Origin of the sequence: Streptomyces sp. NPDC005408 (assembly GCF_040606445.1) — a bacterium.
Taxonomy (GTDB): domain Bacteria; phylum Actinomycetota; class Actinomycetes; order Streptomycetales; family Streptomycetaceae; genus Streptomyces.
The window spans coordinates 1-115070 of record NZ_JBEXEX010000019.1; the positions used below are offsets into that span (position 1 = coordinate 1).

Sequence of the window (115070 nt, forward strand, 5' to 3'; positions counted from 1 at the left end):
CCCACCTCGACTACGACCTGCAGCGCTTCGGACCCGACGACCCCCGCTCGCACCAGGCCGCCACCGACCTGGATGCCGCCCTCGCCCCCCTCCTCCACGACGCCAAACAGGAGGGCCGCACCGTAGTGGCCCTGTCCGAGTACGGCATCACCCCCGTCAGCCGCCCCGTCGACATCAACCGCGCCCTGCGCCGCGCCGGCCTCCTCGAGGTCCACACCCAGGACGGCATGGAATACCTCGACCCGATGACCTCCCGTGCCTTCGCCGTCGCCGACCACCAGCTCGCCCACATCTACATCCGCCGCCCCGAAGACCTCGACGCCACCCGTCAAGCCCTCACCGATCTGCCCGGCATCGACCAACTCCTCAACGACGAAGGCAAAAAGGCCAACGGTCTGGATCATCCCCGCTCCGGCGAACTCGTCGCCGTCGCCGAACCCGATGCATGGTTCACGTACTACTACTGGCTCGACGACACCCACGCCCCCGACTTCGCGCAGCTCGTCGAGATCCACCGCAAACCCGGCTACGACCCCGCCGAGCTGTTCATGGACCCCCAAGACCCCTACGTGCGCCTCAAAGCAGCCAAGGCGATCGCACGCAAGAAGCTCGGCATGCGCTACCGCCTCGCAGTCGTGCCGCTCGATCCCTCACCCATTCGCGGCAGCCACGGCCGCCTGCCCGCGAGCGACGACGAAGGACCGCTCATCCTCTGCTCCACCCCCCACGCCGTCACCAGCCCCGTGAAAGCCACCGACGTCAAAGCCCTGCTGCTGCAACTCGCCGGACTGCCGGGCAACGACTAGTCGTTGAGGAACGCCAGGTCGAGCTGACGCAGCCGCTCCGGCTCCGCCACCAGGTCGATGGCGGTGATCCTTCCGTCGGTGATGGTGAATCCGAAGACAACCAGTGGCCGGCCGCGGGGCGCCCACACCGCGCCCACGGCGCCGTTGACGAGCGCTGTCTGGGCAAGCTGGGCGCGGCCGGAGAAGGTACCGGCCACTGCGGACGCGCCGCGCACCAGGCCCGTGGCACCGGCGCGTACGGCTGCGGTGTCGGCGCGCAGGACGACGTCCGGGTCCAGGACAGTGAGCAGCGCCTCGAACTCGCCGCCGCGTGCGGCCGCGAGGAAGGCGTCGACGACCTGCCGCTGGCGGGACACGTCGGGCTCCGCCAGCGGAGCCGCGCCGCGTACCCGGCGCCGGGCTCGGCTGGCGAGCTGGCGGGCGGCCGCGGGGGTGCGGTCGACGATGGGGGCGATCTCGTCGAAGGGCAGGGCGAACATGTCGTGCAGGACGAACGCCAGCCGTTCCGAGGGGTCCAGGGTGTCCAGGACCACCAGCAGCGCCAGGCCGACCGAGTCCGCGAGCAGGACCTCCTGCTCCGGATCGACCACGTGGCGCTGATCGGTGACCGAGGCGGGTGGCGGTTCGTCGAGCAGGTCCTCGCGCCGTGAGGTGCGTGAGCGCAGCATGTCCAGACACACCCGTCCGACGACGGTGGTGAGCCAGCCGCTCAGGTTCTCGACCGTGTCGGGGTCGGTGCGGTGGAGCCGCAGCCAGGCCTCCTGGACAGCGTCGTCGGCCTCATTGCGTGAACCGAGCATCCGGTAGGCCACCGCCTGCAGCCGCGGCCGGTTCTGCTCGAACCGCGCGGCCAGCCATTCGCCCTCATTCATCGGTCACATTCCTCCGTCGCGGTCCGTCATAGAAGTGACGAACGCGTCCACGGTCACAACTCCCGGCCGCGGTCCGTCATAGAAGTGACGAACGAAACCCAGCCGATGTGACGAGAACTGGCCCCTTCCGATCGGTTCGCACCGATCCGGACGTGACCGAGCGGAGCAGCCGGGAGCGAGCAACTGATCGCCGGCAGTGCTCGCGGCCGCGTAAGACGACTGGCGCGCTTCGTCCCTTCCCCCCGCGAGTTCGTAACGAGCCCTGGGCACAGGACTCCTGACCCTTAGCGAGCATTCATGACGACGCACCTTCCAGCACCTGAGCCGGCCATCGCGCAGCCGCCCCCCACAAACACGTTCTCCAGCCGATACGCCTCGCTCGTTGCCGGCCGACGTACGAAGTGGGTCGTCCTCGTGCTCTGGCTGCTGCTCATGGGCGTGGGCGGATCACTGGCGGCCAAGCTCGGCGACGTCCAGGACAACGACCCCGAGACCTGGCTGCCCGCGAACGCCCAGTCGACGCAGGCGGTCAAACTGGCTGAAGACCACTTCGCCGACAAGGACAGCAGTACCGCGGTCATCGTCTACGCACGCGGCAGCGGGCTCACCGAGGCCGACCTCGCCAAGATCAACGGTGACCGGGGCCGCCTCGCGCAGAAGGGCGCTGCGGGCACGGTCTCCGAGACCCTGGTGTCCAAGGACAACAAGGCCGCGTTCCTCAGCGTGCCGCTGGCGACCTCACCGAGCGACAACAGCGTGCTGGGTGACGGCGTGGACGGGGTGAAGAAACTCACCAAGGACGGCGCGCCGGACGGCCTTGAGGTCAGGATCGCCGGTGAGGCCGGCAACATCGCCGACTTCATCGACGTCTACTCCGGCATGGACGGCGCCCTGCTGGGCGCAGCGCTCGGCGTCGTCGCGCTGCTCCTGCTGCTCACCTACCGCAGCCCCGTCCTGTGGCTGATCCCCTTGCTGGCCGTCGGACTTGCCAGCCAGGTGGCCAGCGGCGTGGTGTATCTGCTGGCCAAGCACGCGGGGCTCGTGGTCAACGGAATGAGCGCCTATATCCTCGCGGTCCTCGCGATCGGGGTCGGCACCGACTATGCCCTGCTGCTGATCGCCCGCTACCGCGAGGAGCTCCACCGTCACGAGGACCGGCACGAGGCGATGGTGGTGGCCGTGCAGCGCTCGCTGCCGGCGATCGCTGCCTCCGCCGTGACCGTGGGCATCGCCACGCTGTGCCTGGTGTTCGGCAGCATGAACTCCACGCGCGGTCTCGGCCCGGTCGTGGCAATCGGTGTCGCCGTGGTGTTCCTCGCCATGACGTCCCTGCTGCCCGCGCTCCTGGTCATCCTGGGCCGCTGGGTGTTCTGGCCGTTCGTCCCGCGCCACACGCCCGGCTATGACACGAGCGCCGAGCAGGGACGCACCGTGTGGGCGCGTGTTGCGGGCGCCGTGGGGCGCAGGCCCCGCCCGATCTGGATCGGCACCGCTGTCGTTCTGGTGGCTCTCGCGTTCGGCGCCACCTCGGTGCAGACCGGGCAGACCCAGGCCGAGCAGTTCACCAGCACGGTCGACTCGGTGGCGGGCCAGCAACTGCTCGCCGAGCACTTCCCGGCAGGGTCGTCCTCTCCCGCGGACGTCTATGTCCCGGCCGGCGGTGCTGACGCGGCGCGCAAGGCCGTCGAGGGCGTGTCCGGCGTGGAGTCGGCGGCCACCGTGGCGTCCAAGGACGGCTGGACACACATCACGACGGTGTTGAGCGCATCGCCCGACACCCAGGCCGCCCGGGACACCGTCAAGCGGATGCGTACAGCCCTGGACAAGAGCCCGGGCCAGGCGCGGGACGCGGTGGTCGGAGGCCAGACCGCTGTCGCCCTGGACATCTCCACCGCGCAAGGTGACGAGGAGATGCTGCTGATCCCACTGATCCTCGGCGTCGTACTGATCATGCTGATCGTGCTGCTGCGCGCACTGGTCGCGCCGCTGGTCCTGCTCGTGTCCGTGGTGCTCTCCTACGCCTCGGCCGTCGGAGCCGCCTCGCTGCTGTTCCACGCGCTGGACTACCCGCGCATCGACCGAGGACTGCTGCTGTTCGGCTTCCTGTTCCTGGTCGCGCTCGGGGTCGACTACACGATCTTCCTGATGACCCGCGCCCGCGAAGAGGTTCAGCTGCGCGGGCACCGCGAGGGCATCCTCACCGGTCTGCGGGTGACCGGAGGCGTCATCACCTCCGCCGGTGTCGTGCTCGCCGCGACGTTCTGTGTGCTGGCGGCGATCCCGACCGTTCAGGCCCTGCAGCAGGGGCTGCTCGTCGCGGTCGGGGTGCTCCTGGACACGTTCCTGATCCGCAGCCTGCTGATCCCATCGCTCTCCCTGGAGATCGGCCCGCGCATCTGGCGCCCGGGCCGTCCCGAGGCCGAGCCGCACCTCCCGGTCACCGAGCACGCAGAACCGGCACCTGTCGGCAGCTGACCGGATTCCACCCAAGGCGGGCGCGGGACTTCGTACGTGAAGTCCCGCGCCCCGGGCCGTAAAAGAGGAGATGCCATGACGTCGCCCCTGCTGGTCACCGGCGGTACCGGAACACTCGGACGGCTCGTCGTCGGGCGGCTGCGGGCCGCGGGCTGTGAGGTACGGGTGCTCAGCCGGCGCAGCCGTGCGCCGGGGGCGGGTGTCGAGTACGTCACCGGCGACCTGGCCAAGGACGAGGGAATCACCTCCGCCGTCCAGGGGGCGGCGGTCGTCGTGCACCTGGCGAGCGATAAAAAGGGCGACGCGGAGGCGACCCGCAATCTTGTGCGGGCGGCCTCGGCGCAGGACCGGCCGCCGCATCTGGTGTACATCTCGATCGTCGGCGTCGACTCTCTCTCGTTCGGCTACTTCCGCTCGAAGCTCGCCTCGGAACAGATCGTGGCCGGCTCGAAGCTGCCGTGGACGACGCTGCGTGCCACCCAGTTCTACGACCTGATCCTGACCGGCGCCCAGAAGGCGGCGAAGCTGCCTGTGGTGCCGGTTCCGTCCGGCTTCCTGGTGCAGCCCGTCGACGCCGACGAGGTGGCGGCCAGACTCGTGGACCTGGCCCTCGGCCGGCCGTCCGGCCGCGTGCCCGACATGGGCGGCCCGAAGGTGTCCAGTGCGGCCGAGCTGATCCAGGGCTATCTGCGGGCGACACACCGGCGCCGGAAGGTCCTGCCGGTCCGGATGCCGGGCACAGGACCGATCAGGGCCGGTGGACTGCTGGTCCCCGACAAGCCGGCCGGGCCTGCCGCGGGCCGCAGGACCTGGGAGGAGTTCCTGGCCGCCCGGCTGCGCTGACCCCGCGAGCCGTTCCGGCCGCTGCCGCCACCTCAGGTTGGCCGATTCCCATGGGGCCTGTCCCGTCACATTCCTGTGCCGCGATCCGTCATAGCAGTGACCCACGTGCACGACCTGAAAGACCTCTGGAGGAGAGAATTATGGAAGCACGGATGAAGAACCCGGCGATGGTCCTCGACGCCACGCAGCCCATCCAGGCGCTGTACAAGTCCGTCTACGCAGGCGGGGTGGAGCAGAAGACGCTGGAGCTGGTGCATCTGCGCGCGAGCCAGATCAACGGCTGCAGTGCGTGTGTCGACTCGGGAGCCAAGAGCGCCAAGAAGGCCGGCGAGAGCGACGAGCGGCTCTTCGCGGTGGCGGCCTGGCGCGAGTCGCCCCTCTTCACCGACGCCGAGCGGGCCGCCCTTGCGCTCGCCGAGGCCGCGACCCGGCTGGCCGACCGCACCGACCCGGTGCCGGACGACATCTGGGACGAGGCCGCCGACCACTATGACGAGAAGGGGCTCGCGGCTCTGATCCTCATGGTCGCGGTGACCAACTTCTTCAACCGCCTCAACGCCACCACCAAGCAGGTGGCCGGCGCCTGGGGCTGAGCAGTACCGAAGCGGCCCGGACAACCCCGCGAGGGGGTAGTGTCCGGGCCGCTTTGCTGTGCCCGTCCGCTCGGTGCTAGGGCCTGTCGCGGGTGTGTGCCGCGTGCCGGGCGGCCTCGGCCAGTGCCAGGAAGGGGCCGTCGTCGTCGCTCTCCTCGGCGTGCCACTGCACGGCGACGGCGAAGGGGTGGTCGGCAATCTCCACGGCCTCGACCGTTTCGTCGTTCTCGGACCAGGCGGTGATGGTGAGGCCCTCGCCGAGCCGGTCGATCACCTGGTGGTGGTGGCAGGGCACGGTGGCCCGCTCGCCGTCCAGGATCTTGGCGATACGGCTGCCCGGCTCCAGGCGCACCGGCTGCTGCCCGTAGTCCCTGAGCCCGGGGGAGTGGCTGTTGTGTCCGACGATGTCGGGCAGATGCTGGTGCAAAGTGCCGCCGCGCAGCACATTGAGCAGCTGCAGGCCGCGGCAGATACCGAGGAACGGCACTCCCGAGCCGAGCGCCGCATCGAGCAGCGCCAGCTCGGCGGCGTCCCGCCGCGGGTCGATGGGGAAGGTCTTCTCGTGCCGCGGCGCCGAGTACGACGCGGGGTCCACGTCGGGGCCCGCCAGCAGCAGCAGACCGTCGAGGCCGGGGACGGCCGCCTCCACTCCGGGCAGCGGCGGCAGCAGTACGGGTACACAGCCCGCGGCGGCGACGCGGTCGATGAACTGCTGCGGGGTGAAGGTCGCCTCCATGTCGAAGATGGCGACCTTGATCGTTGTCGTGGCGGCACTGATGCCGATCACGGGCCGGCGGGCGCCGTCCGGGGCGCCCGCGCTGTCGTACGGAAAGGAATCCACAGTCAACGCCTCACAGTGCTCGGGGAATTGAGTTCGGTGCCCGGCGGGGAATCGAGGTTCAACGCCCGCCCGGCGGGCGGAAGTCCGCCTCGTGGTAGGCGAGCCATTCGGCGTAGGTGTAGGGCGCGCGCCCGGTGACCTGCTCGACCGTGGGCAGCACCTCGGCGGTGGTGCCCACCAGCGAGGCCCGGTGGTCGAGCAGCTCGTCCACTACGGCGGCGGGCATATGGGCGGTCATCTGCTGCCGTACGTGTTCGCGGGGCAGCTCCTCGAACCGCGCGGTAAGGCCGAGGGCCTGGCCGGCGATCCGTACGCGATCGACCTGGGTCAGCGACTGCGGCCCGGTGACCGTGTGCACCGTGCCGGACCGCGGGGTGAGCAGGGCGCTCACGACGACCGCGGCGATGTCGCGTTCGTCGATGGGGGCCATGGCGGCCCTGCCGTACGCGCCGCGCACCACCCCGTCACGGGCGAACTGCCCAGCCCAGTGAAGGTCGTTGACCATGAGGGCGCCGGTGCGGACAAAGGTCCAGGACAGCCCGGAGCCTGCCACGGCCTCCTCGCACTCCCGGTGCGGTTCCCCGGCGGAGTACTCGACGGCCTGCGAGGACAGCATGACCACGTGCCTGACCCCGGCCTGCCGCGCTGCTTCGACCGCGCCGCCGACCGCGCCGAACACGGGGAAGAGGTACATGCTCTCGACGCCGCCGAGCGCGGACACCAGCGTCCCGGGCTCCTTCAGGTCGCCGGGCAGGACCTCCACCTCGGGCGGCCAGGGGTGTGTGCCGGGGGTGCGGCTCAGGGCCCGCACCTTTTCGCCCGCTGCCAGCAGCCCGCTCACGATGTGCCTGCCCACGTGGCCGGTTGCTCCCGTTACAAGGATCATGCGGTCTCTCCCGGGTCGGTGGATATCCGGTGCTACGGACGGCCGGCTGTCTCGGGCGCGGACAGGTTGAGCCGCCAGGAGATCCCGAACCGGTCCTCCACCAGGGAGAATTTGGCGCTGAAGCCGTAGGAGCCCACCGGCATGACGACTTCGCCCTTCTCGGACAGGGCGGTGAAGAGCCGGTCGAACTCGCTGTCGCTGTCGCACTGGACGTAGGTCGCCGTCGCGGGGGAGAAGCGGTAGGTGTCCCACGGAGCGTGATCGTGACCACGGGCGCCGGCCGGCGGTATGTTGATGCACATGAACTGCTGGCCGCCGAGCGAGAAGATGGCGTGCTGCAGGGTCCCCTCGATCCAGCCGGGCTCATCGGCGCGGGCACGAATGGTGTGGAGCACCTCGGAGTCCTCGAACACCGACGTGTAGAACGTCACTGCCTCCTCGGCGTCGTTCTCGAACGCCCAGAACGTGGTGAGCTTCTGCGGGGGAACGGCAGGCATCGTGGCTGCTCCTTTTTCAGGCTGATGTACTGGTCGGCTGTGTGAGAAGTATTCCGGCAGGGTGCCGCCTTCGGGAACGCGTACAGGCAATGCAATTCCCGCACATGACCGTAACCGGGGCCTCGCTGTGTTCAACTGCGGAAAAGGCTCAGTTGAACACCGCTGATTATTCGGCTGGTTGCTCCACGGCATGATCGCCGTCACTCTTGGAGTTATCTATCTCAGCCGGGAGGACAAAGAAATGGGAACTGGTGTCATCATTGCCGGTGCCGGGCCAGTCGGACTGATGCTTGCCGGTGAACTCCGGCTCTGGGGAGTGGATGTCGTCGTCTGCGAACAGCGAGCCGCTCCCAGCGGGGAATCGCGTGGTGTCGGCTTCACGCGGCGCGCGTACGAAGTGTTCGACCAGCGCGGTCTGCTGGAGCGCTTGGGCGAGATCGAAATCGGCAACCAAGGACATTTCGGTGGTGTGCGCGTCGACTTCGACAAGCTCGACGACATCCACTTCGGCATACGCGGGGTCCCCCAGTACCGCATCGAGGCGATGCTGGAAGCCTGGGTCACGGACCTCGGCGCATCGGTGGAGCGCGGGTACGAGGTCGTCGACTACCGCGAGAATGCCGACGGCATCGTCGTCGTGACCGAGGGGCCCGAGGGCCGCAGCGAGCGTACGGCTCAGTTCCTCGTCGGCTGCGACGGCGGGCGCAGCAGGGTGCGCAAGCTGGCCGGCATCGACTTCCCGGGCATTCCCGCCACCCGGGGCATGTACGTCGCGGACATCGCCGGCTGCGACATCCGCCCGCGGCCCGTCGGTGAACGGGTGCCGGGCGGCATGGTGATGGCGATCCGGCTCGAGGAGGGCGTGGACCGGATCATCATCCACCCCGACGGACAGCCCCCGCGGGAGAACGGCGAGGTGACGTTCACCGAGGTCGCCGACTCCTGGCAGCGCCTGACCGGTCAGTCCGTCCACCACGCGGACGTCCGCTGGGTCAGCGCCTTCACCAACACCACCCGCCAGGCCGCCGAGTACCGGCGCGGCCGGGTGCTGCTGTCCGGGGACTCCACCCACATCCACGTCCCGGCCGGTGCGCAGGGACTGAGCGTGGGCGTCCAGGACGCGGTGAACCTCGGCTGGAAGCTGGCCGCCACCGTGAACGGCTGGGCCCCCGAGGGCCTGCTCGACACGTACCACACCGAGCGGCACCCGGTTGGGCAGCGACTTCTGCGCAGCACACTCGCCCAGTCGCAGCTCTACCTGACCGGGGAGGAGATGGAGCCGGTGCGCAGCGTCATGCGCGAGCTCGCGCAGATCCCGGAGGCGGCACACGCCCTGGCCGGGATGGTCAGCGGGCTCGAAGTCCGTTACGACGTGCGCGCATCGGGGAATCCGCTGCTCGGGCTGCGCCTGCGGCCCGACCGTGTACTGGAACTCGCCGACGGCACCCGCACCAAGGCCGTGGAACTGCTCCACCAGGGCCGTGGCGTACTCATCGACGCCGGTTCCTCGGGTGAGGCGCGCCGGATCGCCGCCCCGTGGTCCGACCGCGTCGACGTCGTCGCGGCCACCTGGGTCCCCGCCGAAGGAGCCACCGGGCAGCCCGCGTTGGACTCGATGCTGGTCCGGCCTGACGGCCACGTCATCTGGGCCGCTCCCGACGGCGGCGACCTGGAGCAGGCCCTGCGGCGCTGGTTCGGTGCGGCGAGCGAGGGCGCGCAGTCCCGGGATACGGAGGCTGTGACGGCCGCATCCTGAGCCGGGGACGGGGTTCCTCCCCGGAACGATAAGAACCGAGGCCGCGAACGGGGTTCGCGGCCTCGGTGTTTGTCCTGCGCCCGCAGGGCTGTGACGTCCTCCTACCGCAGCCGGGAAGGAGCACTGTCGGGGTCCAGGACGGAGAGCAGAGCGTCGAACTCGCCACCGCGCGCGGCAGCGAGGAAAGCGCCGGCAGCCCGGTGCTGGCGCGGCAGGTCGCGAACGGGGGCCGTACCTCCCACCCGGCGCCGGGCCCGGCTGGCGAGCTGGCGGGCGGCTGCGGGGGTGCGGTCGACCATGGGGGCGATCTCGTCGAAGGGCAGGGCGAACATGTCGTGCAGGACGAAGGCCAGGCGCTCGGCGGGGTCGAGGGTGTCCAGGACCACCAGCAGCGCCAGGCCGATCGAGTCGCCGAGCAGCGCTTCGCGCTCGGGATCGGCGCGCTCGGCCAGGCTGACGAGCGGCTCGCAGGCCACCTCGTCGAGCGAGTCCTCGCGCCGGGCCGCGAGCGAACGCAGCATGTCCAGGCACACCCGGCCGACGACCGTGGTGAGCCAGCCGCTCAGGTTCTCGACCATGGCCACGTCCGAGCGGTGGAGCCGCAGCCAGGCTTCCTGGACCGCGTCGTCGGCCTCACTGAGTGAACCGAGCATCCGGTAGGCCATGGCACGCAGCCGCGGCCGGTTCTCCTCGAACCGCGCGGCCAGCCATTCGCCCTCGTACACGGTCGAAATCACGATAGATACCTCGGCGTTCAGTGTTCCGGTCGGCGCTTGGCCGGTTGTTTCTCCTCGGAGGTGGCCGGAATTCGTGCAAGGACCGGCGGGCATTTTTCTGCGTGGCCGGAAACCCGGTGCTGTCCCATCCATGGACCAGCGGCTGCACGGCACCCGAAATTCCGGGGTGCCTTCGTAGAATGCCCGGCACGCCACCGGAATGCTGTCCGGCGGCGTGCCTCTGGACCGAATCTCGAGCGGGCTTCGATCAGCTGTCGAGTTCGGTCAGGATTCCGTCCCACAGCGCCACCCGGGCCTTCAGCGCGGCCACGACGGTCTCGGCGCACTCGTCCCACTTGGCCTGGTCGTCGCCGCACAGGTCGGCGACCATCGCCATGGCCATCGGGGTGTGCTGCTCGCCGTCCACCTCGATGTGGCGCGCGAGGTACTCGCGGAACGTGGCCAGCCTGCCGCCCTGGTCGTCGATCTTGATGACCTGGTCGAACATCTCGGGGATGAGGTCCTCGCGGCCGAACGCGAACGCCGCCGCCTGGCAGTGCAGTGCAGAGTTCTCGATGAAGTCCCAGGTGGCGGCCACGAAGTTGGCGGCCGCCTGCGGTACCGATGCGCTCACCAGCGCCTCCCGTACACCTTCACCGCGCCGGATCCGGTCCAGGAAGTCATGGATCGGCTTCACATCGGCCCCGGCCTCCTCCATGCCGTTGACGTAGAGCTCGAAGTGGCTGATGAACCCGTCACCGAGCTCGTCGCTCTCCTCGACCAGGACGATGTCGTTGATCAGGCGCCGGCTCTCCGAAGAGCCCTGCGGCACCCACGGCACCTGGACGCAGGTCAGGTTCCGCTGCAGGTTCTTGAGCAGGGACATGAAGTCCCACACCGCGAATACATGGGTCTCGTTGAAGGTGTTGACGTCCTGGAGCGTCTTCAGCCGGGTGTAAATCGGGTGCTTGATGACCTCCAGGCGGGCGTCGTCAATCACCTTACGCAGCTTGCCGATCTCCGGATTCTCTTTGCCCCAGTCGTAACGTGACACTGAAAGCCTCCTCCGTTTAAGGAATGTTTCTCCTTCAGCGGAGACTATGGATGCCGTTCACTGATCGCCGCAACAGTAAAGAGACGCGGTGTTCGACTGCGTTCTTTCCGCAGTTGAACAGTCCGGAACAGTGCGGAACAGTCCTGGTCCGTCGGCGGTTTCCGGCACTCCACCGGGCCGCGAGAGCCGCTCCTGGAGCCATCGAGAAGATTCGGCCACCATCGATGCATCTGGTTCCAGAAGGGTGAATTCCCGTGAGTGAGAACGCTTCGCCGCCTGCGCGGCCCGGGCGGGACGAGCGGATTGCCGCCCGCTCCCGCGGCGAATCCTGGAAGAAACCGCCACGCCGTATCGAGACGTCGGAATGCATCACGTGCGACACCTGCCTTCGCAGCTGCCCCGCCGAGTTCGGCGCCATATTCGACCGCGGTCTCGATGTCGTCATCATTCCCGAACTGTGCTCGGGCTGCCCCGTGTGCGTCCTGGAATGCCCCGTCGACTGCATATACGTCGACGAGGACTGGACCCCCACCGACGACGACATGTGGAACCACATCGAGTTGACCGCCGGCGGTGCGGCATGACTGCCCCCGCCGGGCACAACGCCGCGCCCGCAGAAGGCGGTCCGTCCCGCCGCGCGGTGCTTGCCAAGAAGCGCCAGAGCCGCAGGCCAAGCCGTCTCGGCGTGCCGGCGGGAGCCACCCCCAAGCCGGACCACGTGTCCGAGGAGGACGCGGGCTTCGCCGGACTGCTCAAGCGCGCCTGGCAGCAGGCGGTCCAGGCCCCGGATCTGCGCACCGCGGTGGACACGCTCCTGACCCTCGGCGGCCATGTACCGGCGGACATCCAGCTGCGCGCGCTGCGCAGCACGGACGAGGCCGCGCTCAAGGTGCTGTGCGGCATGTCCTGGCGCACCGACGAGCAGCACGTTCTCCCGGCCACCGACCGCGGTGAGGAGCGGGTCTTCCTCGGCGAGCTCGCGCTGACCACCAGCGGCCGGATCGTGGTCCGCGTTCCCTCCCAGGGGCCGCTGGCGAGCAGGGAGCAACTCGTCGGCGGCTCCCTGCGGGTGCCGTGGTCGGGCAAGGACCTGCTGGACTACCAGAGTGAGCTGGAGGGTTCGGCCGCCCGGCTCGCGCAGTCGGTGGCCGACTGCCGCGCCTGGCTGTCCTCGGCCGGCCCCGACGGCCGCGACGAACTCCTTGAGCAGCTCAAGGAGGCTGCTCTGCGCACCGCCCCGTTCGTCCTCTACCAGGAGGACAAGCAGTACACGAACTTCCGCGACCGCAACACCGTCACGGGCAAGACCCTGTGGCCCGGGCACCCGGACTGCTCGCTGAGCAGCCTTCAGGGCCTGCCGCTCCAGCTGTGGTCGGACAACGACGCGGTGATGGTCGTCTGCCTCACCCTGCTGGTGCGCTCGGCGGGGTTCGGGCGCATCGAGGAGGCCAACGGCACTCAGCTGAGCCTCGATCACATCGCGCTGCTGCTGGAGCGGACACGGTGCAACTACAACAGCGCCCCGGGCGGGCACACGGTTGCGCCAGCGGCCTCCGGGCGGGTCGAGGACCTCGACGCCCTCGCCCGGGCCCTGCGTGAGCGGCGTCAGCATGTCGCCAAGAGCGTCCAGCTCTACCGCGAGATTCACGGTGCCCTGATGCACAAGATCGAGCGGGTCGCAGCGCCGTACGGGGAAGGAGCGCGGCTGCGCGAGGAAGTCCTCTGCGCCCACCTGCGCGAGCATCTCCCGCTCACGGGCGCCACGTTGGACGAACTCGGCACGGAACTTCACACCTCGCCGGGCTGGCTGATCCGCCCGCACGGAGGCTTCGACACCGGACTCGAATCCCTGGTGTACGAGGCCGTGTCCGCGTCGGCGCGGGCCTTCGACGCCGACTTCGCGATGAGCCGGGGAATCCGCTCACTGCCCCGGCTGATCCAGGCACTGGGCGAGCAGAACTGGGCCGAGATCACCCAGTGGGGCATCACCGACTTCTTCTGCTGCGTCGTGCCGCTTCCCGAGGCGCGCCGCTACTTCGCCGGTTCCACCGCCCAACTCGCCGACACGGCCTGGGCGATGTCGTCCCGGATGCAGTACAACTCCTGGCACTTCATCGCCGGGAATCTCCCCAAGGTCCCCGAGGTGGCGGCTCGCGACCACTTCGTACCCCCCACGATCCCGGACATCGCCTTCTACTCCGACCAGCACCATCACGGTCACGTCGCCAACCGGGTGCGCTTCAGCATCCGCAGCCCGCAGGCCGTCGACGTGCTGGACCGGGCCTTCAACGGATTCATGGATCTGCGGCTGCTGCGCTGCGAGGGCCCGCCCTTCGACGAGCAGGACGTGCTCGCCGCACACCGCACGTCGGCCTTCGTCGCCCGGGCGACGAGCAGTGCGGCCCGCATGGTCGCCGACGGCGAGGACATCGAGGTCACCTCGTTCGACTCCGCCTGGCACTGGGCGACCATCGCGGGTGCCGAGGCCGGCGCACCGTGAGGAGAGCGAGATGACCGCACTCGGCATCAGCCGGACACGACAAATGCTCCAGCAGGGAGAGAGCTCCGCCGTCGACCACGTCCAGTCGGTCCTGGCTGCCATCCATGACAGGGACCGGGAGGTCGGGGCCTACATCGCGGTTGCGGGAGACGAGGCCCTCCTGGCGGCGGAGAAGGCCGATGCCCGTATCCGTGAACTCGGCCCGGCCGCCTGGCAGGAGATGCCCCTGCTGGGGGTCACCGTCTCGGTGAAGGACCTGATCCAGACGGAGCACCTGCCCACCACCAGAGGGTCCCTGCTGGACAATCCGCGTCCGGACATCGATGCGCCCGCGGTGGCCCGGCTGCGGGCGGCCGGCGCCGTCGTGGTGGGAAAGACGACCACGTCGGAGTACGGCTGGAGCGCGAGCACCGTGTGCCGAGTGGCTCCCCCCACCCGCAATCCCTGGAACCTTCGGCGTACCGCCGGAGGATCCAGCGGAGGGGCCGCCGCCGCGCTGGCGGCGGGACTGTGCTCGGCCTCGCTGGGCACCGACGGAGCGGGCTCGATCCGGATTCCAGCCGCATTCTGTGGCGTCGTGGGATACAAGCCTTCGTTCGGCCGCGTTCCCTATGTCCCCTCCGGCGCCGAGCGGCTCGCCCACCTGGGGCCGCTCGCGATGAACGTCCCGGACGTCATGGAGCTCGCGGCGGTGCTTGCGGGTCCGGACCGCAGCGACCCGGACTCGGGGCTCGGTTCGCTGGACGCGCCGCGGGAGGCGAGGAGGCTGAGGGTTGGCTGGATCGAGTACGCGGGAACCTCCGAAGAGGTCCGCAGGGTCAGCGAGAGGGCGTGGAGCGTTCTCGCCGAACAGGGACACCAGCTGGAGCGGGTCGAGGTGCGCTGCCGCGACATCTACCCGGCCCTGGTCGACATCGTCGCCGCGACGGAGGCGGCCACGACCGCACCCGAGGACGAGGAGCGGATCGACTTCGGCCGCCTGGCGGTCGTCCGGCACGGCCGCACCGTCAGCGGCGCGACGGTGATGCGGGCCGAGGAGGTGCGGCACTCGCTGCGCACCACGCTGCGTTCCGTGATGGACCGCTTCGACCTGCTGGCGATGGCCACGGTTCCCGTCGAGCCGTTCGACGCCGAGGCGATCGGCCCCACCTGGGCCGCCGATCCCGGTGACCTGCTGTGGCTGGCCTGGGCGCCCGCCTCGTATCCGTTCAACATGACCGGCCAGCCCGCCCTGTCGATGCCGGCGGGGCTCACCCGGTCCGGGCTGCCGGTGGGACTGCAACTGGTGGGGCCCGTAGGGGCGGACGACCTGGTCCTGTCCACCGCTCAACGCATCGAGGCGGAGCTCGGCGCACTTGCCCCGCCGCCGGTCCGCGTCACCGAAAGGATGCTGTAGCCGATGTACTCCCGCTCGTTCTCCCCTCTGTACGCAGAAGGCAGCGTGGGGCGTCCCTCGTTCGCCACGGAATTCGGCCTCTGGAACGACCAGCAGATCGCGGCGGCCGAGCAGATCGAAGCCGGCCTCGACGAGGTCGATCTCGTCCGTCTGGTCTTCGGCGACCCGCACGGCATTGCCCGCTCCAAGACGCTCAGCGCCCAGACCTTCCGTACCGTCCTGCGCAACGGCATGAACTTCAGCCCGGGCCCGTTCGTCTTCGACACCGGCCACGCCGTCGCCGTGGACTTCCTCGGCGACCCCGGCATCGGCGTCGACGAGATCGCCGGCGCGGGCAACTTCATCCTCGTGCCCGACCCGACGACGTTCCAGGTGCTGCCGGGAAGCGAACCGCGCACCGCATGGGTCCTGGGCGACGAGTACCTGCGCGACGGCACGCCGCACCCGCTCTCCGCCAGGAACGTGCTGCGCCGCGTCCTCGCCCAGTATGCAGAGCGGGACCTCACCCCGGTGCTGGGCCTGGAGGTCGAGTGGTACCTCACCCGCCGCCTCTCCGGGCCCCCGGGACACACCGGCAACGGCTTCGGCACGCAGGGACCGGCGCCGCAGGTGGAGCCGCTGAACTCCGGCTACCAGTTCAACGGCGAGGGCATGTACGACTCCGTCGCCCATGTCACCGACCCGCTGGCCCTGCACCTGGGCACGCTCGGTCTTCCGCTGCGGTCCATGGAGCACGAATCAGGGCCGGGACAGGTCGAGACGACTTTCAGCCCGATGACCGCTCTGGACACGGCCGATGCGATGCTGCTGTTCCGGACCGTCACCAAGCAGTGGACCGCGCGGCGCGGATACCACGCCTCGTTCATGTCGCTGCCCCGCATCGACAGCTTCGACCCGAGCGGCTGGCATCTCAACCAGTCCGTGCGCGACGAGCGGACCGGCCGCAACCTGTTCTGCGCCGAAGGCTTTTCCAGCGGTATGTCGCCCGGCGGAAAGGGCTACGCCGAAGGCCTGCTCGCCCGCGCCCGCGACTTCTGCCTCCTGTCCGTGCCCACGGTCAACGGCTACCGGCGCCTGAGCGCCGACTTCTCCCTGTCCCCGACCCGTATCGGCTGGAGCTTCGAGGACCGCAGCGCCATGCTCCGGGTGGTGGGGACCGGTTCATCCGCACACATCGAGAACCGTGTCGGCGAGCCGTGCGCGAACCCGTATCTCACCATCGCCGGACAGCTGTTCGCGGGCCTGACCGGAATCATCGGCGCGCCGGAGCCGGAGCAGGCCGCCACGCCCGGCACCCAGGACGCGAGCCCGGACCAGACCGTGCCCCAGTCCCTGCGCGAGGCCCTCGACGCCTTCCGCGGCGGACCGGCGGCCGAGCTGCTCGGCAAGCCGCTCGCACAGTGCCTGGTCAAGCTGAAGGAGAGCGAGGTCTCCCGGTTCGAGGCGTGGTGCGTGCAGGAGCAGCACGCGGGCGGCGAGGTCACCGAATGGGAGCAGCGCGAGTACTTCGAGACGTACTGAGCGTCGGGCGAGCTCCGGCAACGAGACCAGTTCACGACGCCACCTTCAACACGCCAGCAGGCACGCCAGCTCAGCACGCCGGTTCAGCAGGCCGGTTCACCACGACTTCAGGGGATGCAGGCCGTCATGATTCCTCGCTACACACTGCCCGAGATGGCGGACCTCTTCTCGGACCAGTCCCGCTACGAGACATGGGTCCGGGTGGAGATCCTCGCCTCCGAGGCCCAAGTGCAGCTCGGACGAGTGCCGGACGAAGCGGTCCAGGACATGCGGCGCGCGCGGGTGCCGCTTGCGGCACGGGTCGCCGAGATCGAGAAGGAGCGGGACCACGAGGTCCTCTCGTTCCTCGCGGCGTACTGCGAGGACATGCCGGACGAGTCCGCCCGCTGGGTCCACCTCGGGATGACGAGCTACGACCTGGTGGACACATCCCTCGGCCACACCCTGGCCCGCGCGACCGATCTGCTGACCGGCGCCGGGCAGCGGCTGCGCAAGGTCCTGGTGGGCAGGGCGCTCGAGCACTGGGACACGGTGATCGTGGGCCGCACGCACGGGATCCACGCGGAGCCGACCACGTTCGGACACAAGCTCGCCGGCTTCGCTTTCGCCGTCGACCGCTCGCTCGTGCGGCTGGCGGCGGCGCGTGAGGCCGTCGCGGTGGGCACCGTCTCCGGCTCGGTGGGCACCTATGCCCTGATCGACCCGTTCGTCGAGCAGCACGTCTGCCAGGAACTGGGATTGGGCATCGAGCCCGCTCCCAGCCAGGTCGTCGCCCGCGACCGCCATGCCCAACTGGTACAGGCTGTCGCGACGCTGGGTGCCTGCGTCGAGCAGATCGCCCTGGAACTACGGCTGTTGCAACGCACCGAAGTACGTGAGGTGGAGGAACAGCGCACGGCCGCCTACCAGGGCTCCAGCGCCATGCCCCACAAGCGCAATCCGACCACGAGCGAGCGCCTGTGCGGGCTGGCACGGCTACTGCGCGGATACGCGACGACGGCACTGGAGAACGTGGCGCTGTGGCACGAGCGCGACCTGGCCCACCAGTCGGTCGAGCGGGTCATCCTGCCCGACAGCCTGTCCGTCGGCCACTACCAGGCGACCATGGCGGCCGAGCTGCTCCAGTCGCTCACCGTCTTCCCGGACCGGATGCGGGCGCACATCGAGCAGACGGACGGTCTCGTCTACAGCTCGGCCGTCCTCGCCGACCTGCTCCAGGACGGTGTGGAGCGGGAGAAGGCCTACCGGGCGGTGCAGGCCGCCGCGAACCGTACCGCCGCCTCCGGCGAACACCTCGGTGACACACTTGCCCGGGAAGGCATCGACGCCGGAATCGGGCTCGGGCCGGAGCGCTTCCTTGTGAACCACGATGTGATCCGCACCCGTCTGGAGGCCCTTTCATGACCTGGAAGATCGAACGCGTCGACGGCGCCGACCTGGACCTCGACGAGGTCCTGGAGGTCTACCGCACCTCGGGTCTCGGCGAACGCCGCCCGATCGAGGACCGCGACCGCTTCACGGCGATGGTGCGCCGCGCCAACCTGGTGCTGGTCGCGCGCGTGGACGGTGAACTCATCGGCATCGCCCGCGCCGTGTCCGACTTCAGCTATGTCACGTATCTCTCGGACATCGCGGTCGCCGGCGAGTACCAGCGCTCCGGGATCGGCCGCGCGCTGATCGAGGCGCTGCGCCGGGAGGCACCGGACGCGAAGATCGTGCTCCTTTCGGCACCGGCCGCCACCGATTACTACCCGCACATTGGTTTCGCCCCGCACCACTCCGCGTGGGTCCTCAACCCGTAGGGAGGCGTGAGGGGGATGTCGTCGAACACGGTTCTGGAGCCGCATATACCTGATCAGCTGCCTGACCGCGGCGGGCGGCGGATCCTGGTGGTGGACAACGACGCCGACACAGCGGATCTGCTGGTGAACCGGCTGCGACGGCACGGGCACCACCCCGCCAGCGTGAAGGGAGGCAGCGCGGCTCTGAAGGCTTACGAGGACGCCGATCTGGTGCTGCTCGACCTCGAACTGCCGGATCTGGACGGCCTGGAGGTCTGCCGGGCGATCCGTTCGATGAGCCGTGTCCCGGTGATCATCGTCACCGCCCGGGAGTCCGAGCTCGACTGTGTGCTCAGCCTTCAGGCGGGCGCCGACGACTATGTGGTCAAGCCCTACGGATTCCGTGAACTCATGGCCCGTATCGAGGCCGTCGTACGCCGCGCCCAGTGGCAGCCGGCGGCCGCCGCGGAGATCGAGCACGGCCGCCTGTCCATCGATGCGGGCGCACGCGAGGTCAGCGTGGACGGCTGTGAAGTCGCCCTGACTCGCAAGGAGTTCGACCTGCTGCATCTGCTGGCCTCCCACCCGGACACCGTCATGCCGCGCAGGCTGCTGCTGCAGCAGGTGTGGGGGGACTCGTGGTCCCGGCGCACCCTGGACACGCATGTCAGCAGTCTGCGCGGCAAGCTCGGCGACAGCGGCTGGATCACCACGGTCCGGGGAGTGGGGTTCAAGATCGGGAACGGGTGACGCCGACGGGCGTTCCACGGCAACGCACAGCCCGCCGCCGGGAGTTCTGCTCCCGGCGGCGGGCTTGTCTGTGCGGTGGCTCCCAGGAATGTCAGCGGGAGCCGGTGGCGGTCACCAGGAGCGCCCCTGGAGTTCCTCGCATCCCTGCAGCTCGTCGGCGAACATGCGCCAGAGTTCGGCGTATCCGTTCATCAGCTCCGACATCTGCCCTTTGCAGTGCGGAGGCAGGTTCGCAATGATCGTCTGCCGGTCCTTGGCGACCAGCGAGCAGGCGTCCAGCATGCGCAGCACGTTGCGTCCCACCTCGTTGAGGCGGAGCGAGGGATCCCGCCGCAGCGAGTCGAAGATCATGAACAGTTCGCCGGGCGACTTGGCCTCCGGCTCCCGGGGCTGCGCCGGTCGCGGCGCCTGCCCCTGAGGCCCGCGCTCGACTGCCGTGATGCCTCGCTGTCTGGGGGGAACCGGGTCCTCGCCACGCAGCAGCCGGTCCCGCACATCCGCCACCGTGGCCGGGGAGATCCCCGCCTTTTTGGCGATGGTCCGCAGCGAGGCGTCGGGGTCGTCCCGGATGAGGCGGCCGGCGAGCTCGCGCCCGTGCGCGGAGTTGAGTGGCCGGGCCCTGCCGTCGAGGCCGACCCGGCGGTCGCACTGGAGCATGCCCGCGGCCGTCAGCCGTATCTCCGACACCTTTTTCGCGGACAGACCGGCCACGGTCGCGACGGCCCTGTCCGACCAGTGCGGTCGTGAGGCGAAGATGAGCCCGGCGGCCGCCGTACGGTCCGCCATGGACAGCGGACGCCCCTGGGCGACGTTCATGGCCACCGACAGAAGCGCCGCGTCGTCCTCGGCCCCGTCGAAGAAGCGGACCCGTATCCGCGAACGCCCCTTGAGCGCGGCGGCCCGCAGGCGGTGCAGCCCATCGATGACCGTCATGGTCGCGCGGTGCACGAGGATCGGCGGCAGCTCCGCCTCCAACTCGGCCAGTGCCAGGACGTATTCGCCGTCGACGCCCGCCACTCGGGGGGTGTAGGAGACCAGCAGGTCTCCGAGCGGCACCAGTTCAACGGGAGCGTCGTGCAAGGCCTTGTCCCGCAACGCGAGCAAGGAGTCCGAACTGCTGCCTTCGTGCACTCGCACAAGCTGATGGGCAATCACCGCGACTCCTCAATGGCGCGATCGGCTGTGAGTGAGTTCCACTGCGACAGAGACGATCCTTCCTGTACGGGCTGACGCCGCACTGACGAGCACCTGATACGTCCCCGTTCCAGAGTCCGCGACTTGGACCGAAGTGGCACAACAGCTGGGGACGTTCATCTGTACGCTGATGGGAAGCGAGGTCCGTACGCCGACAGGGGGAATTGTGGATGCGGAAGTGAGCGCCGAGGGCACGGACGCCGCCGACCAACTCCGTTCGCTGCACGAGTGGTTGGGCGACGTCGAGGAGTTGCGAGGCCGGATCAGCCTTGCGGAGCGGCCGCCGGAGCCGGGGACTTTGGGGCCGGTGCTGGACGGGCTCGCGGTGGCCGTCGGTCCTGCCGGGGCGGCGACCGCGTTCGCCACAGCTGTGATCGCCTGGCTTCGCACCCGACGCGGCGAGGTGCGAATCAAGGTGACGCTCGCGGACCGCCGGTCGGTGGAACTGACCGCCAGCAACGTATCCGGCCTCGACTCCGCCGCCCTTGAACAGCAAGTGGTTCACATTGCCGCGATGCTCGAGCAGGGGAAGGCAAGCGTCGACGACCGATGACCGACCTGTCCGGTGACGACACCAGGGTTCTGCTGATCGCCACCGCCACACATCACGGCCCCACCCTCCCATCGGTGCCTTCTGTCGCGCGCACCCTCGAGGACCTGCGTGCAGTCCTTCTTGAACGGTGCGGGGTGCCGCCCGACCGGCTGCGCGTGGTGCTCGACCCGCCTGACGCACAAACCATGGCGCTGGCCGTCACCGAAGAGGCGCAGCGGTCGGACACAGTGCTGCTGGTCTATTTCGTCGGGCATGGTCTGCTCGGTCCGGGCGGGGAGCTGTACCTGGCCGCCAGCGGCACCGATCGGCTCGTTCCCGGTTTGGCCGAGCATCAGGCGCTGTCGTTCTCGTCGCTGCGGCAGGCGCTCGCTGTCAGTCGTGCGGCCTGGGTCGTGGTCGTGCTCGACTGCTGTTTCTCGGGACGGGCGTCGTTGCAAGGCGGGGTGTCCGTTCCCGCGTTCACGACGGGGCCCGCACACGGCAGAAACCGGCTGCCACCGCCGGGTTGACGCTCGATGACGGGCTCGCCGACGTGATCCTGCACGAACTCGGCGCGACCGCGGACGGGCAACCGGCGACCGGAGTGCTCCCGTTGTTGTCTCACGTACTGTGGGCGACTTGGCGGCAGCGCACTGGATCACGGCTCACCGTCGCCGGTTACCACGTCGCAGGCGGGATCTCGCAAGCGATCGCGACCACCGCCGAGCAGGTGTACACCACGCTGGACGCGGCCGGACAGGAAGCCACGCGGCGCATGCTGCCCAGGCTGGTGCGCGTGGGTGAGGACGGCATCGACACCGCCCGCCCCGTCGAACGCTCCGCGCTGCTCCACGGCCTGCCGGACCCGCACGCCGCGCAACAGGCGATCAACAGGTTCACAGGGGCCCGGCTGCTCACCCTCGACCGCGACACAGCCCGCATCAGCCACGAGGCGCTTCTGCGCGCCTGGCCCCGGCTGCGAGAATGGGTCGAAGCCGACCGCGACTGGCTGCACGTCCACCAGCAACTCGCCGACGACGCCCAGGCATGGGAGCGGGCCGGACGCGACACGTCTCTGCTGTACCGGGGCAACCGGCTGACCGCCATGCGCGAACGTTCTGCCCAAGCGCCGACCAGAGCCGTAGAGCTGGAGCCCGCGCTCGCCGAGTTCATGGAGGTCTCCTGGCACCACGAACGCCGTGGTCGTCGCCGCCGCAGATTCGCCGTGGCCCTCCTCGCGGGACTCACCGTGCTCGTGGTCATCGCCGCTGGGCTGACCGCACGCGCGCGTGACGCCGCCGAACAAGCCGGCATCGCACGCTCCCAAACCGAGGCCGTGCGGCTGTCGCGTGACCTGGCCGCCAGCAGCACGGCCCTGCGTGGCACCAACGGCACGCTGGCACAACTGCTGTCGGCGGCGGCATGGCAGAGGAGCAACACCGACGAGGCGTTCCCTGCCATGGCCATGTCCTCTCAGGATCCTTCAGTTGGCCTGCTGACCGATGACCGCTTCACCGAAGTGGACGGGTTGGCCTTCCATCCGGACGGATCGCGGCTGGTGTCCAAAGCCGACAACGGAACGATGACACTGTGGCGGACCGACACGTGGAAGCCGACCCACGTGACCCAGGCCGCGTATGGGGGCGGCTTCTCCGCTGTGACGTTCAGCCCGAACGGGGCACTGTTCGCTGCCAACTCTCGCCAAGGCATCAAGATATGGGACGCCGGCGCCGCCACGGTCAAGGTCGTCCTTGACCAGGTGTCCGAAAGCACCGACATCGAGTTCAGTCCCAACGGGTCGATGATCGCCACCGCCGAGTGCCAAAAGACCCGAGTGTGGGACGCCACCACCGGCAAAGAACTCGCCAGGTTCAACAGCCCAGCCGGCGAACTTGCCTTCGCCGCAGACGGCACCCTTCTCACCGGCGGAGACGACGGTGTCGTTCACCGCTGGGACGTCGCTACCGGCAAGCTGATGTCCTCCGTCACCTTCTCAGGCAAGGTCGAGCGCATTTGGTCCAGCCCTGACAGCGCCGACAAGACGATCGTCTGCGCAGGCGTCACGTGCCACATCGGACCGTTGGACACCAAGCGGATGTCCCGTCTGATGGTCGGCGGCCTTGCCACGGTCAACTCCGACGGCAGCCTCATCGCTGCCAGCAGCTACGACGGGTTTCTCAACGTCTGGAACACCAGGACAGCGAAGCAGGTCGCAAGGTTTCATGTGGGCGACACCGAGGTGATCAAACTGGCGTTCAAGCCGCACGGTTCGACCTTGGCGGCGGGAACCTCACGGGGCGTGCAGCTGTGGGACCTCAGCCACGCACAACCTGAAGACCAGCTGCCGCTGCCGCAAGATGACACCCCACGTGAGGTGAAGTTCACGCGTGGCGCGTCCGGCCTGATCAGCATTGGCCGCAAGGGGACGCTCCAGTGGAAGAACCCCCAGGGTTCCGGAAAGCCTGCCGAAATCGTCAGGGCGTATCCCGATCACCCCGGCGAACTCATCGCGCTCAGTCCCGACGGCACCACCGTGGCGACCGCCGCCCCGGAACCGCGACTCACACAGATCGACCTGTGGGACCGCTCATCCGGCAAGCTCATCCGAACCCTGAGGGGGCACACCCAGGTCATCCGCTCCCTCGCGTTCAGCCCGGACGGGACCATGCTGATCAGCGGCGCGGGACAAACCTCCGCCACCAGGAGCGGTCCCGGCAGCAACGCCCTGCTGTGGGATACAGCCACCGGTGCGATACGTGCCAAACTCACTGGCCACACCGACGACGTCTGGCAAGTGACCTTCAGCCCCGACGGTTCCACGGTGGCCACCGCGGACGGATCAGGAGCCGTACGCCTCTGGGACACCCGGACGGGAAAACTCAGGCGCGTGCTCTATGGCAGCGGCGGACTGCGCGGCTCCCTGGTGTTCGACCACAGCGGCACCACGCTGATGGCCGGCTCGGACGGCCTGTCCGTCTGGGATACGCGCAACGGTCGGCACAAAATGCTCGCGACCGCCGGTCTGGAAAAGAGCGAGAGCTACGAGGACGTCAGTCTCTCGTCCGACGGACGGTTCGCCCTGCTGACGAAGGGGACGTTCGACGCCCTGATCTGGGACCTCAACCGAGACCGACTCGTCACAGAGATCAACGTACCGGGCAACGTCAGCGACGTCGAATTCGCCTCCGACGCCTGGATTGTCGCGGTCGCCAACGCCGACGGGGTGAAACTGGTGAACGTCGGCTTCCTCCAAGACCCGTACGCCGCCGTATGCCGGCAGGCAGGACGTGAGCTGACCCGCGAGGAATGGGCAGCCTACCTGCCCTCCGTCCCGTACGAATCCTTCCGCGTCTGTTGACTTGGCTCTGGTCGATCGGCCCGGCGAGCGTAAGGGCGCCGTGCGTGCTCCATGGCCCTTGTCGGTGCTCCGAACCGCCATGTCTGGACAGTTCGGAGCACCGAGCACCGAGCACCGAGTGATGCAGAGACAGTCAGGCGCCCCTCGCTCACCGGGTACTGGTCGCGGAGGACCAGCGCGCAGTCAGACGTGGCGACCCGGAGACGCGACTCGGGGGTCAGGAACGCGCGGCCGATGCCGTGGGGCCCCATGGCCCGCTCGGCGGCCATGATGTTGTCGCCCCATTCGGCCCGGCCATCGAGGTGGATCAGGACGTAGACGGGCGGCGCCTGGGTGGTCATCGGTGAGTTCCTTTCCGGGCTGCATCGCTTGGTGCGGTGCACTCCGCATGTACAACGGGTTCAACGCGGCCGGGGAGACGGGGAGCTCATCCGGCGGTGGGCAGCAGCTCGGCGGCGCGGGCCCTCAGAGCGTGCAGGCCGTGCTGGACTGCGACCAGGCGGCGCACCGCCTGCTTGGCCGGCAGCTGGTGGGCGGCGAGCTGCCGTACGGTCTCTTCGCGCAGCTCCTCCAGGTGCCGCACCTCGGGGCGGGACAGTTCCGGTGTCAGCAGCGCGCCCTCGCCCATCGCCCCGCTCTCTCCTGCTCATCCGGTTGGTGGGGGCACCGTATGGCTGGGCACTGACATTCCGGCCGCGCTACGGGGTGCCGTCGTAGCCGGCGTCGGTGCTGTTGAGGTTGCCGACCTTGCGGCGGTAGCGGCCCTGGGCGGCTTGTTCGGACTCGACGCCGAGGGCGGCGGCGATCTTCTTGAACGTCAGCAGCGGCTTGCCGGTGCGACTGCTGGTGGAACGGGCGGCCAGCAGCAGCGTGCCTTCCAGCCCGTCCAGGTCCGCGCGGGCCACCTGCAGCAGGGCGAGGGCGTCGGCTACGTCCTCGGCCCGGTCCTCCGGCTCCTCCTGCAGTCCGGTCATGTCCTTCAGCAGCCGCCGGGCCTGGTGGGCGTGGACGGCGTGCAGCGCCACCGCAACGGAGGTCTCCGGCTTGCGTTCGCGGATGCCCTCCAGCGCGTCGGCGTAGCGGTCGGTGAGCCGGGCTAGCAGTCCGGCCTGCTTGGCGTCCATCACGTACGGGTCCGGCCGCGCCGACCGGGTCCGGGTTTCGTCGGTGTCCGTCATGACCGTACCGTCCTGCCACAGCGCGGCACTGTCAATACCGTGCTGTCAGCATGACGTTGTGCGCGGGGTTCGGTGGGTGTGTGTCCGTTGGGGGATCGTTTCCGTACGGAGTATCTGTTTGGCGTGGTGGTCAACTGGCCCTCGGTGTGGCCTGACCGATGATTTTTCCGCGCCGTGCTGGTCTGTACGCCGAATACCGACTCACGGGAGGCTGACGCCATGCGCAAACTGACTTTCGGCATGAACCAGAGCCTGGACGGCTACATCGCCGCGCCCAGCGACGACCTCGGCTGGAGCGTGCCGAGCGACGAGCTGTTCCAGTGGTGGTCCGACCGGGTGGGGGCGACGGGCCTGGCGCTGTACGGGCGCAGACTGTGGGAGACGATGAGCTCCCACTGGCCGACCGCCGACCAGCAGCCTGGCGCCACACCGGCGCAGATCGAGTTCGCCCGCCGCTGGCGGGACATGCCGAAGGTGGTGTTCTCCTCGACGACCAGCACGGTCGACTGGAACACCCGCCTGGTCACCGACGACGCGGTCACCGAGATCACCCGGCTCAAGACCCAAGACGGTGGCCCCATGGACGTCGGCGGCGCCACACTCGCCGCAGCGGCCATGCGGGCCGGGCTGATCGACGAGTACGCGATCGTCACCCATCCGGTCCTGGTGGGCGGCGGCACGCCGTTCTTCACGGCCCTGGACAAGTGGGTGAACCTGAGCCTGGTGGAGACCCGGACGTTTCCTGACGGCGTGGTGCTGACCAGGTACGAGACCAGGCGCTGAGTGCCCGACGTCGGATCAGCGCGGGCTTCGGGCCACCCAAGGATCTCGTGGCGCTGTGTTCCAAGGCGATCGTGACATCCCTGCCGGATCCTGTTCTTCACCGCAGACGATCCGTCCGGATAGGGATCCCCCTACGTACACCCGACGCCAGGACGTCCGGACCGCCTGACCTTGACCAGCGGTGTTGCAGATACCCCGTACGGTGAAAATCCCGATTGTCGGGGGCTAAACGTACACTCCCGGCCATGCCCGAGACTCTGATCGGCTACGCCCGCTGCTCAACCGACGAACAAGACCTCACCGCCCATCAACAACGGCTCACCGAACTCGGCGTCGCACCGGAGCGGATCTACCTCGACCACGGCCTCACCGGCACCAACCGCGCACGGCCCGGCCTCGACCAGGCACTGGCCGCCGTCCGAACCGGCGACACCCTCGTCGTCCCGAAACTCGACCGGCTGGCCCGCTCCGTACCCGACGCCCGCGCGATCGGCGACGCTCCTCCCCGGCCGTTCACTCACTGGCGCCTGCGCAAGCTGGCCGACTACCTCTCCCACCCACCCGCCGGGGCCAGCCGGGTGGTCATCGGCCGCACCAGGCTGGGCGAGCCCCTGCGCCGGCACCAGGTCTCCTTCCAGCGCACCCGCACCTGGAAGGAGACCTCCGACCCGGACGCCGACGCCAAACTCGACCGTTTCGAGGAGGTCACCCGCCGCTGTCCCGACCGGTGCTTTCGCCTTCGACCAGTTCGGGCCGCTGTCCATCCGCCCCTGCCACGGCACCTGCTGGGCCAGACGCAAGAACCCTGACCGGCTGCGCGCGACCTACCACCGCCACCACGGCATCGGCTACTTCCACGGCTGCTACAGCCTGGGCGACGACACCCTGTGGGGCACCACCCGCCACCGCAAGGGCGCCGACCACACCCTGACCGCGCTGAAGAGCATCCGAGCCGCCCGGCCGGACGGCGCCCCGATCTACGTGATCGCCGACAACTGGTCCGGGAACAAGACCCCCACCATCCGGGCCTGGGCCACAGCCCACAAGGTGCACCTGCCTCACCCCGACCAACGCCTCCTGGGCCAACCCCATCGAGCCGCACTTCGGACCACTGCGCAGCTTCGTGATCGGCAACAACGACCCGCCCAACCACCCAGCACTCGCCCGGCAGATGCAGGACTACCTGCGCTGGCGCAACGACCACCGCCGCCACCCGACCGTCCTGCAAGCTCAGCCCTCAAGCTCGCCCCCACCCCCACCCGGGCCGCGCGGCTCACCCGCGCCCAGATCAGCGCGGCCCTCAACCGGGCCGGCCGCAAACGCGGCATCGACGCCGAGGCCGAGCGACTGCGCGAGGTCTTCCGCGCCGACTGGACCCACCAGCCGCCCCTGGTCGAGGACGCACTCGGCAAGCAGATGGACGACGTGGACGAGGCGGAGGTCCTGCTCGTGGATCGTCACCCCCAGTTCCTCATACGCCTCGCGCACGGCACAGGCCGTTGCCGATTCCTTCTCGAGGTGGTCGGCCGGCAGGTGCCACATATCGGCCGCGTAGGCCGAGGTCGACGCGCGCAGGCCGAGGAGGACCTTGCTGGCCCGCTCGAACAGCAGGTGAACGCCAATGACGTTGGCATGGGGATGCATGGATCTCCTCGGTTGACGGCGACTGGGACAGCGATCTGAACAACGCTGCTGATCAACGGCGCGTAACGGTCGAGTCATCGATCGAAAGTTCGACGAATCCGCGCGGTGCTTGCGAGGGCTGGGGGCTTCCCTCGTGATCCGCAGTTCGAATCACCCGAGTGGGATTCGCTACCCGTTCTGGGGATTGCCTCGCGGCAGCCGGAGCCGCCATGGGCGTCAGCTGCCGACGGCCCGGTCAGGTGGCGCCGGCCCCCCGGTCCGCACCAGTGGCGCACAAGTGATTCCTGCTGCACTTCGCCCGCGCGCCACTTACCAAGCTTCTGGAGGAACCATGGTCACCCGACGCAACGTGCTCGGCGCCGGCCTCGCCACCATCGGCGCGGGGCTCACCGGTGCCGCACTCACCCCACTGATCGCCGCGCACAGCGCCCGGGCGGGCACCTCGGTCCCCCAGGGACAGGCCGGTGCTACGGGCCTGGCGGTGGAGCCGTTCCGGGTCGCCCTGCCCGTGGCGCCGGTGCTCGCGCCCATTTCCACTGCGGGCGGCGTCGACGTGTACGCCGTCACCATGCGGCCCGCCGTGAAGGAGATAGTGCCCGGACTGCCGGTCGAAGTCCTTACCTACAACGGCAGTTTCCCCGGCCCCACCATCAAGGCGCGCTCCGGCCGCCCCGTGGTCGTGCGCCAGCGCAACCAGCTGGACATGCCCACCTCTGTCCATCTGCACGGCGCGTCGGTGCCGCACCGCATGGACGGCGCACCGATGGACACCATCGCCCCCGGAGCCGGACGCACCTACCTCTATCCCAACCGGCAGTCGCACGCCTCGCTCTGGTACCACGACCACGCCCACCACATGGAGTCCGAGCACGTCTACCGAGGCCTGTCCGGCTCCTACCTGCTCACCGACCACACCGAGAGGCGGCTGCCGCTGCCCTCGGGGGCGTACGACATACCGATAGCTATACGCGACGCGAACCTCGACGAGACCGGTCAGCTCGTGTACGTCATGGGCGACAGGAACCGCACGACGCTCCTCGCCAACGGCGTGCCCTACCCGTACGTCGCCGTCGCCGCCCGCAAGTACCGCTTCCGGCTGCTGAACTCGGCCAATACGCGCTCCTTCCGGCTACGGCTCGCAGACGGCGGCCCGATCGTCCAGATCGGCTCCGACGGCGGCCTGTTGCCCCGCCCGTACACGACCGACTCCATCTACCTCTCGGCCGGTGAACGCGCCGATGTCGTCGTCGACTTCTCGCGCTACCCCGTCGGCACGCAGCTGGTGCTTCAGAACACCACCGGCTCGGGACCGGTCGAACAGATCGGCCAGGTGCTGCGGTTCGACGTCACCCGCACCGCCGACGACCCCAGCATCGTGCCGCCGGTGCTGCGCACCCTGCGCCCGCTTCCCGAGGCCACCGCCGAGCGCAGTGTCGAACTGCGCATGGACGAGGGCGGCACCACGCCGCCCAAGGCGTACATCGACGGCAAGACCTACGACCCCGACCGCGTCGACTCCCTGGTGCGCCACGGCGCCAGCGAGATCTGGACCGTCACCAACCCCAACAAGGTGATACCGCACAACTTCCATATGCACCTGGTGCAGTTCAGGGTGCTGGAGCGGAACGGGAAGGAGCCGGACTTCGGCGAGACGGGACTGAAGGACACCGTGATGCTCATGCCGGGCGAAACCGTCAAGCTCCAGGCGACGTTCGACACCTACCGCGGGGAATACGTCTATCACTGCCACATGCTGGACCATTCGGCGATGGGCATGATGGCGACCATGAAGATCGCTTAGGGGAGTGGCCAGGATGGAGGCAACAGCCGGAAAACCGGTCGCCGTCGACGAGGCGGCGCGCCTGCGCAGTGTCCGTGTCGTGCTGCTCCCACTCATGATCGCGATGCTGCTGTCGATGCTGGACACCATGATCGTGGGCACCGCGATGCCGACGATCGTCGGTGAACTCGGCGGGCTGGAGCATCTGTCCTGGGTGGTTACCGCCTATACGCTCGCCACCGCGGCCTCGACCCCGATCTGGGGGAAGCTCGGCGACATGTACGGCCGCAAGGGCACGTTCGTCACCGCGATCGTGATCTTCCTGATCGGCTCGGCGCTGAGCGGTATGGCCCAGGACATGGGCCAGTTGATCGGCTTCCGCGCCGTCCAGGGCCTGGGTGCAGGCGGGTTGATGGTCGGCGTCATGGCCATCATGGGCGAGCTGATTCCGCCACGGGAACGCGGCAAGTACCAGGGCATGATCACCAGCGTGATGGCGCTGGCCATGATCGGCGGACCGCTGGTCGGCGGCACCATCACCGACCACTTCGGCTGGCGCTGGTCGTTCTACATCAATCTGCCGCTCGGCGCGATCGCCCTCGCCGTGATCAGTGCGGTCCTGCAGCTGCCGCCCAAGAAGCGCTCATGCGCCACCATCGACTACCCCGGCGCCGCGCTGCTGACCGTGGGCATCACCTCGATCGTGCTCGTGACCAGCTGGGGCGGTACGGAGTACGCCTGGGACTCGGCCACCATCACCGGGCTCATCGCGATCGGTGCCGCTGCGCTCGCCGCGTTCCTGTACGTCGAGACGAAGGCAGCCGAACCGGTCGTGCCGATGCACATCTTCCGCGTCCGCAACTTCACGCTGATGTCGGTGACCGGCTTCCTGACCGGCTTTGTGATGTTCGGCGCGGTGCTCTTCCTGCCGCTGTTCCAGCAGTCGGTCCAGGGCGCTTCGGCGACCAACTCCGGTCTGCTGCTCTTGCCGATGCTGGTGTCGATGATGGTCGTGTCCCTGTTCGCGGGCCGGGCGACCAGCAGCAGTGGAAGGTACAAGATCTTCCCCATCGCGGGCGGCGCGCTGATGGTCGTCGGGCTCTTTCTGCTGGCGCAGATGGACACCGGGACCTCGCGCCTGACCGCCGGCCTCTCCATGGCGGTGCTCGGCGCGGGCATGGGCTTCCTGATGCAGATCGTCATGCTGATCGCGCAGAACAGTGTCGGGATGGCGGACATGGGCGTCGCGTCCTCCTCGATCACGCTGTTCCGTACGCTCGGCAGCTCCTTCGGCGTCGCGATCATGGGCGCGATCTTCAATCACCGGGTCCAGGACGTGATGGGCGAGCGGGTCGGGGACACAGCCGCGCTGCACGGCGCCCAGTTGGACGCGGCAAGTCTGGCGAAGCTGGACGCCTCCACGCGCGAGGCGTACCAGTACGCGGTCTCCTCCGGCACCCACTCGGCCTTCCTGCTCGGCTCCGCGGTCGCCGTCATCGCTTTCCTCGCGGCGCTGTGCATCAAGGAGGTCCCGCTCAGGGGTGCGGGCGGAGGCGCGACGCCCGGGCGCACGCGTACGACCGCGTCAACGGTCTGATCCGGCCGACTGTCTGATCCGGGTTCCGAGTGCCGGGTGCCGTCAGCGTGAAGGCGGCACCCGGCAGGCTGCGGGGTCAGCGCTTGAGGGAACCCGGGCGGCGCAGGCACAGCGCGGCCAGCAGGGCGGCCGCGGCGAAGGCGGAGCCGGTCAGGAAGGCCGACGACATCCCCTCGCTGTGCGTCGAGACGGTGACCAGCATCGCCAGACCCAGCGAACCGCCCACACTCTGCAGGGAGTTGAGGACACCGGCTGCTGCGCCCGCCTCGCCGGGGCGCAGCCCGGAGGTCGCCAGCACCGTGGGCGGCAGGACACAGAACGCCATCCCCGCGCCGAGCATCACCAGCGCAGGCAGGACGGCATCCAAGTAGCGGCTCGTCGAGGACAGCTGGGTCAGCCACAGGTTTCCGCTGAGCAGCAGCGCGGCCCCGATCGCCATCACCTGCTTCGCGCCGATGCGCTCGGTCAGCCGCGCCGCGAAAACGGCCATCACCGCCATGGTGACCGGCAGGGTGACCAGCGCGGCGGCCGCGGTGAGAGGACCCCAGCCACTCTCCTTCTGGAAGAACTGGTTGAGGAAGAAGTACGTGCCGATCAGCGCGCCCGGAACGGCGAGCGTGCCCAGATAGGCACAGACGCGGTCGCGGTCCGCGAACAGCCTTAATACGACGATGGGTTGCTCGGCGTGCCGCTCGACGCCCACGAAGACGACGAGCAGCGCCACGCCCGCCACGATGCAGCCCACAACCACCGGGTCGCTCCACGACCGCTCGGCGGCCTGGGCGAGTCCGTAGACGAGCGAGGCGGCCCCCAAAGCAGACACCAGCGCTCCCGCGACGTCGAAGCGGCCCCGGCTGCGGGCCGTCTCCTCGATGACGAACGGTGCGAGCAGCAAAATCGCCAGTCCCAGCGGCACATTGAGGAACAGGACCCAGCGCCAGCTGCTCAGCGAGGTCAGTGCCCCCGCCAGAAGCAGGCCCCCGGCCGTGCTGACCGCTCCCACCGCCGTGCATACGGCGATGGCGCGCCGCCGCGGCGCTCCTTCCGCGAACATGCTGAGCACCAGGGCCAGTCCGCTGGGCGCGGCCAGCGCGGCACCGACCCCCTGTACGGCGCGGATGCCGACGAGGAATTCCGCGGAAGGGGCGAGGCCGCGCAGCATCGCTGCGGCGGTGAACAGCCCGACCCCGGCGAGGAACACCTTGCGACGCCCGAGAAGGTCACCGGCCCGGCCGCCGAGCAGCAGAAGGCCACCGAAGGCCAGCAGATAGGTGTTGAGGATCCAGGCCGCGCCGACGGCCGAGAGGCCCAGCCCGTCGCGCATGCCGGGCAGCGCGATGTTCACGATCGGGTCGTCGAGCTGGATCATCGCGTTGCAGCCGGCGATGACCGCCAGCGCGACACCAGGGCGCGCGGTGCGCGCCGGGCGTACGGCCGCGGCTGCCCGCGGCAATGGTTGAGCCGACACTTGCGCTGACATGCGCAGCCTCCAGACGAGAACGGGGCGGTGGACGATGCCTCGACACCTTGACCTGAGGTGCTTGAGGGTCCGTCGAACCCTGATCGGCCGCCGGGAGAATCAAGCGGATCTCGAGGGAAACTCACCCGCCGCGTCAGAGCCTGCTGGTGCGTGACCAACACATTGCGCACGTCCGTCCCACACACACGATGGAGACCAACATGCTCATCACCCGCACCCGCACTGCCACGATGACGGCCTTCGGGGCCGCGGTGGCCGCGAGCTTACTGATCGCCGGGCCCGCATCCGCCGACCCGGCGCTGTCCGTCACGCCCAGCACCGGCCTGTCCGACGGACAGAGCGTGACCGTCACCGGCTCCGGCTTCACCGCCGGTACGGACGTCAGCATCACCGAGTGCAGCTCACCGACTCTCTGCTCGGCCACCACCGTGACCGCCACGGTCGGCGCCGACGGCACATTCTCGGCGCCGTACGCCGTGAGCAAGACCTTCGAGGGCCACGACTGGTCCAGCGGTACCACCGTCACGGTGGACTGCGCCGCGACCCAGTGTCTGGTCTCGGCCTGGGAGCAGGGCGCGGGGACGCGCACCCAGACCATCTCGTTCAGCTGACCGCAGGTGCAACACTGTAGTGCCCGGCGGGCTGTGTCCGTCCTCCTGCGCAGCGGGGACGGACACAGCCCGGAGCCGTATCTATGCGCCCTCGCGGATGGCCGTGATGGCCTTCGCGATACGCCGCTGCCGCGTCTCAGGGGTCTTCGCACCCTCGATGGCCAGCACATGGCGGCGCCGGTGGGTGTACGCGAGCCGGTCGTACGCGGCACGGAGCTGCGGATCCGCGTCCAGCGCCTCGGCGAAGTCCGGTGGCTCGACCACCACTCGCGGCTCGGTGTCCAGCTGGAGGTCGACCTCCACCTCGTCACCCTCGGCGATCTTGCTCGCGGCCCGGTTCGCCGCGCTGATCCCGACGATGAACCGCCCGCCCATGGCAGCGACGCGACTGCGCCACGTATGCCCATTGATCGTGATGACGACGGCAGGACGCTTACCCGCGCCCAGCGCGTCGACGACATCCGCCGGGACTTCGACCCCGGTGGCGTTGCCGGCCGGTTCGACCGTGGCTCTGAACCCCATGTCCGCACTCCCCTCAGGCAGTGCGGATGCTGTCATGCCCGGGGACGTGTCTCAACCAGCCCGGTCCGCGGCGCCGTTTGTGTCGCGACGGCTCAAGCCTGCAGCCGACTGGCGGATGCAATGAATGCATATTCATGACGCCAGACACTTGATGTCGATAGTATTCGCGTATGCCGATGTCGTTGAGGGAGACGCTGCAGTTGACGGTGGCGGCGCTGATGCACGCCACGGGCGACTCGCAGAGCGAGCTGGCGGAAGCGCTCGGCCTGACGCAGACGCAGGTGTCGCGCCGTCAGGCGGGGCGTACAGCATGGACGCTGGACGACTGCGACAGCCTGGCGGCGCACTTCGGCGTCCCCGTTCTGGACCTGCTGGCCGGTCCCACCCGGGCCTGCGAGCTGCTGCCTCCCACCCGGCGCCGCGCCGCGCGCGGGACGGCTCGGGCCCCGCGGCCGAGGGACGCGTCCGCGGGACGGGGTGGCGGTCCGCGGATCGGCAGGCCGTCGTTCTCGCACGAGGAGGCGGGACGATGACCGACTTCGAGTCCATCGACGCGCTGCTGGCATCGGCCCGGCAGGAGGTGCCGCTGCCGCCCGCCGAGGAACGGCGCGCCCTGCGGGAGGCGCTGAGCCTGTCGCGTACCCAGGTCGCCGGAGCGCTGGGGGTGAGCCCGTCGACGATCGGCGGCTGGGAGGCGGGGCGCGACCCGAGCGGCGAAGTCCGGGAGAAGTACGCCTACTTCCTGCAGGGCGCGCAGGCCAAGCTGGATGCCCGCACCGAAGAGGAGGAAGAGACCGCCACGGCCGAGGCCCCGCCGGACGTGCCGGATACGGCCGAATCCGGCACGGGCGAAGCGGAGCCCGACGACGTCGACACCCTCGCATCCCCGCAGCCCTGCGTTCTGTGCGGCAAGCCCGCTCACCACCAGGTCGCCGGGTTCCCGCAGCACCTGGACCCCGCCGACTGCGCGGCCGCCGGCTCGCCCGCACCCGTGCCCGCACCCGCACCCGTGCCCGCGCCCGCGCCCGTGTCCGCGCCCAGGAACGAGCAGTCCGTGAAGGTGGTGCCCGTCGGGCGCCGGGTTCAGACGGCGCCGTCGGACACTCCGGACGTGATCGGCCAGGCAGTCGCCCAGGCGCTGGAGAAGCACGGCGGTGACGTCGATGCCGCGACCGCCGCCTTGATCAAGCGCGCGATCCCGGACGCGATGATCCTGCTCGACGAGACCCGCAAGGGCGCGCGGTACGACATCATCGCCCACCCGTGGATCCCCGACATCCTGCGCAAGAAGACCTCGAAGGGCGCCGACGAGATCTGGGAGGCCCGCCCGAAGTGGACGCGGCCCGAACTCCCGCCAGGGCGGCACGAGATCACGGCCCTGGACATCAACGGCGCCTATCTGTCCGCGCTGAAGACGCATTTGCCGATCGGGCAGCTGGAGCACTCCACCGGCTCCGAACACGACCGGCGCCGCGCGGGCGTCCATCTGATCACCCCGCCGGACTGGGAGCACGAGGACGTGCTGCCCAACCCGATCGGCAACCGGGACGAGCCCGGACCGCTCTGGGTCACCGAGCCGACCCTGCGCCTGCTGCTGCGCCTCTCAAGCCCCAGGTACGGGCTCTGCGAGGAGCCCGAGATCCACGAGTCGTACACCTCCGGCGCCACGGAGAATCTCCTGGAGAAGTTCCGCATCGCGCTCAAGGACGCCCGCGACACGGCCATCGCCGAAGGGGACGAGGTGATCCTGGAGTACGTGAAGGCGATGTACTCCAAGTTCGTGTCCACGATGGGGGAGTCGAACTACAACCGGGAGCTGTACCGCCCGGACTGGATGCACCTCATCCGCTCGCAGGCCTTCGCCAACCTCTGGATGAAGGCGTTCAAGGCCCACGACGAAGGCCTCACGGTCGTACGGGCCATGGGCACCGACGAACTCCACGTCATCGGCGACTGGCACAGTGTCTTCCCCGAAGGCCGCGGCGTTACCGAGGTCAAGGTCAAGGACATCTACAGCATCGGCACTACGATCGACCCGGCGGCCGCCTGCGACGACAGTGACGAGACGTACGAGACAGGGGAGGAATAGCACATGCCCGAGCGCACCATTGAGTTCGGTAAGTTCGGCGCTCGCGGCATCAAAGGCAGTGAAGCCGTGGCGCGTCAGCTCGACGCCCTCGCAGGCTTCATCGCCACCCCTGTCACCCAGAAGCGCGGCCTCATGGCCCGCCTCCACTATCTGACCAGGACCGAGCACGCCCGCGCGACCGCCCGGGATGCCGGTCTCACCGTCACCGACCGCACCCTGAAGGCCTGGCTGGACGGCAGACGCAACCCGTCGCGCAAGAACCTTGAGCGGATCGACGCCGCCTACCGCACCGTGCGACGGCACAACGTGGCCCGCTATCTGACCGGCCGGCTCAACGCGCGCGGACGAGGGACCCGGGTCGAGATCCACCCGCTCAACCAGTCCCAGGTGAGCCGTCCCCATCAGCGAGTAGTGGAGTACCGCACGCTCAATGTCCGCCGCTGGGACCACATCGTCGACGCGTGGGCGCGCGGCGACGAACAGGGCCTGGACGCCGCCTGGATCGACCAGATCGAAGACCTCGGCTCGCAGTGGGGCCAGTACGAGTACGTCACCAACGTCGGCTTCGCCGCGTAGTGGCGGCTGCGAGCCTCTGAGGATGGCCATGCCATCTTTCGGATCGTACTGCGGCGGTCCTTGCTCATCGCCCTGTGAGCGGCAGAATCAGTGCGTCATGACCCATACATGCCGTGAAGCGGAGGAAGCATATGGGAAGGATCATCGTCACTGAATTCGTCTCGCTCGATGGTGTCATCGAGGCGCCCGGCGGGGGCGAGGGCTTCAAGTACGACGGCTGGAGCTTCGAGATCGACCGCGGAGAGGGAGACCAGTTCAAGCTCGACGAGACGCGGGACACGGCCGCGCTGCTGCTCGGACGGACCACTTACGAGGGATTCGCCGCCGCCTGGCCTTCCCGCGAGGGCGAGTTCGCGGACAAGTTCAACAACATGCCCAAGTATGTGATCTCCAAGACACTCGACAAGGCCGAGTGGACCAACTCCACGGTGCTCAGCGGCGATGTGGCCGAGGAGGTGGCGAACCTCAAGCGGACGCAGGACGGGAACATCGTTGTCCACGGCAGCGCGCGGCTGGTGCAGGCGCTCCTCGAGCACGATCTGGTCGACGAGCTGCGTCTGATGGTCTTCCCCGTCATCCTCGGGACAGGGAAGCGCCTCTTCGGAGCCACGACCGACAAGAAGCGGCTGCGCCTGGCGGAGTCCAGGGTGGTCGGCGACGGCGTCAGCATCCTCACCTTCGAGCGGGTGCAGTAGGCGGGGAACCTGCCCGCCTGGCCGTGGTTCCGTCCCGTCGTTCGGTCCCGTGGTGCGGGCGCGAGGTCACGGTACGCCGCCGCGGCACTTCACTTGCAGAACGCGTCGTTGAAGAGCTTCGCTGTCGCGGCGCCTGCTGAGCCCGGCCACGGTGTAGTTGGTGTTGGAGTACGCCGCGCTGGTGCCGGGAGCGAAGGCCGGTTTGAGCGCGGTGCCCAGGGCGACGAGCTGCTGTGGCGTGGTGACGTGCGCGACGTCGCCTGCCAGGTAGGGCGCCAGATACTTCGGGTTGTCCTCGTAGTTGGGAATGCCGCTGGAGTGGTTCAGCAGCTCGCGAATGGTGATCTGCGCGCCATTGGGAACGGGGTGCCGCCCGGCTCCTGCTTTCAGCCGTCTGTATGGGGTGGATCGGCGTATGCTCCGGCGCGGGCGGCGTGGTAGGCGGCTTCGGCACTGGTGTGCACGAGGCGGGCGTCGATGGGGCCGCGGATGACGAGGAGCCGGTAGTAGAAGGGCGCGCTCAGTGCGGCGATGACCGCGGTGGCGTCGGTGTCCGGTGAGAGTTCGCCGCGTTCGATCGCACGGTGCACGAGCTGAGTGACGTGCTGCGTACGGGCCGCGAAGGCGCCACCGACGATGTCGCCGAGGCGTGGGTCGCGCGCGGCGGCCGCCACGATTCCTTCGATGAGGTTGCGGTTGCGCCTGCTTGCGTGGAAGTCCGCGATCACCTGGGCCAGGCCGTGCAGATCCTGACGGAAGTCGCCCGTGTCGGGGGTGGGGATGGTCGTGCTGTGCTGGGCGAGCAGGTCGCCGATGACGCCTTCGACCGTCCGCCAGCGCCGTCGGATGGTCGAGACATGAACCCCGGACCGCTCCGCGAGCTTCTCGAGGCTGAGCGCGCCGAACCCACCGACGTCGAGCTCTTCGAATGCAGCGGCCAGAACGGCCGTGCGGGTGCGGGCTGTTCGCCCGCCGGGGCGGGCTTCGCCGTGTGGCTGTCGCTCTGTCATGGCCCCGTGTTGCGTCGTGGGTGACTGTCCCACTAGTGTCGCACCAGCTTAACGCGCGCAAACGCGCATTAAGCTGAACGGGGGAGCAACGCCGGCGCCTCACAAGGCGCCGGCGTCACGCCGCGCCCCGGGGCTTCACGCGCGCGGGCGCTCAGTGAGCCACAACACAAGCGGCACGGGGCATGCAACTGCCCCGCGCAAGGACTGTGTGGGGCGTTCGGGGAAACCGTGCCGGCATCACCAACGGGAGGACCTCGAATGAAGCCACTCAAGGCCGCGGGAGCGGCTGCCGCCACAGTCGCCTTCACCTTCGCGATGTCGCCGCAGGCATCAGCCGCGGACTACAGCATGCATTCGCTGGGAGACGTGTCGATGCCGTGGGAGGACTACGGCGGCTTGGCCTACTTCACCAAGAACGGCGACATAGTGAAGGTGTGCGACGGGGACGCGGACGGCCGTGCGGCGACGCTCAAGGTCGAGAGCACCCGTACCGCCGAGGGATACAGGATCAGGGCCGGTGGCGACGGGGTGTGCACGACTGCGCGCCAGCATGGGCGGCAAGTACGACCTCAAAGAGGGGGACACCTACGAGTTCCTGCTCTGCCTGAACGACGGCACTGACGGCTACTGCAACCGGCAGTACTGGAAGAACAACGGCTGACGCCACCTGAAGGCCGCGAGGCCGCGACCGGGTCTCCCATCCGAGCCTCAGAGAGTGTTGATGAGGCCGCCGTCGATCGTGAAGTCGGCGCCCGTGATGTTGGACGCCCGGTCGCCGGCCAGCCATACGACCAGGTCCGCGACCTCATCCGGCCGTGTGAACCGGCCGGTCACCGAATCGCTCGCCGCCTGTTCGGCCACCGCGGCCGGATTGATGCCGTGGGCTTGGGCGACGGTGGCTGCGACGCCGTCGTCACCGAGCCACAGAGCGGTGCTCACCGGCCCCGGGCTGACTGTGTTGACCCGGATTCCTCGCGGGCCGACTTCCTTCGAGAGCGCCTTCGAGAAATTCGCCAGGGCGGCCTTGGCCGCGCTGTAGTCGATGACCAGGGGATCCGGAAGCGCGGCGTTGACCGAGTTGACGGTCACGACAGCGCCCGAGCCGCGCTCGATGAGGTGGGGCAGGGCGGCGCGCGTGGTGCGAACCGCGGCGAGGAAGTTGATCGTCAGGGTGGAGATCCAGTCGTCGTCGGTGACAGACAGGAAGCCGCCGGTACGCGGACGGACCGCGCCGACGTTGTTGACGAGGATGTCCAGTCCGCCGGACCCGGCGGCCTCAACCAGCATCGCGGGGCCGTCCGGCGTGGCCAAGTCCACCTGCACCGGCCGGACCCGCCCGCCCTCGGCGAGCTGTGACAGCTCGTCAGTGAGGCTGCGCGCCCCGGCGATGACCGTGACGCCCTCGTCGGCCAGGGCACGTGTGACGGCCAGTCCGATCCCTCGGCTCGCGCCGGTCACGATCGCGACCTTGTCGGCCAGGTGCAGGTCCATGGTGGATTCCTTCCTGTCTGCTTCGGTCCGTTCATGTTGCGTTACGGGCACGTGGCGTACGGTGCGCGACGCGGCCATGGTCCTTGTGATCCGGCAGCAACCAGCTCCTTACTGCCGGGAAACCACGCGGGCCCTGCCGGTTCGTATCGTCGTCGGATGTGAAGCGCAACCGACGACGACTTCTGCCAGCACTGCCCGTCCTGCCCGGCTGGGGCACGATTCGCGGCCGAGTGGCCATCGTGCTCGCCGTCCCCACCTGTCTGCTCCTGGTCGTGACCGGCCTCGGCGTAGCCGACCGGGCATCCGGCTGGTCCGCGGCCCGCGAGACCGCGAGCCGTGTCGAACTCGTCCTCAAGGCCCAGGGCCTCGTGCGCGAGCTGCAGCGTGAACGCGGCCTCACCAATGGGCTGCTGGGCGGCGCCGCGGAATACCGCGACGACGTCGAAGCTCAGCGCGTACGCACCGACACCGCCCGCACCGGATTCGAGCTCCTCCTCGGGGAGGACGGCCCGGAAGTGGACACCGGCGGCGACTTACGGGACGCCCTGGGCCCGGTCTCGGCCGTGGCAGCCGTGCGCCGCCAGGTTGACGGCCGCACTGCCCAGCGCTCCCCGACTCTGGCCGCGTACACCAAGGCGATCGACGGCCTGATCGGTGCCTCGGCGGCAGAACCGGCTCGTGGCGACCGCGCCCTCGCCGACGGGATGGGCGCCCTGCAGGCCCTCAGCCGCGCCACCGAAGCGATCGCCCTTGAGCGCGGGTTCCTCAACGGGGTATTCGCGGCACGGCGTTTCAAGAAGGACGAGTTCCTCGACTTCACCGAAGTACGGGCGGACCGGCAGGCCTTCCTGCGCCAGTACGCCGAACTCGCCACCCCTGCCCAGCAGTCCGCGCTCGACGCCGCCTTCGCCACCGGCGACGCCCGGCGCGCCACCGGCTACGAGAAGCAGGCAGAGGCCGGAGCCGACGGCCGCCGGCTCGCCGTGGACCCCGGCAGCTGGTGGACGTCGATGACCGCGCTCGTCGACCGACTCCATGACGTTCAGCGGCAGATCGGCGCCGAGGTACGGGCTCGCGCGGACCGGATCGGGGACGGCGCCACCGGCCAGCTGGGCGGATTCATCGGCCTCGGTGTGCTGATCCTCGCGGTCGCCACCGCACTCGCCGTGCTCTCGGCCCGTTCGATCACCCGGCCGCTGGTCGCACTCGCCGATGAGGCCGACCTGGTCGCCCGTGCCGGGCTGCCTGCCGCTGTCGCCCGCATCCAGAAGGCGGAAGCGGGCGACGAACTCGCCGTCGAGTCGTCCCGCCGAGTCCCTGACAGCGCCCGCGAGTTCACCCGGCTCGCCTCCGCCCTGCACAATGTCGAACACACCGCGATCGGTCTTGCGACCGAGCAGGCTGTGCTGCGGCGCAACAGCTCCGAGTCGCTCGCCAGCCTCGGCCGCCGCAACCAGGCGCTGCTCGCCCGCCAGCTCGGCCTGATCACCGCCCTGGAGAGCCAGGAGATCGACCCGGACGCACTGGGTGACCTGTTCGAACTCGACCACCTGGCCACCCGTATGCGCCGCAATGCCGAGTCGCTGCTCGTGCTCGCGGGGGAGGAACTGCCGCCGCGCACCTGGTCGGGCCTGGTGAAGGCGGCCGAGGTGGTCCAGTCGGCGATCGCCGAGGTCGAGCAGTACCAGCGCGTCGCCGTGGTCGACGTACAGGAGGGGCGGATCCGCGGCCGGGCCGTCGCCGAGCTCTCCCATCTGCTCGCCGAACTCATCGAGAACGCCCTGATCTTCTCGCCTCCATCCCGCCCGGTCGAGATCTACGGCTGGCGCGACGGCGGCGAGTACTGCCTCGCGGTCGTCGATCGCGGCTCCGGCATGAGTGCCGAGGAACTGGCCCGCTCCAACGCCCGACTCGCGGGCCGGGAGTCCTTCCTGGTCGCCCCTACCCGCTACCTCGGCCACTACGTCGTCGGGACGCTCGCGGCCCGGCTCGGCGCCCAGGTCGAACTGCGCCCCACCCAGGGCGGCCAGGGCGGTGCCTGCGGAGTCACGGCGTACGTGGCCCTGCCGACCGCGCTCGTCGATGTGCCTCAGACGCAGTCGGCGACGGCCGGCTGAGCCCGATCCGCAACTGCATCCAGCAGGAGAGCCGGTCGTCCGGGTCGTCCAGGTCGAGTCCGAACAGCTCCCGCGTGCGGCGCAGTCGGTACTTGAGAGTGTTCTGGTGCACGGTGAGGCGTCTCGCCGCTTCACCGACATTGCCGACTGCGTCCAGCCAGGCTGCCACCGATGCGGCGTAGTGCGTGTGATGGGTGCGGTCGTGTTCGAGCATCGCCTCGACGCCCGGGTGGCGCAGCCGTGGCCGGCGGGCGAGTTCGTCCGCCAGGTGCGCGATGAGCACGCGGGCATGGACGTCGGCCAGGGCGGCGACCTGGGGCGCGTCGGCGTCGCCGGTGGTCACGCGCAGCACGTCATCCACCTCTGAGCGCAGCTCGGGCAGTTCGTTGAGGCCTGTTGCGCGTCGGCTGACGGCGGCGCGCAGGGGTTCCGAGCGAGGGCGGGCGATCGCGGCGAGCGCCTGCGCGGTCAGCCGCCGTGCCGATTCCAGGTCGTCGCCGGGCAGCAGCGTGTAGACGGCGCGCGGGCCGGTGGCGACCGCGGCCGCGGGGCGTACGGCCGCCCAGTGCCGGCCGAGTCCGGCGCAGATACGGGTCAGCAGCGCACCCGCTTCCGCGGAGGCGCCGACCGGGGCGAAGCCGAGCAAGGTCACGTGCGTGCTCGCGGGCAGGCCGAGTTGGTAGGCCGTTTCCTGCGCGGGGGCGGTGCCGTCCAGGCAGGCGCGCAGTGCCCGGTCGCGGGCGTGCAACTCCAAGGCGGCAGCGCCGCGGCGGCGCAGCATGTGCAGGGCCGCGGTCCCGGCGCCGTCCAGCAGGGCCCGTTCCCCGGCCTCGTCGAGGGGAGTGTGGTCGGTGATCGCCCAGATCGTGCCGAGCGGGAGGTCTCCCGCGCGGACGGCGACGGCGGCGCGCGGCAGCTCGCCCTCGGCAAGACCCGGCAGCGGTACGACACCGGGGTCGGCCAGCACCTGCCGGTACTGGCGTTGCTGTCGTTCGGCCTGCGGTCCCGGCTGATCGGGGACGTGCCGGCCGAGGATGCCCTGGCGGCGAAGCTCGTCGATGCGCTGGCCGGGCAGTGTCGAGTAGGCGAGCACCCGGGTGTCCAGGTCCTCGATGGCCACCGAACCGCCGATGACCGCGGCGATGGCATCGGCGAGAGCGAAGAGCTCCTCGCCGGTCCCGTCGCCGCCGTCCCGGCTTGGCGTATCCGACCAATTCATGGCGGGATTCTAGGCGCACTCGCCAAGGCGGGGGGTGGTGGGCGGGCTCGACCATGGGGCGATCGGTCCCCACCCCGGGGCCGCCGCACCGCACACCCGGAGGAAGATCATGGCCATCCCGGTCGCGCCGACCACCCCGCCGTCCCAGGAAGCACTGCTCGGGCTGTTCCCGCCGGGCACGGTGCTCGATCGGGACGGCGGGCTGGTGATCGGCGGCTGTCCGGTGACCGGGCTCGCGGAGCGCTTCGGCACCCCCGCACTGATCGTCGACGAGGCTGCGCTGCGGGCCCGTGCCCGCCGCTACGCGGACGGACTCGCCGCCCGCTGGGCGAACTCGCGGGTGGCCTTCGCCTCCAAGGCCTTTCCCTGCACGGCCGTGTACCGGCTGCTGGCAGAGGAGGGTCTGAGTATCGATGTCGCCGGCGGCGGTGAGCTGGCCCTGGCCTTGGCGGGCGGGGTCGACCCGGCGTCTCTGGTGGTGCACGGCAACGCCAAGACCGACGGCGAGCTTCGGATGGCCGTGGAGGCCGGTGCCGGACTGATTGTCATCGACAACTTCGACGACATCGACCGGCTCGAGCGGATTGTCACCGGGGAGCAGCCCGTCCTGGTGCGGGTCACGCCCGGAATCCGCCCGGACACCCACGCCGCGGTCTCCACCGGACAGGAAGGATCGAAGTTCGGTCTGACACTGCCCCGGGCCCGGGAAGCGATCGCCCGGCTGCGCGGCAGCAGCAAGCTGCGGCTGGACGGGGTGCACGTCCACATCGGATCCCAGATCCTCGACACCGAGCCGTTCGCCCGGGCGGTGGAGGCGGTGGCGGGCCTCGGCGCCTTCGCCGTCTACGACCTCGGCGGCGGCCTCGGCGCCCGCTACACCTACGACGACCGGCCTCCCAGCGTCGAGGAGTACCTGGACACCCTGGTGGACGCTGCCCGCCGTGTGCTGCCCGCCGACGCGCAGATCGTGATCGAGCCCGGCCGGTCCATGGTGGCCGAGTCCGGGGTGACGCTCTACCGGGTGGTCACGGTCAAGCAGGGCGAGCCGGCCTTCGTCGCCGTGGACGGCGGAATGGGCGACAACCTCGAAGTCGCGCTGTACGGACAGCGGTTCGAGGCCACCGTCGCCACCCGTGTGGGCGGCGGTGAACCCTGCCATCTGGTGGGCAGGCACTGCGAGTCCGGCGACACCCTGAGCGCGGGTGTGCGGCTGCGTGATCCACGGCCCGGGGACCTGATCGCGGTACCGGTCACCGGTGCGTACTGCTTCTCCCTCAGCAACAACTACAACGGCACGCTGCGGCCGCCTGTCGTCTTCTGCCGCGACGGCGAGGCGCGGGCCGTGGTGCGCCGCGAGACGTACGGCGACCTGATGCGACGCGATGTCCCCTGAGTCGCAACCACCCCTCGTTTCCCCTCACCCCGGAGGAGCCCCCATGTCATCTCGGCCGACGCTGCGTCAGCAGCTGCTGAGGCGCAAGCCATTGCACGCGTTCGCGACGGAGTCGGAGGGAGGCGGCGGGCTGCGCCGTACCGTCGGCCCCTTCCAGCTCACGATGATCGGGATAGGTGCCACCATCGGCACCGGCATCTTCTTCCTGCTCAGCACCGCCGTGCCGGAGGCCGGCCCGGCGGTCATCGTGTCCTTCGCCCTCGCGGCGGTGGCCGCGGCCCTCACCGCGCTCTGTTACGCGGAGCTGGCCTCCGCGGTACCGGTGTCGGGCTCCTCGTACTCCTACGCGTACGCCACGCTCGGCGAATTCGCGGCCTGGGCCGTGGGCTGGTGCCTGCTGCTGGAGTACGCAGTCTCCGGCGCCGCGATCGCGGTGAGCTGGGGGCAGTACCTCAACGACCTCACCGAACGGCTCTTCGGCTTCCAGATGCCCGAGGCGATCTCCGCGCCGCCGGGCGCAGGGGGATACATCAACCTGCCCGGGGTGGTCCTGGTGGGCCTGTGCTGTCTGCTGCTGGTGCGGGGCGCCAAGGAGTCGGCGGTGGTCAACACGGTGATGGTGCTGGTCAAGCTCGGGGTGCTGGTGCTGTTCGTGGTGGTCGGCGTCACCGGCTTCGACTCCGGCAACCTGCAGCCGTTCGCCCCCATGGGCGTCGCAGGCATCGGGACGGCCGCGGCCACCGTCTTCTTCGCCTTCATCGGCCTGGACGCGGTTTCCACGGCCGGTGAGGAGGTCCGCGACCCCCGGCGCACGCTGCCAAAGGCCATCGTGGGGGCGCTGGTCGTGGTCACCACCATGTACATCCTGGTCGCCGTGGTGGGCGTGGGCGCCCAGCCCTGGTCGGCATTCGAGGGGCAGGAGGCGGGACTCTCCGTCATCCTCGGCGACATCACCGGCGCCGGCTGGCCCGCCGCACTGCTCTCCGCGGGCGCGGTGCTGTCGATCGTCAGTGTCACGCTGGTCGTGCTGTACGGACAGAGCCGCATCCTCTACACGATGGGCCGCGACGGCATGCTGCCCGCCGCCTTCCGCCGGGTGAGCCCGCGCAGTGGCACACCCGTGTTCAGCACCGTCCTGACCGGCGGCTTCGTCGCCGTCCTCGCGGCGGTCTTCCCACTGGACCTGCTCGCCGACCTCACCAGCATGGGCACCCTCGCGGCCTTCGCGGTGGTCTCCGTGGGCGTGATGGTCCTGCGCCGCACGGCGCCTGAACTCGAACGGGGCTTCCGCGTCCCGGGCTACCCGGTGGTCCCGATCCTGTCCGTCCTCGCCTGCGCCTACCTGATCCAAGAACTGCCCCTCGACACCTACTTGTTGTTCGGCGGCTGGCTGGCCGTTGCGCTGGCCGTCTACCTCCTCTACAGCCGCCGGAACTCACGGCTGGAGGCGGGCCCCGACCCAGCCCCGGAGCAGGCAGGCGTGGTGCGGGCGGAGCCCTGATCAGGCGCCAGCGTGTTCCAGCAGGAGATGGAGGTCGTGGGCGGCCTCCGCGGTGGACCAGACGGCGACGGCGAGGATCGCCGCGGTGGCGAGTGCCGGGGCCGGGCGCAATCGCAGCGGCGGGGCGAGCAGAGCCGCAACACGGCGGGGGACCGGTCCCGCGCTGCTGAGGTGCGTACGCCGGGTCAGTGCGCCGAGCATGCCGAGGGCGGCGGCGGGGATACGGGAACGGGCGGGCGCGCGGTGGGCGGCCAGGGCGGCCTTTCCCACCGTGCGCGCGGCTTTGTGGCGGTCGCCCGTGGCGGTCGCGGCGCTCTCGTCGGCCCAGCGTTCGACGGTGAAGGTGACGGCGGACGCGAGCGGCCGCAGCAGTGGGTTGGCAGCGGCGCCGAATTGCGCGAGGGCGACGAACGCGTAGTGGTGCCCGGCCAGATGGGCGCGTTCGTGGGCGAGCAGGACCTCGTGCTCGCTCTTCTCCAGGGCGTGCAGCATGCCGGTGGAGACGATGACGCGCCCGGGGAGGCCGGGCAGGGCGAATGCCTCGGGGGCCGTGTCGTCGACGACGACGAGGCCGTCCGGCGCGGGCATGCAGGCGGCTTCCAGGACGGCAGCCGCCAGGGATCGGACGCGGCGCCAGAGCATGCGTCCAGCGGCGAACGCGGCAGCGGCGAGCAGCAGGCCGGCGATCAGGGCGACGGACAGTTCGGCGGGGTCGTCGCGCTGCGCGGCCTGGGCCGACCAGTGGCCGAGGGCTGCGAGCAGGGGGATACGGAGCAGTCCGGTGGCGGCGAGCATGGCCAGCGAGAGGGTGCTCGCCATGGCCAGGACCATGGACGTGGCGGTGAGCAGCCACGTGGCGAGGCGGGGTTCGCAGCGTTCGGCCAGCGGCCGCGCGCCCAGGGGGGCGAGCAGGGACAGCAGCAGCGGGAGGTAGACGGCGATGCGCATCCGGTGGCTGCCCTACCGTTCCGGATCCGAGTCGGGTGTGAGCAGTTGGCGCAGCAGTTCCTCGTCGGTGCTGGACAGGCCGTCGACGAAGCGGGCCAGGACGGTCTCGCGGTCGGGCCGCTCTTCCAGGACCCCGCGCATGCGGCGGGCGGCGAGCCCGGGGGCGTCCGCGACAGGGGTGTAGGCGTAGGCGCGGCCGCGCGGTGTGCGGGTGAGCAGCTGCTTGGTGTGCAGGCGGGTGAGGATCGTCACGACCGTGCTGTAGGTGATCTCGTCACCGAGCCGGTCGGCGACCTCGCCCGGGGTCAGGGCACCGGAAGCCTGTTGCAGCACGGCGAGGATTTCGGCCTCACGTTCGCCGTTGGCCCGTTTGCGGCCTCGATCCGGCGTCTGCGCAGTCATGGGTTTGTCGTGCCCTCCACTTTGCTTCTACAGTCGTGTAGAACTTCTACGGCGGTGTAAAAGCTGCCGTTTCCCGAGTGTGCCATGAGCCCGTCCCCGGTGGACAGCGCGGGACCGGTCTGCTGCCCCTTCAGAGAGGGATCTTGTGAGTGCCATCAGCATCAGCCAGGCCGCCGTGCTCGGTGTCGTGGAGGGGGTGACGGAATTCCTGCCCATCTCCTCCACCGGCCACCTCAAGATCACCGAAGGGCTGATGGGCGTCCCGGTCGACGACACGTCCGTGGTCGGCTTCACCGCCGTCATCCAGGTCGGGGCGATCGCCGCTGTGCTGGTCTACTTCCGCAAGGACATCCTGCGCATCGTCTCCGCCTGGGGCCGCGGTCTGGTCGACCGCGAGGAGCGGTACCACCACGACTACAAGTTCGCCTGGTGGGTCATCTTCGCCACCCTCCCCATCGTCGCCGTAGGACTTGCCGCCAAGCCGCTCATCGAGGGCTCGCTGGCCTCGCTGTGGGTGGTGGCAGGCTCGCTGATCGTCGGCAGCGGTCTGATGTGGGCGGCCGACCAGATGGGCCGCCACAAGCGCGGCGAGGACGACACCGGCTTCAAGGACGCCATGCTCGTGGGCTGTTCGCAGATCCTCGCCCTGCTCTTCCCTGGCTTCTCCCGCTCCGGCGCGACCATGTCCACCGCCCTGATCCTCGACCTCGACCGGGTCGCGGCCACCAGGCTGTCGTTCTTCCTGGGCATTCCGGCGCTGACGGGCGCGGGCCTGTACGAACTCAAGGACGCCGTCGGCGCCGGGGTGGACACAACCCCGCTGCTTGTCGGCACGGTCGTCTCCTTCGTGGTCGCCTACGCCTCCATCGCCTGGCTGCTGAAGTACGTCGCGAAGCACTCCTTCAACGCGTTCGTCGTCTACCGCCTCCTGGTCGGCGGCGTCCTGTTCGCGCTGCTGGGCACCGGAGTGCTCCACGCCTGAGCGCGCCGAACACGCGCGGCCGCAGCGGCATTTCAGTAGAGGATGGAGGGGAGATACGCCCCGGCGCGTTCGTTGTAGAGCCCGATGGTCATCAGGCTCATGAGCTGACTCACCTTGAGGCCGCTTCGCAGACACCACTGCAGCAGGGCGCTGTTGCGCGCGGGGACGAGGATGCCGGGGCCGCCGAAGGGGGGAGCCGCGGCGATGAGCGCCCTGATGTCCTCGGTGGTCTCGCCCACCGCATGCGCGAAGAAGGACAGGTCGGTGGCATAGCCGGTGAGCCGCCCGTCGTGCTCGGTCACGAGGGCCGTGCCCCTCTTGAGCGCGTCGGTGACCTCCCCGTCGCGATCGACCCCGTGGACGCTGCGGCACACCTCGTTGCAGCCCGCCAGGTCCGCGTCCGTCGCAGGGCGCACCTCGTAGCCTGGCACGGCTACTCCGATCGGGGGCCCTGAAGGCAGGCCACGGTCTCGCGGAACTCGAACCGGAGGCCGGCGTAGAGCGCGAACGACCGGGAGTGGTAGCCGCTCTGCAGCAGCCGGATACCGGGTGCATGCCGCTCGGCCGCCCGTTGCATGACGTCCTGCATGAGCGGGCGCCCGACGCCTCCGTTCTGGACGGTCGGGTCCACGGTGATCGGCCCCACGCCGACGACGGGCGAGCGCTCGTCGAGGAGGTTGCTGCCCACGATCCGGCCGTCGAGCTCGGCCACGACGCTGTAGTAGCCGGGGTTCAGCAGCATCTCGAACATCCCCGTGGCCGTGTCCGTCCCAGGGATGTCGGAGGGGAACCCGTGCGCGTGGGCGATTCTGGAGAAGGCATCGAAGCAGATCCGGCCGCACTCCGCGGCGTCGTCCGGCCTTCCGGGGCGCAGTACGAGATCCACGATTGCATCTCCTCCCGGCAGCCGGGCGTCCGACGAAGGGCTCTCGTTCCATCAAACGCGCCTTCTGAACGTCATGCCGACCGCGTCGCCCCGCTCTCCGGCCGGTGCCGGGCCCGGGCGATGAGAAGGGCCACGTCGTCGTGGTTTCCCGGCTGGCGCAGCTCGCGGAGAAGTGCGTCGCAGGTGTCCTCCAGGGATCGCCGGGGTTCTGCGAGGAGCGCGAGGAAGGCGTCCAGACGTTCGTCGATGGCCTGGTCGCGTGTTTCGACCAGGCCATCGGTGTAGAGGACCAGCTGGTCGTCGGGGTGCAGAGCGAGCGTGGTGGTGTGGAAGGCGACGTCGCCGACGCCGAGCGGCGCGCCGGTGGGCAGGTCGAGCAGTTCGGGGGCCTGGCCGGGGCGTACCAGGGCGGGTGGAAGGTGTCCCGCGCAGGAGATGAGGCACTGCGCCTGGTGGGGATCGTAGACGGCGTAGATACAGGTGGTGATGGTCTGCCCCATGCGGTCGGTGATGCGGTCGAGATGGCGCAGCACCTCGGCAGGGTCGAGGTCGAGTTCGGCCAGCGTGCGGGTGGCGGTGCGGAGCTGGCCCATCGTGGCGGCGGCGGTGATGCCGCTGCCCATGACGTCGCCGATGACGAGCGCCGTCTTGTCGCCGGACAGCGGGATGACATCGAACCAGTCGCCGCCCACCTCACTGGCGGCCTGAGCGGGCTGGTAGCGGTAGGCGATCTGCAGGCCGGGCTGTTCCGGTGGCTGCTGCGGCAGCAGACTGCGCTGGAGCGTGAGGGCCGTGTTGCGCAACTGCCGGTACCAGCGGGCGTTGTCGATGCATACGGCCGCCCGCGCCGCCAGCTCCCCGGCCAGGACCTCGTCGTCGCCGGTGAACGGTTCCGGGTTGCGGGTGCGTTTGAGGTCCAGAGCGCCGAGGACTTCCCCCCTCGCGATCAGCGGTACGGCGAGATACGAGTGCACGCCCGCGGCGGCGAGCAGCTTTGCGGCTTCGGGACTACGGGCGATACACGTCAGGTCGTCGCTGCCCACATGGGACACGCGGACCGGCCGGCCGGTGTTCACGCACCGGGTGACCAGCCGGTCGGCCTCGTACCGGGCGACCTCACCGGGCGGATCCGCCGCGCTTACGGCATCGCTGGGCTGGGAGGCCGCCACGGCGAGAGCGCGGAACAGTGCGGGGCCTTCGTGGATCACGGCGGCCGAGTGGCCGTTGAGGATGCTGTCGAGTACGTCCACCGCGGCCACATCGGCCAGCTCGGGTACCGACACGTCGGCGAGCTCGCGGGCGGTCTGTTCGAGGTCGAGCGTGGTGCCGATGCGTATGGAGGCGTCGGCGACGATGGAAAGGCGTTGCCGGGCCAGAGCAGCCTCCGCGGTTGCCCGGTACCGCTCTGTGACGTCCACGACGGAGATGGCAAGGCCCAGCACCTTCCCGTTCGAGGACTCCAGCCGGTAGAAGGACACCGACCAGGCGTGCTCGCGATCCGGGTCGGCCGGGGTACGCCCGAGGGACTCCCGGTCGAGGATCGGGATTCCGGAGGCGAGAACCTTACGCATCGCGGCCTCGATGGCCTCGGTGTCCAAGAACGGCAGTGCCTCACGGACGCGACGTCCAACATGCTCGGCGGCGGGCAGACCGTTGATGCGCTCCAGGGCCGGGTTGACGGTGACGTACCGCAGATCGGTGTCCACCACCGCCAGTCCGATCGGCGACTGCGAAATGAGCCGGGTGGACAGCGCCAGGTCGCGCTCCACCTGCCGCAGCGTCCCCTGGTCGGTGGCCAGGCCCAGGGCGTAGAAGCCTTTCCGGTTGTCCTCCAGCCGCATGTTGCGGAACTCCACCAGGAGAGTGCCGCCGTTCTTGTGCCGGATGGGAAAGACACCCGCCCAGCTGCCCTCGCCCACCATGACCTGGGTGAAGAGCCGACGCACCAGCGCCCTGTGCTGCTCATGGACGAGCAATTGGCCTGCGTAGCTGCCGAGCGCCTCGGTGGCGGTGTACCCGTACAGATCCTCGGCCTGCGGGCTCCACAGGACGATCCGGCCGTCCGCGTCCAGCACCACGGCGGCAACGTTCAGTACGTCCAGAAGGCCGCTCGTCTCGGATCTGCTGCCCGTCGGCCGGGTCGGGTCGGCAGGGAAGGATTCGGTTGCGCTCATCCCAAGCCCTCCGTCCGCCCGCCGCCATCCTTTGGTGCCCGGTGCTGAGACTCCGGCCTCGGGCGACGTCCGCTCTTGATGCACCCATCGTCTCTCTGCTCTGCCCGGGGCCGCACCCCTTCCGCGCTTCTCCACCTCCCGCGTACCCGCGCTTTACGAAAACTCCCCTCAGTGATTCTGGCGGAGCTGCGCCCACCACACAGCCCCGGCCGGGAGGGCGGTCGCACCGACCATGAGCACGGTCACTTTCCGTGACCATCGCGAGCCGCGTGTGCTCCTTCCTCCGCTTTGCGATGCACCACGCCAGACCCGCTCACTGATCCGGCCCGATCGACCGGACAGGACCTGGCACCGGTCGCCAGCACCGGTCGCCGGGGGGCCGTCGGCATCCCGGCGTCGTGCCAGCGGGCCGGGACACTACCAGCTCAGACGGGTCGCCGATATCCCTGTGTCCCAGTACGTCACGGGTGCTTGAGGCCTGCCTGACTCCTCGTCAGCCTCGGTGCCGGGGGCGGTCGTTCGCGGCGAGAAACTGTTGCAGGTGTACCGGTAGGAGCTGCTGCGCCGCGAGCCATATCTGACGATCCATCACAGTCCCTGCAGGTTGAGCGCTTTGCGCTCTTTTTGCCAAGAGGGCAGGGTGGATCTCTTCGCATGTCAGGGGCTGTCAGGCAACGAGCCTGAGGCGTCATCCCAAAGTTACTGTCGGGCAGTCGGGTCAGTCGCGCCCGTGGGGGACCTACCACTCAACCAGCCGCCGCCAATGGTAGGTGAGCCTTGCCTCACTTGCAAGAGGTGATCCTCGGCGCCCGACTCATCGCACATTCCCGACCCCATCGACCCCCCTGTACCGGGGTAGCAGAGAACTGGGAGATCCCAAGGTGACCACGGTCCATGACACGCTCACCACGGAGGAGTCCGGAGCCGACGTCGTCGGCACGGCGACGGCGCTCCTCGATGCCTACCGGCCCGCGACGGACCGCTTTTTCGCCTCGCCGACGAGAACGCTTCTTGCCCGCGGTGTGAGGGCCCCCGTACCGCACGACGCGCGGCCGCTGACCGAGCGCGTGCAGGAGGCCCTGACGGTGGCCCGGGTCTCGGGGCAGCCGGACCCCGTGGTCGTCGGAGCGATCCCCTTCGACCCGTCCGTGCCCGCCGCGCTCGCCGTCCCCGAAACGCTGCACCGTGCGCCGGCCCTCGGCAAGGACCCGCTGATCGCGCTGCCCGCGCCACAACCGGCCGACACCGCCTGGGAGTTGCGCCCGGTGCCCATGCCGGAGCAGTACGCGGCTGCCGTTGCCGCCGCTGTTGTCCGTATGAAGGCGGGGGAGTTCCGCAAGGTCGTCCTTGCCCGCGCGCTCGATCTGACCGGCGACCGGGAGCCCGACGTGCCGGGGATGCTGCAGCGTCTCGCCCGTCGCGACACCCGCGGCTACACGTTCGCGATGCCCACGGGCACGGGCCGGACCCTTCTCGGCGCCAGCCCCGAACTCCTCGTCTCCCGGCGCGGAAGCAGCCTGCTGGCCAACCCGCTCGCCGGCTCCACACCTCGCAGCAGTGACCTCGCCGAGGATGTGCGGCGCGCTGCCGCACTGCTCGAATCGCCCAAGGACCTGCACGAGCACGTCGTTGTCGTGAACGCCATACGCGAGGCGCTGGCCCCGTACTGCAGCGACCTCGTCGTGCCCGAGAGGCCCACCCTCGTGAAGACCGCCGCCATGTGGCACCTGTCGACGACCATCACCGGATCGCTCGCGGGGCAGACGGTATCCGCGCTGGAACTCGCCTGCGCCCTGCACCCCACACCCGCCGTCTGCGGGGAGCCGACCGCACTGGCCCGGAAGGTCATCGCGGAGCTGGAGCCGTTCGACCGGGGTCTGTACTCCGGTGTCGTGGGGTGGGGCGACGAACAGGGGGACGGTGAGTGGGTGGTGACCATCCGCTGCGCCGAGGCGGCCCGGGGCGGTCTGCGGCTGTTCGCCGGGGCCGGTGTGGTCGCCTCCTCCGACCCGGTGGCGGAGACAGCCGAGACGAGCGCCAAATTCCGTACCTTCCTCGACGCCGTGGGGGCGGAGCTGTGAGTGGCGACGCACCGACCTGGCCCGCCGACTTCGCAGCCCGCTACCGCGCCGCCGGGTACTGGATGGGGGAGACCTTCGGGCAGATGCTGCGTGGCCGTGCCGGGCAGCATCCGGACCGCGTCGCCGTCGTGGACCCTGCCGGTGCCGGGCGGCGCTGGACCTACGGTGAGCTGGACCGCCGCGCCGACCGGCTCGCCGCGGGCTTCCGCGACGCCGGTATCGGCAGGGGCGACCGTGTGGTGGTGCAACTGCCGAATGTCGCGGAGTTCTTCGAGGTGGTCTTCGCGCTGTTCCGGATCGGTGCGCTGCCGGTGTTCGCGTTACCGGCCCACCGGGAGGTGGAGATCGGGTACTTCTGCGCGTTCTCCGAGGCGGTCGCGTATGTCATCGCCGACCGGCACGAGGGCTTCGACTACCGCCGCCTCGCCTCCAAGGTGAAGGAGCAGACACCCACGCTGCGCCATGTGTTCGTCGTGGGAGACCCGGGGGAGCACTCCGCGCTGAGCACCGTGCCGCGTGAACCCGTCGGGCTGGACGGCTTTGACGAGCCGAAGGCATCCGACCTGGCCTTCCTTCAGCTGTCCGGCGGAAGTACGGGCGTGCCGAAGCTGATCCCGCGTACACACGACGACTATCTGTACTCGCTGCGGGGATCGAACGAGATCTGCGCGATGGACGAGAACAGTGTGTATCTCGTCGTGCTGCCCGCTGCGCACAACTTCCCGCTCAGCTCGCCGGGTTCGCTCGGCACGCTGTGCGCGGGAGGACGGGTGGTGCTGTGCCCCTCCCCGGCGCCGGAGACGGCGTTCCCCCTGATCGAACACGAGGGTGTGACGATCACCGGCCTCGTGCCGCCGCTCGCCCTGGTGTGGACCGAGGCCGCGCCGAACACGCCGCACGACCTCTCCAGCATGAACGTCCTGCTGGTGGGCGGCGCCAAGCTCAGCGAGGCGGCCGCCCGGCGTGTACGGCCCGCGCTCGGCTGCACTCTCCAGCAGGTCTTCGGCATGGCCGAAGGTCTCGTCAACTACACCCGGCTGGACGACGACGAGGAAACCATCGTCACCACCCAAGGCCGGCCGATCTCGCCCGACGACGAGATCCGCATCGTCGACGACGAGGACAGGGAGGTCACCCCCGGCGAGCCCGGCCATCTGCTCACCCGTGGCCCGTACACCATCCGCGGCTACTGGCGCGCCCCCGAGCACAATGAGCGCTCGTTCACGCGGGACGGCTTCTACCGCACCGGCGACATCGCCCGCGCGACCCCGAGCGGACACCTCGTGGTGGAGGGGCGCGCCAAGGACCAGATCAACCGCGGCGGCGAGAAGATCGCGGCGGAGGAGGTCGAGAACGTCATCCTCGGCCACGCGGCCGTCCACGACGTGTCCGTCGTCTCCGTCCCCGACGACTATCTCGGCGAGCGCACCTGTGCCTACGTCATCCTGCGCGACGGGGCCGAGCTGCGACACGCCACCCTGCGACGGTTCGTACGCGAACGCGGTCTCGCGGCCTACAAGGTGCCCGACCGTGTCGAGTTCGTCGAGGTCTTCCCGCACACGGGTGTCGGCAAGGTCAGCAAGAAGGACCTGCGCACGACCGCCGTCGAGCCCGCCCATCCCTGAAAGGCACCCCCTTCTATGGCGCTGCCCGCCATCGCCCCGTACGCCATGCCCGGCGTCGCCGGCCTGCCCGAGAACCGCGTCGACTGGACCGTCGACCCTGCGCGGGCCGTCCTGCTCGTCCACGACCTGCAGAACCACTTCCTGTCGGCCTTCGAGGCAGACACCTCGCCGGTGACCGAACTCCTCGCCAACACGGCCCGGTTGACGAAGGACGCCCGAAGCCGCGCCGTCCCCGTCGTCTACTCCGCGCAGCCGGGCGGCCAGAGCCCCGAACAGCGCGGTCTCCAGCAGGACTTCTGGGGGCCCGGACTGCCCGCCGACCCGCATGCCGAAGCCATCGCGTCGGCCGTGGCGCCGGAGGAAGGCGACACGGTCCTCACCAAGTGGAAGTACAGCGCCTTCGTACGGTCCGAGCTCGCTGCGCTGCTGGAGCGCCAGGGCCGCGACCAGCTCGTCATCACCGGCGTCTACGCGCACATCGGCGTGCTCATGACCGCCTGCGACGCCTGGATGCGCGACATCAAGGCCTTCGTCGTCGCCGACGCCGTCGCCGACTTCGGCGAAGAGGAACACCGATCGGCGCTGCGCTGGGCCGCCGGCCGCTGCGCCGTCGTGACCACTACCGACGCGATCTTCAAGGGGGACTGAATCGTGGCGCTGACCATGCAGCAGATACGTGAGGACGTCGCCGATGTACTGGGGGAGGACCCCGCGGACATCCCTGACGACGAGAACCTTGTCGACTACGGGCTCGACTCGGTCCGCCTCATGAGCCTGGTCGAACGGTGGCGGCGTGAGCACGGCGCCGACATCTCGTTCGTCGATCTCGCCGAACGACCCGCCATCGAGGCGTGGTCGCCTCTGCTGGGGGTTCAGGCATGACGCCCGACGGCGGCGCGGACACGACGGGACTTCCGCTGACAGCCGCCCAGTTGGGCATGTGGTATGTGCAGGCTCTCGACCCGGAGAGCCCCGCGCTGAACACGGCCGAGTACCTGGAGATCGAGGGACCCTTGAGGCCCGGTCTTCTGGCCGAGGCGCTGCACCGTACCGCTCGCGAGGCCGACGCGCTGTGTGTACGGATCGCGGAAACCCCTGACGGGCCACGGCAGTTCGCTCTCGACCCGGGCACGCCCGGCCTCGGCTTTCCGCTGCACACGGCCGATCTTCGGTCGGAGCCGGATCCGCAGGCGGCTGCCCGGGCCTGGATGGACGACGATCTGACGCGGCCGTTCGACCTCGCGACCGGCCCGCTGTTCCGGCATGCGCTGTTCCGGGTCGGCGACGAGCACTGGCTGTGGTACCAGCGCGTACACCACATCGTCATGGACGGCTTCGGCTACTCGCTGCTCGCCCGCCGCACCGCGGAGGTCTACTCCGCCCTCGCCGCGCAGGCGCAGCCGGGCGCAAGCCCCTTCGGCCGCCTGGAGGAACTGATCGCCGACGATGCCGCCTACCGCGACGGCGACCAGTTCGACAAGGACCGGGCTCACTGGGCCGAAGCGCTCGCCGACCGCCCGCAGGCGCCCGCGCTCGCCGGGCGTACCGTGCTGCCCTCCCGTACCTTCCTGCGGTGCAGCACCCACGTCCCGGCCGAGACCACGTCCCGGCTTCGGGCCCTCGCCGACGAACTGCGCGCCACCTGGCCGGAGTTGCTGGTCGCCACCCAGGCCCTCTATGTCTCGCGGGCCACCGGGGGTTCGGACGTGGTGCTGGGGATGCCGATGATGGGCCGTATGGGCTCGGTCGCCCTGCGGATTCCCGGCATGGTGATGAACGTCCTGCCGCTGCGGCTGACCGTCGAGGCGGACACCACACTCGCCGGACTGACGCGGCAGGTCGTCCTCGCGGTACGCGCCGCGCGCCGCCACCAGCGCTACCGGATCGAAGACATCAGGCGCGACCTCGGGCTGCTCGGCGAGGGCCGGGCACTGGTCGGACCGCTGGTCAACATCATGCCCTTCGACTACGCACTCACCTTCGGCGGCATCACGGCCGTCCCGCACAACCTCTCCGCGGGCCCGGTCGACGATCTCACCGTCAACGTCTACGACCGCACCGACGGCCGCGGGCTGCACGTCGACCATGACGCCAACCCCGCCGTGTACACCGGCGACGAGCTCACCGCCCACCAGAAGCGGTTCCTGCACCTGCTCACCCGGATCGCCTCCTGCGATCCCGCGGCCCCACTGGGGGAACTCGGCATCGCGACCGAGGAGGAACAGCAGCGCGTGCTGGCCGAGTTCAACGACACCGACCGGCCGCTCCCCGCCACCACCCTCATCGGCCCCATCGAGGCACAGGTACGCCGCACCCCTGCCGCCCCGGCCCTCGTCTTCGGCGACCGGACTCTGACGTATGCCGAACTGAACGCGCAGGCCAGCCGTCTCGCCCGCCATCTGGCCGGACGCGGGGTGCGGCCGGGTGCGCTGGTGGCGGTCGCCGTGCCGCGTTCGGTGGAGCTGATCGTCGCCCTGCTGGCTGTCCTCAAGGCGGGCGGCGCCTATCTGCCGCTCGATCCGGGCTATCCGCCCGGCCGCCTCGCCGACATGCTCGACGACGCCGCCCCGGTTTGTGTCGTCACCGAATCGGCCACCCGCAGGCAGCTGCCCGACACGGAGCTCCCGCACATCCTGGTCGACCGGGCGGATCTGTCGGCGCTTTCCCCGCTCGACCCGCCGCGCGCGCTCACGCCGCAGCATCCCGCGTACGTCATCTACACCTCAGGATCCACGGGCAGGCCCAAGGGTGTCGTCGTGCCCCATGCGGCCATCGACAACCGGCTGCGCTGGATGCAGCACACCTACCCGCTCGCCCCCGGCGACCGGGTGCTGCAGAAGACACCCTCCAGCTTCGACGTGTCCGTATGGGAGTTCTTCTGGGCCCTGCGCGAGGGCGCCACCCTCGTCGTCGCCGAACCCGAAGGACACAAGGACCCGCTCTACCTGGCCCGGACCGTCCAGGAGCAGTCCGTCACCGTCTGCCACTTCGTGCCGTCCATGCTCCAGGTGTTCCTCGCGGAGCCGGAAGCGGCCGGATGCTCCTCGCTGCGGCACGTCTTCTGCAGCGGCGAGGCCCTGCCCCGCGACACCGTGGAGGACTTCCACCGCACGCTGCCCGCAGTGCAGTTGCACAACCTGTACGGACCCACGGAAGCGGCCGTCGACGTCACGCACCACACCTGCACACCTGGGCAGACGGGGCCGGTACCCATCGGCCGTCCCGTGTGGAACACCCGCCTGTACGTCCTGGACGCAGCCCTCAAACCCTGCCCGCCCGGTGTCACGGGAGAGCTCTACCTCGCGGGCGTGCAGCTCGCCGACGGCTATCTCCGCCGCCCCGAACTGACGGCTACCCGGTTCGTCGCCGACCCGTACGGCCCCGACGGCTCCCGCATGTACCGCACGGGAGACCTCGCCCGCTGGACCGCCGACGGCGAGGTCACCTACCTCGGGCGCACCGATCAGCAGGTCAAACTCCGCGGCCAGCGACTCGAACCCGGCGAGATCGAGGAGCACCTTGCAGCGATGGACACGGTGACCGGCGCCTGCGTGATCGTGCGCGAGGACCGGCCGGGTGATCAGCGGCTCGTCGCCTACATCACGGGCAGCGGCGCCGTACCGGACCAGGAGACGCTGCGGGCGCGCCTTGGCACGGTCCTGCCCGAGTACATGGTGCCTTCGGCGATCGTCCGCCTCGACGACTTCCCCCTGAGCCCCAACGGCAAGCTCGACCGCAAGGCCCTGCCCGTCCCCGCCACCGACACGAAGAGCGACGGACGCGCCCCACGCAACCCCACCGAGGAGACACTGACGCGTCTCTTCGCCGAAGTGCTCGGCCTGGAACGGGTCGGCACGGACGCTGCCTTCTTCGACCTCGGCGGGACATCCCTGCTGGCCGCCCGTCTCATGTCCCGTATCCGCGAGACTCTCGGGTTCAGCGCGCCGATCGGGACACTGTTCCGGGCGCCCACACCGGCCGCACTCGCCGAGCGGCTCACTGACAACAGCGGTCCCGACACCGCGCTGGAGGTACTGCTGCCGCTGCGCGCGAGTGGCGACCACCCCCCGCTCTTCGTGTTCCATCCGGCCGGCGGAATCAGCTGGTGCTACTCGGGGCTGCTCCCCGGGCTGGGCTCCGGCCGGCCCGTCCACGGACTCCAGGCGCGCGGTCTGATGCACGACGACGAGACGCTGCCCGCCACGATGGACGACATGGCCGCCGACTATGTGGCCCAGATCCGCACCGTCCAGCCCCACGGCCCCTACCGCCTCCTCGGCTGGTCCGTCGGAGGCGTCATCGCCCACACCGTCGCCGTCCACCTTCAGCAGAGCGGCGAACAGGTCGACCTGCTGGCCCTGATGGACGCCTACCCGTCGGACCAGTGGCGTGACCTCGCCGGACCCACCGAAGCCGACGCGCTCAACGCCCTTCTCCGCATGGCCGGTTTCGAGGGCGGTGACGGCCTCACCCGGGACAGCGTCCTTGCCACCCTGCTCCACGAGGGAAGCGCGCTGGCGGCCCTTCCCGAACGGGTGCTGACCGCCGTACTCGGCATCGTCACCAACAACGCCCGCCTGATGCGCACCCACCGGCACCAGACCTTCGAGGGGGACCTGCTGTTCTTCACGGCGGCGGCGCCCCGGGCCGAGGACTGGCTCACCCCGCACGCCTGGCGGCCGTACATGACCGGGCGGCTCGACGAGCACCGGCTGGACTGTCTGCATCCCGAAATGACACAGCCTCGGCAACTCGACGAGATTGCCACCGTCCTCATGGCCCGGCTCAAGGAACTCGACACATGACCCAGCCCTGCCTGAAGGCACGCTTGCCGTACTCCTGATTTCAGGCCGGGGCATTTGCCGGCACACCACAAAACCCCGGATGTCAGCGAGATGTCAGACGAGGTGGAAAGACCGACAACCGACAAGCCCTGCCCGCATAGTGGGGCAGGGGCTCAGCCGAGGCGAATATCCATGGGTGCCACAAACCTGCACTCACTTCTTCTTCATTGTTCTGGAGGAACACGCATGTCCCGTAGCCGCCGCTCAATTCACCGCCGAGTCCTGCTTGCCGCCGCCATATCCGCAACCTGCGCGCTCGGCCCGGCCGGTGCGGCCATGGCCGCGGCCCCGGCGCAGGTCCAGACCCACCAGACGTCCTACACCGTGGACTCGGCCCAACTGGGCCAGGGGCTTTACCAGTCCGCCTACTCCGCACGGAACAACGTCCTGTGGGTCACCAGCTCGGTCGGATACCCCCCGGTCACCCAGACCCAGCTGCTCAAGGTGGACCCCGAGACCCTGAAGGTGAAGGCCGCCTACACCCCGCCGCTCAAGGACGAGGCCACCGGGGCGCGGGAAGCGATTTACGGGGTGGCGGTGGATGACGTGCACAACACCGTGTGGACCACCAACACGCTGGACAACTCCGTTGCCGTCTATAGCCAGCGCACCGGCGAGCACCTCGCCTCGCTGCCCGGCGTGAAGCACCCGCGCGATGTCGTCGTCGACCAGAAGCGCAACCTGGTGTGGACCGCCGGGCTCGAGGACGGCAGTGTCGTCGCCTTCGACAGCCGTACGTACCAGGAGAAGAAGCGGGTCACCGTCGCGGGCGCGACTCCCGCGGGCGTGGCTGTCGACGGGCGCACGGGCATCGTCTACGCGGCCGACCTGACGAATGGTCAGCTCATCGAGATCTCTCCGGCGTCCGACAAGCCCAGGCTGATCCCCGCGGGCAAGGGCACCATCGACGTGGCGCTGTCCGCCGACGGGCGGACCGCCTACGCCGTCAACCAGGGGAGCGGTTCCGTCGCCGTCATTGATCTGCAGGCGGGAGTGGTGCAGAAGGAGATCGCGACGGGAGCGGGCGCCCTCGCCGCGGCGACCGACCCTTGCACCGGCAATGTCTTCGTCGCCAACAGGGAATCCGGGACGACCACGGTGGTCGACCCCCGCAAGGGAATCGTTCTCGCGGACCTTGCGACCGGCGCGAACACCGACCATGTCGTCGTCGCCCACGGCACCGCCTATGTCGTCGACAAGGCGGCGGTCGGCGCGCAGGCCATGGACTCCGTCCACCGCATTCGCACCACCGGCTGACCGGCGCACAACGCAGCCTCGGGCGAGATCCGCCGCGTCGCACCGCACGGTGGTCGGCGCGGCGGAGCCGTGTGGTGAGCACTCGTGCCGCAGGCCGCCCGCTCCGATAACGCCCACGATGTCCGAAAAGGGCTGCATGGGCATTTCCTCTTTTTATGGCATCCGATGCCCGCATTAGAGAAAGTCGGGTGAATTCTCTTTATCTGGCGGACCGCCGCAAAGCGGACAGTTGCCCACTGCCACCAGTGAAATGGGTCACGTCTGTCAGGGCCTACGGGGGCGCCGCCGGGCCCAGTCCCGTTCTGCAGAAAGAGAGTTGAGTTTCCCGCTGGGGGCGGATGGCGGATTTTCTCCGGACGGATCCGCCTCGCGGATTGCAATTCGGAATTCAGGGCTTGTTTCACCCAGTCCATTTCGCTTACGGTCACCGCAACCCGGATGGACCGCCGAATCCTGCCGCCGTCCGGTAAACCGCACCCACTCACGTACGGCAGGAGCGGGGGACCCAGGTAAGCCGCCGATCCGGAAATCCGGAACGGCTAGGGGTGAAGTCGCGACCACACAGCGGCCGGGCATCTCCAGCCCGAACCCGACAGCTCACCTCGCAGGCGACGGAGAGGAATTCGTCATGCCCGCAAAGGGTAAGCACCGCCGTCCCAAGTCCAACTCGCTGACGCGTGGCCTTGTCGCCGCAGGCACGGGCGGGGCCGCACTCGTCCTCCCGGTGATCGGCGCAACCACCGCCGGTGCCGCGCAGACGGCGACGCAGCCCGCTCTCGCGGCAAAGGCTGTGACGGCGATCACGCCGGCCGCCGCGAAGAAGGCCCCCACGACCTATTCCGTCGTCGCAGGGGACTCCCTCGCCAAGATCGCGGACCAGCTCAACGTGAGCGGCGGCTGGAAGAAGCTGTACCAGGACAACCGCAAGGTCATCGGTGACAACCCGCGGATGATCCACCCCGGCCTCAAGCTGACCGTCGGCAAGAAGGCCGCCAAGGCGGCTTCCGCCTCCGATCGGGCCGACCGCTCGAAGCGCACGAGCACGCTGACCGCAGCGAAGAAGCCCGCCGCCTCGAAGCCCAAGGCGTACTCCAACGACCTCGACGGCTGGATCAAGGAGTCGCTGGACGTCATGGCCAAGCACGGCATCCCGGGCTCGTACGACGGCATCCACCGGAACGTCATGCGCGAGTCCTCGGGCAACCCGCTGGCCATCAACAACTGGGACTCCAACGCCCTGGCCGGAACCCCGTCCAAGGGGCTCCTCCAGGTCATCGACCCCACGTTCCAGGCTTATCACGTGCCCGGCACGTCGATGGACAGCTATGACCCGGTCGCCAACATCACCGCCGCGTGCAACTACGCAGCCGACAGGTACGGCTCGATCGACAATGTGAACGGCGCCTACTGACGGCTCGAGCTCATACGTCGCGGCGGTGCACGACGACCGCAGTGAGGACCGCCGCGACGGTCGGCCAGGCAGCGAACACGGTGGCGCAGGCTGCTCATTCCCCGCCCGTCGTCTTCGCTCCGGAGAGAAGTTCATCGGCAACCACCGTCAGCACATCGGGTAAAGCCCAGGCGAGGGCATCGACGGCTTGCTCGCGGTGTCCGTGAGCCCCGCCGAAGCAGCCGCGGCCAGCGCGGCCACCACCAACTCCACCCCAGTCATACCCGCCCCGTCGTTGAGCCGATTCGATTCGGCATCGTCCAGTCGCAGCAATCGTGACGGCACCCAGTCTGGCACCGCGCACCCCTTCGCATGACAGATGAGGCTTGATCGGCGTTCGTGATCGATCCCTCCGCACCGGGATACTGGTCAGTCCTGATCGACTCGCTGACCACGAGGAGCGGACACATGCCGGACACGGCACAGAAGAACGGCAGTTGGCGACGGGGCACGAGCGGGCGCCATGCCGTTGTCGTCGGGGGCAGCCTGGCGGGACTGCTCGCGGCACACGTACTGGCCGAGCACGCCGACAAGGTGACGATCGTCGAGCGCGACCAGTTTCCCGAGGGCCCCGAGACGCGTCCGGGCGTGCCGCAGGGGCGGCATGCCCATGTGCTGCTCGAGGGCGGACAGATCGCGCTGGACGCCCTGCTGCCGGGCTTTGTCTCCGAGTTGAGAGCCTCGGGTTCGCCACGGATCGGTCAGCCGGCGGACATGGTCCAGTGGCAGAGCGGCCGATGGTTCAGGCGCACGGAGGCGACCTCGTACATCTACACCGGCTCCCGTGGACAGATCGAGCACTTGGTGCGCGAGCGGTCCTGGCCAACCCGGCGATCACGACCGTTACGTCGACGGAGGCCGTCGGTCTGCTCGGTGACGCCTCCCGGGTACGGGGCGTGCTGCTGCGACGGCGCGGCGAGGGTGCCCGGGCGGTCGAGCAGCAGCCGCAAGAGATCGAAGCGGACCTGGTGGTGGACGCTTCGGGACGCGGATCGCGGGCCTCGCAGTGGCTGTCGGCGATCGGCGCCGAGCCCCCGGAGGAGGAGGGCATCGACACGGGCCTCGCGTACGCCTCCCGTATCTACCGCAACAAGAGCGACAACCTCGGCTCGGACTCGCTCGGTTACTACGTCTTCCCCAATCCCTCGCAGGTGTACGGGGGAGGGGTGCTGCCGCTGGAGGACGGCCGCTATCTGGTGATTCTGTCGGGCCTGCGGGGCGACGAACCGCCCACGGACGAGGACGGGTTCACGGCCTTCGCGGCCCGCTTCCCGCATCCCTTCATCCACGACTGGCTGCGCGAGGCCGATCCGGACACGCCGCCCTTCGGCTTCCGCCAGACATCGAACCTCCGCCGCCGCTACGACCGCCCGGGCCGCCGCCCCGCCGGTTTCCTCGCCACGGGCGACGCCCTGTGCACGTTCAACCCGATCTACGGCCAGGGCATGGCGGTCGCGGCAATGAGCGCGGTGGCGCTGCGGGACGCGCTGACCGATCCGCGACGTACGCCGACGACGCGATCGGTCCAGCAGGCGCTGTTCGAGGCGTCCCGCCAGGCCTGGGACATCTCGGCCGGCGCCGACAAGAAGATGCCGGGCGCGGTGGGCAACGCGGTCACCACCGGGCCCGCGGACCGCGCCGCGGGCTGGTACCTGAGGCGCGTCCAGCAGAGGTACCCGGGTGACCCCGTCGTGGGCCCGGCCTTCCGCTCCGTACTGACCCTGACCTCGCCGCTCACCGCCCTGTTCGCACCGAAGGTGGCCCGGGCGGTGGTCTTCGGACCCGTGCCCGCGACGCCGTCGGAGCCCCCGATGACGCGGGAGTCGACGCGCGCCTGAGGAACGGTCAGGCGGCGGGCTGCCGGACCAGGCATCACGCTCCGGCAGCCGCACGCCGGATCGCGTCGAGTGTGCGCGCCACGTCGTCGTCGGTCGTGGACCAGTTGCTCACCGAGATCCGCATGACGCGACGGCCGTGCCAGGTGGAGCCGCTGATCCATGCCGTGCCGTCGTCGAGCAGCCGGGTGAGCACCTGTTCCGTGCGTTCGTCGTTGCCGAACTCGGCGCAGACCTGGGTGAATACAACGTCGTTGAGGACCGTCGCCCCGTCGATCCCGGCGATACCGGTGGCGAACGAGGAGGCGTGTCGGCACAGCCGATCGACCAGGTCGGCCACGCCCGACCGGCCCAGCGACCTGAGCGCGGCCCACACGGTGAAGGCTCGGCCGCGCCGGGAGAGTTCGGGGACCTTGTCGATGGGGTCGCCGTGTTCGTCCTGGATGAGGTAGTCGCCGTGCAGGCCCATCGCTGCCCGGACCGCGGACGCGTCGCGCACGATGGCGAGGCCGCAGTCGTAGGGAACGTTCAGGGTTTTGTGGGCATCCGTCGCCCAGGAGTCGGCACGTGCGCAGCCCGCCGTCAGATGTGCGTATGTCGGTGAGGTGGCCGCCCACAGACCGAAGGCGCCGTCGATGTGCACCCATGCGTCTGCCTCACGCGCGGCGGTGATCGTCTCGGCGAAGGGGTCGAAGGCACCGGAGTGGATGTCTCCCGCCTGGAGGATCACCATCGTCGCCCGCTGCCCGCCGACCGCCAGGGCGTGCCGCAGAGCCTCGGGCTCGATGCGTCCCTGCTCGTCGGACTTCACCAGTTCGGGTTCGCCGAGACCCAGGTAGCGCAGCGCCAGGTCGATGGCCATGTGGCGGTCCTCGCCGACGACGACGTGTACGGGTGGCCCGCCTGCCAGCCCGTCTCGGGCGACGTTCCATCCTGCGCGCCGCAGCACCGCGTCGCGCCCGGCGGCGAGGCAGGTGAAGTTCGCCATCGTGGCACCGGTGGTGAAGCCGACGGCGCTGCCGGCCGGCAGGCCCAGCACATCGAGCAGCCACGTGCCGGCGATATCTTCCGCCGCCGTGTGAGCGGGCGAGACGGAGCGCATGACGGAGTTCTGGTCCCAGGCACTGACCAGCCAGTCGGCGGCCAGCGCGGCCGGTTCGCTGCCACCGACCACGAATCCGTAGAAGCGGCCACTGGGAAACGCGGTGAGCCCGGGCTCGCATGCGGTGGCCATCAGCTCGACGACGTCGGCGGGGGTGCTCGGACCGTCCGGCAGCTCGGCTCCGAGCGCTTGCACGATCTCGTCGACCGAGGCGCGGGCCGGAACCCGGCGATCGGACAAGCTGGCCAGCCAGCGGACGGCATGGTCGTACGCCCGTTGCAGCGCTGCCTCGCGCGCGTCCATGCCTCGGACTATGAGACAGGTGCCGCCGCCACGCAAGCCAGGAGCGCACGGTCCGTCCCGATGGGGAAGCTACGGCTGTCGGACGGCTGCGCGCTGCCGGGCGGTTCGTACGGCGGCGGAGAGGTGGGCGATGTCGTACGCGCCGTGGTGGCGTACGCCGTTGATGAAGAAGGTCGGTGTCCCGGACACACCGCTGAGGTCGGCGGATTCCACGTCCTCGGCCACCCGCCCTGCGCCCGCTCGCTTGCGCAGGTCGCGCCGGAAACGCTGGGCGTCCAGGCCGATCTCCGACGCGTGGCGGACGAGGTCGGACGGCCGCAGGGCGTCCTGGTGTTCGAAGAGGAGGTCGTGCATCCGCCAGAAGGCGTCCTGGGCGGCCGCCGCCTCGGCAGCTTCCGCCGCCAGCTGGGCCCGGGGGTGGACGTCCGGAAGGGGCAGGTGCCGCCAGACGTAGCGGACGTCCCCGAAGTCGGCGAGGAGGGCGCGGACGACGGGTTCCGCCTGACCGCAGTAGGGGCATTCGAAGTCGCCGTACTCGACCACGGTCACCGGAGCGTCCGGGCGCCCGCGGATGTGGTCGCGTTCGGGGTCGACCGGCGCGGCCAGGTCGACGATGCCGTCCGCCGCGCCCAGCAGCGCACGAATCTGCGTGCGCCGCGGCAGCAGCCGGATCACGGCCGTGACCGCCCAGGTGAGAGCGAAGGCAGTAACGACCGCGCCGAGGATGCCGAGCTTCGCCTCTTCCAGCTGATTGCCGGTGAAGGCAAGGGTCGCGATCAGCAGGGACACGGTGAATCCGACGCCCGCGATGGTGCCGCCGGCCGCCGTCGCGCCCCAGCCGACCGGCGGGCGCACCCGTCCGTGGCTGACGCGGCTCGCCAGCCACGATGTACCGAGGACCGCGACCGGCTTGCCCAGGACGAAGCCGAGCAGGATGCCGAGCGTGACCGGCGAGTTCACGGCGCGCGACAGCTGCTCGGTGCCGATGGGGATGCCGGTATTGGCGAGCGCGAACAGCGGCACGATCACGTAGCTGGTCCACGGGTGGAACATCCGCTGCAGCCGCGCGTTCGGCGAGATGGCCGACGCCAGTCCCTGGCGTACCGACCGCTCCAGCTCCGGTGTCGGCTGCTCACGGAACAGCCGGAACAGGCCGCTCGCGCGTTCCAGGTCGCTGCGGGCTGCCGGATACGCGTAGGTGAGCAGCCCGACGGCCAGACCGGTGACGACAGGGTCGATGCCGGACTTCAGCAGTGCCGTCCATGTCGCGATGGCGAGCAACGCGTACACCGCACCTGGGCGGACCCCGACGGCCCGCAGCAGCAGAATGGCGCCGAAGATGCCCAGTGCCACCAGGAGGGCGGGCACGGCGATGCGGTCGCTGTAGGCGACCGCGATGACGCCGAGCGCGACGAAGTCGTCGACGACGGTGACGGTGAGGATGAACGCGCGCAGACCCGTCGGCAGGCGCGAGCCGAGGAGGGCGAGCATGCCCAGGGCGAACGCGGTGTCCGTGGACATCGCGGCGCCCCAGCCGTGTACCGAGGAGTGGCCGCTGTTGATGCCGAGAAAGACGGCCACCGGTACGAGCATGCCGGCGACGCCGACGAGCAGCGGCAGCTTCACGCGTCGCCGTTCGCGCAGTTCCCCCATGTCGAACTCGCGGCGCGCCTCGAGCCCGACGACGAAGAAGAACAGCGTCATCAGACCGTTGTTGACCCACCCGCGCAGGTCGAGCGAGACGCCGTGGGACCCCAGCTGGAGCGAGAGGTGCGTGCCCCAGAAGGTTTCGTACGAGCCCGGCCCGATGTTTGCCCAGGCGAGCGCCGCCACCACCGCGGCCAGCAGGAAAACGGCACTGCCCGTCTCGGTCCGCAGGAAGTCGCGCCACGGCGTCCGCAGGTTGTCGTCGCAGACGGTCTGCCCGGCCATGCCGGGAGCCGCTGGAGGTTCGGTCACGTCGTGATTCTCTCCCGCATCCAGCGGCAGAGCCTTGGTGAAGGCCGGTCCGTCGGTACGGCGTCGTGCTCCTATCCTGGTCTGGAGGGTCCGACTCGCGGCACGCGAGGAGGGAGCCGCGGTGGCTGAGCAGATCACCGGCAGTGAGCAGGCGATCGGGCAGGCGATTGAGCAGGCGAGGGACGCTGTCGCCCGCGAGGCATGGGCCGATGCCTACGCAGCCCTGCACGACATCGACCCCGACCGCATGACCCCTGACGCCTTCACCGCACTCGCCGACGCCGCCTGGTGGACCAGCCGTGTCGACGAATCGATCGCCGCGCGGACAAAGGCCTACTCCGGCTTTGTGGCGGCGGGCGCCGCCCGGCAGGCCGGATTCAGCGCCTGGATGCTCTTCTACGAGCATCAGCTGGCGGGACGTACCGCGACGGCCGCCGGCTGGCTGGGCCGGGCGCGGCAGCACCTCGGCAGCGAGCCCGAGTGCGTCGAGCAGTGCTATCTCGCCTGGGTCGAGACAGAGGAGGCACAGCAGCGTGGCGCGTTCGACGAGGCCATGGGCTCTGCCCGCCGCATGGCCGGCATCGCGCGGCGCTGCGGCAGCCAGGATCTCCTCGCCATGAGCGCCCAGGCGCAGGCGAGTGTGCTGCTGGCCCAGGGGCGGATCGCCGGTGGGCTCGCACTGCTCGACGACGCCATGTGCTCGGCCATGGCGGGGGAGCTCAGCTCGTTCTTCACGGGGTGGATCTACTGCCTGGGCCTTCAGCACTGCATGGCCTCCGCCGACCTGGAACGCGCTGTCGAGTGGACCGATGCCGCGATGGCGTGGTGCGCGTCGATGCCGGAGGAGAACAACTTCCGGGGTCTGTGCCGGGTACACCGGGCTGAGGTGCTCGAACTGTGCGGTGACTGGCCTCGGGCCGAGACCGAGGCCGTTCTGACCTGCAGGGAGCTGTTGCCTTACGAGCGGAGGATCGCCGCTGAGGCGTTCTACCTGACCGCAGGCATCCAGCGGCGTCGCGGCGATCTGGTCGCCGCAGAGGCGTCGTACGACCGCGCGCACGAACTCGGCCGCGACCCGCAGCCAGGTCTTGCGCTGCTGCGCCTGGCCCAGGGCAAGGCCGACTCATCCGCTGCCGCCCTGCGGCTCGCGCTGGCGGCCGGGGACGGCGGGGACAGCGGTGGCCCCGGCCGCCTCGGGCGCTGTCGGCTGCTCGCGGCAGAGGCCGAGGTCTCGCTCGCCCTCGGACAGCTCGACCAGGCCCGTACGGCGGCGGACGAACTGGAGTCGACCGCTCGCGCGTGGCAGCAGCGGCGCGAGTCCGAGACCACCGTGCTGCACGCGATCGCCGCGGGGGCGGGCGGCGCCGTGGCATTCGCCGAGCGTGACCTCGAGCGTTCGCTGCCCCTGCTGCACCGGGCGCTGTCGCTGTGGCTGGAACTGGGAGTTCCGTACGAGGCTGCGCAGGTGCGTATGACCCTCGCCGCCGCCGATCGCGCGGCGGGGGACGATGAAGGCGCGCGGCTCGAACTCCAGGCCGCGCACGCCGTCTTCGAGCGGCTGGGCGCAGTGCCTGATGCGCGGCGGGCGGCTGCCCCGCTCAGCACTCTGCGCCGGCGGCTCCCCGGCGAGCTCACCGAGCGGGAGGTCCAGGTGCTGCGCCTCGTCGCCGCGGGCCGGACCAACCGGTCCATCGCCTCCGAACTGGTGATCAGCGAGCACACGGTCGCCCGTCACCTCAACAACATCTTCGCGAAGCTCGACGTGTCGTCGAGGGCCGCGGCCACGGCGTACGCGTACACGCACGGGCTGGCGTGATCCCGTACGCGACACGGCGCATGGGCTGTTCCGCCCATGCCCGCTTCGGCGAGATGGGCGGTTCCGGCGATGAGGGGTGTTCGGCCCCGTGCCTACAACAGTGCTGTCCCCAACCCCGAAGATCCCCGAAGGTCCTGGAAGTCTCCGGAGATCCCTGAAGACGCGGAAAGCCGGTGGCGGCCATGACCACCTACACATCAGCCCTCGACGGCAAGCTGCTGGAGCGGCTGCAGGGGTCCGTACGCGGCGAGATCATCCAGCCCGGCGACACCGACTACGACGAGGCCCGCAAGGTCTACAACGCGATGCACGACAAGAGGCCGGCAATCATCGTCCGGGCCGTCGACGCGGGCGACATCATCGCCACCGTGGACTTCGCCCGGGAGCAGAATCTGCTGCTGGCGGTACGCGGCGGCAGCCACAGCGTCCCCGGCTACGGCACCTGCGACGGCGGCGTCGTGCTCGACCTCGGTCGCATGCGCGGGATCCGGGTCGACCCGGAGACGCGTACGGCTCGGGCCGAGGGCGGCTGCACCTGGGCCGACGTCAATCACGCCACGCACGCCTTCGGTCTGGCCACCACGGGCGGAATCGTGTCCAGTACCGGTATCGGCGGGCTGACCACGGGCGGGGGCATGGGCCATCTGGCCAGGCGCTGCGGGCTGGCCTGCGACAACGTGGTCTCGGCCGACCTGGTCACGGCCGACGGGTCCTTCCTGAACTGCACCGAGGAGCACAACGCCGACCTGCTCTGGGCGGTGCGCGGTGGAGGCGGGAACTTCGGGGTCGTCGCCTCCTTCGAGTACCGGCTGCACCCCGTGGCCGACATTCTCGGCGGGCCGACGTTCTACCCGCTCGACGGCGACGTGATACGGCGATACCGGGAACTGATCGCCGATTCCGACGAGAAGCTGGGCGCTCTGCTTGTCGTCGCGCTCGGCCCGCCGGTGCCGTTCCTTCCCGAGCGCTGGCACGGGCGGCCGATCTGCGGAGTGGTCACCTGCTGGAGCGGTCCCGAGGGTGAGGACGACCAGGTCCGAGCCCGTCTCGCCGACCTCGGTCCGGTCGTGGGGCAGTATGTCGAACGCATCCCGTATCCGGTGATCAACACACTCTTCGACGAACTGCTCCCCGCGGGCCTCTTCCACTACTGGAAGGGAACCTTCAGCCAGGGCCTGCCGGACGGAGCCGTCGACGCGTACGTCGAGTACGGCGCCACGACGCCCACCATCCAGAGCGCGACGGTGGTGTTCCCCATCGACGGCGCCTGCCACAGGGTGAAGCCCGAGGAGACCGCATTCACCTACCGGGACGCCGACTTCGCGACCGCGCTCAGCCCGACGCTCATGACCCGCGCCGACTGCGAGGCCAACGTCGGCTGGGCGCGCGCCTTTGCCGCGGCGCTCGAGCCCCACTCCATGGAGGGCGGCTACGTGAACTTCATGGACCACGACGACCAGGACCGTGTCCGGGCCAACTACCGTCAGAACTATGACCGTTTGACGGCGATCAAGCGGCGCTACGACCCCGGCAACCTGTTCCGCCTGAACCACAACATCGCTCCCTGACAGGCAGCCCGCGCCCGACCCAGGTGTCAGGGACGGCGGTTGTGGGTGCCGGGGGTGTAGGGCCTGTCGTTCGGATCTTGCCGGGCTCGCGTGCCCTGGCACGCACTCCCCCGTAGCCCTTCGGGCACGGGAGGTGCCCCCACGCCGCGTTGTCGTCAGTCGCCGACGCTCCGCGTCGGCTCCTTCCTCCGCCTTGCGATCGCACGCACCAGACCCCGCTCACTGTAGCCGCAGTGGTGGGCGACGGTGGCTACCAGCACGTCGTCCGCCAGCATGCGCATGGCGTGGTAGAGGCGTAGCTGGGTGCGCCACTGAGGGAACGTCATGCCGGTCGGCCACCGCTCAGCCGGAAGGTCATCTCGCGGATCGGTACCCCCGTTGACACTCTCCGTGTTCGGACGCTAACTTCTCGCGTCGTCGCCACACCAGGAGCACGAGGCTCCCCGGGACTAGCGACGCCGAAGGACGCTCTCCAGTTGACGACAGCGACCGAAACCATTGAGATTCAGTCCTGCACATCCGTCGCGACAGCGAACGAAGTCTTCGAGGTCAGGCCGTACACCCCCCATTGCCAGGTGATCTGTGCCGAGGGTGATCATGCCGTGATCGGCGTTTCGCCGGGCAACAGCTACTTTTCGGCCCAGCGCATAAACGATCTGGCCCGCTGGGGCCTCGAGTTCTTCCAGCAAGTCGACTTCGTCTACACCGATTTGCACGTCGCCGAAATGTACGAGGCATCCGGCTACACGCCCGACGACGCCCGCCGCAAGTACGTCAAGAACCTGCGCGGAGTGCGGGCCAAGGTGACCAACGCCGTTGAGACCATCGATCCCGAGGGCCGGCGGCTCAGGGCACATCCCATGTCGGCGTTCGTGGACAATCCGGCGTACCGGGAAATCCACGGCCACCTCCAGGACCGTCTGGCCTCGGACCCGGAATTCCGGGCAACCTGTGACGCGCTCGTGGATTCCTTCCTCTCCTCGAGGGTCCTGGGCGGGAAGGCCGCCACCGAGCGGCAGCGCGAGGTGTGCCTCGAATACGTCTGCGCCGAGGCCCCGTTGTTCCTGGACACCCCCGCCATCCTGGGGGTTCCCTCCTCTCTCAATTGCTACCACCAGCTGTTGCCGATGGCCGAGCTTCTCTATTCGCGCGGCTCCGGCCTGCGTGCGTCCCGCAACCAGGGACACGCCATCGTCACCCCCGCACAAGGAGAACCCGATGTCCATTGAGACGCTGCTCGACCCGACCACCGAGCCGCTGCTCGACTTCCCGTTCTCCTGGCGGGGCGACCAACTGCCGCACGAGCTGGAGGACTTGCGGGGGGAGCCCGTCAAGCGGGTCCGGACCATCGCAGGTGACAAGGCGTGGCTGGTCTCCTCCTATCCGCTGTGCAAGCAGGTCCTCGAGGACAGGCGGTTCAGCCTCAAGGACACCTCGGCTCCGGGTGTGCCCAGGCAGTACGCGCTGACGATCCCGCCGGAGGTCGTCAACAACATGGGCAACATCACCGGAGCCGGGCTGCGCAAGGCCGTGCTCAAGGCGCTGAACCCCAAGAGCGACGGTTTGGCCGAGTGGATGCGGTCGTACGCGGCCGAACTGATCGATGCCTTCATGGCGGAGGGAGCCCCGGCGGATCTGCGCGCAAGCTTCGCCGACCCGTACTCGGCGGCCATGCACTGCCACATCCTCGGCATCCCGCAACAGGACGCACCCTGTCTGATGCGCAGCCTGGACATCGCGTTCATGAACTCGGCCTGCCCCATCACCGGGGCGAAGCTGAACTGGGACCGCGACATGGCGTACATGGTGGAGCGCCTGGACGACCCATCAACCACCGGGCTGATGGCCGAGCTCGCCGCGCTGCGTCAGGACCCCGAGTACGCCCACCTGACCGACGAGATGCTCGCGACGGTCGGCGTGACCATGTTCGGAGCCGGAGTCATCTCCACCTCCGGCTTCCTGACCATGGCCCTCGTCTCCCTGATCCAGCACCCCGAGCTGAATGCCGAACTGCTCGCGGACCGCAGCAAGATCCCTGCCGCGGTCGACGAGCTGCTCCGCATCAACCTGTCGATCGGCGACGGGCTGCCTCGCCTTGCCCTCGAGGACGTCACGCTCGGGGACGTGCAGGTGAAGAAGGGCGAACTGGTCCTCGTTCTGGTCGAAGGCGCCAACTTCGATCCCCAGGCCTTCAGCGACCCGCACAAAGTGGACCTGGGCCGGGAGAACAACACGGCCCATCTGTCCTTCGGCGGCGGCCAGCACTACTGCCCCGCCACGGCGCTCGGCAAGAAGCACGCGGAGATCGCGCTCGAGACACTGCTCGACCGGACGCCGGAGCTCCAGCTCGCGGTGCCGATCGAACAGCTCGTGTGGCGGACCGGGTTCATGAAGCGGATACCCGAAAGACTCCCCGTCATGTGGTAGCAGCCTGACGCGAGGGTCCTCGCTCGCCCTCAGAGGGAGGACGAGCGAGGACCCTCGCACAACCGGCTGGAACAGCACACCCGATGAGGCACCTCAGGCGTCGGTTCGCCCGGCGGCCGGCTCACGCTGCCAGGTCGCGGAGACCGTGAAGTTCGCCTCCGTGGCGGCCTTGGCGATGACCACACCGGCCTCGGCCGTGATCCTGATGCCGAACTGGACGGACACCTCGTGCGGCGGGACTGCCGCGTTGCGCAGCTGTCCCACCACCGCGTCGACCGCGGGCCTAATCCGCGTCAGGGCACCCTGCAGCGTGTCCGCCGTGGTGCGCGCGACGTCATCGCCCCTTCCGACGCGCTCGATCACGGGCGCATCGTCCGGGATTTCCACCCATACGGTGCCTCCTCCGTCCAAGGGCACCTCCACCACCTCGGCCATGCCAGGACCTCCCCTGTTCCCGTACAGCTCGTCTCTCAACAGGCGTACTGTTCCTGCCTGTTGTGCCATGCTTACCAGAAGTGCACAGGCAACTCCGGAGCCGGGGAAGTACGGGAGCGAAGACGGGGGACGGCGGTCGTGGCCACTGATGCCGGCCGTGCACGAAGCGGCCCCACCAGCAGCCCGCTGGGCGCCGCGGTCGCGCGGGTGTGGGGTCGAGACGGCCGGCCCGTCGGCGGGGCGTTCCTGGCCGCGCCGCATCATCTGCTGACCTGCGCCCATGTCGTCAACATGGCGCTCGGCGCGCCGGGCGAGAGCACCAGGCGGCCCACGAGTGCGGTGATGGTGGACTTCCCGCTCCTTGCGCCCGGGGTCCGGCTGACGGCCGAGGTCGAGCACTGGGTGCCGCCCGGTACGGAAGCGCCCGAGGATGTCGCCGGCCTGCGTCTGGTGGATCCTCCACCGGTGACCGCCACGCCTGCTGCGCTCGTCGAGCCCAGGGACACCTTCGATCTCCGCGGAGTCGTGCTCGGCTTTCCCGCGCTCTCCGACAGCGGGGTCTGGAGCATCGGGCGGCTGCGTGGGCGACAGGCGCGCGGCTGGGTCCAGATCGACGTGGACGACACCAGCCAGTTCGACATCCGCAGGGGCTTCTCCGGCGTGCCCGTCTGGGACGCGGACCGCGCTGCCGCCGTTGGCGTGATCGTGACGGCCTGGCGCGGCTCGGGTATCCGTAGCGCCTACATGGTGCCGGCGGCCGGGTTGTTCGCTGCCTGGCCCGAGCTGCGCGCCATGGCCCAGCCGCCGTCACCGTTCCCCGGACTGCGGGCGTTCTCCGAGGCGGAGTCGGGTGTCTTCTTCGGACGCCAGGCACTCTCGCGCCGGATCGCCGGGCTGAGCCGCACCGCGCCGGTCGTCACGGTGATCGGCCCGTCGGGGGTGGGTAAGTCTTCGCTCGTCCGGGCGGGCGTACTGCCGCAGCTTCGGGAGGACTCCGAAGCGCTGGTCGTGACTGTGCGCCCGTCCGAGGCACGTACTCCTCTGCGGTCGCTCGCGCTCGCACTGGACCGCGCCGCCGCCCCCGAGCGGGACGCGGTCGACCGGCTCGGCCGGGTGAGCGCGCTGGCCGACCGACTGGTCCAGGGCGGGACGCGGGAGGTCGTGGCCGCCGTCCTGGAGCAGCGAGGGGCTGAGCGGCTGCTGATTGTCGTGGACCAGCTCGAAGAGATCTTCGCGAGCTCCGACGAGAATGTGGACGGTTTCGGCAGGGCACTCGCCGAAGCCGTGACGCCCGGGTCCCGGGTCCGGCTGCTCGGCGCGCTGCGCGCCGACTTCCTCGGCAACGCCCTGAAGCGGCCGCTGCTGCGTTTCCTGGTGGACGATCACCGGCTGGTGACGGTCGGCGAACTCGATGATCCCGAGCTGCGGCAGGCGATCATCGGGCCGGTCGAGGACATCCGCTCGGTGGCGTACGAGGAGGGCCTGGTCAGCCGCCTGATGGACGATGTCGGCTATGCCCCGGGCAGGCTTCCGCTCGTCCAGTTCACCTTGTCCCAGCTGTGGGAGCGTCAACGCGACGGTCTGCTGACCCACAGTGCGTACGACGAGCTGGGTGGTGTGCAGCACGCTCTCGCGCACCATGCCGAGCACGTCTGGAGCGGCCTGGACACGGCCGAACGAGCCATCGCTACACGGCTGTTGACGCAGCTCGTCCATCCGCTGCCCGACCGGATCTCGTTCACCCGGCGCTCCGCGGCCCGTACGGACTTCGACGATGCGACCTGGGCTCTCGCCGGGCGGCTGGCCACCGCCCGCGTGGTGGTCATCCGGGAGCTGGAGGATGCGCCACGGCCCGGCACCGACAGGGCGGACGGAGCACAACCAGGTGCGCGCCAGGGCCGGACCGGGGCGGAACAGGCCCAACTCGGCGTCGAGCTGGCGCACGAGTCGCTGATCACCCGCTGGGAGCGGCTGGACGGACTCGCGCGGCAGTACCGTGAATTCCGGATCTGGCAGGACGCCCTGCGGCGGCGGATCGACCTCTGGTACGCCGAAGGCCGCCCGAAGCGACGACTGCTGCCGTTCTCCGAGTCGCGCGAAGCACGCCGCTGGACGCAGGCGCACCCGCACGACATCGGTGCCGACGAGCGCGTCTATCTCGCGCTAAGCCGTCGTCGTCGGCGCACGCTGGCACTGCGGGCCGCCGCTGTGCTCACCGCGCTGGCCCTCGTGGGCGGGGTGCAATGGCGCAGCCAGCAGGAGAAGTTGACCGCCGGCGCTGCCCACTCCCTCGCCGCGGGCGCGGAGAAGCTGGAGCTGAGTGACGGGTACGGCGAGGCACAGCTCGCGCTGCGGGGCTACCGCACCGCCGCCACGAAAGAAACGCGTTACAGGATGCAGGCCAGCTACCAACAGATGCAGTCCGTGGACCTGCTGCTGGCCGACGCCGATACGCTCCGCAGCCAGAGCGACGCCGTGTCCGCGAAACGAGTGACGTCGGTGCGCAGCCAAGTGAGCGCGGACGGACGGACGATCGTCCTGCAGGTCCCTGATCTCAAGCCCGCTGTGTGGCGGCTGGGGGCGGATGGACGGAGCGTCGAGCGGCTGGCGCTCACCGGTGGCGATTCGCTGATCCAAGGCAACGTGCCGACCGTCGACGCGAGCGGGCGCCGTGCCGCCTTCGTCCACCCCGTCGGCCCAGCCATCGGCCTGCACGCCACGAAGAATCCGTGCAGCACACCGGGGTCGATGGAGTCGCTGCCGACGAAGCCTGAGGTCACCACGTGTCTGACGGTGTACGACACAGACTCGGGGCGGGTCGCACTGATCGTCCCGGTGCTGGGCATCGCGCGGATGGCATCAGTGGTGGCCATGAGTGTCGACCCGTCGGCCAAGGTGATCGGCCTGGTGGTCAGGACGAGCGCGACCGCCTGGTCCCTGCAGCGGCGCGACCTGGTGAGCGGCCGGCTGCTCGATGCACGCCCGCTCAAGGTCCAGGGCGACGAATTGACGGGCTTCTGGCTGGCACCGGGCGGTCAGTCGGCGACGGTGCTGACGCTGGCGCCCGGAAGCAACCGCTTCACCCGCCACATCCTCACGCACGTCGACCTCACGGGGGCCAAGGCGGCCGGACCGCCACGCATCCTGGCCCGGTTCGCCGTCGACGGCACGGTCGCTGTGTCGGGTGACGGCACCCGAATCGTCGCGGCACTCGCGCCGTCGGGCGACAAGGAGGGGACCGAGTACCGCATCTGGAACATCCGGACGGGCAGTCAGGTCGCCCGGTTGTCCGGTTTCGCGACCACGCTGGGCTCCGCCCACCTCGCCCTCGACCGGACAGGGCAGCGGCTGTATGCGTCCTCGCCCACCTACGACATCAGCCAGGTCCCGTCAGCGCAGCCCACCGACGTCGCGGACCAACTGGAAAAGGCCCGGGACATCACCGAGGCGCTCGAGGAGGCGACCACGGTACGGGTGTGGATCTGGCACGTCGGCGAGTCCGCGCTCCGGCAGACGGGGATGCGCCTTCCCCCGGAATGGCACTCGCTGCGCCCTCTCGGCGACGGCGGCGATGACAAAGCGCCGCTGGCTCTGTTCACCTTCGGCGCGATCGGACTTGTAGGGCCGGAGTCGGGGAAGACCGCGGAGTCCAGGCTCGGCCGGCAGCCCCTGCCGGCGTCGTCCCTCGACGCGGACAAGGGGGCGGAGCATCTGTGCGCCGCGCTGACGTCACCCGTGGAGTCCCACGCCGTACAGGAGCTGACCCCGGAGGGCGCGGCGGACGGGGACCTGTGCAGCTGACCGGCTGACCGCCGCTCACCCGTGCTGGACGACCAGCCTTTTACGGTCCGCGGGCTGATCCTGGTGATACGGCACGAGAGAGCGTGTCGCGGACAGGAGAACGATCATGGGGTCCCCGAGCCCAGTGACCACATCCGCCTGGGTGGTCGAGCGCCCCGGGCCGATCACGTCAGCCCCGCTGCGGCTGGTGGAGCGCCCGACGTCCGGGGCCGGCCCGAGCGAGCTGTTGCTGCGCGTGCGCACCTGCGGGGTGTGCCGGACCGACCTGCATCTGGCCGAGGGCGATCTCGCACCCCGCACCACAGGCTGCACGCCGGGTCACGAGGTCGTGGGCGAAGTGATCGCCGCCGGTCCGGCCGTCCGGGACTTCCGCGTCGGTGACCGGGTGGGCGCGGCCTGGCTGGCCGGAACCTGTGGACTGTGCCCCTTCTGCCGCAGCGGGCGGGAAAACCTGTGCCCCCACTCCCGGTACACCGGATGGGACATCCACGGCGGCTACGCCGATCACATGCTCGTGGACGCGCGCTTCGTCTACCGCCTGCCGGAAGGGTGGAGTGACGAGGACGCCGCACCCCTGCTGTGCGCCGGCATCATCGGCTACCGGGCGCTGCAGCGGGCCGAACTCCTGCCCGGCGGCCGGCTCGGCATTTACGGATTCGGCGCCTCCGCGCATCTGACCGCGCAACTCGCCATCGCCCGGGGTGCCCACGTCCACGTCGTCACCCGCTCGCCGCCGGCGCAGCGGCTGGCGCTGGAGCTGGGCGCGGCGTCCGCCGGCGAGGGCGCGCCCCCGGAGCCGCTGGATGCCGCGATCCTGTTCGCACCGGCCGGGCGCCTGGTGCCGGTGGCGCTGGCGGCGCTGGACCGCGGCGGCACACTCGCGATCGCCGGAATCCATCTGAGTGCCATGCCGCCGCTCGACTACGACCAGCACCTGTTCCAGGAGCGGACCGTGCGCAGCGTCACCGCCAACACGCGCGAGGACGGCCGCGCCTTCCTCGCCGAGGCGGCGCGGCTGCGCCCCACGGTGCGGGTCACCCGCTATCCGATGCGACGGGCCGACCAGGCCCTGGCGGATCTGGCGGCCGGACGGATCACCGGGGTGGCCGTGCTCGTCACGTAAACGATCTCGACGCCGGGGTGGGCCGACGCAGCTCGCACCGGTGGTCCCACCCCCGTGGGGACCACCGGTGCGATCCGCACAGCGTCAGGTGCAGGTGGGGACACCCTCCAACCATGCAGGCCCCTGGATATAGATGTTGGTGACCCATGCCTTGTAGTCGGGCAGGTACGACCAGGCGTCGTTGGTGTAGCCGTCGGAGGTGACGACCTCGGCGTGCTTCTGGCAGGCGATGCGGACCGTCGTGGCCTGGGGGAAGGCGTAGACACGCGCACTCGCCTTGGACGGTTCGGCCTTGGTCCACACGCCGGTGCCCCACGTCCGGAAGACGTTCCCGGTCACCGGTCCGGTGTTGACGCGGACCGCTCCGAAGTAGTCACCGTTCAGCCGCACATCGCTGACCATGAGCTTGGTCCCCGACTGCTTGGCCTCCACCATCTTGCCCGCGCCGAGGTAGATGGCGATGTGGTGCAGTTGCTTGGAGGTGCCCCAGGCCAGCAGGTCGCCGGGGAGCAGCGGGGCGGTGCCCTGGTCGGCGGTGAAGCGTTCGGCCGCGCGGACGGTGTAGTACTGCGCGCTGGCCACGCCGTTGAGGATGTCCGAACCGGCAGCCTGCGCATAGGCGTAGCGGACCAGACCGGAGCAGTCGAAGCCGAGCCGCTCGGGGTCGTGCTCACTTGCCGGGTCGGTGGGGTCCACCTGGCCGTACGTGGCGCCGGGCGCGGAACCGTGTCCGCCGCCCCACGTGTACCAAACGCCTGCCGCGACCTGGGCGCAGGCGGCTCGCACTGCCCACTCGGCCGCCTCGGAGGCGCCTGGCGCCAGGACGGCGCATTCGCTGCCGGCGGCCGTGGTCCGACCGGCCGCGGCGGCGGTGGGTGCCGTATGGGCGGCCGCGGCCGCGGGCGCCCACACGGCCAGTAACAGTAGTCCGATGAGTGTGCTGATTAGTCCAGTGCGGCGGAGCATGCCAGGCGTCCCCGTTTCCTGATGCCGTTTCAGAAGCCGTTTGCTGTGCGTCAAGCTGTGCGTCAATGCGGGCGGTCGATCCCAGGAGCAAGCCTGTGGGCTCCCGGCCCCGCACGTCGAGGGCCCGGCGTCACCCGAAGCGGATGGGCAACGGGAAACCCTGAGGAAACCCCCGCCGAGCAGGGCATTCAGCCGCCGGTGTCACGGGCGGCCGCAGCCGGAGCCGAGGGAGAGGGAAAGGCCGGGCATCAGCTGCTGCCGCTCCTCGGGGCTGATCGTTCGCCTCAGTCGGCAGATCTCCGTCAACCGGGCGGCGGCGTCCAGGTTCCAGAGCCGAACGGTTCCGTCGTTGCTGCTGCTCGCCACGCTCCGCCCGTCGGGGGCGAAGGCAACGCCCCACACCGCGTTGGTGTGACCGGTGAGAACGGCCTGCAGCCGTCGCGCGGACACGTCCCACAGCCGCACGGTGCGGTCATTGCCGCTGCTGGCCAGCGTGCGGCCGTCGGGGGAGAAGGCGACGCCCCGCGCGGAGCCGATATGGCCGGTCAGTACGGCCACGGAGCGGCGCCGCGAGGTGTCCCACAGCCGCACGGTTCCGTCGTTGCTGCTGCTCGCGAGAGTCAGCCCGTCCGGACTGAAGTCCACACCCCGCACTGCGCCGGTGTGGCCGGTGAGGGAGGCCAGGGCGTGGCGCCCGGGCACGTCCCACAAACGCACGGTCAGATCGTCCCCGGCACTTGCCAGGGTGCGTCCGTCAGGGCTGAACGTGACGTCGTTGGCGAAGTCGGTGTGGCCGGTGAGTGTGGCGAGTAGTCGTCGTCCCGGCACGTCCCAGAGGCGGATGGTGCGGTCGGATCCGGCCGAGGCCAGAGTGCGTCCGTCGGGGCTGAACGCCACGGAGAACACTGCTCCGTCGTGGCCGGTGAGTGTGGCGAGCAGTCGTCGTCCCGGCACGTCCCAGAGGCGGATGGTGCGGTCGGATCCGGCCGAGGCCAGGGTCCGTCCGTCGGGGCTGAACGCCACCGAGAACACCGTTCCGTCGTGACCGGTGAACCTGGCCAGCAGACTCCGCTTCGACACGTCCCACAACCGCACCGTGTGATCGGCGTCCGCCGTTGCCAGCTGCCTGCCGTCCGGGCTGTACGCGGCCTTCCAGATCTCGGTGAACGGACGCGCCGTCAGGACCGACCTGCGAAGGTCCCAGAACACAACGGACTTGTCGAACCCGGAGGTGGCCACCACCGTGCCGCCGGAATCAACGGCCACGCCGAGTACGTAGTCGGTGTGGCCGGACAGTGTGCTGGTCAGACGGCCGCTCCGGACATCCCAAAGACGGGTTGTGCCGTCGCCGCCCGCGCTGATCACCGTGGTGCCGTCCGGGGTGTAGGCGACGGCGTTGATGTCGTCGCTGTGCCCGGTCAGCGTCGCGGTGGTCCGGCCGGTGGCCACGTCCCACAGCCGCACCGTCCGGTCGACGCCGCCGCTGACGACCGTCTTTCCGTCGGGGCCGAACGCCGCACCCAGTACCTCGTCGGTGTGCCCCTTGAGCACGGCCAGCGGGCGGGCATTGACCGCGTCCCACAGCCGTACGGTGTGATCGGCGCCGGCGGACACCAGCGTCCGGCCGTCCGGGGCGTAGGCCAGGGCGTTGATGTCTCCGCTGTGTCCGGTGAGGGTCGCGATGGCCCGGTGGTCTCCGGTGGCCCCCCACAGTCTGATCTTCCCGTCGGAACCCGCGGTGGCGAGCGAGCGCCCCCGGGGATCGAAGGCCAGCGCCCGGGTGGCTGTGGTGTCGGCGGGCAGAACCGACTTCATCCGGTGGGTCGTGCTGTCCCAGAGCCGTACAGGACTGTCGGTGGAGGTCGCGGCGAGCGTCCGTCCGTCGGCGCTGAAGGCGACCGAGCGCACCCGCCCGGGGACGGTGAGCGTCGCGGTCTGCCGGTGGTCGGCCACGCGCCACAGTTTCACCGTCCCGTCGGAACTGGCCGTCGCCAGCGTCGTGTTGTCCGGGGCGAAGGCCACCGCATTGACCGGACCCCTGTGCCCGGTGAGCCGGGCGGAGAAGGGCTGGGCCTGCGTGCTGAGCAGGGCTCCGCGCGCCTCGGTCGTCGCCGAGGTGCGGTAGGCCTCCTCTGCGAGCAGCAGGGACGCCTCCGGCTGGCCGGCCGCCAGGGAGGTCGACTGTGCTGCCAGGGCCTGTGAGCGGGCGACGCGTCCCTGGCCGAGCGCGCTGGAGCGCTGCTGATAGGCGAGGGCTCCGGCGGTGACGGCCAGGCCGAGCAGGAACGCGAGCGTGGCCAGGAGCCTGCGCTGCTGCCGTACTTGGCGCCTGGCACGCTCCTCCGTGCTGCGTTCCTCCGCCTGGCTGGCCTGAAGGAACTGCCCTTCCTGCGGGCTGAGCCGGATTCGGCCGTCGAGATCGTCGGCCCACGCGCGGACAACGGCGAGCCGGCTGCCGCGGTAGAGGACGGACGGGTCGTGCTCCTCGCGCTCCCATTCGGCGGCGTCGTGGGCCAGTTGCTGGTGGATGAGAAGTCCGGCACGGTCGGCGTCGATCCAGCCGTGCAGTCGTGGCCAGGCGTGCAGGAGAGCTTCGTGGGTGATCTCCACGGTGTCCCGGTCGATGGTGATGAGCCGGGCCCGTACGAAGGCGTCGAGCGCGGCGGCCGCCCCGTCCGCGTCCACCATCTGTTCCATCAGGGAGGTCCGGCTCCTCCGGCGCCGGGTCGGTCCGGCGCCGTCGGCGACATGGACCAGCCGCACCAGGATGCGACGGATCGTCTTCTGCTCGGCCGGGTAAAGACGCGCGAACACGTTCTCGGCGGTCCGCGCGATCGCGCCCTGGATGCCGCCGGTGCGCTCGTATCCGGCGACGGTCAGCGTGGAGCCGTCGCGCCGCTGCCACGTGCCCATCAGCGCGTGGGACAGGAGAGGCAGTGCGCCGGGCGGCATGCGGTCGGGCAGCCTGCCCGGATCGCCGCGCAACCCCGCGTCACGGAGGAGGAGTTGGACCAGGCCCGGTTCGAGCGTGAGACCGGCGAGCTCTGCCGGGCGGGTGATCGACTCCTGCAGTTCCTCCACGGACATCGGAGGAAGGACGAACAGTCCGTCGGTGAAGGCCGAGGCCAGCTCGGGAAAGTCGAGACAGCTCCCCGAGAAGTCGGCCCGCACACCGAGCACTACGACGGCGGGATCCTGCCCGCTTGTCGCCGGGCCGGACGTGGCCACCGCGGAGAGCACACGGACGAACGCGCGTCTCTCGGCCTCGTCGGAGCAGAGGGTGAACAGCTCCTCGAACTGATCGACCAGCAGCACCAGGCGGGTCGGGGGAGGCTCCCGGTCCCCGGGGCCCGCAGGTGCGGAGGGCGACATCTTGCGGACGGCGTCCAGCAGCACACGCGGGGAGTCCTGCAACTCCCGTGCGGTGATGCCGAGGGCGGCTCCGAGGACCTTCCCGGTGCAGTCCAGAAGCTCGTCGAGTGGGTGAGCCGTGGGGGTGAACGTCACCACCGGCCACTCGTCGGCACCCGGCATCGGGAAGGCGCCCCTGCGTCGCAGGGCGGGCACGAGACCGGCGTTGAGCAGGGACGACTTGCCGCCTCCGGACGGTGCGACCAGCATCAGCGGCCCGCCACCGATCCGTTCGAAGACCCGGTCGACCAGTGCGGCCGTCGCACGCTCCCGTCCGAAGAACCATCCGGCATCCTGCGATGTGAACGCATGCAGGCCCTGGTACGGGCACTCGCCCCCGGCCTCCGCCTCGGCGAGACCGGGTCCCGTACCGGCATCCGGCGAGGGTGCCTCGGCCAGCAGTCGCAGCAGCTCGCCACCTGCCCGCAGCACCTGGTCGCAGCGGCGTGCGACATCGAGGGTCGCGGGCTTCGAGCCGGTCTCGATCTTGCTCAAATAGCCTTTGCTGTAGTGCGTCTGACGGGCCAGGCCGGCCAGTGACAGGCCTCGCTCGACCCGCAGGCGCCTCAATTGCGCGGGGAACGACACCGCCGCGCCGTCAGATAACTCGCTCTGGTTGGTTGTTTCCTGTCCATCCTGCTGCTCCCCCACGGAGCACCCCCCTGGCATTCGTGCCCAGGCCGCGGGTACGGCTGTTGCAAACGCTACAGCGGGGGTCCGACAGTGATCCGATGAGTTGGCGAGTTTCCGCCTACACGTAAATAACGGCTTCCGGGGCCGCGGAATCGCGGCCCCGGAAGCGTCTCCCCCCGTGGTGGTCAGCTGATCAGTCGGTCAGCACGGCACGACGTAGTAGACGGGAGTCCAGGTGGCGGTGCCCTGCTCGTAGGCCCGCGAGGACCAGCGCTCGGTCTTGTTGCTGTTGAGGAACCGGGCGACCGTGCCGGTGGTCTGGTTGTTCACGAAGTAGCCGTCACCGGCCCAGGGCATGGTGTAGGTGCCGCAGCGGTAGAGCTTCATCCAGTCGGCGCCCCGGGTCAGGCAGAGCTCGCCGTAGTAGCAGATGATGTCAGCGGCGCTCTTCGCCGCCGGGCGGGCCAGGTCGCTCGGACGCTGCTGGCCGGCCGCGCCTACGAGGACTTCCCCGCCCTTGAAGGAGATCTTGTTGGCGGATACCTGGGTTCCGCCGGTCTTGGCGAGGTAGCTGTCGACCTTCGCCTGCAGCTGCTTGGCCTGGGCGCTGGTCAGTCCGGCCTTCTCGGCCTGAGCGCTGAAGACGGACTGGTCGCTCGGCGCGGTTGCGGCGGAGGCCGCGCCGGTGAGGCCGACGAGCGTTGCCGCGAGGAGTGCCACGACCGCGAGAGCGGTTGTGATCAACTTGCGTAGTGTCATTCGAGGTTCCCCCTTGGTGGGTCTTGCTCCGTGATGACAGCTCCACGGTGTGGCCGACGCGCCATCCCGGTCGACGGGTTTCCCGTTGCCAACTGGGCGGGCGGCCGGGAAACCGCCCGGGAACAGGCGTGTTGGGGGAGTGGGGGCAACACTGTGGGTGATCGGGGGGCGGCGATCCGAGGGAGGAGCCCTACTTCGGCGTGTCGGCCAAGCGGCAGGTCCCGATCCAGACGCTGGTGATCGCGCTGATGTAGCGCGCCCCGCAGCGGTCCGAGGGAACGACGAGCTGGCTGCCCACGCTGTCCAGCTCCCGGTCGTCCATCTGCGTGGCCAGCAGTATGGGGGTATTGCCGAAGTCGGCGTCGATCTCCGCCCAGGACACGATCGTGTGGTGGCCGTCCCCACCAGCAGGAAGCGGGAGCGGTCCTTGCGTCGCAGGGGCCGTCTCGACCACAAGCTCGACCTGCACGCGGCCCTGCTGTGCCGCTGAACATGCCATGTGTCAGGGGAGGTCGACATGCATGTTGGTCGACTTCACCCGCGCCGTGACCGTCACTCCCACCTCGATGCCCAATTCCTCAACCGATTCGCGGGTGACGAGTGACACCAGCCGGTGCGGCCCTGACTGGATCTCCACCTGCGCGACCACGTCATCGGCCGTCACCGCCGTCACTGTACGACGGCACACCCGCACTCCAGGCACGGCGGGACAGTTCCCGAAAACTCCGGCTGCCGCCGGCGGTGATCCCGGCGCCAGCCCGTCGTGCACGTCTCGTGGAACGACGCGGAGGCGTACTGCGCATGTTCCGGTACGCGGCTGCCGACGGAGACGGAGTGGGAGTACGCCGCACGCGGCACATCGGCTTCCGCGTGGCGGCCTCCTGAGTGGTGGAGGTTCGGGGTACTTCTTCTCCCGGGAGACGGAAGAAGGCATGCGTATGGACATCTGGTTGGTGGTGGCCCTCGCCGCGGTTCTGGTCGCCGCCACCGTGGTGCTGGCCGGCATGCTCCTGGTCAGACTCCTCAGAGCACGACGGCGGCTGCGGGACGCCGGAATTCCCGTGGAGAACAAGGTGATCTTCTGGGGCGCCCTGATCTACCTGGCGAGTCCGGTCGACCTGCTGCCCGACCCGGTCCTCCTGGACGACATCGGCTTTCTGCTGCTTGCGCTGCGTTCGCTCCAGGCGACGGCGGACGGTGCGGGCGTCGCCCGCCGGCGCTGACGACCGGCATATCGTCCGCGGGCATCGCTACCTCAGTGCCAGCGCGAGAACGGCCTGGTCGTCGTCACAGTCCGCCGACCAGCGTTCCGCGTCGGCCCGCACGAACGACACGACCTCCTCGGGATCCGGTGCCCTGTCCCCGCCGAAGCGTTCTGCGAGTCGCTCCAGCACGGGTTAGAACACGCCGTGCGTATCACGCGCCTCGCTCACCCCGTCCGTGTGTACGACGAGCACCTCGCCGGGCCCGAGCGGATGCACGGTGGCTTCCGCACGTCCGCCGGGAGACAGTGCCGCGAGCCCCAGCGGCAGCGCGGGAGCGGTGACCAGCCGCCGGGCGCCCTCAGGGCCGACGACGATGGGCGCCGGGTGGCCGCGGTCGACGATGCGGACCTCGCCGCCCGAGAGCGGGAACTCCAGCACCAGTGCCGTCACGAAGAGTTCGGGGTCACCGTCGTCGCCGACCGGACTGTTACGCGCGATGCTGAGTTCCAGTCGCTCCGCCAGGCTGTTCAGCGTCTGTCACTCGTGCGCGGACACGCGGAAGCTGCCCAGGACCGCCGCCACCGTCTGCACCGCTCCCAGCCCCTTGCCGCGTACGTCGCCGATGATCGCCCGTACCCCGAAAGGTGTCTCGCAGACGTCATAGAGATCGCCGCCGACGAGGGTGCCGCCCTCCCCGGCGGAGTAGAACCCGGCGGCCCGTAGCGGACCGATCCGGCGCGGCACCGGGCGCAGCAGGGTTCTCTGCATCGCCTCCGCCACGGAGTTCGCGCGGACCAGATGCTGCCTGGTGCGCTCCCGCTGCCAGGACAGGGCGGTACTGGCGATTCCAATGAGCGCCGTGGAGAGGTACAGCGCCACATGGTGCTGCTCGTCGAAGTGCCCGGGGCGGCGGGCCGCGAAGAGCATCTGCAGCCCCAGGCAGACGACGGCCGACAGCGCAGTGCCCCGCGGGCCGCGCGTAGCGGCGGCGAGCGGAGGCACACCGACGAGCAGGAAGCTCACCGGCTCCCGTCCGTGAAAGGCCAGCTCCAGGATCACATCGGCCATCACCGCGGCGAACGGCAGCCACCAGGTCCATCCCTGACGCGGAAACAGGGAGCGCCGGGCCGGGGAAGGGCTCCTACGAGGCATATGGCGCACCCTAAGAGCCCTCGCCCGTCAGGACCGATCACCGGGGGAGCGGAGTCGCCTCGTGTCGTGGACCGAGCTCGCCGAGCCGGCCGAGCTCGGCAAGCCGAAGGGCCGACACGCCTCCGCGGCCCGCGGAAGCATGTCGGCCCTGGCGTCCGGCCGGTTACCGGCGTCAGGCCTGCGCATCCTCGGGGATGGAGACCAGCCACCGCGTCGCACGGCGCGGCCGCAGGTATGCGACCCAGTACAGGGTGGCGACGGCCGTGATCCCGCCGGTCCACAGCAGGTAGGTCACCTCCTGCTGGCTGAGGATGTACGCCAGCACGGCGATCAGCAGGACCGGCATGGCGGGCCACAGCGGCATACGCCACGCGGGCTGGTCGGCGTGCGGCCCGCGACGGGCGAGCAGCGCGGCGACGGCGACCAGGAGGTACATGCCGGTGACGGAGACCCCGGTGACGCCGTAGAGGGTGTCCAGGTTCACGAAGCACAGGAGCGCTCCGGGCACGCCCACGAGGAGCGTGGCGACCCACGGGGAGCCGAAGCGGCCGAGCTTCGAGAGCGCGTTGTTCACGGGCCGCGGCCAGGCCTTGTCGCGGGCGGAGGCGAACAGCACGCGGGAGTTCTGGATGACCATGACGATGCCCGCGTTGATGATCGCGAGGGCGACGCAGAGGCTGACGAAGGTGCCGACGGCGGAGTTGCTCCACGCGGCGACCATGCCGCTGATGTCGCCGCTCGTGAGGGCGGCGAGGTCGGAGGCGCCCATGGTGATGGCGATGACCGGCACCAGGATGATCACGGTGGAGATGGCGAGGGTGGTCAGGACGGTGCGGGCGACGTTGCGGCGCGGGTTGTCCAGTTCCTCGGAGAGGTAGACGGCGGTGGAGAAGCCCTGCGTGACGAACAGCGCGATGGCCAGACCCGAGACGATCAGCATCGCGGTGACGGGGTCGGCCTTCCCGTGGGAGCCGGCCACGGTCAGGTCGACGAGGCTGCCCGCGCCGCGCGAGGAGTGCGCGAACCCGAGGACGGCGACGATGGCCGCGGCGATCACTTCGAGGACCAGGAAGACGCCGGTGATCCAGGCGTTGGCCCGCAGGTCGAGCAGGCCGGCCAGGGTGGCGAGCAGCATCACGCCGGCGCCGGCGTACGAGGGGTTGAGATGGATGACCGGGGCGAGGTAGTCCGCCGTGCCCATGGCGATCACCGGCGGAACGATCATCACGACGAGGAGCGACAGGACGAAGACGAGCCAGCCCGCGAGCCGGCCGGCCATCGTCGACACCATGGCGTACTCGCCTCCGGCGCTCGGGACGAGGGTGCCGAGCTCGGAGTAACAGAAGGCGACGGCGATACAGAGCAGCGAGCCGATCGCGATGGTGAGCGCCGTGGCGGTACCGAGACTGGAGAACAGGTCGGGGACGACGACGAAGAGCGTGGAGGCGGGCGTCACGCAGGACAGCGTGAGCAGGGTGCCGCCCACGACACCGATGGAACGCTTGAGCTTCTGGGGACTGCCGCCATTCGCCGCCTCGGGGACTTCGTGGACGTCCGGGAGTGCGGCGGGAGTTGGGGTGCGAAGCGTCTCGGTCATGGAGTGGTGGTTCCGATCGATTCGTGCGACGGGTATCGAGCGGGAGCGCTATCGCCTCCGGCGGCTGTTCGATGTGTCGTGCCTGCTCCCGGCCCGTCATGGAACCCTGCGAAAACCGCAACGTCAACGGCCATTTACCTACGGAATCCGTAGTTGGGCCTGGACCACAACTCCGCGACTTCCACGGCAGGTCGTGAGGTCGTGAGCTGTTGCGTGGGGGCAATTCTGTTCATGACCATGCAATCAAAGGGTTATTGGCAAATTTACTTGCGATACCCCTTTTATTCTGTCGCCACGATAACCGAAGGAACGGTCCGGAAATCCGCCGCAAGTCGTCCACAGTGCGGATCGCGCCCCCGGTTGGCCCGGAGCCCCCATCCCGGCTGCGCCCTTCAGGCGTCCTTGTTGGCCTTGAGCTTGTTCCACACCGTGCTGAGCGCCTCGAGGTCCTCCGGTTCGAGGAGATCGGTGAAGGCCGGAGCCAGGCAGGCGCGGCGCGTGGCGTCGGCCTCCTTGAAGAGGCGGTGGCCCTCCGGGGTGAGCGCCACCTCGACGGAGCGCGCGTCGCGCGGTGACGGGGTGCGGGTGACCAGTCCGCGGCCCTGGAGGGAGTCGACGACGCGGGAGACCTGGCTGCGGCTGAGCATGGTGCTGTTTCCGAGTACGGAGGCCGGCACCGGATCCGGGCTGGAGGCGAGCCAGAGCATGACCTCGAACCAGGAGACCGGCAGATCGTGAGCCTTGCTCAGGGCGCGGTCCACGCGTTCGGTGAGGACGGTTCCGGCCCAGACCAGGCCGTAGAAGGCGTGGTCGGCCACGGACATCTCTGCCGGGGTGAGCTTCCTCGGTGCCATGGGCACGATCCTACCGGTTGCGTGTGCACGCACATAATGGCTATAGTGTGTGTACACGCACTGAATCGCTCAGTGTTCTGGCGAAGGGCGGCACCATGTCTTCCAAGGTTGTTCTGATCACCGGCACCTCGTCGGGCATCGGCCTGGCTGCCGCCGTGGCCGCGGCTCGGGCCGGCTGGCGGACGGTGGCGACCCTGCGCGACACCAGCCGTGCCGACGCGCTGCGCAAGGCGGCCGCGGAGGCCGGGGTCGACCTCGACATCCGGCAGCTCGATGTCACGGACGAGGCCTCCGTCGCCGCCGCGATCGAAGGGATCATCAGTGACCACGGACGTCTCGACGCCGTGATCAACAACGCCGGCGCCGGACACCTCGGCACGCTGGAGAACGAGACCGTGGCCGAAGTGCGCCAGGTGATGGAGGTCAACTTCTTCGGTGTCCTGCACGTCTCCAAGGCGGCGCTGCCCCATCTGCGGGCCTCCGGTGGCCGTCTGATCACCGTCACAAGTGTCGGCGGGGTTGTCGGGCAGCCGTTCAACGAGGCCTACTGCGCGGCGAAGTTCGCCGTCGAGGGCTACATGGAGAGCCTGGCGCCGGTGGCGGCCAAGCTCGGCGTGACCGTCTCCGTCGTCGAACCCGGCGCCGTGGCCACCGAGTTCGTCAACAACATCGGACTCGACCTGGAGGCCGAGATCGCCGCAGCCGGTCCGTACGCAGCTCCGCTGCGGGCCTATGTGGACCGTACGGTCTCGCAGTTCCTGAGCGGTGCGCAGACTCCGGCCGAGGTGGCCGAGTCGGTGCTGGAGGCGCTCACGGAGGAGCGGCCCGCCTTCCGTATCCAGACGTCCGAGTGGGCCCGCGGGTTCACCGGCACCAAGCTCGCCGACCTGGACGGGTCGGCGGTGCTCGGTCTCACCGGTGGCTGGGTCGGCTGACCCCGACGACCCAGGTGGGTCAGTGGACGGGGTGTGCCTCCTCCGCCCCCGGGCGTTCGAACTGGGTGCGGTACAGCTCCTCGTAGCGGCCGCCGGCGGCCAGGAGCTCGGTGTGGGTTCCGCGTTCGACGACCTGGCCCTCCTCGACGACCAGGATCAGGTCCGCGGCCCGTACGGTCGAGAGCCGGTGGGCGATCACCACGGCGGTACGGCCCTCAAGCGCCTCTCCCAGGGCCTCCTGGACGGCCGCCTCGGAGGTCGAGTCGAGGTGGGCGGTCGCCTCGTCGAGGATGACGACCCGCTGGCGGGCCAACAGCAGCCTGGCGATGGTAAGCCGCTGCCGCTCACCGCCGGAGAGCCGGTAGCCGCGCTCGCCGACGACGGTGTCCAGGCCGTCGGGCAGCGAGGCCACCAACTCGGCCAGCCGGGACCGGCGCAGAGCGTCCCAGATCTCGTCCTCGGTGGCGTCGGGCCGGGCGAGGAGCAGATTGGCGCGGACGGATTCGTGGAAGAGGTGGCCGTCCTGGGTGACCATCCCGATCGTCTCGCGGATCGAGTCCGAGGTCAGGTCGCGTACGTCGATGCCGTTCAGTCGTACGGAACCGGCGTCGGCGTCGTACAGCCGCGGCAGGAGCTGCGCGATCGTGGACTTGCCCGCGCCGGACGAGCCGACCAGCGCGACCATCCGGCCGGGTTCGGCGCGGAAGGAGACGTCGTGCAGAACCTCCGTGCCGCCGCGGGAGTCGAGGGTGGCGACCTCTTCGAGGGAGGCCAGGGAGACCTTGTCGGCGGAGGGGTAGCCGAAGCGGACCCCGTCGAACTCCACGGACACCGGTCCGTCCGGCACGCGGCGGGCGTCCGGCTTCTCGGCGATCAGTGGTTTCAGGTCGAGGATCTCGAAGACCCGCTCGAAGCTGACCAGCGCGCTCATCACCTCGACGCGGGCGCCGGCCAGTGCGGTCAGCGGGGCGTAGAGGCGGGTGAGGAGCAGGGCGAGGGCGACGACGGCTCCCGGGTCGAGGCTCCCGCGCAGCGCGTAGTAGCCGCCAAGTCCGTAGACCAGGGCGAGGGCCAGGGCGGACACCAGAGTGAGGGCGGTGATGAAGACGGACTGGGCCATGGCTGTACGGATGCCGATGTCGCGCACCCGCCGGGCGCGGGCGGCGAATTCGGCGGATTCGTCGGCGGGCCGTCCGAAGAGTTTGACGAGGGTCGCGCCAGGGGCGGAGAACCGTTCGGTCATCTGGGTGCCCATGGCCGCGTTGTGATTGGCGGCCTCGCGCTGCAACTTGGCCATGCGGGAGCCCATCCGGCGGGCCGGGACGACGAACAACGGCAGCAGGACAAGGGCGAGCAGGGTGATCTGCCAGGAGATGCTGAGCATCACGACGAGGGTCAGCAGCAGGGTGACGAGGTTGGAGACGACGCCGGACAGGGTGTTGCTGAAGGCTCGCTGGGCGCCGATGACGTCGTTGTTGAGCCGGCTGACGAGTGCGCCGGTGCGGGTGCGGGTGAAGAAGGCGACCGGCATCCGCTGGACATGGTCGAAGACCGCCGTGCGGAGATCGAGGATCAGCCCCTCGCCGAGGGTGGCAGACAGCCAGCGCGTGAGCAGACCGAGCCCCGCCTCGGCGACGGCGATGACGGCGATCAGCAGCGCGAGCCGGGTGACCGTGCCGGTCTCCTGGCCTTTGACGATCGCGTCGACGACGCGGCCTGCGAGCACGGGTGTGGCCACGGCGAGCAGGGCGGTGACGACACTGAGCAGCAGGAAGCTGAGCAGCTGCCGGCGGTGCGGCCGGGCGAAGGCGGTGATGCGGCGCAGGGTGGCCCGGGAGAAGGGCCTTCGGTCCTGCTGGGCGTTCATCGCGCTGTGCAGCGATGTCCACGCGGTGACTTCCATGTCCATGGGGTGCCTCCGGAATCTGGTGGGCCGACGCGGTTCCCGTCGGCCGGCGTGGCCCGGGGCGCACCCAGAACGTTAGGACCTCAACCAAACTTAAGGTCAATCGATTCCTGACTCTGCGTCGGCGTCCTGCGGATCATGGCGCAAGTCATCCAGTGTTAGAAATGGGTCATGAAGGGACATTCCCTACGATCCCTGCTGCATGTGCGGAGCGCTGCCGGTCAGGTGCTCGTCCTGCAGATCATGGTCGCGGTCCTGCTGATCGCCGGCGCCGTGATCGCGCTGGTGTTCCAGGCGCGGCACGATGGCGAACGGGATGCCGAAAACCGGTCGCTCGCCGCGGCGGAGGCCTTCGCGGACGCTCCAGGCACCGCAGAGGCGCTGAGATCTCCCGATCGGACCGCCGCCCTGCAATCCCATGCAGAAGAGGCCAGGCGGGGATCGGGAGTGGACTTCATCGCCGTGATGTCCCCGACTGGAGTCCGCTACGCCGACACCGATCCGACGCTGATCGGCCGGCGCGCCCTAGGCATCGAACGTGCCGCGGCCGGAGAGTCCTTCACGGAGATCTTCAGGGGAGACCCGAACGACGCCGCTCGGGCCATCGTCCCTGTCATCGGTCCCGACGGCTCCGTCGTCGGTCTGGTGGGCGCCGGTGTCCAGATCGAGCACGTCGGCACCGCGGTCGACCGGCAGATGCCGGTGCTCCTCGGCTGCGCCGGAGCCGCACTCGCCCTGGCCACAGCAAGTGCCGCGCTGGTGAGCAGGCGGCTGCGACGGCAGACGCGTGGTCTCGGTCCCGCCGAGATGACCCGGATGTACGAGCACCATGACGCGGTTCTGCATGCCGTGCGGGAAGGCGTGCTCATTATCGGAGGCGACGGCCGGATGATGCTGGCCAATGACGAGGCGCGCAGGCTCCTTGAGCTGCCGCCGGACGCGGAAGGGCGCCACGTCGCCGATCTCGGACTCGACGCGGACACCGCGGAGCTGCTCGCCTCGGACCGTGCCGTGACCGACGAGGTGCACCTGGCCGGTGACCGCCTGCTGGCGGTCAACACGCGGTCCACGGCCCCGGACGGCGGGACGCCCGGCAAGGTCGCGACGCTCCGGGACACCACCGAGCTGCGGGCGCTGTCCGGTACGGCCGAGGTGGCCCGCGAGCGCCTGAAGATGCTGTACGAGGCCGGGGTACGGATCGGCACCACGCTGGACGTGACGCAGACCGCCGAGGAGCTGTCGCAGGTGGCGGTACCCCGGTTCGCAGACTTCGTCACGGTGGAGCTGCTGGACCCCGTCGTTCGCGGCGAGGAGCCGTCGGGCGTCCACACCGAGATGCGCCGAGCGGCCGTGAGCGGCATCCACGAGGACCACCCCTTCCAGCCGGTGGGCGACCTGGTCAGATTCGTCGTCCCCAGCACGCCGATGGCGGCGGCTCTGGCAAGCGGCCATGCGGTGCTCGAGGCCGATCTCACCGTCGCTCACGGCTGGCGGGCCCAGGATGCCGCAGGAGCGGACCAAGCCCTCGCATACGGCGTCCACTCACTGGTCACGGCGCCGCTGCAGGCTCGCGGTGTCGTCCTGGGCATGGCCAACTTCTGGCGCTCGGAGCGGCCCGAACGCTTCGAGGAGGAGGATCTGTCCTTCGCCGAGGAGCTGGCGGCCCGCGCCGCAGTAGCCATCGACAACGCTCGCCGCTACACGCGCGAACACTCCATGTCGGTGACCCTCCAGCGCAGCCTGCTGCCGCGCGTCATTCCCGAGCAGGACGCCCTGGATGTCGCTTACCGCTACCTGCCCGCGCAGTCCGGGGTGGGCGGCGACTGGTTCGACGTCATCCCGCTGCCCGGGGCACGGGTCGCCCTCGTCGTCGGCGACGTCGTCGGCCACGGCCTGCACGCCGCGGCCACCATGGGCCGTCTGCGCACCGCCGTCCACAACTTCTCCGCCCTCGACATGCCGCCGGACGAGCTCCTGGGGCACCTCGACGAGCTGGTCTCCCGTATCGACCAGGAGGAGGGCGGCGAGGGCGACGGCGAGGGCATCACGGGAGCCACCTGTCTGTACGCCATCTACGATCCGGCTTCCGGCCTGTGCAGCGTGGCAAGAGCAGGGCACCCCGCCCCCGCCGTGGTCCGCCCCGACGGCACGGTGGACTTCCCCGATGTGCCCGTCTCTCCACCGCTCGGCCTGGGCGGCCTGCCCGTCGAGACCGCCGAACTGCAGCTGCCCGAGGGCAGCATGCTCGTCCTCTACACCGACGGCCTCGTCGAACTCCGCGACCGCGACATCGACACCGGCCTCCGCCTCCTGAGCAGCACCCTGGCCGAGGAGGCGAACCGGACGCCGGAGGAGACCTGCCAGGCCCTGTTCAGCGCCATGGTGCCCCCGCACCGCAGGGACGACATCGCGCTGCTGGTGGCCCGGACCCGTCTGCTGGACGCTGCCCGCATTGCCGACTGGGACGTTCCCCTGGACCCCGCGGCCGTCGGTCCTGTCCGCGCCGCGTGCGGCCGCCAGCTGGAGACATGGGGTCTGGAGGAGATCGGATTCACCACCGAGCTGATGCTGAGCGAGCTGATCACCAACGCGATCCGCTACGGGTCCGAGCCGATCCATGTGCGGCTGTTGCACGAGCGCACTCTGATCTGCGAAGTGTCCGACGGCAGCAGCACCGCCCCGCACCTGCGACGCGCGGCCACGACGGACGAGGGCGGGCGAGGCCTGTTCCTTGTTTCCCAGTTCGCCGGACGGTGGGGAACGAGGTACACGCCCACCGGGAAGGTCATGTGGACCGAACAGCCGCTGGTCGACGGGCAGCAGGACGTGGCGGGTCTGCTTCTGGACGACGTGTCGTGGTGAACAGGCGACGCCGAATGGGGCGGCAGGAGCCCGCACCCCGGTCAGGTTGGGCATTCGCGTCGCCTTGGTGATCCGTGCGGCGCATGATGGGGGACATGGCGAAGCCGACCATCCTGACCGTCGACGACGATCCGGGAGTCTCACGAGCCATCGCCCGCGACCTGCGGCGCCGGTACGGCGACCGCTACCGGGTGCTGCGCGCGCCTTCGGGCGAAGAGGCATTGGAGGCTTTGCGTGAGGTCAAGCTGCGCGGCGAGCCGCTCGCCGTGATGATCGCCGACTACCGCATGCCGACGATGAACGGCGTGCAGTTCCTGGAAGCGGCCATGGACCTCTTCCCCCTGGCCAGACGCGTGCTGCTGACGGCGTACGCAGACACCGGTGCGGCCATCGACGCGATCAACATCGTCGACCTCGATCACTACCTCCTCAAGCCGTGGAGTCCGCCGGAGGAGAACCTCTATCCGGTGCTGGACGCGCTGCTGGAACTGTGGGCAACGGCGCCCGACCCGGAGGTGGGGGAGACCCGGATCGTCGGCCACCGCTGGTCGGCGCCGTCCTTCGCGGTCCGGGAATTCCTCGCCCGCAATCTCGTGCCGTACCGCTGGATCGCCGCGGACGACCCCGAAGGCGGGCGGCTCCTGGACGCGGCCGGGCTCAGCGCCGACGACGTACCGCTGGTGATCACGGCCGAAGGCAAAACCCTGCAGGCGCCGAGCGAGGCCGAGCTCGCCGCACAGGTGGGGCTGAGCACCACCCCGGCCGCCGACTTCTACGACGTCGTCGTCATCGGTGCGGGCCCCGCAGGACTCGGCGCCGCCGTTTACGCGGCCTCCGAGGGGCTGCGCACGGTGCTGGTCGAGCGGAGAGCGACCGGCGGGCAGGCCGGGCAGAGCAGCCGTATCGAGAACTATCTGGGTTTCCCGGACGGCGTGTCCGGGGCGCAGCTGACGGAACGGGCACGGCGGCAGGCCACCCGTTTCGGCGCCGAGATCCTCAGTGCGCGAGAAGTGGTGTCACTGGAAGCGGCAGGCGCAGGCCGGGTGCTGCGTTTCAGCGACGGGACCACGATCGGCGCGCACACGGTCGTCCTGGCCACGGGAGTGTCGTACCGGCGGCTTGAGGGGCCGGGCCTCGACGAGTTCACCGGAGCGGGCGTCTTCTACGGCTCGGCGTCCTTCGAAGCAGCCAGCTGCACGGGGAACGATGTGTACATCGTCGGCGGTGCCAACTCCGCCGGCCAGGCCGCCGTCTACTTCTCGCGCTACGCCGACCGCGTCCATCTTCTCGTCCGGGGCCCCGACTTGACCCGGGCAATGTCGCACTACCTGGTGCAGCAGATCGAAGCCCACCCCAACATCGAGGTCCACCCGCACACCGAAGTCGCGGGCGGCGAGGGCGAGATGCACCTGCAGCGTCTCATCCTTCGCGACAACCGCACGGGCGCCGTGACCACGACCGATGCCTCATGGCTGTTCGTCTTCATCGGCGCGGAACCGCCCACGCAATGGCTCGACGGCGTTGTCGACCGCGACGAACGGGGCTTCGTGCTCACCGGCCCCGACCTCCTGACCGAGGGAACGCGCCCCGCGGGATGGCCGCTGTCACGGGACCCCTACCACCTCGAGACCAGCGTGCCCGGTGTCTTCGCTGCCGGCGACGTGCGGGCCGAATCGGTCAAACGGGTCGCATCCGCGGTGGGGGAGGGCGCCATGGCCGTTTCCCTGGTGCACCGCTACCTGGAGGCGCAATGAATGCCCGGAGCGCGCGCGGCAAGCTCAGCGCGGCCGACCTGCAGACCCTGTTCCTCTTCGAGGCCCTCGACGACAAGCAACTGGCCTGGCTCGCCGAGCGCGGGCGCGTCGAAGTGCGGCCCGGCGGTACGCCCGTCTACTCCCAGGGCGAGCCCGCCACCTGCTTCTTCGTGCTTCTCCGGGGCACGGTCGCCGTCGCCCGCCGCATCCACGGCGACGACATCGAGTTCGGCCGCACCGACCAGGTGGGCGTCTACAGCGGAGCCACCCAGGCCTACCTCGGAGACCGGGTGGACCAGGTCTACCCCAACACGCTGAAAGCCATCACCGACGTCGAACTCTTCGTGCTGCCCGCCGAGGAGTTCGCCCACGCCATACGCACCTGGTTCCCCATGGCCCTGCATCTGCTCGAAGGCCTCTTCTTCGGCACCCGCGCCAGCAACACGATCATCGGCGAACGCGAACGCCTTGAGGCCCTCGGCTCGCTCACCGCCGGACTCACACACGAGCTCAACAACCCCGCGGCGGCAGCGGTACGCGCCACCGACACCCTGCGCGACCGGGTCACCAAGATGCGCCACAAGCTCGCCCTCATCGCCGACGGCCGGGTCGATGGCACGCGTCTGCATCACCTGGTCGAGATGCAGGACGATGCCGTCAAGCGCGCCTACAACGCACCCAAGCTGTCGGCGATCGAGGCATCCGACGCCGAGGACGAGGTCGCCGACTGGCTGGAGGACCACGACATCGACCGGTCCTGGGACATTGCCCCCGTCCTGGTCGCCGGCGGCATCGACCCCCCATGGCTGTCCCAGGCGACCGACAGCCTGGGCGACGAGAACCGGCAGGCCGCGGTGGGATGGCTCACGTACACCATCGACACCGAGCTCCTGATGGGAGAGATCGAGGACGCCGTCAACCGCATCTCCGGCCTCGTGGACGCGGCACGCCAGTACTCCCAGCTCGACCGGGCCGCTCAGCAGCCCGTCGACGTCCACGAACTCCTCGACGCCACCCTGGTGATGCTGCAGGCCAAAATCCCGTCGGCCGTGCGCGTGGTCAAGGAGTACGACCGCAGCCTGCCGGCCGTCCCGGCATACGGCGCGGAACTCAACCAGGTCTGGACGAACCTCATCGACAACGCCCTCGGCGCGATGAACGGCAGCGGCACCCTCACGATCGCCACCTGGCGCGAAGGCGATCACCTCTATGTCGAGGTCCGCGACACAGGTCCCGGCATCCCGGACGACATTCGCCCGCGTATCTTCGAGCCCTTCTTCACCACGAAGCCGGTCGGCGAGGGCACCGGTCTGGGCCTCGACATCTCCTACCGCATCGTGGTCAACAAGCACCATGGCGACATCAGAGTGACCTCGCAGCCGGGCGACACGAGATTCCAGGTCTGTCTGCCGATCACACCGCCCTCGGACGCCGAGGATCCGTCGCCCGTCGCCGCTGAGAGCTCCCGAACCGAACCAGCCTCCGGATAAGCGAGGAGAGACGCTATGGCACACGAAGTGATTCCCGGCATCGACCTCGACGCCAAGCCGAGCGGTGAGGGGTGCGCCGAGTGCCTGGCCGGTGACGGGCCAGGCTGGTGGATGCACCTGCGGCGCTGCGCGGAATGCGGACACATCGGCTGCTGCGACTCATCGCCCTCGCAGCACGGGACAAAGCATGCCAAGCAGTCGGGGCACCCGTTCATCACCAGCTTCGAGCCGGGGGAGACCTGGTTCTGGAACGTGGACACACAGGAGTATTACGAGGGGCCGGAGTTGGCCGCACCCACCTCGCATCCGCGGTCACAGCCGACACCGGGACCTCGGGGCGCGGTGCCCGCGGACTGGGAGCGGCACCTGCACTGAAGCAGCACCAGAACTGATGCAATGGGGGGTTCGATGGAACGGGATGTGCTTGCCGGGCCGGCCCGCGCGGCGGCCGACGAGCTGTCCGCCGAAGTGCTCCCGGCCCTCGTCAACGCGCTGCGCTCGCGCCCGCGGCCCTGAACTCGCCGATACTGCGCGCGTACTGGCGGCCCTTGCTGCCCGGCTCTTGCTCTTCGTTACGCTCCTTCAGGAGTCCTGGGGGTAGCGAATGAAGACAACCGAAGTGCACACCGTGCCGTACGTAGCCGCGCACGGTTCTGAGAGCCGATTTCTCGACGTGTACCGACCTGCTGGGCAACAGACGTCCGCACCGTGCGTGCTGCTCTGGCACGGCGTCGGCCCCGACGAGCGCGACGTCATGGCCACCTTGGCCAACAGGACAGCCGCACTCGGCAGGACCGTGTTCGTTCCCGACTGGCGACCGGACGGTGCCGACGGGGGCCGTTCCCACCTCCTCGCGTCGCTTCGCTACGTACGCGACAACGCCGCGGCCCACGGCACCGATGCGCAGCAGATCATCCTGGCCGGGTGGTCGGCCGGAGCGGGCGCCGCGGTAGCCCTCGCGCTGCGCCCCGACCTGACCGACGGCTGGCGCCCCGCCGCCGTGGTCGGCATCGCCGGGGCCTACGACCGGCCTGCCCGCAGCACAGCCTCCGTCCCCCATCACGACCTTGCCGAGACCTCTGCGTCGCCCGTGCCTGTACGACTCGTTCACGGGTCTGCCGACTCGGCGGTCGACGGCCACCACTCCCGTGCGCTGCACACCGCACTGCGAGCGCGGCGCTGGCCCGTGCAACTGGAGGAGCCGGACACGGATCACGCCGGTGTCATCGGGACGGAGTTCGACCCGGCTCTCGGCCGTTGCCGGGCCGCGACGGACCCGCGTGTACTCGACGTGGGCACGGAAGTGGCCCGTGTCATCGCCACCGCGGCCGGCTCGCGTGTGTCCGGCGCTCATTGAGCGGCTGGAATACCGCACCCGCACCGCCGATTTCAGCGCGGATGGCGCCAACGACACAACTCTCCGGAGATTTCGTGTCACTCGTGTAACAGCCGGTGGCATTAGCGGTTGGGATCGGCCGGTATGGCCCCCAACAAGCCCGAGTTGGAACGGGAGTTGAGGGATTGGGCACCCTTGTCCTTCCGCTCGCCGGTTCCACATAATCGCAGGGCGCTTTGCGGACTCATCCCCCACTGGGTTCGGACGCCTTGCGGCGTGCTGCCGTTTTTCAACGCACTGCATTCGGCGGCGACTTCCGGTTCCCGTGGTTGGTATGAGTTCGCCGTTGTGGCGTACCCCCCACGAGAGGAAGTCCGTTGAAGAGCTACCTGAAGCACCTAAGGACGACCACCGCGATCGGTGCCGTCGCCCTGGCCGCCTTCAGCCTCCAGCCCGGCGCGGCCAACGCCGCCTCCGCACCGACCCCACGCGGTGACGTTGGCACGAAGGTCGTCGGCGGGACCAAGGCCGACCAGGGTGAATTCCCGTTCATGGTCCGGCTGTCCATGGGCTGTGGCGGCGCGCTGTACGCCAAGGACATCGTTCTGACCGCCGCCCACTGCGTCGACGGCAGTGGCCCGAACACCGGCATCACCGCGACGGCGGGCGTCGTCGACCTGGAGGACTCCAACGCGATAAGCGTGAAGTCCACCGAGGTCCTCCAGGCGCCCGGCTACAACGGCAAGGGCAAGGACTGGGCGCTGATCAAGCTCGAGAAGCCGATCGATCTGCCGACCCTGCCGATCGCCGGGGACGACAAGCTCAACAATGGCGATTTCGACATCGCCGGCTGGGGCGCGGACAAGGAGGGCGGCGACCAGCAGCGCTATCTGCTCAAGGCCAAGGTCCCGTACGTCGACGACGCCACCTGTCAGACGGCGTACGGCGACCAGCTGACCCCCGGCGAAGAGCTCTGCGCCGGGATCCTGGACACCGGCGGCGTCGACACCTGCCAGGGCGACTCCGGCGGCCCCATGTTCCGCAAGGACGAAGCGGGTGGCTGGATCCAGGTCGGCATTGTCAGCTGGGGCGAGGGCTGTGCGCGCCCGGGCAAGCCCGGTGTCTACACCGAGGTGAGCACCTTCGCGGCGGACATCAAGAAGGCCGCCGACGGGCTGGGCGGCTGACGCCGGTCAGTACGGTTTGAGCAGCGGAACACCACCGCGTCCCGGCGCCGGGCCTCTGGCCGCACGGCGCCGGGACGCGGCTCGGTGCCTCAGGCCGGCAGCCCGTCCTCCTCGTCCAACGGGGGCAGCTCGACGGTGTAGTGGGGCTGCAGAAACAGATCGTGGTGCTGCGGCGCGGCCGGCGATGCGGCTGCAGTGTTCTGTACCGGCGGAACAGCATCGTGGTGGGGAGAGGCAGCAGTCATGAACAACCATCCAGGGTCAAGGGTGGCGCGGATCCGAAGCGGAGCTGTCGACCGGTGATGATCGGTATCTGACTTCCCCGTGTGCGCCAGTCCATTAGATCCTACGGCCAGGCGCTTGACGGTTGTCGGGGTCCTCCTCGGGACACGGGTGTCAGGCGTCGGCGGCCGCATGGACGCGCCGGCCCCCGACGAAGGTCTGCAGGACTCGTGCCTGGGCGATGTCCGAGGGCGGCCGGTCGAAGACGTCGCGGTCCAGTACGACCAGGTCTGCCATGTTTCCCTCGGTGATCGTTCCGGTGTCGTCGAGGTGGTTCACGTAGGCGCTGCCCGCGGTGTATGCGGCGAGGGCACTGGCCAGATCGATGCGCTGGCGGAGCCAGAAGACCGCGGAACTGGAGCCGGGGAGCTGCCGGTTGACCGCGACGTGCAGGGCGGCCAGCGGATCGGGGCTGGAGACGGGCCAGTCGCTGCCTGCGGCGAGGGTCGCGCCGCTGTGGAGCAGGTCGCCGAAGGGGTACTGAAGCTCCGAGCGTTCCGGGCCGAGGAAGGGGATGGTCAGTTCGTCCATCTGTGGTTCGTGCGCGGCCCACAGGGCCTGGATGTTAGCTGTGGCGCCGAGTCGGCGGAAGCGCGGGATGTCGTCGGGGTGGACGACCTGGAGGTGTGCGAGGTGGGGGCGGGTGTCCGTCCAGCCGTTGGCGTGGCGGGCGGCTTCGACGGCGTTCAGGGCCTCGCGTACGGCGCGGTCGCCGAGGGCGTGGAAGTGCACCTGGAAGCCTTCCGCGTCCAGCCGTGTGACGTACGTGGCGAGCTCCTTCGGGTCGATGAAGGAGAGGCCGCTGTTGTCGGAGGCGCATCCGCAGGAGGTGAGATAGGGGGCCAGGAGAGCGGCCGTATGGTTCTCCACGATGCCGTCCTGCATGATCTTCACGGTCCAGGAGCGCAGCAGGGGGCCCATGGTCAACTCCTGCCTGCGGTCGAGCAGTTCCGGGATCTGCTCGAGACCGCGGGCCCGGTCCCACCACAGCGCCCCACGGACACGGCCGGTCAGACGGCCCTCCCGCGCGGCAGCGGCGTACGCCGGAGCCGGGTCGTCCATCCCGGCGTGGCTGCCGAGCAGTGCGTCCTGCCAGGCGGTGACCCCGTAGGAATGCAGTACTTCCTGGGCGCGCAGCAGACCTGCGGTGAGCTCCGCGAGGGTGGGAGCGGGGACGAGCCGGGCGACGAGGCCCATGGCTCCTTCCTGGAGCATCCCGGTCGGCTCTCCCCGTGAGTCGCGTTCGATGCGTCCGTCGGACGGGTCGACGGTGTCTGCGGTGACGCCCGCCAGTTTCAGGGCGCGGGAGTTGGCCCAGGCGCCGTGGTGGTCGCGGTTGACGAGGTAGACGGGCCGGTCGGGGACGATCTCGTCGAGGAGGTGCCGGTCGGGGGTGCCGCCGGGGAAGGCCTCCATGGACCAGCCGCCGCCGGTGATCCATGGCATGTCCCGATGGGTGGCGGCGTAGCTGTGGATGAGCCGGCGGTATTCGTCGGTGGTGACGGCTCCGCTCAGGTCGCACCGCCCGAGTTCGACCCCGGCACCGACGGGATGGACGTGCGCATCCTGGAAGCCGGGAATGAGCAGCCGGCCGCGCAGATCCACGACGTCGGTGCGTGGGCCGATCAGCGCGCGGACGTCGTCGTGGCCGACGGCGACGATGCGTTCGCCGCGGACGGCCACCGTGGTGGCACGGCTGCGCGCGGCGTCCGCGGTGTGGACCGGGCCGCCGGTGAACACGAGATCAGCGGGCGATGCGTTGTGCACAGGGTACTCCTGGAGTGCGACAGCGGAATCGAGACGGGACGGGATGGGGACGGGGGAGCGGGCGCCGGGGTCAGACGGCCTCGTCCATGGGCAGGGCGATGGCATCGGCGTCCGTACCGCGCCCGGTGGTGAAGTAGGCGGACCGGCGGCGCCACTTTGCCCACGCTGCTGCCAGCAGGCCGGATGCGATGATCAGAGAGGGGATCAGCAGCATGAACCAGCCGTTGTCCGGACGGGCCTCGAAGTGGTCGCTCATCGTGGCGTACCGGTAGGTGAGGTAGCCGCCGAGTCCGAACAGGGCCAGCGCGCTCAGGGCAGGTATCACCACTGAGCGCAGTGCCGGGCCGGGGCCGTCACGCAGGCTGTGACGGAATCTGATCGCGCAGGCCAGCGCGGTGAGTCCGTAGTAGAGCGAGACGATGAGCCCGATCGAGTTGACCGCGGTGAGGATCATTTCGTTGAGCTTGGGGATGCCCAGGGCCAGGACGGCCACGGCCGCGGCGACAGCCATGATCAGTACGGTGCCGACGGCCGGTGAGCCGTACTGGGGATGGACGCGGGTCCAGACCGCGCCGAGTGTCTGGTCCCGTCCCATGGCCAGTGCTCCGCGGGCCGTGGGAATGACACTGGCCTGCAGGGAGGCGAACGCCGAGCACATCAGCGCGGCCAGCGGGAGCGAGGCCCAGGGTTCGGACGCGAGGCGTGCGCCGAGGAAGGTGAGGGCCTGGGGGCCGTTGCTCACCAGTTCCCCGTTGCTCATCACTCGCTGGAAGGCGATCGCGGCGAACACGAAGAGGCCGAGCATCGCCACGAGTGCGATCAGCCCGCCGCGCGCCGCGTCCGCGGGATTCTTCGTCTCCTCGTTCACCGTGAACGCCGCGTCCCAGCCCCAGTAGATGAAGACGGCCAGCACCATGCCTTGGGCCAGGGACGTCAGTGACCCGATCGCGAAGGGGTTAAGCCACGCCCAGGAGAAGGGCTGCGTCCCCACGGTCAGGGCCCACGTACAGAAGACCAGCAGCACCGCGTACTCGAAAACCAGCAGCCACCACTGCAGCCGGGTCGCCGAGCGCACTCCGGTGACGGCGGTGACGGTGACCGTCACCAGCGCCGCGAGGCCGATCAGGGTACTGACGGTCGTCGACGCCGGGTCCAGTGCGAGGCCGAACACGCTGTGCAGGCCGAGCTTGTTGAGGAACTGGACGGTGACGGAACCGGTCACGGCGCCGGTGTAGGCCATGAACACGACGGTGCCGACCAGGATCACCCAGCCGGTCAGGAACCCGGCCCATGGGCCGACCGAACGGCCCACCCAGGTATAGGCGTTGCCGCAGTTCGGCTCGGACCGGTTCAGCCGGGCGTAGGACAGGGCGATGCCGACGATGGGGAGGAAGGCGAGCACCAGCAGGGCCGGCGTCTGACGGCCCGCGTATGCGGCCAGGGCCCCCATCCCGATGCCGATGCTGGTCGTCGCCGCGGTGCTCGAGGCGGCAATCGCCACTCCGTCCCTGATGCCCAGAGAGCGGGTCATCACGGCAGGGGGTTGCGGGTCGGGCAGGACTGTTCTCGACACGGGACACGCTCCTTGGCAGGGAGGGGAACGGCGCGGGGCACTCCGCCGTGCGTGGACCACCGGTGTGCGCTGATGAAACAGCCGGGCGCGCTCTTATGTCAATGCGTTGTCGTAAAGTGGTGATTGACTGGCCCGGCACACGACCGCCCCGGACCGCCCTGGGGCGCGGCGACAGGAGGGGTGACGGTGGCAGAACAGAGCCGCGTCTCGGCCGAGCGCAGGCGGCGCCGGCCGACCCGGTCGGGGGTCGTCCTGACAGCCGAAATGATCATCGAGAGGACCTTGGAGCTCCTCGACGCACACGGCGACGAGGCTCTCACCGTACGCAAACTCGGGGCCGCCCTGGGGGCGGACCCCAGCGCGATCTACCGGTACTTCCGCAACATCGACGACCTGTTGCTTTCGGTGGCCGACCGCCTCATCGGTGACGCGCTGAAGGGCTTCACCCCCGGCGCCGACTGGGCTGCTGGGCTGCGGGACTTCGCACTGCGCGTGTACCGCACCGCGCTGCGCCACCCGCGGCTGGCCACCTTGAGCACCGCCCGCGTCACCAGCCGACTCCACGAATACCGTGCGGTCGACACGGGCATCGGCCTGCTGCTGCAGGCGGGGTTCGACCCAGCGGCAGCAGTGCGCCACTATCACGTCTTCATCGACACTGTGCTGGCCCACGCCGCGCTCGACGCCGCCGTCATGCGCCTGACGCCCGAACAGCGCGAAGCCGACGCGCGTGCCTGGACCGACACCTACCAGCAGCTGCCCGCCGACGAATACCCCAGCCTCCACGCCGCCCGCGAGTACCTGCCCGCCATGGCCGACTCCGCCTTCGAGAACACGCTCGGCCTGCTCCTGCGCGCCCTCGTCGCTGAAGCCCCCGGCGTCAGGAACAACAACGCCCCGGAGTCCTGAACCGCCGGTTCAGGCGGTCGGGATCCGGGTGAAGCGGCCGGCGATGTGCAGCTCGGCCTCGATCCCGGCGGCGGTGGCGCGCAGTTCGGGCAGGACCTCGGTCAGGCACTCCTCGACCGTGCGACGGCTGCTGTGCATCGCGACATTCACCGCGGCCACGGCCTGCCCGGCAGCATCGCGGACGGGTACGGCGATGGAGCGCAGGCCCTCCTCCAACTCCTCGTCGACGAGGGCAAAGCCCTCTTGCCCCACGCGGTCCAGCAGCGCGGTGAGTTCATCCGGATCGGTGACCGTGCGCGGAGTCAGGGCCTGCGGTGCGGTGCGGGACAACCGCTCGGAGCGCTCCTGCGCCGACAGGTCCGCCAGGAGCACCCGGCCCATCGATGCTGCGTATGCGGGAAAGCGGGTGCCGAGCGTGATGTTGACGCTCATGATGCGATCGGTGGCGACGCGCGCCGCGTACTGGATGTCGTCGCCGGTGAGCACCGCCAGCGAAGCGGAATCGTGCACCCGCCGGACGAGTGCGGCCAGATGTGGCGTGGCGATGTCGGGGAGTGTCGTACGGGACAGCGAGGGATAGCCGAGGGTCAGCACTTGCGGGGTGAGGCGGAACGTCCGGTCCCGTGAGGTGACGTATCCGAGGTGTTCTAGGGTGATGAGGGCGCGCCGGGCTGTTGCTCTGGCGAGTCCCGTGGCCTCCGCGACGGCGGTGAGGGACAGTTCGGCGCGGCCCTCGCCGAATGCGGTCAGCACGGTCAGGCCGCGGGCCAGGGATTCCACGAACTCGGGGCCGAGTTCCTGTTTGGAGGCGGTGGTCCAGGCGGCAAGTCCAACGGGGGGCGCCGGCGGTGCCGGGCGGGCCTGCCGCAGTTCCCCTTCCATGGCGGTAACCGCCTTGCGCACCCGGGGCAGCAGCGACCGGCGCAGCGAGTCGGCGCTGTGACGGCTGGTGTGGCTGACCACGCTCACGGCGCAGGCGATGTCACCGTCCGGGGTGTGCACGGGCACGGCGAGGGCGATGAGACCGGGTTCGATGAACTGGTCGTCCAGGGTCCAGCCCTGTTCGCCCGCCCGGGCCGCACGCTCTTCGAAGCTGAGAGCGCCGTCGTCCGTGCTCCGCGGTGGTACGGCGGGAAAACCGCGGTCCTCGGGGTCGGCCGCCCGGCGCTCGCGCCACCGAGCCCAGTCCTGCGCGCTCCACTCCGCGGCGAACAGCGTGCCTGCCGCGGTGCGTTCGGCGGGCAGCAGGTCGCCGATGCGGAAGGTGAGCGACATCGCGCGCCGCCGGGTGGTCTGGCGCACGAAGCGGATGCCGTCACCGTCGGGCACGGCCAGGGACACCGACTCGTCCAGTTCCTCGGCCAGTTCCCCGGCGAGCGGTCCGAGCAGACCGGGCAGCTGGAGGGCAGCCAGATAGGCGTTGCCCAGTTCCATCAGGCGAGGGGCCAGGGCGGCGGAGTGCCCGTCGAGGCGGAGATACCCCATGCGTGCGAACGTGGCGGCGATCCGGTCCGCGGTGGAGCGGGCAAGGCCGGTCGCGCGGACGAGGTCGCTCAGGCTCATCCGCCCGCCTGCGTCACTGATCTCACGCAGTACGGCGATACCGCGCATCAGCGGGCCCACGGCCTCGGCCGGCGCTGGGGAATGGGTCAACGGCATGGCTGGCATCGGCTCTCCGGTACGGGTCTGGCGGTGCTCGCGCAGGGGAAACGTTGACATGTGTGCCGGCTGAACGCACACTCAGGGCGAGCGGATAATGAACTCTAGTTCATCTGGCGAACAGATGGAATCGCTCGTACCCCGCCGGTTCGCGAACAAGGAAGCCCTGCATGGACAAAGTCAAACAGACCGCGGCCGAGGCAGTCGGTGACATCCCGGACCATGCCTCGCTCGCTGTGGGCGGTTTCGGTCTGAGCGGTGTGCCGAATGTACTGATCGAGGCGCTGCACGCGCGCGGTTCCGGCGGACTGAGCGTGGTCTCCAACAACTGCGGGGTGGACGGCGGAGGGCTCGGACTCCTGCTCGGCGACGGCCGGATCGCACGCGTGACCGGTTCGTACATCGGCGAGAACAAGGAGTTCGCCCGCCAGTACCTCGGCGGCGAGCTGGAGGTCGAGCTGGTGCCCCAGGGCACGCTCGCCGAGCGGCTGCGCGCCGGCGGCTGCGGCATCCCCGCCTTCTACACCCCGGCCGGTGTCGGGACCCAGGTGGCCGACGGGGGACTGCCCTGGCGGTACCGGTCCGACGGCTCGGTTGCGGTGACCTCGCCGCCGAAGGAGGTCCGCACCTTCGGCGGGCGCGAGCATGTCCTGGAGTACGGCATCACCACCGACTTCGCGCTCGTACGGGCGGCCAAGGGCGACCGGCACGGCAACCTCGTGTTCCACAAGGCCGCCCGCAATTTCAACCCGCTCGCCGCCATGGCAGGGCGGGTGACGATCGCCGAGGTGGAGGAACTGGTCGAGCTGGGGGAGCTCGCCCCGGACGCCGTCCACCTGCCCGGCGTGTTCGTCCAGCGTGTGCTGCCCCTCACCGCCGAGCAGGCCGTCGCCAAGAAGATAGAGAAGAGGACGGTGCGAGCCTGATGGCCTGGACGCGTAACGAGATGGCGGCCCGCGCGGCCGCCGAACTGTCCGACGGGTCATACGTGAATCTCGGGATCGGGCTGCCCACGCTGATCCCCAGCTTCCTTCCGCAGGGTGTCGATGTCGTGCTGCACTCCGAGAACGGGCTCCTGGGCGTCGGACCGTATCCGACGGAGGACGAGGTCGACCCCGACCTGATCAACGCGGGCAAGGAGACGATCACCGTGCTCCCCGGTGCCGCCTACTTCGACTCCGCGCTCTCCTTCGGCATGATCCGCGGCGGCCATATCGACACCGCCGTTCTCGGCGCCATGCAGGTCTCCGCCGGCGGCGATCTCGCCAACTGGTCGATCCCCGGACGGATGATCAAGGGGATGGGCGGGGCCATGGACCTGGTCCACGGCGCCCGCCGCGTGATCGTCCTGACGGACCATGTCGCCAAGGACGGTTCCCCGAAGATCGTCCAGGAGTGCACCCTGCCGCTCACCGGCAAGGCCTGCGTCCACCGCGTCATCACCGACCTCGCCGTCCTCGACATCACCGACGACGGCCTGGTCCTTGTCGAGACCGCTCCCGGCGTGAGTTCCGAGGAGGTGCGACAGAAGTCGGCCGCGCCGATCCGGGTCCCCGCCGCCGTCCGCTGACCGCTCTCCGCCCCACCCGCACTAGGGCCTGTCGTTCGGATCTTGCCGGGCCCGCGTGCCCTGGCACGCACATCTGCTGCGTTGTCGTCAGTCGCCGACGCTCCGCGTCGGCTCTCCCCCTGCCTTCGGCGGGGGGACCCCCATCCTCCGGCCTGCATCTGCACGCACCAGACCCCGCTCACTGATCCGGCCTGATCCAAAAGACAGGCCCTAGGAGCCCGCATGTCCGACCGCCTGCGTGACGTGTATGTCGTCGACGCCGTACGAACACCGATCGGCAAGTACGGCGGTGCGCTCTCAGGCGTGCGTCCCGACGACCTCGCCGCGGGTGTGCTGCGCGCCCTCGTCGGCCGTACGCCGGGCCTCGACCCCGCCCGTATCGACGACGTCTTCTTCGGCAACGCCAACGGCGCCGGAGAGGAGAACCGCGACGTCGCCCGCATGGCCGTCCTGCTCGCCGGACTCCCGGTCACCGTGCCCGGCACGACCGTCAACCGGCTGTGCGGCTCCGGCATGGAGGCGGTGATCCAGGCGGCCCGCGCCATCGCGGTCGGTGACGCGTCGGTCGCGGTCGCGGGCGGCGTGGAGTCGATGAGCCGCGCGCCCTGGGTGGTGCCGAAGCCGGAGCGTGCCCTCCCCGCGGGTCATCAGCAGATGTACTCGACGACTCTGGGCTGGCGGATGGTCAACCCGCGGATGCCCGAGGAGTGGACGGTGGCGCTCGGTGAAGGTGCCGAACTGGTCGCCGACCGGTACGGCATCGACCGCGCCGCCCAGGACGCCTTCGCACTGGCCAGTCACCAGAAGGCCGCACGCGCCTGGCAGCAGGGGCTGTACGACGGCGAGGTCGTCCCCGTCGACGGGGTGGACCTGACCCGCGACGAGTGCATCCGCGACACCACGACGCCGGCCGCACTGGCCAAGCTGAAGCCCGTATTCCGCAAGGACGGCACCGTCACGGCGGGCAACTCCTCGCCGCTCAACGACGGCGCCGCCGCGCTCCTTCTCACCGATGAGGACGGCCTGCGGGCCACCGGCCGCGAGCCGCTGGCCCGGATCGGCGCTTCCGCCGTCACCGGGATCGAGCCGCAGTACTTCGGCGCCGGGCCGGTGGAAGCCGTACAGCGCGCCCTGAAGAAGGCAGGCCGTGATCTGGCCGACCTGCACACCGTCGAGCTGAACGAGGCGTTCGCGGCGCAGGCGCTCGCCTGCCTCGGTCAGTGGCCCGGCCTCGACCCGCAGATCGTCAACCCGCGCGGTGGCGCCGTCGCCATCGGCCATCCGCTCGGCGCCTCCGGCGCCCGTATCACCGGAGCAGTCGCCCACCAGCTCGCCGCCGCGGGCTCCGGTACCGGCCTTGCCGCGCTGTGCATCGGCGTCGGGCAGGGGCTCGCTCTTGTACTGGAGAGGTAGTCCTGTGACCCCCAACTCGCTCACGCAGCAGCAGATCAGCGCGGAAATCGCCACCACTCACGAAGCGGTGGCCAAGGCGGTGGCCGACGGCGACGCACCGCCTCTGCACCCCGGCCGCGACTTCACTCCGTACCGCAGCAGCGTCCTGCGCCACCCCAAGCAGCCGCTGATACCCATGGGCCAGGACCCGGAGGCCGCCGAGCTGCACGGTCCGGTGTTCGGCGTCACCGATGTCACCGAGCTCGACGCGGACCTGACCCGCCGGCACCCGGGAGAGCCGCTCGGCGAGCGGATCACCGTCACCGGGCGGGTGCTCGACCGATCAGGACGGCCCGTCCGCGGGCAGCTGGTCGAGGTCTGGCAGGCCAATGCGTCGGGCCGGTACGCGCATCAGCGCGACCAGCACCCGGCGCCGCTGGACCCCAACTTCACCGGTGTCGGACGGTGCCTGACGGATGATCAGGGACAGTATCGGTTCACCACCGTCAAGCCGGGCGCGTACCCGTGGCGCAACCACGTCAACGCCTGGCGGCCCGCGCACATCCACTTCTCGCTCTTCGGTACGGCCTTCACCCAGCGCCTGGTGACGCAGATGTACTTCCCCGGTGACCCGCTCTTCCCGTACGACCCGATCCTTCAGTCGGTCACCGATCCCGCCGCACGGGCCCGCCTGGTCGCCGCGTACGACCATGAGCTGTCCAGTCCGGAGTGGTCGCTCGGCTACCGGTGGGACATCGTGCTCGACGGCCCGGCTGCCACGCTCCCGGACCCCGAGGAGGACCACTGATGCCGCAGCCCACCCCGTCCCAGACCGTCGGCCCGTTCTACGGGTACGCCCTGCCCTTCCCCGACGGCGGCCAGGTCGTGCCCGCCGGACACGGGGACGCGGTCACCGTGCACGGACACGTGTACGACGGCAGGGGCGACCCCGTACCCGACGCCCTGCTGGAGACCTGGCAGGCCGCCCCGGACGGCTCGCTCGCCGGGCGCCCCGGATCGCTCCGCCGCGACCCCGTCACCGGCGGATTCCCCGGCCGCAACGGCGTGGACTTCACCGGCTTCGCCCGGGTGGCCACCGACGCCGACGGCCACTGGGCGGTCCACACGCTGCAACCGCCGGCCGATCTGCCGTACCTCTCGGTGTGCGTCTTCGCCCGCGGGCTGATGCACCACCTGTTCACCCGTGTCTACCTTGAGGCGCCCGCCTCCGACACGCTGCTGTCCGCGCTTCCCGAAAACCGACGTGCCACGCTGATCGCACATCAAGAGGGAGAGCGGGTACACCGCTTCGACATTCATCTGCAGGGGGAGAAAGAGACGGTCTTCCTTGACTTCCACCGATGACAGCAGCACGGGGGACACCGGCCTGCTCGCTCCCGTACGGGCAGGCAGCGCGGCCGAGACGGCCACCGGCGACCGGGCCGTCCTGCAGGCCATGCTCGACGCCGAGGCCGCGCTGACCCGGGCCCAGGCTGCCGTCGGACTGGCCCCGGCACGCGCCGGGCGGACGGTGACCGCGGCCGCCGGGGCCGACCGGTTCGATGTCCGCTCGATCGCCCTGCGGGCCCGGGCCGGAGGCAATCCGGTCATCCCGCTGGTCGCCGATCTCACCAGGGCGGTGGCCGAACTGGAGCCGCAGGACGCCGAGTTCGTGCACCGCGGGGCGACCAGCCAGGACATCGTGGACACCGCCCTGATGCTGGTCGCCGCCAGGGTCCTGGACCTGATCACCGCCGATCTGGAGCGCACCGCGGACGCGCTCGGCACCCTCGCGGCCGCGCACCGCGACACCCCCATGCCGGGACGCACACTCACCCAGCACGCGGTGCCCAGTACCTTCGGGCTGAAGGCCGCGGGCTGGCGCGCCCTGGTCCTCGACGCCCACGAACGCCTCTCCCGGGTCCGGGCCTCGCTGCCCGCACAGCTCGGCGGCGCGGCAGGCACGCTGGCCGCCTTCCACGCGTACGCCGCCGAGCCCGGCCACGGAGCCGACCTGGGCCTTGATCTGTCGGCCGCGTACGCCCGTGAACTCGGCCTCACGAAACCCGAGTTGCCCTGGCATGTGCTGCGCACTCCGGTCGCCGACCTCGGCGGTGCGCTGGCCCTCTGCGCAGGCGCGCTGGGCAAGATCGCCGCCGATGTGCTGGTGCTCTCGCGCACGGAGATCGGCGAGGTCACCGAGGGGTCCGGTGGTGGCTCGTCCGCCATGCCGCACAAGAGCAACCCCGTACGGGCGACCCTGATCGCCTCCGCCGCCCGCCAGATTCCCGCGCTGGCGGCCGTGCTCTTCGGCTCACTGGCCGCGGAGGACGAACGCCCGGCAGGCGCCTGGCATGCCGAATGGCAGCCTCTGCGCGAGGCCCTGCGGCTGACCGGCGGGGCGGCCACCGCTGCCGCCGAGCTGAGCGCGGGTCTTGCCGTCCACCCGCACCGGATGCGCGCGAACCTCGACCTGACCGGCGGCCTGATGCTCACCGAGCGCCTCAACGCCCACCTCGCCCCGCTGCTCGGCCGGGAGGTCGCCAAGCAGCTGCTGGCGAAGGCATCCCGGCGTGCGGTCGAGGAGGGTATCGACCTGACCCGGGCGATCGCCGAAGCCCTCGAGTCGAGCACGGAGCCGACCGAAGACCGGCTGCGGGAGCTCGTCGAGCGGCTGCCCGCGCTCACCGATCCGGCCGACTACCTCGGCTCAGCCGCCGCCCTCACCGACCGCGCACTCCAACGCCACCCGCACCCCCGTCAGGACCACCGATGACCCACAGCCTCCACCACCGCGCCGAAGGCCCGGCGGATGCTCCCGTACTGATCCTGGCGCCTTCGCTGGGCACCTCGCTCTCCGTCTGGGGCCCGCAAGTGCCCGTGCTCGCCCGGCAGTTCCGGGTGGTGCGCTGGGATCTGCCGGGGCACGGCGGTTCGCCTGCCGCGCTGCTCCCCGCCGGGTCCACCATGGCCGGCCTGGGCCGCCTGGTCCTCGACCTCGCCGACTCGCTGGGCGCCGGCACCTTCGCGTACGCGGGGATCTCACTCGGCGGCGCGGTCGGCACCTGGCTCGCCGCACACCACCCCGAGCGCGTCACCTCACTCGCCGTGGTCTGCTCATCGGCGTACTTCGGAGGACCCGAAGCCTGGCTGGAACGCGCGGAGTTGATCCGTACGAAAGGCGCCGAGCCGCTGGTCGCCTCGGCGCCCGCACGCTGGTTCACCCCCGCCTTTGCGGCTGCCGGTACCCCGGCGGTCGCCACGCTCGTGGACGACCAGCGGTCCGTCGACCCCGAGGGGTACGCCGCCTGCTGCGAGGTACTCGCCGCGCTCGACCTCCGCGACGACCTGGCCCGCATCACCGCGCCGACCCTCGTCATCGGCGGCCGCGACGACCTGGCCACGCCACCCGTGCACGCCCGTGAACTCGCCGACGGCATCCGCGATGCGCACCTCATCGAACTGCCCCGCGCCGCGCACCTGGCGGGCGTCGAACAACCGCAAGCCGTACTCGGCGCACTGCTGGCACACCTGCGTCAGCCGGCCGACAGCTCCCTGCACGCAGCGGGAACGACCGTACGCCGAGAGGTCCTCGGAGACGCGCACGTCGACAGAGCGATCACTCGCACCACCCCGTTCACCGCCCGCTTCCAGGACTTCATCACCCGCTATGCCTGGGGCGAGATCTGGACCGGCGACACCCTCGACCGGCGCACCCGCAGCTGCATCACCCTCACCGCGCTCGTCGCGGGCGGCCACAGCGACGAGCTCGCGCTGCATGTGCGGGCCGCCCTGCGCAACGGCCTGACGCCCGAGGAGATCGGCGAGGTGCTGCTGCAGTCGGCCGTGTACTGCGGGGTGCCCGCCGCCAACTCGGCCTTCGCAGTGGCCGATCGCGTACTGAGCGAGCACGATGCGAACCGTCATAACGAGGAGGAACTCTGATGCACACCACCGTCGGCATCATCGGCGGTGGCCCCGCCGGACTGCTGCTGGCCCGGCTGCTCCACAACGCCGGTATCGACAGCGTCGTCCTGGAGAGCCGCGACCGCGCGTATGTCGAGCAGCGGCAGCGGGCCGGGATCCTGGAGCAGGCCACCGTCGATGCTCTGCGCGCCGCCGGAGCGGGGGCGCGCATGGACCTCGAAGGCATACCGCACGACGGCATAGAGTTTCGCTTCGACCGCCGCTCCCACCGCATCGACTTCCCCGCCCTCACCGGCGGGCGGAAGGTGATGGTGTACGCGCAGACCGAGGTGGTCAAAGACCTCATAGCGCTGCAACTCGCCGACGGCGGCCCCCTGCTGTTCGGCGCCGAGGTGCGCCGTGTGGACGGCGCCGACACCGGCCGCCCGACCGTGCACTACCTCCACGAGGGCCGGGAGCAGACCCTGACCTGCGACTACGTCATCGGGTGCGACGGCTTCCACGGGGTGGCCCGCGATGCCGTCCCCGAGTCCGTACGGCGGACCTACGAGCGGATCTATCCCTACTCCTGGCTGGGCATCCTCGCCGAAGCCCCGCCCGTGTACGAGGAGTTGATCTACGCACACTCCGAGCGCGGGTTCGCCCTGGCCAGCATGCGCTCCCCGTCGGTCAGCCGCCTCTACCTCCAGGTCCCGAACGGCACCGACCCGGCCGACTGGCCCGACGAGCGGATCTGGGACGAGCTGGACGCCCGGTTCGCCACCGACGCCGATCCCGGCTGGAAGCTGGAGCGCGGCCCGGTCACGTCCAAGGCCGTGCTTCCTATGCGCAGCCACGTAGCCGAACCCATGCGGTACGGGCGGGTGTTC

At 69.9% G+C, this 115070-nt stretch carries 94 protein-coding genes, 8 pseudogenes and 1 riboswitch (1 of these 103 running past the window's edge); of the genes and pseudogenes, 62 read left to right on the plus strand and 40 right to left on the minus strand.

Going from position 1 to position 115070, the window contains the following annotated elements; all coding sequences use genetic code 11:
* A partial coding sequence (locus ABZS64_RS19360; protein ID WP_355830701.1) for an alkaline phosphatase family protein occupies positions 1-806 on the plus strand: 806 nt, incomplete at its 5' end.
* On the opposite strand, the gene ABZS64_RS19365 is transcribed toward ABZS64_RS19360, so the two are convergent.
* Positions 803-1678, minus strand: coding sequence for a sigma-70 family RNA polymerase sigma factor (locus ABZS64_RS19365; RefSeq protein WP_355830704.1), 876 nt, complete (start codon positions 1676-1678; stop codon positions 803-805). The two genes, ABZS64_RS19360 and ABZS64_RS19365, sit on opposite strands and share 4 nt — an antisense overlap.
* A gap of 297 nt (positions 1679-1975) precedes the next feature.
* Between ABZS64_RS19365 and ABZS64_RS19370 the strand changes: the two genes are divergently transcribed.
* The 3 genes from ABZS64_RS19370 (at position 1976) to ABZS64_RS19380 (ending at position 5589) form a co-directional block, all read left to right on the plus strand.
* The gene (locus ABZS64_RS19370; RefSeq protein WP_355830706.1) at positions 1976-4153 is read left to right on the plus strand and encodes an MMPL family transporter; all 2178 of its coding nucleotides are present in this window, start codon (positions 1976-1978) and stop codon (positions 4151-4153) included.
* A gap of 75 nt (positions 4154-4228) precedes the next feature.
* Complete coding sequence (locus ABZS64_RS19375) at positions 4229-4996, plus strand: SDR family oxidoreductase (RefSeq protein ID WP_355830708.1); 768 nt, start codon at positions 4229-4231, stop codon at positions 4994-4996.
* Between the two features lie 140 nt (positions 4997-5136).
* Entirely contained in the window at positions 5137-5589 is a 453-nt protein-coding gene (locus ABZS64_RS19380; RefSeq protein ID WP_355830711.1) for a carboxymuconolactone decarboxylase family protein, read from the plus strand.
* A 76-nt stretch (positions 5590-5665) separates the two neighbouring features.
* Here ABZS64_RS19380 and ABZS64_RS19385 read toward each other — a convergent pair whose 3' ends face one another.
* Genes ABZS64_RS19385 through ABZS64_RS19395 form a run of 3 tightly spaced genes read right to left on the minus strand, consistent with a single transcriptional unit; the run spans position 5666 to position 7813 of the window.
* Positions 5666-6430: a gamma-glutamyl-gamma-aminobutyrate hydrolase family protein gene (locus ABZS64_RS19385; RefSeq protein ID WP_355831006.1), complete on the minus strand. Its 765-nt coding sequence runs from the start codon at positions 6428-6430 to the stop codon at positions 5666-5668.
* A gap of 58 nt (positions 6431-6488) precedes the next feature.
* The gene (locus tag ABZS64_RS19390; protein ID WP_355830714.1) at positions 6489-7316 is read right to left on the minus strand and encodes an NAD(P)H-binding protein; all 828 of its coding nucleotides are present in this window, start codon (positions 7314-7316) and stop codon (positions 6489-6491) included.
* A gap of 32 nt (positions 7317-7348) precedes the next feature.
* Complete coding sequence (locus ABZS64_RS19395) at positions 7349-7813, minus strand: VOC family protein (protein WP_355830717.1); 465 nt, start codon at positions 7811-7813, stop codon at positions 7349-7351.
* 241 nt (positions 7814-8054) lie between these two features.
* On the opposite strand from ABZS64_RS19395, the gene ABZS64_RS19400 reads away from it, so the two are divergent.
* A complete protein-coding gene (locus tag ABZS64_RS19400; protein ID WP_355830720.1) occupies positions 8055-9569 on the plus strand; it encodes an FAD-dependent monooxygenase in 1515 nt (504 codons plus the stop codon).
* 125 nt (positions 9570-9694) lie between these two features.
* On the opposite strand, the pseudogene ABZS64_RS19405 reads toward ABZS64_RS19400, so the two are convergent.
* Together ABZS64_RS19405 and ABZS64_RS19410 are read right to left on the minus strand one after the other, a co-directional pair.
* Positions 9695-10294: pseudogene (locus tag ABZS64_RS19405) on the minus strand (sigma-70 family RNA polymerase sigma factor); the annotation flags it as partial.
* A gap of 259 nt (positions 10295-10553) precedes the next feature.
* Positions 10554-11339: a DUF3050 domain-containing protein gene (locus ABZS64_RS19410; RefSeq protein WP_355830723.1), complete on the minus strand. Its 786-nt coding sequence runs from the start codon at positions 11337-11339 to the stop codon at positions 10554-10556.
* 254 nt (positions 11340-11593) lie between these two features.
* Between ABZS64_RS19410 and ABZS64_RS19415 the strand changes: the two genes are divergently transcribed.
* From ABZS64_RS19415 to ABZS64_RS19445, 7 genes are all read left to right on the plus strand, one after another.
* Complete coding sequence (locus ABZS64_RS19415; RefSeq protein WP_355830726.1) at positions 11594-11923, plus strand: 4Fe-4S dicluster-binding protein; 330 nt, start codon at positions 11594-11596, stop codon at positions 11921-11923.
* Complete coding sequence (locus tag ABZS64_RS19420) at positions 11920-13839, plus strand: hypothetical protein (protein WP_355830729.1); 1920 nt, start codon at positions 11920-11922, stop codon at positions 13837-13839. Before ABZS64_RS19415 ends, ABZS64_RS19420 begins: the two co-directional genes overlap by 4 nt.
* Positions 13840-13849: 10 nt before the next feature.
* A complete protein-coding gene (locus ABZS64_RS19425) occupies positions 13850-15235 on the plus strand; it encodes an amidase family protein (protein ID WP_355830731.1) in 1386 nt (461 codons plus the stop codon).
* A gap of 3 nt (positions 15236-15238) precedes the next feature.
* Positions 15239-16756, plus strand: coding sequence for a glutamine synthetase family protein (locus ABZS64_RS19430; RefSeq protein ID WP_355830734.1), 1518 nt, complete (start codon positions 15239-15241; stop codon positions 16754-16756).
* A 126-nt stretch (positions 16757-16882) separates the two neighbouring features.
* Positions 16883-18160, plus strand: a complete 1278-nt coding sequence (gene purB / locus ABZS64_RS19435) for an adenylosuccinate lyase (RefSeq protein ID WP_355830737.1) — start codon at positions 16883-16885, stop codon at positions 18158-18160.
* Positions 18157-18558, plus strand: coding sequence for a GNAT family N-acetyltransferase (locus ABZS64_RS19440; RefSeq protein WP_355830740.1), 402 nt, complete (start codon positions 18157-18159; stop codon positions 18556-18558). Before purB ends, ABZS64_RS19440 begins: the two co-directional genes overlap by 4 nt.
* Positions 18559-18573: 15 nt before the next feature.
* Entirely contained in the window at positions 18574-19287 is a 714-nt protein-coding gene (locus ABZS64_RS19445; protein WP_355830743.1) for a response regulator transcription factor, read from the plus strand.
* Between the two features lie 111 nt (positions 19288-19398).
* On the opposite strand, the gene ABZS64_RS19450 is transcribed toward ABZS64_RS19445, so the two are convergent.
* A complete protein-coding gene (locus tag ABZS64_RS19450) occupies positions 19399-20442 on the minus strand; it encodes a ParB/RepB/Spo0J family partition protein (RefSeq protein ID WP_355830746.1) in 1044 nt (347 codons plus the stop codon).
* 217 nt (positions 20443-20659) lie between these two features.
* On the opposite strand from ABZS64_RS19450, the gene ABZS64_RS19455 reads away from it, so the two are divergent.
* The 3 genes from ABZS64_RS19455 to ABZS64_RS19465 are packed head-to-tail and all read left to right on the plus strand — an operon-like array spanning position 20660 to position 24371.
* On the plus strand, positions 20660-21034 hold the full coding sequence (locus ABZS64_RS19455; protein ID WP_355830749.1) for a hypothetical protein: 375 nt from the start codon (positions 20660-20662) through the stop codon (positions 21032-21034).
* Positions 21031-21543 carry a hypothetical protein gene (locus ABZS64_RS19460; RefSeq protein WP_355830752.1) on the plus strand — a complete coding sequence of 171 codons (513 nt, stop codon included), beginning with the start codon at positions 21031-21033 and terminating at the stop codon, positions 21541-21543. Before ABZS64_RS19455 ends, ABZS64_RS19460 begins: the two co-directional genes overlap by 4 nt.
* Complete coding sequence (locus ABZS64_RS19465) at positions 21540-24371, plus strand: hypothetical protein (protein ID WP_355830755.1); 2832 nt, start codon at positions 21540-21542, stop codon at positions 24369-24371. The genes ABZS64_RS19460 and ABZS64_RS19465 overlap by 4 nt, the downstream gene beginning before the upstream one ends.
* Before the next feature lie 427 nt (positions 24372-24798).
* Here the strand turns inward: ABZS64_RS19465 and ABZS64_RS19470 are convergent, their stop codons facing one another.
* Complete coding sequence (locus ABZS64_RS19470; protein ID WP_355830758.1) at positions 24799-24999, minus strand: hypothetical protein; 201 nt, start codon at positions 24997-24999, stop codon at positions 24799-24801.
* A 70-nt stretch (positions 25000-25069) separates the two neighbouring features.
* The gene (locus ABZS64_RS19475) at positions 25070-25549 is read right to left on the minus strand and encodes a hypothetical protein (RefSeq protein WP_355830761.1); all 480 of its coding nucleotides are present in this window, start codon (positions 25547-25549) and stop codon (positions 25070-25072) included.
* Positions 25550-25768: 219 nt separating this feature from the next.
* Here ABZS64_RS19475 and ABZS64_RS19480 point away from each other — a divergent pair, with 219 nt between their 5' ends.
* The 3 genes and pseudogenes from ABZS64_RS19480 to ABZS64_RS19490 form a co-directional block, all read left to right on the plus strand.
* A complete protein-coding gene (locus tag ABZS64_RS19480) occupies positions 25769-26332 on the plus strand; it encodes a dihydrofolate reductase family protein (RefSeq protein WP_355830763.1) in 564 nt (187 codons plus the stop codon).
* Positions 26333-26577: 245 nt separating this feature from the next.
* On the plus strand, positions 26578-27141 hold the full coding sequence (locus tag ABZS64_RS19485; RefSeq protein WP_355830766.1) for a recombinase family protein: 564 nt from the start codon (positions 26578-26580) through the stop codon (positions 27139-27141).
* A 427-nt stretch (positions 27142-27568) separates the two neighbouring features.
* A pseudogene (locus ABZS64_RS19490) lies at positions 27569-27751 on the plus strand (IS110 family transposase); the annotation flags it as partial.
* A 57-nt stretch (positions 27752-27808) separates the two neighbouring features.
* Here ABZS64_RS19490 and ABZS64_RS19495 read toward each other — a convergent pair.
* Positions 27809-28054: pseudogene (locus ABZS64_RS19495) on the minus strand (NUDIX domain-containing protein); the annotation flags it as partial.
* Between the two features lie 253 nt (positions 28055-28307).
* On the opposite strand from ABZS64_RS19495, the gene ABZS64_RS19500 reads away from it, so the two are divergent.
* Positions 28308-29777 carry a multicopper oxidase domain-containing protein gene (locus ABZS64_RS19500; RefSeq protein WP_355830768.1) on the plus strand — a complete coding sequence of 490 codons (1470 nt, stop codon included), beginning with the start codon at positions 28308-28310 and terminating at the stop codon, positions 29775-29777.
* 13 nt (positions 29778-29790) lie between these two features.
* The gene (locus tag ABZS64_RS19505) at positions 29791-31353 is read left to right on the plus strand and encodes an MDR family MFS transporter (RefSeq protein ID WP_355830771.1); all 1563 of its coding nucleotides are present in this window, start codon (positions 29791-29793) and stop codon (positions 31351-31353) included.
* A gap of 76 nt (positions 31354-31429) precedes the next feature.
* Here the strand turns inward: ABZS64_RS19505 and ABZS64_RS19510 are convergent, their stop codons facing one another.
* A complete protein-coding gene (locus ABZS64_RS19510) occupies positions 31430-32833 on the minus strand; it encodes an MFS transporter (RefSeq protein WP_355830774.1) in 1404 nt (467 codons plus the stop codon).
* 200 nt (positions 32834-33033) lie between these two features.
* Here ABZS64_RS19510 and ABZS64_RS19515 point away from each other — a divergent pair, with 200 nt between their 5' ends.
* Positions 33034-33444 (plus strand): enediyne antibiotic chromoprotein, encoded by a 411-nt coding sequence (locus ABZS64_RS19515; RefSeq protein ID WP_355830776.1) that lies wholly within the window; start codon positions 33034-33036, stop codon positions 33442-33444.
* 81 nt (positions 33445-33525) lie between these two features.
* Here the strand turns inward: ABZS64_RS19515 and ABZS64_RS19520 are convergent, their stop codons facing one another.
* Positions 33526-33966 carry a YdeI/OmpD-associated family protein gene (locus ABZS64_RS19520; RefSeq protein WP_355830779.1) on the minus strand — a complete coding sequence of 147 codons (441 nt, stop codon included), beginning with the start codon at positions 33964-33966 and terminating at the stop codon, positions 33526-33528.
* 170 nt (positions 33967-34136) lie between these two features.
* Between ABZS64_RS19520 and ABZS64_RS19525 the strand changes: the two genes are divergently transcribed.
* The 4 genes from ABZS64_RS19525 (at position 34137) to ABZS64_RS19540 (ending at position 37326) form a co-directional block, all read left to right on the plus strand.
* On the plus strand, positions 34137-34499 hold the full coding sequence (locus ABZS64_RS19525; RefSeq protein ID WP_355830782.1) for a helix-turn-helix transcriptional regulator: 363 nt from the start codon (positions 34137-34139) through the stop codon (positions 34497-34499).
* Positions 34496-36055 (plus strand): helix-turn-helix transcriptional regulator, encoded by a 1560-nt coding sequence (locus tag ABZS64_RS19530; RefSeq protein WP_355830784.1) that lies wholly within the window; start codon positions 34496-34498, stop codon positions 36053-36055. The genes ABZS64_RS19525 and ABZS64_RS19530 overlap by 4 nt, the downstream gene beginning before the upstream one ends.
* A 3-nt stretch (positions 36056-36058) precedes the next feature.
* On the plus strand, positions 36059-36631 hold the full coding sequence (locus ABZS64_RS19535) for a transcriptional regulator (RefSeq protein ID WP_355830786.1): 573 nt from the start codon (positions 36059-36061) through the stop codon (positions 36629-36631).
* 131 nt (positions 36632-36762) lie between these two features.
* A complete protein-coding gene (locus ABZS64_RS19540) occupies positions 36763-37326 on the plus strand; it encodes a dihydrofolate reductase family protein (RefSeq protein WP_355830789.1) in 564 nt (187 codons plus the stop codon).
* A gap of 66 nt (positions 37327-37392) precedes the next feature.
* Here ABZS64_RS19540 and ABZS64_RS19545 read toward each other — a convergent pair whose 3' ends face one another.
* A complete protein-coding gene (locus ABZS64_RS19545) occupies positions 37393-37743 on the minus strand; it encodes a serine hydrolase domain-containing protein (protein ID WP_355831009.1) in 351 nt (116 codons plus the stop codon).
* Positions 37713-38336: a TetR/AcrR family transcriptional regulator C-terminal ligand-binding domain-containing protein gene (locus ABZS64_RS19550; protein WP_355830791.1), complete on the minus strand. Its 624-nt coding sequence runs from the start codon at positions 38334-38336 to the stop codon at positions 37713-37715. Before ABZS64_RS19550 ends, ABZS64_RS19545 begins: the two co-directional genes overlap by 31 nt.
* Positions 38337-38853: 517 nt before the next feature.
* Here ABZS64_RS19550 and ABZS64_RS19555 point away from each other — a divergent pair.
* Positions 38854-38997 carry a hypothetical protein gene (locus ABZS64_RS19555; protein ID WP_355830794.1) on the plus strand — a complete coding sequence of 48 codons (144 nt, stop codon included), beginning with the start codon at positions 38854-38856 and terminating at the stop codon, positions 38995-38997.
* 47 nt (positions 38998-39044) lie between these two features.
* On the opposite strand, the gene ABZS64_RS19560 is transcribed toward ABZS64_RS19555, so the two are convergent.
* On the minus strand, positions 39045-39827 hold the full coding sequence (locus ABZS64_RS19560; RefSeq protein WP_355830796.1) for an oxidoreductase: 783 nt from the start codon (positions 39825-39827) through the stop codon (positions 39045-39047).
* A gap of 158 nt (positions 39828-39985) precedes the next feature.
* Here ABZS64_RS19560 and ABZS64_RS19565 point away from each other — a divergent pair, with 158 nt between their 5' ends.
* On the plus strand, positions 39986-41944 hold the full coding sequence (locus ABZS64_RS19565; RefSeq protein ID WP_355830799.1) for a nitrate- and nitrite sensing domain-containing protein: 1959 nt from the start codon (positions 39986-39988) through the stop codon (positions 41942-41944).
* Here ABZS64_RS19565 and ABZS64_RS19570 read toward each other — a convergent pair.
* On the minus strand, positions 41874-43163 hold the full coding sequence (locus ABZS64_RS19570) for a helix-turn-helix domain-containing protein (RefSeq protein WP_355830802.1): 1290 nt from the start codon (positions 43161-43163) through the stop codon (positions 41874-41876). The two genes, ABZS64_RS19565 and ABZS64_RS19570, sit on opposite strands and share 71 nt — an antisense overlap.
* A gap of 109 nt (positions 43164-43272) precedes the next feature.
* Here ABZS64_RS19570 and lysA point away from each other — a divergent pair, with 109 nt between their 5' ends.
* Both lysA and ABZS64_RS19580 read left to right on the plus strand, forming a co-directional pair.
* A complete protein-coding gene (lysA, locus tag ABZS64_RS19575; protein WP_355830805.1) occupies positions 43273-44556 on the plus strand; it encodes a diaminopimelate decarboxylase in 1284 nt (427 codons plus the stop codon).
* A gap of 43 nt (positions 44557-44599) precedes the next feature.
* On the plus strand, positions 44600-46057 hold the full coding sequence (locus ABZS64_RS19580) for an amino acid permease (protein WP_355830808.1): 1458 nt from the start codon (positions 44600-44602) through the stop codon (positions 46055-46057).
* On the opposite strand, the gene ABZS64_RS19585 is transcribed toward ABZS64_RS19580, so the two are convergent.
* Both ABZS64_RS19585 and ABZS64_RS19590 read right to left on the minus strand, forming a co-directional pair.
* Positions 46058-47005 (minus strand): M56 family metallopeptidase, encoded by a 948-nt coding sequence (locus tag ABZS64_RS19585; RefSeq protein ID WP_355830810.1) that lies wholly within the window; start codon positions 47003-47005, stop codon positions 46058-46060.
* Positions 47006-47017: 12 nt separating this feature from the next.
* Complete coding sequence (locus ABZS64_RS19590; protein ID WP_355830812.1) at positions 47018-47407, minus strand: BlaI/MecI/CopY family transcriptional regulator; 390 nt, start codon at positions 47405-47407, stop codon at positions 47018-47020.
* Between the two features lie 145 nt (positions 47408-47552).
* On the opposite strand from ABZS64_RS19590, the gene ABZS64_RS19595 reads away from it, so the two are divergent.
* A complete protein-coding gene (locus ABZS64_RS19595) occupies positions 47553-48389 on the plus strand; it encodes an undecaprenyl-diphosphate phosphatase (RefSeq protein ID WP_355830815.1) in 837 nt (278 codons plus the stop codon).
* Between the two features lie 32 nt (positions 48390-48421).
* On the opposite strand, the gene ABZS64_RS19600 is transcribed toward ABZS64_RS19595, so the two are convergent.
* The 3 genes from ABZS64_RS19600 to ABZS64_RS19610 all read right to left on the minus strand — a co-directional run bounded on the left by ABZS64_RS19600 (position 48422) and on the right by ABZS64_RS19610 (position 51449).
* A complete protein-coding gene (locus tag ABZS64_RS19600; RefSeq protein WP_355830818.1) occupies positions 48422-48820 on the minus strand; it encodes a hypothetical protein in 399 nt (132 codons plus the stop codon).
* A 2-nt stretch (positions 48821-48822) separates the two neighbouring features.
* A complete protein-coding gene (locus tag ABZS64_RS19605; RefSeq protein ID WP_355830820.1) occupies positions 48823-49275 on the minus strand; it encodes a GNAT family N-acetyltransferase in 453 nt (150 codons plus the stop codon).
* 71 nt (positions 49276-49346) lie between these two features.
* Positions 49347-51449 (minus strand): SpoIIE family protein phosphatase, encoded by a 2103-nt coding sequence (locus ABZS64_RS19610; protein ID WP_355830822.1) that lies wholly within the window; start codon positions 51447-51449, stop codon positions 49347-49349.
* Between the two features lie 881 nt (positions 51450-52330).
* On the opposite strand from ABZS64_RS19610, the gene ABZS64_RS19615 reads away from it, so the two are divergent.
* The 8 genes and pseudogenes from ABZS64_RS19615 to ABZS64_RS19650 all read left to right on the plus strand — a co-directional run bounded on the left by ABZS64_RS19615 (position 52331) and on the right by ABZS64_RS19650 (position 64544).
* Complete coding sequence (locus tag ABZS64_RS19615) at positions 52331-53530, plus strand: isochorismate synthase (protein WP_355830825.1); 1200 nt, start codon at positions 52331-52333, stop codon at positions 53528-53530.
* On the plus strand, positions 53527-55155 hold the full coding sequence (locus ABZS64_RS19620) for a (2,3-dihydroxybenzoyl)adenylate synthase (RefSeq protein WP_355830828.1): 1629 nt from the start codon (positions 53527-53529) through the stop codon (positions 55153-55155). Before ABZS64_RS19615 ends, ABZS64_RS19620 begins: the two co-directional genes overlap by 4 nt.
* Before the next feature lie 15 nt (positions 55156-55170).
* Positions 55171-55803 carry an isochorismatase family protein gene (locus ABZS64_RS19625; RefSeq protein ID WP_355830831.1) on the plus strand — a complete coding sequence of 211 codons (633 nt, stop codon included), beginning with the start codon at positions 55171-55173 and terminating at the stop codon, positions 55801-55803.
* A 3-nt stretch (positions 55804-55806) separates the two neighbouring features.
* Positions 55807-56037 carry a phosphopantetheine-binding protein gene (locus ABZS64_RS19630; protein WP_355830832.1) on the plus strand — a complete coding sequence of 77 codons (231 nt, stop codon included), beginning with the start codon at positions 55807-55809 and terminating at the stop codon, positions 56035-56037.
* On the plus strand, positions 56034-59960 hold the full coding sequence (locus ABZS64_RS19635; RefSeq protein ID WP_355830834.1) for an amino acid adenylation domain-containing protein: 3927 nt from the start codon (positions 56034-56036) through the stop codon (positions 59958-59960). Before ABZS64_RS19630 ends, ABZS64_RS19635 begins: the two co-directional genes overlap by 4 nt.
* A 225-nt stretch (positions 59961-60185) precedes the next feature.
* Positions 60186-61256 (plus strand): YncE family protein, encoded by a 1071-nt coding sequence (locus tag ABZS64_RS19640; RefSeq protein ID WP_355830837.1) that lies wholly within the window; start codon positions 60186-60188, stop codon positions 61254-61256.
* Between the two features lie 464 nt (positions 61257-61720).
* Positions 61721-61880: riboswitch (cyclic di-AMP (ydaO/yuaA leader) on the plus strand.
* Positions 61881-61884: 4 nt separating this feature from the next.
* Positions 61885-62667, plus strand: coding sequence for a LysM peptidoglycan-binding domain-containing protein (locus ABZS64_RS19645; RefSeq protein WP_355830839.1), 783 nt, complete (start codon positions 61885-61887; stop codon positions 62665-62667).
* 447 nt (positions 62668-63114) lie between these two features.
* Positions 63115-64544 (plus strand): annotated as a pseudogene (locus ABZS64_RS19650) (FAD-dependent monooxygenase).
* A gap of 34 nt (positions 64545-64578) precedes the next feature.
* On the opposite strand, the gene ABZS64_RS19655 reads toward ABZS64_RS19650, so the two are convergent.
* Positions 64579-65946: a pyridoxal-dependent decarboxylase gene (locus ABZS64_RS19655; RefSeq protein ID WP_355830841.1), complete on the minus strand. Its 1368-nt coding sequence runs from the start codon at positions 65944-65946 to the stop codon at positions 64579-64581.
* A gap of 69 nt (positions 65947-66015) precedes the next feature.
* The gene (nhaA, locus tag ABZS64_RS19660; RefSeq protein WP_355831012.1) at positions 66016-67878 is read right to left on the minus strand and encodes a Na+/H+ antiporter NhaA; all 1863 of its coding nucleotides are present in this window, start codon (positions 67876-67878) and stop codon (positions 66016-66018) included.
* 148 nt (positions 67879-68026) lie between these two features.
* On the opposite strand from nhaA, the gene ABZS64_RS19665 reads away from it, so the two are divergent.
* Together ABZS64_RS19665 and ABZS64_RS19670 are read left to right on the plus strand one after the other, a co-directional pair.
* Positions 68027-69721 (plus strand): LuxR C-terminal-related transcriptional regulator, encoded by a 1695-nt coding sequence (locus ABZS64_RS19665; protein ID WP_355830843.1) that lies wholly within the window; start codon positions 68027-68029, stop codon positions 69719-69721.
* Positions 69722-69903: 182 nt separating this feature from the next.
* Positions 69904-71289, plus strand: coding sequence for an FAD-binding oxidoreductase (locus ABZS64_RS19670; RefSeq protein ID WP_355830846.1), 1386 nt, complete (start codon positions 69904-69906; stop codon positions 71287-71289).
* A 221-nt stretch (positions 71290-71510) separates the two neighbouring features.
* On the opposite strand, the pseudogene ABZS64_RS19675 reads toward ABZS64_RS19670, so the two are convergent.
* Positions 71511-71618, minus strand: a pseudogene (locus ABZS64_RS19675) (AraC family transcriptional regulator); the annotation flags it as partial.
* Positions 71619-71765: 147 nt separating this feature from the next.
* Here ABZS64_RS19675 and ABZS64_RS19680 point away from each other — a divergent pair.
* Positions 71766-72518: a tRNA-dependent cyclodipeptide synthase gene (locus ABZS64_RS19680; RefSeq protein WP_355830849.1), complete on the plus strand. Its 753-nt coding sequence runs from the start codon at positions 71766-71768 to the stop codon at positions 72516-72518.
* The gene (locus ABZS64_RS19685) at positions 72508-73716 is read left to right on the plus strand and encodes a cytochrome P450 (protein ID WP_355830852.1); all 1209 of its coding nucleotides are present in this window, start codon (positions 72508-72510) and stop codon (positions 73714-73716) included. The genes ABZS64_RS19680 and ABZS64_RS19685 overlap by 11 nt, the downstream gene beginning before the upstream one ends.
* Positions 73717-73809: 93 nt before the next feature.
* Here ABZS64_RS19685 and ABZS64_RS19690 read toward each other — a convergent pair whose 3' ends face one another.
* Positions 73810-74151, minus strand: a complete 342-nt coding sequence (locus tag ABZS64_RS19690) for a CU044_2847 family protein (protein ID WP_355830855.1) — start codon at positions 74149-74151, stop codon at positions 73810-73812.
* Between the two features lie 138 nt (positions 74152-74289).
* On the opposite strand from ABZS64_RS19690, the gene ABZS64_RS19695 reads away from it, so the two are divergent.
* Together ABZS64_RS19695 and ABZS64_RS19700 are read left to right on the plus strand one after the other, a co-directional pair.
* Complete coding sequence (locus ABZS64_RS19695; protein WP_355830857.1) at positions 74290-77952, plus strand: AAA family ATPase; 3663 nt, start codon at positions 74290-74292, stop codon at positions 77950-77952.
* A 103-nt stretch (positions 77953-78055) separates the two neighbouring features.
* Positions 78056-79075 (plus strand): zinc-dependent alcohol dehydrogenase family protein, encoded by a 1020-nt coding sequence (locus ABZS64_RS19700; protein WP_355831015.1) that lies wholly within the window; start codon positions 78056-78058, stop codon positions 79073-79075.
* Between the two features lie 84 nt (positions 79076-79159).
* On the opposite strand, the gene ABZS64_RS19705 is transcribed toward ABZS64_RS19700, so the two are convergent.
* From ABZS64_RS19705 to ABZS64_RS19725, 5 genes and pseudogenes are all read right to left on the minus strand, one after another.
* Positions 79160-79987 (minus strand): NlpC/P60 family protein, encoded by an 828-nt coding sequence (locus ABZS64_RS19705; protein ID WP_355830860.1) that lies wholly within the window; start codon positions 79985-79987, stop codon positions 79160-79162.
* A gap of 255 nt (positions 79988-80242) precedes the next feature.
* Positions 80243-84121: a helix-turn-helix domain-containing protein gene (locus ABZS64_RS19710; RefSeq protein ID WP_355830862.1), complete on the minus strand. Its 3879-nt coding sequence runs from the start codon at positions 84119-84121 to the stop codon at positions 80243-80245.
* Between the two features lie 165 nt (positions 84122-84286).
* The gene (locus ABZS64_RS19715) at positions 84287-84829 is read right to left on the minus strand and encodes a hypothetical protein (RefSeq protein ID WP_355830864.1); all 543 of its coding nucleotides are present in this window, start codon (positions 84827-84829) and stop codon (positions 84287-84289) included.
* A 205-nt stretch (positions 84830-85034) separates the two neighbouring features.
* Positions 85035-85282: pseudogene (locus ABZS64_RS19720) on the minus strand (molybdopterin-dependent oxidoreductase); the annotation flags it as partial.
* Positions 85283-85346: 64 nt separating this feature from the next.
* Positions 85347-85517 (minus strand): annotated as a pseudogene (locus ABZS64_RS19725) (TOBE domain-containing protein); the annotation flags it as partial.
* 84 nt (positions 85518-85601) lie between these two features.
* On the opposite strand from ABZS64_RS19725, the pseudogene ABZS64_RS19730 reads away from it, so the two are divergent.
* Positions 85602-85706 (plus strand): annotated as a pseudogene (locus ABZS64_RS19730) (SUMF1/EgtB/PvdO family nonheme iron enzyme); the annotation flags it as partial.
* Positions 85707-85782: 76 nt separating this feature from the next.
* Entirely contained in the window at positions 85783-86067 is a 285-nt protein-coding gene (locus ABZS64_RS19735; RefSeq protein ID WP_355830867.1) for a DUF1232 domain-containing protein, read from the plus strand.
* A 27-nt stretch (positions 86068-86094) separates the two neighbouring features.
* On the opposite strand, the gene ABZS64_RS19740 is transcribed toward ABZS64_RS19735, so the two are convergent.
* The 5 genes from ABZS64_RS19740 to ABZS64_RS19760 all read right to left on the minus strand — a co-directional run bounded on the left by ABZS64_RS19740 (position 86095) and on the right by ABZS64_RS19760 (position 89652).
* On the minus strand, positions 86095-86238 hold the full coding sequence (locus ABZS64_RS19740) for a hypothetical protein (RefSeq protein WP_355830869.1): 144 nt from the start codon (positions 86236-86238) through the stop codon (positions 86095-86097).
* Positions 86239-86241: 3 nt separating this feature from the next.
* On the minus strand, positions 86242-86580 hold the full coding sequence (locus ABZS64_RS19745; protein WP_355831017.1) for a SpoIIE family protein phosphatase: 339 nt from the start codon (positions 86578-86580) through the stop codon (positions 86242-86244).
* Between the two features lie 6 nt (positions 86581-86586).
* Positions 86587-87201 carry a hypothetical protein gene (locus ABZS64_RS19750; RefSeq protein WP_355830871.1) on the minus strand — a complete coding sequence of 205 codons (615 nt, stop codon included), beginning with the start codon at positions 87199-87201 and terminating at the stop codon, positions 86587-86589.
* Between the two features lie 172 nt (positions 87202-87373).
* The gene (locus ABZS64_RS19755; RefSeq protein ID WP_355830874.1) at positions 87374-88798 is read right to left on the minus strand and encodes an APC family permease; all 1425 of its coding nucleotides are present in this window, start codon (positions 88796-88798) and stop codon (positions 87374-87376) included.
* A gap of 392 nt (positions 88799-89190) precedes the next feature.
* On the minus strand, positions 89191-89652 hold the full coding sequence (locus tag ABZS64_RS19760; RefSeq protein ID WP_355830877.1) for a MarR family transcriptional regulator: 462 nt from the start codon (positions 89650-89652) through the stop codon (positions 89191-89193).
* Positions 89653-89747: 95 nt separating this feature from the next.
* Here ABZS64_RS19760 and ABZS64_RS19765 point away from each other — a divergent pair, with 95 nt between their 5' ends.
* Positions 89748-90587: an SDR family oxidoreductase gene (locus tag ABZS64_RS19765; RefSeq protein WP_355830880.1), complete on the plus strand. Its 840-nt coding sequence runs from the start codon at positions 89748-89750 to the stop codon at positions 90585-90587.
* A gap of 19 nt (positions 90588-90606) precedes the next feature.
* On the opposite strand, the gene ABZS64_RS19770 is transcribed toward ABZS64_RS19765, so the two are convergent.
* The gene (locus ABZS64_RS19770) at positions 90607-92496 is read right to left on the minus strand and encodes an ABC transporter ATP-binding protein (RefSeq protein WP_355830883.1); all 1890 of its coding nucleotides are present in this window, start codon (positions 92494-92496) and stop codon (positions 90607-90609) included.
* 168 nt (positions 92497-92664) lie between these two features.
* Between ABZS64_RS19770 and ABZS64_RS19775 the strand changes: the two genes are divergently transcribed.
* The 6 genes from ABZS64_RS19775 to ABZS64_RS19800 all read left to right on the plus strand — a co-directional run bounded on the left by ABZS64_RS19775 (position 92665) and on the right by ABZS64_RS19800 (position 101122).
* Positions 92665-95355 carry a SpoIIE family protein phosphatase gene (locus ABZS64_RS19775; protein WP_355830885.1) on the plus strand — a complete coding sequence of 897 codons (2691 nt, stop codon included), beginning with the start codon at positions 92665-92667 and terminating at the stop codon, positions 95353-95355.
* A gap of 95 nt (positions 95356-95450) precedes the next feature.
* Entirely contained in the window at positions 95451-97109 is a 1659-nt protein-coding gene (locus ABZS64_RS19780) for an FAD-dependent oxidoreductase (protein ID WP_355830888.1), read from the plus strand.
* On the plus strand, positions 97106-98599 hold the full coding sequence (locus ABZS64_RS19785) for an ATP-binding protein (protein WP_355830890.1): 1494 nt from the start codon (positions 97106-97108) through the stop codon (positions 98597-98599). The genes ABZS64_RS19780 and ABZS64_RS19785 overlap by 4 nt, the downstream gene beginning before the upstream one ends.
* Before the next feature lie 15 nt (positions 98600-98614).
* Complete coding sequence (locus ABZS64_RS19790; protein ID WP_355830893.1) at positions 98615-98974, plus strand: UBP-type zinc finger domain-containing protein; 360 nt, start codon at positions 98615-98617, stop codon at positions 98972-98974.
* 229 nt (positions 98975-99203) lie between these two features.
* On the plus strand, positions 99204-99956 hold the full coding sequence (locus ABZS64_RS19795) for an alpha/beta hydrolase fold domain-containing protein (RefSeq protein ID WP_355830896.1): 753 nt from the start codon (positions 99204-99206) through the stop codon (positions 99954-99956).
* Positions 99957-100312: 356 nt separating this feature from the next.
* Entirely contained in the window at positions 100313-101122 is an 810-nt protein-coding gene (locus tag ABZS64_RS19800; protein ID WP_355830899.1) for a serine protease, read from the plus strand.
* A gap of 89 nt (positions 101123-101211) precedes the next feature.
* Here the strand turns inward: ABZS64_RS19800 and ABZS64_RS19805 are convergent, their stop codons facing one another.
* From ABZS64_RS19805 to ABZS64_RS19815, 3 genes are all read right to left on the minus strand, one after another.
* Positions 101212-101367: a hypothetical protein gene (locus ABZS64_RS19805; RefSeq protein ID WP_355830902.1), complete on the minus strand. Its 156-nt coding sequence runs from the start codon at positions 101365-101367 to the stop codon at positions 101212-101214.
* 151 nt (positions 101368-101518) lie between these two features.
* Positions 101519-103171, minus strand: coding sequence for an amidohydrolase (locus ABZS64_RS19810; protein WP_355830905.1), 1653 nt, complete (start codon positions 103169-103171; stop codon positions 101519-101521).
* A 70-nt stretch (positions 103172-103241) separates the two neighbouring features.
* Complete coding sequence (locus ABZS64_RS19815; protein WP_355831020.1) at positions 103242-104702, minus strand: APC family permease; 1461 nt, start codon at positions 104700-104702, stop codon at positions 103242-103244.
* A gap of 228 nt (positions 104703-104930) precedes the next feature.
* Here ABZS64_RS19815 and ABZS64_RS19820 point away from each other — a divergent pair, with 228 nt between their 5' ends.
* Positions 104931-105653 carry a TetR/AcrR family transcriptional regulator gene (locus ABZS64_RS19820; protein WP_355830908.1) on the plus strand — a complete coding sequence of 241 codons (723 nt, stop codon included), beginning with the start codon at positions 104931-104933 and terminating at the stop codon, positions 105651-105653.
* A 9-nt stretch (positions 105654-105662) separates the two neighbouring features.
* Here the strand turns inward: ABZS64_RS19820 and ABZS64_RS19825 are convergent, their stop codons facing one another.
* A complete protein-coding gene (locus ABZS64_RS19825) occupies positions 105663-107321 on the minus strand; it encodes an IclR family transcriptional regulator C-terminal domain-containing protein (protein ID WP_355831023.1) in 1659 nt (552 codons plus the stop codon).
* Positions 107322-107482: 161 nt separating this feature from the next.
* Between ABZS64_RS19825 and ABZS64_RS19830 the strand changes: the two genes are divergently transcribed.
* The 8 genes from ABZS64_RS19830 to ABZS64_RS19865 form a co-directional block, all read left to right on the plus strand.
* On the plus strand, positions 107483-108238 hold the full coding sequence (locus ABZS64_RS19830) for a CoA transferase subunit A (RefSeq protein ID WP_355830911.1): 756 nt from the start codon (positions 107483-107485) through the stop codon (positions 108236-108238).
* The gene (locus ABZS64_RS19835) at positions 108238-108882 is read left to right on the plus strand and encodes a CoA transferase subunit B (RefSeq protein WP_355830914.1); all 645 of its coding nucleotides are present in this window, start codon (positions 108238-108240) and stop codon (positions 108880-108882) included. The genes ABZS64_RS19830 and ABZS64_RS19835 overlap by 1 nt, the downstream gene beginning before the upstream one ends.
* Before the next feature lie 222 nt (positions 108883-109104).
* Positions 109105-110295: a thiolase family protein gene (locus tag ABZS64_RS19840; RefSeq protein WP_355830917.1), complete on the plus strand. Its 1191-nt coding sequence runs from the start codon at positions 109105-109107 to the stop codon at positions 110293-110295.
* A 4-nt stretch (positions 110296-110299) separates the two neighbouring features.
* Positions 110300-111082: a protocatechuate 3,4-dioxygenase subunit beta gene (gene pcaH, locus ABZS64_RS19845; protein ID WP_355830920.1), complete on the plus strand. Its 783-nt coding sequence runs from the start codon at positions 110300-110302 to the stop codon at positions 111080-111082.
* Complete coding sequence (pcaG, locus tag ABZS64_RS19850; protein ID WP_355830922.1) at positions 111082-111639, plus strand: protocatechuate 3,4-dioxygenase subunit alpha; 558 nt, start codon at positions 111082-111084, stop codon at positions 111637-111639. Before pcaH ends, pcaG begins: the two co-directional genes overlap by 1 nt.
* A complete protein-coding gene (pcaB, locus tag ABZS64_RS19855) occupies positions 111623-113050 on the plus strand; it encodes a 3-carboxy-cis,cis-muconate cycloisomerase (RefSeq protein WP_355830925.1) in 1428 nt (475 codons plus the stop codon). Before pcaG ends, pcaB begins: the two co-directional genes overlap by 17 nt.
* Positions 113047-114219 (plus strand): 4-carboxymuconolactone decarboxylase, encoded by a 1173-nt coding sequence (gene pcaC, locus ABZS64_RS19860; RefSeq protein WP_355830928.1) that lies wholly within the window; start codon positions 113047-113049, stop codon positions 114217-114219. The genes pcaB and pcaC overlap by 4 nt, the downstream gene beginning before the upstream one ends.
* Positions 114219-115070: the 5' portion of a 4-hydroxybenzoate 3-monooxygenase gene (locus tag ABZS64_RS19865; protein WP_355830930.1), read on the plus strand. The gene runs 330 nt beyond the window's last position; the window shows 852 of its 1182 coding nt (coding positions 1-852); it begins with the start codon at positions 114219-114221; its stop codon lies beyond the right edge, outside the window. Before pcaC ends, ABZS64_RS19865 begins: the two co-directional genes overlap by 1 nt.

What these genes read in the sequence shown, in the direction of transcription:
- ABZS64_RS19365 (WP_355830704.1), bottom strand. Translation starts at nt 1,678, where the DNA reads ATGAATGAGGGCGAATGGCTGGCCGCGCGGTTCGAGCAGAACCGGCCG.
- ABZS64_RS19370 (WP_355830706.1), top strand. Translation starts at nt 1,976, where the DNA reads ATGACGACGCACCTTCCAGCACCTGAGCCGGCCATCGCGCAGCCGCCC.
- ABZS64_RS19375 (WP_355830708.1), top strand. Translation starts at nt 4,229, where the DNA reads ATGACGTCGCCCCTGCTGGTCACCGGCGGTACCGGAACACTCGGACGG.
- ABZS64_RS19380 (WP_355830711.1), top strand. Translation starts at nt 5,137, where the DNA reads ATGGAAGCACGGATGAAGAACCCGGCGATGGTCCTCGACGCCACGCAG.
- ABZS64_RS19390 (WP_355830714.1), bottom strand. Translation starts at nt 7,316, where the DNA reads ATGATCCTTGTAACGGGAGCAACCGGCCACGTGGGCAGGCACATCGTG.
- ABZS64_RS19395 (WP_355830717.1), bottom strand. Translation starts at nt 7,813, where the DNA reads ATGCCTGCCGTTCCCCCGCAGAAGCTCACCACGTTCTGGGCGTTCGAG.
- ABZS64_RS19400 (WP_355830720.1), top strand. Translation starts at nt 8,055, where the DNA reads ATGGGAACTGGTGTCATCATTGCCGGTGCCGGGCCAGTCGGACTGATG.
- ABZS64_RS19420 (WP_355830729.1), top strand. Translation starts at nt 11,920, where the DNA reads ATGACTGCCCCCGCCGGGCACAACGCCGCGCCCGCAGAAGGCGGTCCG.
- ABZS64_RS19425 (WP_355830731.1), top strand. Translation starts at nt 13,850, where the DNA reads ATGACCGCACTCGGCATCAGCCGGACACGACAAATGCTCCAGCAGGGA.
- ABZS64_RS19430 (WP_355830734.1), top strand. Translation starts at nt 15,239, where the DNA reads ATGTACTCCCGCTCGTTCTCCCCTCTGTACGCAGAAGGCAGCGTGGGG.
- purB (WP_355830737.1), top strand. Translation starts at nt 16,883, where the DNA reads ATGATTCCTCGCTACACACTGCCCGAGATGGCGGACCTCTTCTCGGAC.
- ABZS64_RS19440 (WP_355830740.1), top strand. Translation starts at nt 18,157, where the DNA reads ATGACCTGGAAGATCGAACGCGTCGACGGCGCCGACCTGGACCTCGAC.
- ABZS64_RS19445 (WP_355830743.1), top strand. Translation starts at nt 18,574, where the DNA reads ATGTCGTCGAACACGGTTCTGGAGCCGCATATACCTGATCAGCTGCCT.
- ABZS64_RS19460 (WP_355830752.1), top strand. Translation starts at nt 21,031, where the DNA reads ATGACCGACCTGTCCGGTGACGACACCAGGGTTCTGCTGATCGCCACC.
- ABZS64_RS19470 (WP_355830758.1), bottom strand. Translation starts at nt 24,999, where the DNA reads ATGGGCGAGGGCGCGCTGCTGACACCGGAACTGTCCCGCCCCGAGGTG.
- ABZS64_RS19475 (WP_355830761.1), bottom strand. Translation starts at nt 25,549, where the DNA reads ATGACGGACACCGACGAAACCCGGACCCGGTCGGCGCGGCCGGACCCG.
- ABZS64_RS19480 (WP_355830763.1), top strand. Translation starts at nt 25,769, where the DNA reads ATGCGCAAACTGACTTTCGGCATGAACCAGAGCCTGGACGGCTACATC.
- ABZS64_RS19485 (WP_355830766.1), top strand. Translation starts at nt 26,578, where the DNA reads ATGCCCGAGACTCTGATCGGCTACGCCCGCTGCTCAACCGACGAACAA.
- ABZS64_RS19500 (WP_355830768.1), top strand. Translation starts at nt 28,308, where the DNA reads ATGGTCACCCGACGCAACGTGCTCGGCGCCGGCCTCGCCACCATCGGC.
- ABZS64_RS19505 (WP_355830771.1), top strand. Translation starts at nt 29,791, where the DNA reads ATGGAGGCAACAGCCGGAAAACCGGTCGCCGTCGACGAGGCGGCGCGC.
- ABZS64_RS19510 (WP_355830774.1), bottom strand. Translation starts at nt 32,833, where the DNA reads ATGTCAGCGCAAGTGTCGGCTCAACCATTGCCGCGGGCAGCCGCGGCC.
- ABZS64_RS19515 (WP_355830776.1), top strand. Translation starts at nt 33,034, where the DNA reads ATGCTCATCACCCGCACCCGCACTGCCACGATGACGGCCTTCGGGGCC.
- ABZS64_RS19520 (WP_355830779.1), bottom strand. Translation starts at nt 33,966, where the DNA reads ATGGGGTTCAGAGCCACGGTCGAACCGGCCGGCAACGCCACCGGGGTC.
- ABZS64_RS19525 (WP_355830782.1), top strand. Translation starts at nt 34,137, where the DNA reads ATGCCGATGTCGTTGAGGGAGACGCTGCAGTTGACGGTGGCGGCGCTG.
- ABZS64_RS19530 (WP_355830784.1), top strand. Translation starts at nt 34,496, where the DNA reads ATGACCGACTTCGAGTCCATCGACGCGCTGCTGGCATCGGCCCGGCAG.
- ABZS64_RS19535 (WP_355830786.1), top strand. Translation starts at nt 36,059, where the DNA reads ATGCCCGAGCGCACCATTGAGTTCGGTAAGTTCGGCGCTCGCGGCATC.
- ABZS64_RS19540 (WP_355830789.1), top strand. Translation starts at nt 36,763, where the DNA reads ATGGGAAGGATCATCGTCACTGAATTCGTCTCGCTCGATGGTGTCATC.
- ABZS64_RS19550 (WP_355830791.1), bottom strand. Translation starts at nt 38,336, where the DNA reads ATGACAGAGCGACAGCCACACGGCGAAGCCCGCCCCGGCGGGCGAACA.
- ABZS64_RS19560 (WP_355830796.1), bottom strand. Translation starts at nt 39,827, where the DNA reads ATGGACCTGCACCTGGCCGACAAGGTCGCGATCGTGACCGGCGCGAGC.
- ABZS64_RS19570 (WP_355830802.1), bottom strand. Translation starts at nt 43,163, where the DNA reads ATGAATTGGTCGGATACGCCAAGCCGGGACGGCGGCGACGGGACCGGC.
- lysA (WP_355830805.1), top strand. Translation starts at nt 43,273, where the DNA reads ATGGCCATCCCGGTCGCGCCGACCACCCCGCCGTCCCAGGAAGCACTG.
- ABZS64_RS19580 (WP_355830808.1), top strand. Translation starts at nt 44,600, where the DNA reads ATGTCATCTCGGCCGACGCTGCGTCAGCAGCTGCTGAGGCGCAAGCCA.
- ABZS64_RS19585 (WP_355830810.1), bottom strand. Translation starts at nt 47,005, where the DNA reads ATGCGCATCGCCGTCTACCTCCCGCTGCTGCTGTCCCTGCTCGCCCCC.
- ABZS64_RS19590 (WP_355830812.1), bottom strand. Translation starts at nt 47,407, where the DNA reads ATGACTGCGCAGACGCCGGATCGAGGCCGCAAACGGGCCAACGGCGAA.
- ABZS64_RS19610 (WP_355830822.1), bottom strand. Translation starts at nt 51,449, where the DNA reads ATGAGCGCAACCGAATCCTTCCCTGCCGACCCGACCCGGCCGACGGGC.
- ABZS64_RS19625 (WP_355830831.1), top strand. Translation starts at nt 55,171, where the DNA reads ATGGCGCTGCCCGCCATCGCCCCGTACGCCATGCCCGGCGTCGCCGGC.
- ABZS64_RS19635 (WP_355830834.1), top strand. Translation starts at nt 56,034, where the DNA reads ATGACGCCCGACGGCGGCGCGGACACGACGGGACTTCCGCTGACAGCC.
- ABZS64_RS19640 (WP_355830837.1), top strand. Translation starts at nt 60,186, where the DNA reads ATGTCCCGTAGCCGCCGCTCAATTCACCGCCGAGTCCTGCTTGCCGCC.
- ABZS64_RS19645 (WP_355830839.1), top strand. Translation starts at nt 61,885, where the DNA reads ATGCCCGCAAAGGGTAAGCACCGCCGTCCCAAGTCCAACTCGCTGACG.
- ABZS64_RS19655 (WP_355830841.1), bottom strand. Translation starts at nt 65,946, where the DNA reads ATGGACGCGCGCGAGGCAGCGCTGCAACGGGCGTACGACCATGCCGTC.
- nhaA (WP_355831012.1), bottom strand. Translation starts at nt 67,878, where the DNA reads ATGGCCGGGCAGACCGTCTGCGACGACAACCTGCGGACGCCGTGGCGC.
- ABZS64_RS19670 (WP_355830846.1), top strand. Translation starts at nt 69,904, where the DNA reads ATGACCACCTACACATCAGCCCTCGACGGCAAGCTGCTGGAGCGGCTG.
- ABZS64_RS19685 (WP_355830852.1), top strand. Translation starts at nt 72,508, where the DNA reads ATGTCCATTGAGACGCTGCTCGACCCGACCACCGAGCCGCTGCTCGAC.
- ABZS64_RS19690 (WP_355830855.1), bottom strand. Translation starts at nt 74,151, where the DNA reads ATGGCCGAGGTGGTGGAGGTGCCCTTGGACGGAGGAGGCACCGTATGG.
- ABZS64_RS19710 (WP_355830862.1), bottom strand. Translation starts at nt 84,121, where the DNA reads ATGCCAGGGGGGTGCTCCGTGGGGGAGCAGCAGGATGGACAGGAAACA.
- ABZS64_RS19735 (WP_355830867.1), top strand. Translation starts at nt 85,783, where the DNA reads ATGGACATCTGGTTGGTGGTGGCCCTCGCCGCGGTTCTGGTCGCCGCC.
- ABZS64_RS19750 (WP_355830871.1), bottom strand. Translation starts at nt 87,201, where the DNA reads ATGCCTCGTAGGAGCCCTTCCCCGGCCCGGCGCTCCCTGTTTCCGCGT.
- ABZS64_RS19755 (WP_355830874.1), bottom strand. Translation starts at nt 88,798, where the DNA reads ATGACCGAGACGCTTCGCACCCCAACTCCCGCCGCACTCCCGGACGTC.
- ABZS64_RS19760 (WP_355830877.1), bottom strand. Translation starts at nt 89,652, where the DNA reads ATGGCACCGAGGAAGCTCACCCCGGCAGAGATGTCCGTGGCCGACCAC.
- ABZS64_RS19765 (WP_355830880.1), top strand. Translation starts at nt 89,748, where the DNA reads ATGTCTTCCAAGGTTGTTCTGATCACCGGCACCTCGTCGGGCATCGGC.
- ABZS64_RS19770 (WP_355830883.1), bottom strand. Translation starts at nt 92,496, where the DNA reads ATGGACATGGAAGTCACCGCGTGGACATCGCTGCACAGCGCGATGAAC.
- ABZS64_RS19775 (WP_355830885.1), top strand. Translation starts at nt 92,665, where the DNA reads ATGAAGGGACATTCCCTACGATCCCTGCTGCATGTGCGGAGCGCTGCC.
- ABZS64_RS19780 (WP_355830888.1), top strand. Translation starts at nt 95,451, where the DNA reads ATGGCGAAGCCGACCATCCTGACCGTCGACGACGATCCGGGAGTCTCA.
- ABZS64_RS19785 (WP_355830890.1), top strand. Translation starts at nt 97,106, where the DNA reads ATGAATGCCCGGAGCGCGCGCGGCAAGCTCAGCGCGGCCGACCTGCAG.
- ABZS64_RS19790 (WP_355830893.1), top strand. Translation starts at nt 98,615, where the DNA reads ATGGCACACGAAGTGATTCCCGGCATCGACCTCGACGCCAAGCCGAGC.
- ABZS64_RS19795 (WP_355830896.1), top strand. Translation starts at nt 99,204, where the DNA reads ATGAAGACAACCGAAGTGCACACCGTGCCGTACGTAGCCGCGCACGGT.
- ABZS64_RS19805 (WP_355830902.1), bottom strand. Translation starts at nt 101,367, where the DNA reads ATGACTGCTGCCTCTCCCCACCACGATGCTGTTCCGCCGGTACAGAAC.
- ABZS64_RS19815 (WP_355831020.1), bottom strand. Translation starts at nt 104,702, where the DNA reads ATGACCCGCTCTCTGGGCATCAGGGACGGAGTGGCGATTGCCGCCTCG.
- ABZS64_RS19825 (WP_355831023.1), bottom strand. Translation starts at nt 107,321, where the DNA reads ATGCCAGCCATGCCGTTGACCCATTCCCCAGCGCCGGCCGAGGCCGTG.
- ABZS64_RS19830 (WP_355830911.1), top strand. Translation starts at nt 107,483, where the DNA reads ATGGACAAAGTCAAACAGACCGCGGCCGAGGCAGTCGGTGACATCCCG.
- ABZS64_RS19835 (WP_355830914.1), top strand. Translation starts at nt 108,238, where the DNA reads ATGGCCTGGACGCGTAACGAGATGGCGGCCCGCGCGGCCGCCGAACTG.
- ABZS64_RS19840 (WP_355830917.1), top strand. Translation starts at nt 109,105, where the DNA reads ATGTCCGACCGCCTGCGTGACGTGTATGTCGTCGACGCCGTACGAACA.
- pcaG (WP_355830922.1), top strand. Translation starts at nt 111,082, where the DNA reads ATGCCGCAGCCCACCCCGTCCCAGACCGTCGGCCCGTTCTACGGGTAC.
- pcaC (WP_355830928.1), top strand. Translation starts at nt 113,047, where the DNA reads ATGACCCACAGCCTCCACCACCGCGCCGAAGGCCCGGCGGATGCTCCC.